Origin of the sequence: Streptomyces sp. NPDC014891, from assembly GCF_043081085.1 — a bacterium.
GTDB lineage: Bacteria > Actinomycetota > Actinomycetes > Streptomycetales > Streptomycetaceae > Streptomyces.
Genome location: NZ_JBIBWF010000006.1, coordinates 56,047 through 168,971 on the forward strand (window position 1 = coordinate 56,047; position 112,925 = coordinate 168,971).

General features: G+C 72.7%; 104 protein-coding genes, 2 tRNA genes, 1 pseudogene and 1 riboswitch (2 of these 108 only partly in view). Of the genes and pseudogenes, 21 read left to right on the top strand and 86 right to left on the bottom strand.

Annotated features, from left to right (window positions below):
• Positions 1-6 carry the beginning of a hypothetical protein gene (locus tag ACF09E_RS18640; RefSeq protein ID WP_392206160.1) on the bottom strand. It extends 1,131 nt beyond the left edge of the window, so only the first 6 of its 1,137 coding nucleotides appear in the window; the start codon lies at positions 4-6; the stop codon falls past the left edge of the window.
• Positions 7-167: 161 nt separating this feature from the next.
• On the opposite strand from ACF09E_RS18640, the gene ACF09E_RS18645 reads away from it, so the two are divergent.
• On the top strand, positions 168-710 hold the full coding sequence (locus tag ACF09E_RS18645) for a hypothetical protein (RefSeq protein ID WP_392206161.1): 543 nt from the start codon (positions 168-170) through the stop codon (positions 708-710).
• A gap of 149 nt (positions 711-859) precedes the next feature.
• Here ACF09E_RS18645 and ACF09E_RS18650 read toward each other — a convergent pair.
• The 3 genes and pseudogenes from ACF09E_RS18650 to ACF09E_RS18660 form a co-directional block, all read right to left on the bottom strand.
• Positions 860-1,102: pseudogene (locus ACF09E_RS18650) on the bottom strand (acyl-CoA dehydrogenase family protein); the annotation flags it as partial.
• Between the two features lie 196 nt (positions 1,103-1,298).
• On the bottom strand, positions 1,299-1,451 hold the full coding sequence (locus ACF09E_RS18655; RefSeq protein ID WP_148001713.1) for an SCO1431 family membrane protein: 153 nt from the start codon (positions 1,449-1,451) through the stop codon (positions 1,299-1,301).
• A gap of 688 nt (positions 1,452-2,139) precedes the next feature.
• Positions 2,140-3,540, bottom strand: coding sequence for a peptidase C39 family protein (locus ACF09E_RS18660; protein ID WP_392206162.1), 1,401 nt, complete (start codon positions 3,538-3,540; stop codon positions 2,140-2,142).
• Positions 3,541-3,968: 428 nt separating this feature from the next.
• Here ACF09E_RS18660 and ACF09E_RS18665 point away from each other — a divergent pair, with 428 nt between their 5' ends.
• Positions 3,969-4,598 (top strand): hypothetical protein, encoded by a 630-nt coding sequence (locus ACF09E_RS18665; protein WP_392206163.1) that lies wholly within the window; start codon positions 3,969-3,971, stop codon positions 4,596-4,598.
• Between the two features lie 309 nt (positions 4,599-4,907).
• Positions 4,908-6,830: an AAA family ATPase gene (locus ACF09E_RS18670; RefSeq protein ID WP_392206164.1), complete on the top strand. Its 1,923-nt coding sequence runs from the start codon at positions 4,908-4,910 to the stop codon at positions 6,828-6,830.
• A gap of 163 nt (positions 6,831-6,993) precedes the next feature.
• On the opposite strand, the gene ACF09E_RS18675 is transcribed toward ACF09E_RS18670, so the two are convergent.
• From ACF09E_RS18675 to ribD, 10 genes are all read right to left on the bottom strand, one after another.
• Positions 6,994-8,046: a hemolysin family protein gene (locus ACF09E_RS18675; protein ID WP_392206165.1), complete on the bottom strand. Its 1,053-nt coding sequence runs from the start codon at positions 8,044-8,046 to the stop codon at positions 6,994-6,996.
• The gene (locus ACF09E_RS18680; protein ID WP_392206166.1) at positions 8,043-9,479 is read right to left on the bottom strand and encodes a hemolysin family protein; all 1,437 of its coding nucleotides are present in this window, start codon (positions 9,477-9,479) and stop codon (positions 8,043-8,045) included. The genes ACF09E_RS18675 and ACF09E_RS18680 overlap by 4 nt, the downstream gene beginning before the upstream one ends.
• 244 nt (positions 9,480-9,723) lie before the next feature.
• A complete protein-coding gene (locus ACF09E_RS18685) occupies positions 9,724-10,182 on the bottom strand; it encodes a PH domain-containing protein (RefSeq protein WP_392206167.1) in 459 nt (152 codons plus the stop codon).
• Positions 10,183-10,223: 41 nt separating this feature from the next.
• Positions 10,224-11,072 (bottom strand): ATP phosphoribosyltransferase, encoded by an 849-nt coding sequence (gene hisG, locus ACF09E_RS18690; protein WP_073919056.1) that lies wholly within the window; start codon positions 11,070-11,072, stop codon positions 10,224-10,226.
• Between the two features lie 79 nt (positions 11,073-11,151).
• Complete coding sequence (locus tag ACF09E_RS18695) at positions 11,152-11,433, bottom strand: phosphoribosyl-ATP diphosphatase (protein WP_361856457.1); 282 nt, start codon at positions 11,431-11,433, stop codon at positions 11,152-11,154.
• Between the two features lie 35 nt (positions 11,434-11,468).
• A complete protein-coding gene (gene ribH / locus ACF09E_RS18700; RefSeq protein WP_015032243.1) occupies positions 11,469-11,954 on the bottom strand; it encodes a 6,7-dimethyl-8-ribityllumazine synthase in 486 nt (161 codons plus the stop codon).
• Positions 11,955-12,003: 49 nt separating this feature from the next.
• A complete protein-coding gene (locus tag ACF09E_RS18705) occupies positions 12,004-13,287 on the bottom strand; it encodes a bifunctional 3,4-dihydroxy-2-butanone-4-phosphate synthase/GTP cyclohydrolase II (protein ID WP_392206168.1) in 1,284 nt (427 codons plus the stop codon).
• A complete protein-coding gene (locus ACF09E_RS18710) occupies positions 13,284-13,868 on the bottom strand; it encodes a nicotinamide riboside transporter PnuC (RefSeq protein WP_392206410.1) in 585 nt (194 codons plus the stop codon). The genes ACF09E_RS18705 and ACF09E_RS18710 overlap by 4 nt, the downstream gene beginning before the upstream one ends.
• A 56-nt stretch (positions 13,869-13,924) precedes the next feature.
• Positions 13,925-14,533 carry a riboflavin synthase gene (locus tag ACF09E_RS18715; RefSeq protein WP_361856464.1) on the bottom strand — a complete coding sequence of 203 codons (609 nt, stop codon included), beginning with the start codon at positions 14,531-14,533 and terminating at the stop codon, positions 13,925-13,927.
• A gap of 2 nt (positions 14,534-14,535) precedes the next feature.
• Complete coding sequence (gene ribD, locus ACF09E_RS18720; protein WP_392206169.1) at positions 14,536-15,633, bottom strand: bifunctional diaminohydroxyphosphoribosylaminopyrimidine deaminase/5-amino-6-(5-phosphoribosylamino)uracil reductase RibD; 1,098 nt, start codon at positions 15,631-15,633, stop codon at positions 14,536-14,538.
• A gap of 173 nt (positions 15,634-15,806) precedes the next feature.
• Positions 15,807-15,936, bottom strand: a riboswitch (FMN riboswitch).
• A 242-nt stretch (positions 15,937-16,178) separates the two neighbouring features.
• On the opposite strand from ribD, the gene ACF09E_RS18725 reads away from it, so the two are divergent.
• Positions 16,179-18,560 carry a chitinase C-terminal domain-containing protein gene (locus ACF09E_RS18725; RefSeq protein WP_392206170.1) on the top strand — a complete coding sequence of 794 codons (2,382 nt, stop codon included), beginning with the start codon at positions 16,179-16,181 and terminating at the stop codon, positions 18,558-18,560.
• Positions 18,561-18,698: 138 nt separating this feature from the next.
• Here ACF09E_RS18725 and ACF09E_RS18730 read toward each other — a convergent pair whose 3' ends face one another.
• Complete coding sequence (locus ACF09E_RS18730) at positions 18,699-19,847, bottom strand: ROK family transcriptional regulator (protein WP_392206171.1); 1,149 nt, start codon at positions 19,845-19,847, stop codon at positions 18,699-18,701.
• A 122-nt stretch (positions 19,848-19,969) separates the two neighbouring features.
• On the opposite strand from ACF09E_RS18730, the gene ACF09E_RS18735 reads away from it, so the two are divergent.
• The 3 genes from ACF09E_RS18735 to ACF09E_RS18745 all read left to right on the top strand — a co-directional run bounded on the left by ACF09E_RS18735 (position 19,970) and on the right by ACF09E_RS18745 (position 23,537).
• A complete protein-coding gene (locus tag ACF09E_RS18735) occupies positions 19,970-21,184 on the top strand; it encodes an MFS transporter (RefSeq protein ID WP_392206172.1) in 1,215 nt (404 codons plus the stop codon).
• A gap of 144 nt (positions 21,185-21,328) precedes the next feature.
• Positions 21,329-22,729 (top strand): uracil-xanthine permease family protein, encoded by a 1,401-nt coding sequence (locus ACF09E_RS18740; protein ID WP_392206173.1) that lies wholly within the window; start codon positions 21,329-21,331, stop codon positions 22,727-22,729.
• Positions 22,730-22,802: 73 nt separating this feature from the next.
• Entirely contained in the window at positions 22,803-23,537 is a 735-nt protein-coding gene (locus ACF09E_RS18745; RefSeq protein ID WP_392206174.1) for a DUF5995 family protein, read from the top strand.
• Positions 23,538-23,578: 41 nt separating this feature from the next.
• On the opposite strand, the gene ACF09E_RS18750 is transcribed toward ACF09E_RS18745, so the two are convergent.
• Together ACF09E_RS18750 and ACF09E_RS18755 are read right to left on the bottom strand one after the other, a co-directional pair.
• On the bottom strand, positions 23,579-25,291 hold the full coding sequence (locus ACF09E_RS18750) for a flavin monoamine oxidase family protein (RefSeq protein WP_388806388.1): 1,713 nt from the start codon (positions 25,289-25,291) through the stop codon (positions 23,579-23,581).
• A 68-nt stretch (positions 25,292-25,359) separates the two neighbouring features.
• Positions 25,360-26,166: a carbon-nitrogen hydrolase family protein gene (locus tag ACF09E_RS18755; protein ID WP_392206175.1), complete on the bottom strand. Its 807-nt coding sequence runs from the start codon at positions 26,164-26,166 to the stop codon at positions 25,360-25,362.
• Positions 26,167-26,444: 278 nt separating this feature from the next.
• Between ACF09E_RS18755 and ACF09E_RS18760 the strand changes: the two genes are divergently transcribed.
• Entirely contained in the window at positions 26,445-27,002 is a 558-nt protein-coding gene (locus ACF09E_RS18760; RefSeq protein WP_392206176.1) for a Repetin, read from the top strand.
• A 100-nt stretch (positions 27,003-27,102) separates the two neighbouring features.
• Here ACF09E_RS18760 and ACF09E_RS18765 read toward each other — a convergent pair whose 3' ends face one another.
• Positions 27,103-27,558: an Lrp/AsnC family transcriptional regulator gene (locus tag ACF09E_RS18765; protein WP_015032260.1), complete on the bottom strand. Its 456-nt coding sequence runs from the start codon at positions 27,556-27,558 to the stop codon at positions 27,103-27,105.
• A gap of 10 nt (positions 27,559-27,568) precedes the next feature.
• Entirely contained in the window at positions 27,569-29,056 is a 1,488-nt protein-coding gene (locus ACF09E_RS18770) for an amino acid permease (protein ID WP_392206177.1), read from the bottom strand.
• Positions 29,057-29,401: 345 nt separating this feature from the next.
• Between ACF09E_RS18770 and ACF09E_RS18775 the strand changes: the two genes are divergently transcribed.
• Positions 29,402-30,427 (top strand): GDSL-type esterase/lipase family protein, encoded by a 1,026-nt coding sequence (locus ACF09E_RS18775; protein WP_392206178.1) that lies wholly within the window; start codon positions 29,402-29,404, stop codon positions 30,425-30,427.
• On the opposite strand, the gene ACF09E_RS18780 is transcribed toward ACF09E_RS18775, so the two are convergent.
• The 8 genes from ACF09E_RS18780 to fmt all read right to left on the bottom strand — a co-directional run bounded on the left by ACF09E_RS18780 (position 30,369) and on the right by fmt (position 37,910).
• Complete coding sequence (locus ACF09E_RS18780) at positions 30,369-30,923, bottom strand: GNAT family N-acetyltransferase (protein WP_392206179.1); 555 nt, start codon at positions 30,921-30,923, stop codon at positions 30,369-30,371. The genes ACF09E_RS18775 and ACF09E_RS18780 overlap by 59 nt on opposite strands.
• A gap of 79 nt (positions 30,924-31,002) precedes the next feature.
• Positions 31,003-32,445, bottom strand: a complete 1,443-nt coding sequence (locus ACF09E_RS18785; protein ID WP_361855289.1) for a GuaB1 family IMP dehydrogenase-related protein — start codon at positions 32,443-32,445, stop codon at positions 31,003-31,005.
• 105 nt (positions 32,446-32,550) lie between these two features.
• The gene (locus ACF09E_RS18790) at positions 32,551-32,883 is read right to left on the bottom strand and encodes a barstar family protein (protein WP_392206180.1); all 333 of its coding nucleotides are present in this window, start codon (positions 32,881-32,883) and stop codon (positions 32,551-32,553) included.
• The gene (locus ACF09E_RS18795) at positions 32,873-33,307 is read right to left on the bottom strand and encodes a ribonuclease domain-containing protein (RefSeq protein WP_392206181.1); all 435 of its coding nucleotides are present in this window, start codon (positions 33,305-33,307) and stop codon (positions 32,873-32,875) included. The genes ACF09E_RS18790 and ACF09E_RS18795 overlap by 11 nt, the downstream gene beginning before the upstream one ends.
• 64 nt (positions 33,308-33,371) lie before the next feature.
• Positions 33,372-34,388 carry a sugar-binding transcriptional regulator gene (locus ACF09E_RS18800; protein WP_030316333.1) on the bottom strand — a complete coding sequence of 339 codons (1,017 nt, stop codon included), beginning with the start codon at positions 34,386-34,388 and terminating at the stop codon, positions 33,372-33,374.
• A 180-nt stretch (positions 34,389-34,568) separates the two neighbouring features.
• The gene (rpe, locus tag ACF09E_RS18805; RefSeq protein WP_361855298.1) at positions 34,569-35,252 is read right to left on the bottom strand and encodes a ribulose-phosphate 3-epimerase; all 684 of its coding nucleotides are present in this window, start codon (positions 35,250-35,252) and stop codon (positions 34,569-34,571) included.
• 150 nt (positions 35,253-35,402) lie between these two features.
• Positions 35,403-36,815: an RsmB/NOP family class I SAM-dependent RNA methyltransferase gene (locus tag ACF09E_RS18810; RefSeq protein ID WP_392206182.1), complete on the bottom strand. Its 1,413-nt coding sequence runs from the start codon at positions 36,813-36,815 to the stop codon at positions 35,403-35,405.
• A gap of 162 nt (positions 36,816-36,977) precedes the next feature.
• Entirely contained in the window at positions 36,978-37,910 is a 933-nt protein-coding gene (gene fmt / locus ACF09E_RS18815; RefSeq protein ID WP_361854841.1) for a methionyl-tRNA formyltransferase, read from the bottom strand.
• A gap of 226 nt (positions 37,911-38,136) precedes the next feature.
• Between fmt and ACF09E_RS18820 the strand changes: the two genes are divergently transcribed.
• Entirely contained in the window at positions 38,137-38,655 is a 519-nt protein-coding gene (locus tag ACF09E_RS18820; RefSeq protein ID WP_392206183.1) for a hypothetical protein, read from the top strand.
• A gap of 93 nt (positions 38,656-38,748) precedes the next feature.
• On the opposite strand, the gene ACF09E_RS18825 is transcribed toward ACF09E_RS18820, so the two are convergent.
• The 14 genes from ACF09E_RS18825 to pyrR form a co-directional block, all read right to left on the bottom strand.
• On the bottom strand, positions 38,749-40,887 hold the full coding sequence (locus tag ACF09E_RS18825; RefSeq protein ID WP_392206184.1) for a primosomal protein N': 2,139 nt from the start codon (positions 40,885-40,887) through the stop codon (positions 38,749-38,751).
• A 94-nt stretch (positions 40,888-40,981) separates the two neighbouring features.
• On the bottom strand, positions 40,982-42,190 hold the full coding sequence (gene metK, locus ACF09E_RS18830) for a methionine adenosyltransferase (protein ID WP_392206185.1): 1,209 nt from the start codon (positions 42,188-42,190) through the stop codon (positions 40,982-40,984).
• A gap of 235 nt (positions 42,191-42,425) precedes the next feature.
• Positions 42,426-43,652, bottom strand: a complete 1,227-nt coding sequence (coaBC, locus tag ACF09E_RS18835) for a bifunctional phosphopantothenoylcysteine decarboxylase/phosphopantothenate--cysteine ligase CoaBC (protein WP_392206186.1) — start codon at positions 43,650-43,652, stop codon at positions 42,426-42,428.
• Between the two features lie 97 nt (positions 43,653-43,749).
• Positions 43,750-44,022 carry a DNA-directed RNA polymerase subunit omega gene (gene rpoZ, locus ACF09E_RS18840; RefSeq protein ID WP_030316319.1) on the bottom strand — a complete coding sequence of 91 codons (273 nt, stop codon included), beginning with the start codon at positions 44,020-44,022 and terminating at the stop codon, positions 43,750-43,752.
• A gap of 64 nt (positions 44,023-44,086) precedes the next feature.
• On the bottom strand, positions 44,087-44,659 hold the full coding sequence (gene gmk / locus ACF09E_RS18845; protein WP_361854825.1) for a guanylate kinase: 573 nt from the start codon (positions 44,657-44,659) through the stop codon (positions 44,087-44,089).
• Between the two features lie 73 nt (positions 44,660-44,732).
• Positions 44,733-45,056, bottom strand: coding sequence for an integration host factor (locus tag ACF09E_RS18850; protein ID WP_030204477.1), 324 nt, complete (start codon positions 45,054-45,056; stop codon positions 44,733-44,735).
• Positions 45,057-45,386: 330 nt separating this feature from the next.
• Positions 45,387-46,232 (bottom strand): orotidine-5'-phosphate decarboxylase, encoded by an 846-nt coding sequence (pyrF, locus tag ACF09E_RS18855; RefSeq protein ID WP_392206187.1) that lies wholly within the window; start codon positions 46,230-46,232, stop codon positions 45,387-45,389.
• Positions 46,229-47,338 (bottom strand): quinone-dependent dihydroorotate dehydrogenase, encoded by a 1,110-nt coding sequence (locus ACF09E_RS18860; RefSeq protein ID WP_392206411.1) that lies wholly within the window; start codon positions 47,336-47,338, stop codon positions 46,229-46,231. The genes pyrF and ACF09E_RS18860 overlap by 4 nt, the downstream gene beginning before the upstream one ends.
• A gap of 76 nt (positions 47,339-47,414) precedes the next feature.
• Entirely contained in the window at positions 47,415-50,723 is a 3,309-nt protein-coding gene (carB, locus tag ACF09E_RS18865; protein WP_392206188.1) for a carbamoyl-phosphate synthase large subunit, read from the bottom strand.
• Positions 50,716-51,864 (bottom strand): glutamine-hydrolyzing carbamoyl-phosphate synthase small subunit, encoded by a 1,149-nt coding sequence (gene carA / locus ACF09E_RS18870; RefSeq protein ID WP_392206189.1) that lies wholly within the window; start codon positions 51,862-51,864, stop codon positions 50,716-50,718. The genes carB and carA overlap by 8 nt, the downstream gene beginning before the upstream one ends.
• The gene (locus ACF09E_RS18875) at positions 51,861-52,433 is read right to left on the bottom strand and encodes a hypothetical protein (protein ID WP_392206190.1); all 573 of its coding nucleotides are present in this window, start codon (positions 52,431-52,433) and stop codon (positions 51,861-51,863) included. Before ACF09E_RS18875 ends, carA begins: the two co-directional genes overlap by 4 nt.
• Positions 52,430-53,716 (bottom strand): dihydroorotase, encoded by a 1,287-nt coding sequence (locus ACF09E_RS18880; protein WP_392206191.1) that lies wholly within the window; start codon positions 53,714-53,716, stop codon positions 52,430-52,432. Before ACF09E_RS18880 ends, ACF09E_RS18875 begins: the two co-directional genes overlap by 4 nt.
• A gap of 2 nt (positions 53,717-53,718) precedes the next feature.
• Positions 53,719-54,708, bottom strand: coding sequence for an aspartate carbamoyltransferase catalytic subunit (locus ACF09E_RS18885; protein ID WP_392206192.1), 990 nt, complete (start codon positions 54,706-54,708; stop codon positions 53,719-53,721).
• Positions 54,709-54,794: 86 nt separating this feature from the next.
• On the bottom strand, positions 54,795-55,361 hold the full coding sequence (pyrR, locus tag ACF09E_RS18890) for a bifunctional pyr operon transcriptional regulator/uracil phosphoribosyltransferase PyrR (protein WP_148004978.1): 567 nt from the start codon (positions 55,359-55,361) through the stop codon (positions 54,795-54,797).
• Positions 55,362-55,607: 246 nt separating this feature from the next.
• Between pyrR and bldD the strand changes: the two genes are divergently transcribed.
• Positions 55,608-56,108 (top strand): transcriptional regulator BldD, encoded by a 501-nt coding sequence (gene bldD / locus ACF09E_RS18895; RefSeq protein WP_015032294.1) that lies wholly within the window; start codon positions 55,608-55,610, stop codon positions 56,106-56,108.
• Between the two features lie 216 nt (positions 56,109-56,324).
• Here the strand turns inward: bldD and nusB are convergent, their stop codons facing one another.
• From nusB to ACF09E_RS18965, 14 genes are all read right to left on the bottom strand, one after another.
• Entirely contained in the window at positions 56,325-56,762 is a 438-nt protein-coding gene (gene nusB / locus ACF09E_RS18900; protein ID WP_361863073.1) for a transcription antitermination factor NusB, read from the bottom strand.
• A gap of 1 nt (position 56,763) precedes the next feature.
• The gene (gene efp, locus ACF09E_RS18905) at positions 56,764-57,330 is read right to left on the bottom strand and encodes an elongation factor P (RefSeq protein ID WP_361863070.1); all 567 of its coding nucleotides are present in this window, start codon (positions 57,328-57,330) and stop codon (positions 56,764-56,766) included.
• A 49-nt stretch (positions 57,331-57,379) separates the two neighbouring features.
• A complete protein-coding gene (locus ACF09E_RS18910) occupies positions 57,380-58,492 on the bottom strand; it encodes an aminopeptidase P family protein (RefSeq protein ID WP_392047237.1) in 1,113 nt (370 codons plus the stop codon).
• 128 nt (positions 58,493-58,620) lie between these two features.
• The gene (locus ACF09E_RS18915; RefSeq protein ID WP_392206193.1) at positions 58,621-59,529 is read right to left on the bottom strand and encodes an AAA family ATPase; all 909 of its coding nucleotides are present in this window, start codon (positions 59,527-59,529) and stop codon (positions 58,621-58,623) included.
• A gap of 326 nt (positions 59,530-59,855) precedes the next feature.
• Positions 59,856-60,302: a type II 3-dehydroquinate dehydratase gene (aroQ, locus tag ACF09E_RS18920; protein WP_392206194.1), complete on the bottom strand. Its 447-nt coding sequence runs from the start codon at positions 60,300-60,302 to the stop codon at positions 59,856-59,858.
• Entirely contained in the window at positions 60,299-61,396 is a 1,098-nt protein-coding gene (aroB, locus tag ACF09E_RS18925) for a 3-dehydroquinate synthase (protein ID WP_361852369.1), read from the bottom strand. Before aroB ends, aroQ begins: the two co-directional genes overlap by 4 nt.
• Positions 61,393-61,914, bottom strand: a complete 522-nt coding sequence (locus ACF09E_RS18930) for a shikimate kinase (protein ID WP_392206195.1) — start codon at positions 61,912-61,914, stop codon at positions 61,393-61,395. The genes aroB and ACF09E_RS18930 overlap by 4 nt, the downstream gene beginning before the upstream one ends.
• A complete protein-coding gene (aroC, locus tag ACF09E_RS18935) occupies positions 61,911-63,095 on the bottom strand; it encodes a chorismate synthase (protein WP_392206196.1) in 1,185 nt (394 codons plus the stop codon). Before aroC ends, ACF09E_RS18930 begins: the two co-directional genes overlap by 4 nt.
• Positions 63,096-63,304: 209 nt before the next feature.
• Positions 63,305-64,132, bottom strand: coding sequence for a shikimate dehydrogenase (locus ACF09E_RS18940; protein WP_392206197.1), 828 nt, complete (start codon positions 64,130-64,132; stop codon positions 63,305-63,307).
• Entirely contained in the window at positions 64,132-65,931 is a 1,800-nt protein-coding gene (gene mltG, locus ACF09E_RS18945) for an endolytic transglycosylase MltG (RefSeq protein WP_392206198.1), read from the bottom strand. Before mltG ends, ACF09E_RS18940 begins: the two co-directional genes overlap by 1 nt.
• Before the next feature lie 102 nt (positions 65,932-66,033).
• Positions 66,034-66,498: a Holliday junction resolvase RuvX gene (gene ruvX / locus ACF09E_RS18950; protein WP_361852417.1), complete on the bottom strand. Its 465-nt coding sequence runs from the start codon at positions 66,496-66,498 to the stop codon at positions 66,034-66,036.
• Positions 66,499-66,500: 2 nt separating this feature from the next.
• Entirely contained in the window at positions 66,501-69,170 is a 2,670-nt protein-coding gene (gene alaS / locus ACF09E_RS18955) for an alanine--tRNA ligase (protein ID WP_392206199.1), read from the bottom strand.
• The gene (locus tag ACF09E_RS18960; protein ID WP_392206200.1) at positions 69,170-69,523 is read right to left on the bottom strand and encodes a DUF6167 family protein; all 354 of its coding nucleotides are present in this window, start codon (positions 69,521-69,523) and stop codon (positions 69,170-69,172) included. The genes alaS and ACF09E_RS18960 overlap by 1 nt, the downstream gene beginning before the upstream one ends.
• Positions 69,524-69,529: 6 nt before the next feature.
• Positions 69,530-69,967, bottom strand: coding sequence for a DUF948 domain-containing protein (locus ACF09E_RS18965; RefSeq protein WP_318206783.1), 438 nt, complete (start codon positions 69,965-69,967; stop codon positions 69,530-69,532).
• 158 nt (positions 69,968-70,125) lie between these two features.
• On the opposite strand from ACF09E_RS18965, the gene ACF09E_RS18970 reads away from it, so the two are divergent.
• Positions 70,126-72,414: an ATP-binding protein gene (locus ACF09E_RS18970; protein ID WP_392206201.1), complete on the top strand. Its 2,289-nt coding sequence runs from the start codon at positions 70,126-70,128 to the stop codon at positions 72,412-72,414.
• Between the two features lie 31 nt (positions 72,415-72,445).
• On the opposite strand, the gene rpsD is transcribed toward ACF09E_RS18970, so the two are convergent.
• The 6 genes from rpsD to ACF09E_RS19000 form a co-directional block, all read right to left on the bottom strand.
• The gene (gene rpsD / locus ACF09E_RS18975) at positions 72,446-73,060 is read right to left on the bottom strand and encodes a 30S ribosomal protein S4 (RefSeq protein WP_024758279.1); all 615 of its coding nucleotides are present in this window, start codon (positions 73,058-73,060) and stop codon (positions 72,446-72,448) included.
• A 355-nt stretch (positions 73,061-73,415) separates the two neighbouring features.
• A complete protein-coding gene (locus tag ACF09E_RS18980) occupies positions 73,416-74,108 on the bottom strand; it encodes an HNH endonuclease family protein (protein ID WP_392206202.1) in 693 nt (230 codons plus the stop codon).
• Between the two features lie 88 nt (positions 74,109-74,196).
• Positions 74,197-75,549: a replication-associated recombination protein A gene (locus tag ACF09E_RS18985; RefSeq protein ID WP_392206203.1), complete on the bottom strand. Its 1,353-nt coding sequence runs from the start codon at positions 75,547-75,549 to the stop codon at positions 74,197-74,199.
• Positions 75,550-75,612: 63 nt separating this feature from the next.
• Positions 75,613-76,239: a vitamin K epoxide reductase family protein gene (locus tag ACF09E_RS18990; protein ID WP_392206204.1), complete on the bottom strand. Its 627-nt coding sequence runs from the start codon at positions 76,237-76,239 to the stop codon at positions 75,613-75,615.
• Between the two features lie 169 nt (positions 76,240-76,408).
• On the bottom strand, positions 76,409-77,671 hold the full coding sequence (gene hisS / locus ACF09E_RS18995; protein ID WP_361852402.1) for a histidine--tRNA ligase: 1,263 nt from the start codon (positions 77,669-77,671) through the stop codon (positions 76,409-76,411).
• 10 nt (positions 77,672-77,681) lie between these two features.
• The gene (locus ACF09E_RS19000; protein WP_392206205.1) at positions 77,682-78,398 is read right to left on the bottom strand and encodes an MBL fold metallo-hydrolase; all 717 of its coding nucleotides are present in this window, start codon (positions 78,396-78,398) and stop codon (positions 77,682-77,684) included.
• A 162-nt stretch (positions 78,399-78,560) separates the two neighbouring features.
• Between ACF09E_RS19000 and ACF09E_RS19005 the strand changes: the two genes are divergently transcribed.
• Together ACF09E_RS19005 and ACF09E_RS19010 are read left to right on the top strand one after the other, a co-directional pair.
• A complete protein-coding gene (locus ACF09E_RS19005) occupies positions 78,561-79,364 on the top strand; it encodes a peptidylprolyl isomerase (protein ID WP_392206206.1) in 804 nt (267 codons plus the stop codon).
• 198 nt (positions 79,365-79,562) lie between these two features.
• The gene (locus ACF09E_RS19010; RefSeq protein ID WP_392206207.1) at positions 79,563-80,792 is read left to right on the top strand and encodes a DUF349 domain-containing protein; all 1,230 of its coding nucleotides are present in this window, start codon (positions 79,563-79,565) and stop codon (positions 80,790-80,792) included.
• 73 nt (positions 80,793-80,865) lie between these two features.
• On the opposite strand, the gene ACF09E_RS19015 is transcribed toward ACF09E_RS19010, so the two are convergent.
• The 16 genes from ACF09E_RS19015 to pgsA form a co-directional block, all read right to left on the bottom strand.
• Entirely contained in the window at positions 80,866-83,355 is a 2,490-nt protein-coding gene (locus tag ACF09E_RS19015; protein ID WP_392206208.1) for a RelA/SpoT family protein, read from the bottom strand.
• A gap of 236 nt (positions 83,356-83,591) precedes the next feature.
• Positions 83,592-84,143 carry an adenine phosphoribosyltransferase gene (locus ACF09E_RS19020; RefSeq protein ID WP_361846472.1) on the bottom strand — a complete coding sequence of 184 codons (552 nt, stop codon included), beginning with the start codon at positions 84,141-84,143 and terminating at the stop codon, positions 83,592-83,594.
• Entirely contained in the window at positions 84,140-85,219 is a 1,080-nt protein-coding gene (gene secF, locus ACF09E_RS19025; RefSeq protein WP_361846474.1) for a protein translocase subunit SecF, read from the bottom strand. The genes ACF09E_RS19020 and secF overlap by 4 nt, the downstream gene beginning before the upstream one ends.
• Position 85,220: 1 nt before the next feature.
• A complete protein-coding gene (secD, locus tag ACF09E_RS19030) occupies positions 85,221-87,014 on the bottom strand; it encodes a protein translocase subunit SecD (protein ID WP_392206209.1) in 1,794 nt (597 codons plus the stop codon).
• A gap of 144 nt (positions 87,015-87,158) precedes the next feature.
• Positions 87,159-87,623, bottom strand: coding sequence for a preprotein translocase subunit YajC (yajC, locus tag ACF09E_RS19035; RefSeq protein ID WP_392206210.1), 465 nt, complete (start codon positions 87,621-87,623; stop codon positions 87,159-87,161).
• A gap of 165 nt (positions 87,624-87,788) precedes the next feature.
• A complete protein-coding gene (gene ruvB, locus ACF09E_RS19040; protein WP_392206211.1) occupies positions 87,789-88,880 on the bottom strand; it encodes a Holliday junction branch migration DNA helicase RuvB in 1,092 nt (363 codons plus the stop codon).
• Positions 88,881-88,974: 94 nt separating this feature from the next.
• Positions 88,975-89,607 (bottom strand): Holliday junction branch migration protein RuvA, encoded by a 633-nt coding sequence (gene ruvA, locus ACF09E_RS19045; protein WP_392206212.1) that lies wholly within the window; start codon positions 89,605-89,607, stop codon positions 88,975-88,977.
• Positions 89,604-90,167 (bottom strand): crossover junction endodeoxyribonuclease RuvC, encoded by a 564-nt coding sequence (ruvC, locus tag ACF09E_RS19050; protein WP_361846482.1) that lies wholly within the window; start codon positions 90,165-90,167, stop codon positions 89,604-89,606. Before ruvC ends, ruvA begins: the two co-directional genes overlap by 4 nt.
• Positions 90,168-90,301: 134 nt before the next feature.
• On the bottom strand, positions 90,302-91,054 hold the full coding sequence (locus tag ACF09E_RS19055) for a YebC/PmpR family DNA-binding transcriptional regulator (protein ID WP_361846484.1): 753 nt from the start codon (positions 91,052-91,054) through the stop codon (positions 90,302-90,304).
• Positions 91,055-91,116: 62 nt separating this feature from the next.
• On the bottom strand, positions 91,117-91,707 hold the full coding sequence (gene pdxT, locus ACF09E_RS19060) for a pyridoxal 5'-phosphate synthase glutaminase subunit PdxT (protein WP_392206213.1): 591 nt from the start codon (positions 91,705-91,707) through the stop codon (positions 91,117-91,119).
• A gap of 6 nt (positions 91,708-91,713) precedes the next feature.
• Positions 91,714-92,628 carry a pyridoxal 5'-phosphate synthase lyase subunit PdxS gene (gene pdxS / locus ACF09E_RS19065; protein ID WP_030204560.1) on the bottom strand — a complete coding sequence of 305 codons (915 nt, stop codon included), beginning with the start codon at positions 92,626-92,628 and terminating at the stop codon, positions 91,714-91,716.
• A gap of 115 nt (positions 92,629-92,743) precedes the next feature.
• Positions 92,744-93,286, bottom strand: a complete 543-nt coding sequence (locus tag ACF09E_RS19070; protein ID WP_361846488.1) for a hypothetical protein — start codon at positions 93,284-93,286, stop codon at positions 92,744-92,746.
• Positions 93,287-93,297: 11 nt separating this feature from the next.
• Positions 93,298-93,933, bottom strand: a complete 636-nt coding sequence (locus ACF09E_RS19075; protein ID WP_392206214.1) for an MBL fold metallo-hydrolase — start codon at positions 93,931-93,933, stop codon at positions 93,298-93,300.
• Between the two features lie 150 nt (positions 93,934-94,083).
• Positions 94,084-95,235, bottom strand: a complete 1,152-nt coding sequence (locus ACF09E_RS19080; protein WP_392206215.1) for a glycosyltransferase family 4 protein — start codon at positions 95,233-95,235, stop codon at positions 94,084-94,086.
• Positions 95,232-96,311 (bottom strand): phosphatidylinositol mannoside acyltransferase, encoded by a 1,080-nt coding sequence (locus ACF09E_RS19085; RefSeq protein ID WP_392206216.1) that lies wholly within the window; start codon positions 96,309-96,311, stop codon positions 95,232-95,234. The genes ACF09E_RS19080 and ACF09E_RS19085 overlap by 4 nt, the downstream gene beginning before the upstream one ends.
• Complete coding sequence (gene pgsA / locus ACF09E_RS19090) at positions 96,308-96,970, bottom strand: phosphatidylinositol phosphate synthase (protein WP_392206217.1); 663 nt, start codon at positions 96,968-96,970, stop codon at positions 96,308-96,310. Before pgsA ends, ACF09E_RS19085 begins: the two co-directional genes overlap by 4 nt.
• Before the next feature lie 274 nt (positions 96,971-97,244).
• Between pgsA and ACF09E_RS19095 the strand changes: the two genes are divergently transcribed.
• Complete coding sequence (locus ACF09E_RS19095) at positions 97,245-99,449, top strand: elongation factor G-like protein EF-G2 (protein WP_392206218.1); 2,205 nt, start codon at positions 97,245-97,247, stop codon at positions 99,447-99,449.
• 198 nt (positions 99,450-99,647) lie between these two features.
• Positions 99,648-101,306: a hypothetical protein gene (locus ACF09E_RS19100; protein ID WP_388806476.1), complete on the top strand. Its 1,659-nt coding sequence runs from the start codon at positions 99,648-99,650 to the stop codon at positions 101,304-101,306.
• 90 nt (positions 101,307-101,396) lie between these two features.
• Here ACF09E_RS19100 and ACF09E_RS19105 read toward each other — a convergent pair whose 3' ends face one another.
• Positions 101,397-101,960 (bottom strand): HIT domain-containing protein, encoded by a 564-nt coding sequence (locus tag ACF09E_RS19105; RefSeq protein ID WP_361846498.1) that lies wholly within the window; start codon positions 101,958-101,960, stop codon positions 101,397-101,399.
• A 65-nt stretch (positions 101,961-102,025) separates the two neighbouring features.
• Between ACF09E_RS19105 and ACF09E_RS19110 the strand changes: the two genes are divergently transcribed.
• On the top strand, positions 102,026-102,724 hold the full coding sequence (locus ACF09E_RS19110; RefSeq protein WP_392206219.1) for a potassium channel family protein: 699 nt from the start codon (positions 102,026-102,028) through the stop codon (positions 102,722-102,724).
• Between the two features lie 51 nt (positions 102,725-102,775).
• On the opposite strand, the gene thrS is transcribed toward ACF09E_RS19110, so the two are convergent.
• The 3 genes from thrS to ACF09E_RS19125 all read right to left on the bottom strand — a co-directional run bounded on the left by thrS (position 102,776) and on the right by ACF09E_RS19125 (position 106,794).
• Positions 102,776-104,752, bottom strand: coding sequence for a threonine--tRNA ligase (thrS, locus tag ACF09E_RS19115; RefSeq protein ID WP_392206220.1), 1,977 nt, complete (start codon positions 104,750-104,752; stop codon positions 102,776-102,778).
• A gap of 150 nt (positions 104,753-104,902) precedes the next feature.
• The gene (locus ACF09E_RS19120) at positions 104,903-106,228 is read right to left on the bottom strand and encodes a hypothetical protein (protein ID WP_392206221.1); all 1,326 of its coding nucleotides are present in this window, start codon (positions 106,226-106,228) and stop codon (positions 104,903-104,905) included.
• A complete protein-coding gene (locus ACF09E_RS19125; protein WP_392206222.1) occupies positions 106,228-106,794 on the bottom strand; it encodes a DUF4365 domain-containing protein in 567 nt (188 codons plus the stop codon). Before ACF09E_RS19125 ends, ACF09E_RS19120 begins: the two co-directional genes overlap by 1 nt.
• Positions 106,795-106,915: 121 nt before the next feature.
• Here ACF09E_RS19125 and ACF09E_RS19130 point away from each other — a divergent pair, with 121 nt between their 5' ends.
• Positions 106,916-107,644 (top strand): 3'-5' exonuclease, encoded by a 729-nt coding sequence (locus ACF09E_RS19130; protein WP_392206223.1) that lies wholly within the window; start codon positions 106,916-106,918, stop codon positions 107,642-107,644.
• 67 nt (positions 107,645-107,711) lie between these two features.
• On the opposite strand, the gene ACF09E_RS19135 is transcribed toward ACF09E_RS19130, so the two are convergent.
• Together ACF09E_RS19135 and ACF09E_RS19140 are read right to left on the bottom strand one after the other, a co-directional pair.
• Positions 107,712-107,783: transfer RNA gene (locus ACF09E_RS19135), tRNA-Val, on the bottom strand.
• Between the two features lie 39 nt (positions 107,784-107,822).
• Complete coding sequence (locus ACF09E_RS19140) at positions 107,823-108,269, bottom strand: SRPBCC family protein (RefSeq protein WP_392206224.1); 447 nt, start codon at positions 108,267-108,269, stop codon at positions 107,823-107,825.
• Between the two features lie 93 nt (positions 108,270-108,362).
• Here ACF09E_RS19140 and ACF09E_RS19145 point away from each other — a divergent pair, with 93 nt between their 5' ends.
• Positions 108,363-110,900: an SCO7613 C-terminal domain-containing membrane protein gene (locus tag ACF09E_RS19145; RefSeq protein ID WP_392206225.1), complete on the top strand. Its 2,538-nt coding sequence runs from the start codon at positions 108,363-108,365 to the stop codon at positions 110,898-110,900.
• A 70-nt stretch (positions 110,901-110,970) separates the two neighbouring features.
• Here ACF09E_RS19145 and ACF09E_RS19150 read toward each other — a convergent pair.
• Together ACF09E_RS19150 and ACF09E_RS19155 are read right to left on the bottom strand one after the other, a co-directional pair.
• A tRNA-Val gene (locus ACF09E_RS19150) sits at positions 110,971-111,045 on the bottom strand.
• Between the two features lie 54 nt (positions 111,046-111,099).
• Positions 111,100-111,522: a TIGR02611 family protein gene (locus tag ACF09E_RS19155; protein ID WP_388806487.1), complete on the bottom strand. Its 423-nt coding sequence runs from the start codon at positions 111,520-111,522 to the stop codon at positions 111,100-111,102.
• Between the two features lie 190 nt (positions 111,523-111,712).
• Between ACF09E_RS19155 and ACF09E_RS19160 the strand changes: the two genes are divergently transcribed.
• A complete protein-coding gene (locus ACF09E_RS19160) occupies positions 111,713-112,126 on the top strand; it encodes an SsgA family sporulation/cell division regulator (RefSeq protein ID WP_015032345.1) in 414 nt (137 codons plus the stop codon).
• A gap of 191 nt (positions 112,127-112,317) precedes the next feature.
• Complete coding sequence (locus ACF09E_RS19165) at positions 112,318-112,875, top strand: CGNR zinc finger domain-containing protein (RefSeq protein ID WP_392206226.1); 558 nt, start codon at positions 112,318-112,320, stop codon at positions 112,873-112,875.
• A 44-nt stretch (positions 112,876-112,919) separates the two neighbouring features.
• On the opposite strand, the gene ACF09E_RS19170 is transcribed toward ACF09E_RS19165, so the two are convergent.
• On the bottom strand, positions 112,920-112,925 hold the 3' portion of the coding sequence (locus ACF09E_RS19170; protein WP_167346850.1) for a hypothetical protein. Its footprint extends 159 nt past the window's final position; only the last 6 of its 165 coding nucleotides appear in the window; the start codon falls outside the window, past its right edge; it ends in the stop codon at positions 112,920-112,922.

The following is a 112,925-nucleotide window of genomic DNA, read 5'->3' on the forward strand; positions in this document are numbered from 1 at the left end:
GGACATGGCTGACCTCCTGGTCGGCGAGCGCGTGTCTTCCGCGAGAGAAGCTGACGGTACGTCAGCTGTGCTCCGCGCGGCCAGAGTCGTGCACCGGGTACCGGACGAACTGCCGCACGATTCCGCTCGGCGGTGACCACGAGCCGCCGGGGGGCGTTGGTCAGGGCATGACCACGCTGTACACCACTCCCAGCGGGATCGGTCGGCATCGACAGGCCGAGCCGCGCCGCGAAGAATCGGTTCCGCAGTCGTCGGCGCCGATGCCGGTGGCCGCGCCCGTACCGGCGCCCGTACACCGGCCCGTGGCCCCGCAGGCCCCGACGCCGATGCCGGTGGCCGCGCCCGTACCGGCGCCCGTACACCGCCCCGTGGCCCCGCAGGCTCCGACGCCGATGCCGGTGGCCGCGCCCGTACCAGCGCCCGTACACCGCCCCGTGGCCCCGCAGGCTCCGGCGGCGCAGCCGCCCGTGCCGGTCCCCGTGCCCGTGCCCGTCCAGGGGCCCGCCCCGGCGGCGCACCTCCCCGCGGACCCGCCCATCTACAAGGCCGTGCTCTCCCTCTGGGCGAGCCAGGGACGCACCCTCCCGGGCCACCGCGACCAGGAGTGGGCCCGGCTCGCAGCCGGCCCGGTCTGGGCGGACCGCACGGTACGGGTCAGCGGCACGCTGGTCCGGCCGGGCGACGGGGCGATGACCGCCCGCCGGATCTGAGAGAGCGCCCCCGCCGGATCCGGGTGAACACCCCCGCCGACGCCGTCCCGCGGACCGGCAGCGCGACGGGGCGGCCCGGCCTGCCCGGAACGGAACCCCGTGCCCGCTCGACGGATCCCGTGCGGAGGCGGGTCCGACCGCGCCCGCCGCTAGCCGCCGCCCTTCAGCAGGGACCGGCTGATCACGACCCGCTGGATCTGATTGGTGCCCTCGACGATCTGGAGCATCTTCGCCTCCCGCAGGTACCGCTCCACGGGGAAGTCCGCCGTGAACCCGTACCCGCCCAGCACCTGGACCGCGTCGGTCGTGACCGCCATGGCGGCGTCCGAGCAGAACAGCTTGGCCATCGCCGCGCGGCGGCCGAAGGGCCGCCCCTCGTCCCGCAGCCGCGCCTCGCGGGCCTCGTCGGTGGGCAGCCGGCGCTCGACGCCGTCCGGGGTGCTGTCGGCCATGGCCGGGCGCTCCTCCCTGCCGGGCGCGCACGGGCACGGGGGCGCCCGGGGTCGCGGGGAGTATGCCCGTTCGGGGTGACGGGATCACCCGGCGATCGGGGGATCGCGGGGACGGGGGCGGCGGTCCGCCCCCCGGTCACATGAGGCCGGCGCGGGTGACCAGCACGGCGAGGAGCACGACCAGGGTCCAGCCGAGGACGTGCTCGAGGAGCTTGGGGCCGCGGTCGTCCTGCGGGCCGCCCGTGCGGGCGCGGAGGAGGAGTCGGGTGGCGGCGGAGGTGGAGGTCATGGCGACCACCTTGCGGCACGAGCCCGCCCCCGGGGTAGAGACGTCGGTCACGTCCCCCGGGCCCGCCGCGCCGCGCCGGACGCTCCCGGGCGCCGCAAGGGCCTTGTGCCGCACGGGCGAGGGCGGGTCGGGGAGGCGAAGGCCGCAGAAGCCCTCTGTGCCGGAGACCACGTTCCCGCCGGCGGCGGCACCGCCGCGCGGATGGCGGAGGACCATCCCCCAGGCGGGCCGGTCACGTCCCCTTCGCGCACGGCACGGGTCCTCCTGGCCGCCGCCGGCGCCCTCGCGGTGCTCGGCCGCACCGCGACCGAGGTCCTGAACGCCGGCATGCGGCCGGACGGCCCGGGGACCGGCTCGGTGGTCTCCCCGGCCCCCTCCCCCAGCGCCGACCGCGCCGATTCGGGAGCGGACTTCACGGCCTGCGGCACGGACCGCATGACCTGCGAGGAGCAGGCAGCCCGGAGACCCGCCCTACCCGGCCGGCCTCGGCCCTGCCCCCGGCTGAACGCGAGACTCTGCGCCGACGGTGCCGCACCGGACGCGCCCGACACCGGAGACGCGGTGGGGTGAGCGTGCCGGGGTCGACGTTCGGTCAGGGCCACGGTGGACCGCTCCGGTGCGGCCACCTCGCGGGCGGGCGGGCAGGGCGGCCCTCAGGTGGTCGGGACGACCGCCGGAGCACCCCCGCTCACACCAGACCGAGTGCCTGCAGTGCGCGGCGCTGGCGTGGTGTCGGCCGCACCGGCCAGAAGACGTAGCAGACCCCTCCCGTGCCGCTTCTCACCTTGCCGTTCGCGTCGTACCGCTTCGTGCGGAGCCAGATGTTCTCCCACTCGTGCCGCCGGTAGACCCGGCGGACGGCCTCGTTGCTGGGGGACGCGGGGTCGTTGGCGATGATGTCGCCGTCCGGCGTGAAGCCGATGACGGTCATCAGGTGGCCGGAGGTGCCGTAGCCCGCCCCGGTCAGTTCCTCCTCGCGGAACGACTGGGACGTTATGGCCGGGATGCCCGCGCGGATCAGGCTCTCCAGCTCGGTGAGCGAGCGGAGCCGGGTGACCACGGCGTTCATGTCGGGGTACGAGGCCGCGTACGCCGCGTTGAAGGGCCAGTTACCACAGCCCTCGTACTGGTGGTCGAAGGTGTGGCGGGCCGCGTGGCAGACCTGCGGGTCGGCGAAGTCCGGGTTCACCCAGGCCAGCTCCTCGGCCGACGGCGCGCGGCCCCAGTACTCGACGATCATCTGCGAGGAGGTCGGGCTGCACCACGCCTCGCCGCCGTTGTCGTACTCGGGGTACTGCCCGACGTGGGTGTTCTGCGAGTAGCGCGGCACGGCCAGCTCGTGCGCCGCGCCCGGCTCGGAGGCGGGCACGGTGAAGCGGTCCGGGACGTCCGAGGCCATCGCGCCGAGCCGCCACACCGTGGGCGTGAGGCCGCTGCCCGGGACGCGGTACAGCGTCAGGCGGAGCCGGTACGAGGCGAGCCGGAGTCCGCTCGCCGTGTCGTCGATCGCGAGGGTGTCGGTCCAGACGGTGCTCCGGCCGTCGGTCTGGTCGTCGACCGACGTCCGCAGGATGTCGCCGTCCCCGGAGGCCCAGCGCCCCAGGACGTACCAGGGGGTGGCGGTCGCGTCGGTGTAGGTGCCGGACAGCTCGACCTGGAGCCAGGTGCCGGGCGGCGTACGGGCGTTCCACGAGGCGATGACCTCGGTGGCGGGCACGGCCGGGGTGTGTTCCGGGGAGGTCCAGCTCGCGTACTCCCAGGCCGAGGTCCGGCCGGTGTGCGGGTCGGTGTAGTCGGTGCTCCCCGCCGGGTGGGCGAGGACCAGACCGGGACGGCGTCCCGCGACCGCCTTCGTCCCGGCCGCGCCGCCGCACCTCCAGTCCGTGTACGAGGACCAGAAGCGGTTGTCGACGAGACCCGGTGCGGAGTCGTGGTCCCGTCCGGCGCCCGCGGGCGGGGCCGCTCCGGACCCGGCGGGCGGGGCGGCGGCGCCCTCCGGAACAGCGGCCGCGGCGGGAGCGGCCGCGGCCGATCCGGCGGCGGCGAGAGCCGCTGCGAGAACGGTTCTGCGCGGGGTGGAGCTGGTCATGGGCGGTGACCCCCAGTCGAGAACGGTGGGCGCGGACCTGCGGACGAACCGGGCGGGCCGGCAGAGGAAGGAAGAGGAGGAGGAGGAGGCGGAGGAAGGAGGTGGACGGAGGTGGAGGGAGGTGGAGGGGTGGCGACGGCGGTACGCGGTGGGGCGGCGGGCCGGCGGGTGCTTCGGGGCGGTCCACGTGGCGTCCGAGCACGCCGGTACGCGGTCCGGCGGGCACGGGTACAGGGGCGTACGGGCCTCCGCGCGCCGGAAGCCCCGGTGGGGCGCGCCCGGGCGGACCGGGCGCGCCCCACTATCGCGGCTTCCGGTACGCCTCCGCCAGCACTTCGCCCCGCGTCGCCGCACCAATATTGGTCTCTACCACTGACGGCGGTACCACCCTGACCTGCGAAGGTCCCCCTCTCCCCTACCCTGGCCCCATGAACGACCTCGACCGCGCCGCCCACGCGCTGCTCCGGCTGCCGCCCTCCTGCGGGCCGGTCCGGCTGATCGCGGTCGACGGGCACGCGGGCTCCGGCAAGTCCACGCTCGCCGCCGGGCTCGCCGCCGCCCTGGGCGGCGCGCCCGTCCTCCGCCTCGACGACCTCGCCACGCACGAGGAGCTGTTCGAGTGGACCGGACGACTGCAGGAGCAGGTCCTCGACCCCCTCGCGCACGGCGAGGACGCGTCGTACCGCCCCTACGACTGGCACCTGCGCCGGTTCGGCGGGGCGCGCGAGCTGCCGGCGGCTCCGGTCGTCCTCGTCGAGGGGGTGGGTGCGGGCCGGGCGGCGGTACGGCCGTTCCTGGCGTGGCTGCTGTGGATGGAGCGCGGTCCCGAGGACTCCTGGGTACGGGGCCGCCATCGGGACGGACCGGAGCAGGCGTCCTTCTGGGACGGCTGGACCGTGGCGGAGACTCGCCATTTCGCCGGAGACCCCTCCCGGCCCTTCGCCGACACCCTGGTACAGGAGTGCGACGAGGGATACGAATGGCTCCCCGGGCCGGGGGTGACAGCGGGCGCGGACCATATCATCACGCACCGTGACGGCTTCATGTCCGTGAACTGAAGGGGTGGAAGTCCGCTTCCGCAAGTGCCTCAACTCCGCTTGACCCAAGGGGCGTACAGGTCTTACGTTCTGAATGTGCGGCTTTTCGAAGCCGCCGCGGACGCGAGGCCCCCGGTTGTTCCCCCGTGATCGGGGGCTTCGTTCTGCCCCTCTGCACCCTCTCCGACGCCTCTGGCGACCCCTGACGCTCACCCAGGGTCACCGGTTCCGGATCATGCGCTTCTCCTTAATCGCGCACCCCCTGCGCAGGTACGATGCCCCCAGGTGCGGTCAAATCCCGTCCATGCGAAGACGGTTGTGGGGGACCCGATGGACATCGGCACGCAGGGCGCGCAGGCCCCGGCCGAACTCGCCTGGCTGCGCGGAATCGACGCCTACACGATGGGTGCGTATCCGCAGGCGGAGGACGAGTTCCGGACGGCGGTAAGGCTCGACCCCGGGATGGCGGACGCCTGGCTCGGGCTGCACGCCCTCCGGGCCGACACCACGACCGCGCTGCTGCGCATGTACCGCAACCGCGACCGCTTCGGCGAGCAGCGGACCCGGTACCGGCGCCCGCTGAACTCCTGGTACTGGCTCGGCTGGTGGGTCCAGCCGGTCCTGGAGAGCCCCCGCGACCTGCTGCTCGCGCACGCCTCCCACTGGCTCGACGGGCGCCACGTACCCGAGCTCGACCGGGCCCTCGCGGGCCTCCCCCCGGTCGACACCGACCCGCAGGTGCGCTTCCTGCACGCCTGCCGGGCCTATCTCGTCAAGGACTGGGACCAGCTGGTCCGGCACACCGAGACACTCGTCGACGACCCGCTGCTCGGCATCGAGGCGGGGCTGTTCGGCGGCATGGCCCGGGTGCGCCTGGAGATGTACGGGCAGGCCGAGCCACTGCTGTCGGCCGCGCTGATGCGCTGTCGCAGCGAACAGCCCCAACGCAAGGAGCTGCGCTACTGGTTGGCCCGCGCCCACGAGGGCACCGGACGCAGCGCCGCCGCCCTGCCGCTCTACCGCGCCGTGCACCGGATCGACCCGGCGTTCATGGACACGGCCGCCCGGCTCGCGGCGATCGCCGAGTACGACGGCTTCGAGGGGTACGAGGGGATCGACGACCCCGCCGGGCTCGCGGCGGTCGCCCTGGGCACCGTCGGCGGCGGGCTCGGGCAGGACGCCTCGGACACCGCGCCGGGCACCGAGCCCGAGGCGGCCGGGCCGCTGGGCGACGGGGTGCGGCTCGCCCCCGATCCCGTACCGCCGGCACCGGCCCCGCCGCCGCCGGAGACCGTACGCCAGAAGGCCCCGCTGCCGTCCCAGCCGGTGCCGCCGCGCTTCCCCGAGGGGCCCACCGATCCCGTACTGCTCGCGGAGGCACTCGCCGAGCTGGAGGGCATGGTCGGCCTGGAACCGGTGAAGCGCCAGGTCAAAGCGCTGTCGGCGCAGCTGGAGATGGCGCGGCTCCGCGCGGGGCAGGGCCTGCCGGTGCAGCCGCCCAAGCGGCACTTCGTCTTCTCCGGGCCCTCGGGCACCGGGAAGACCACGGTCGCCCGGATCCTGGGACGGGTGTTCTACGCCCTCGGGCTCCTCGGCGGCGACCATCTGGTGGAGGCCCAACGGGCCGACCTCGTCGGCGAGTTCCTCGGACAGACCGCGGTCAAGGCCAACGAGCTGATCGACTCGGCCGTGGGCGGCGTGCTCTTCGTGGACGAGGCGTACGCGCTCTCGAACACCGGATACAGCAAGGGCGACGCCTACGGGGACGAGGCCCTCCAGGTGCTCCTCAAGCGGGCCGAGGACAACCGCGACCACCTCGTGGTCATCCTGGCCGGCTACCCCGAGGGCATGGACCGGCTGCTCAGCACCAACCCCGGGCTCTCCTCCCGCTTCACGACCCGGGTCGACTTCCCCTCGTACCGCCCGCTGGAGCTCACCGCGATAGGGGAGGTCCTCGCCGCGGCCAACGGCGACGGCTGGGACGACGAGGCCCGCGACGAGCTGCGCTCGATCAGCGGGCACGTCGTCGAGCAGGGCTGGATCGACGAACTGGGCAACGGCCGCTTCCTGCGCACCCTGTACGAGAAGTCCTGCGCCTACCGCGACCTGCGGCTCTCCGGCTACGCCAGCACCCCGACCCGGGAGGATCTGGCGACCCTGCGACTGGGCGACCTGATGCAGGCGTACGGAGAGGTCCTGTCGGGCCGCGGCCCGGTCGACCGCGGCCCCCAGCAGGAGCCACCGGGCTACTAGCCGCGGCCGGAGGGAGAGGCAGACCAAGCCGGACCGGTGGGCCGGACCGGATCCGACCGCATCCCCCGACGGTTCCGGGCCCGTCCGGCAAGACGGGCCCGGCCCGGGAGCGGCGTCGCGCGCCGCCCCGGCCGGGCCCGTTCCGTCCCGGTGGGTCCGCCCGTCAGACCCCGGCGCCCGCCGGCACCGTCCTCAGCCGGTGGGCGGGGTCGCGGACCTCGCCCACCAGCATCTCCAGGACGTCCTCCAGGGCGACCAGGCCGAGCACCCGGCCCGAGCCGTCCGCGACCTGCGCCAGATGGGTCGCGGCGCGGCGCATCACCGTGAGGGCGTCGTCGAGGGGGAGTTCGGCGCGGAGCGTGGCCATCGGGCGCCACAGCCGCTGCGGGACCGCCCGCTCCCGTTCGTCCAGGTCGAGGACGTCCTTCACGTGCACGAAGCCCAGGAAGGCCGAGCCCTCCGCGGCACGGACCGGGAAGCGCGAGTACCCGGTCCGGACGGTCAGCTCCTCGATCTCCCGCGGAGTGACCGTCGGTGCGACCGTGACCAGGAAGGACGGGGGGATGAGGACCTCCGTCACCGGGCGGGTGCCCAGTTCGAGGGCGTCCTCCAGGCGCTCCTGCTCGGCCGGGTCGAGCAGACCGGCCTGGCCGGCGTCCTCGACGAGGCGGCCGAGCTGGACGCTGGTGAAGACGGCCTCCACCTCGTCCTTGGGCTCCACCTTGAACGCCCGCAGCACCAGCCGGGCGCAGGCGCCGAGCGCGGCCGTCACGGGACGGCAGAGCCGGGCGAAGCCGACCAGGCCGGGGGCCAGCCAGAGCGCGGTCCGCTCGGGCGCGGCCATCGCCAGGTTCTTCGGGACCATCTCGCCGATGACGAGGTGGAGGACGACGACCGCGGCGAGGGCGATCACGTAGCCGAGCGGGTGGACCAGCCCGTCCGGGACACCGACCGTGTGGAACACGGGTTCGAGGAGCCGGGCCACGGTCGGCTCCGCGACGGCCCCGAGCGTCAGGGAGCAGACGGTGATGCCGAACTGCGCCGCCGCCATCATCTGCGGCAGGTTCTCCAGTCCGTGCAGGACCTGCTTGGCGCGGGCGCCGCCGAGCGGCTCGATCTGGCTGCGGCGGACGGAGACGAGCGCGAACTCGGCCCCGACGAAGAAGCCGTTGGCCAGCACGAGCAGGACGGCGAAGAGCAGCGGAAGGGTACTCATCGGACCGCCTCCGCAGCCATTTGGACGGGCACGTCGGAAGGGATCGGGAAGGGCTCGGACACCGGGTGGGCGGTCTCGGCGACCGCCCGTCCGCAGGCGGGTCCGGCCACCGGCTCGGGCACCGGGTCCGTCCGGACGATCCGGACGCGCCCGGCGCGGTAGCGGTCGACCTCGCGGACCGAGAGGCGCCAGCCGGGCAGCTCGGCCCGGTCGCCCGGGGCGGGGATCCGCCCCAGGAGGTCGGCGACGAGCCCGGCGACGGTCTCGTACGGCCCGTCGGGCACGTCGAGGCCTATCCGGCGCAGGGCGTGGACCCGGCAGGAGCCGTCGGCGTCCCAGGCGGGCCGCCCGTCCTCGGCGGGAGCGGCGGCCAGCTCGGGCCGTCCGTCGGCGACCGTGTCGTGCTCGTCGCGGACCTCGCCGACGAGCTCCTCCACGATGTCCTCCAGGGTGACGACCCCGGCCGTGCCGCCGTACTCGTCGACGACGACCGCGATGGGCTGTTCCCGGCGCAGCCGCTCCAGCAGGGCCTGGGCGGGCAGCGACTCGGGCACCAGGAGCGGCGGGACCGCGATCCGTCCGACGGGGGTCCGCAGCCGGGCGTGCGGCGCGACGGCGAGCGCGTCCTTGAGATGGACCATGCCGACGACCTCGTCGATGCGGTCCCGGTAGACGGGGAACCGCGAGAGGCCGGTGGCGCGGGTCAGGTTGAGGACGTCGGCCGCGGTGGCGTCCCACTGGAGGGCGTTCACCTTCACACGGGGGGTCATGACCTGCTCGGCGGTGAGGCCGCCGAGGGACAGGGTCCGTACGAAGAGGTCGGCGGTGTCCTGTTCGAGGGCGCCGGCCTCGGCGGAGTGCCGGGCCAGGGAGACCAGTTCGCCGGGGGTGCGGACGGAGTCCAGTTCCTCGGTGGGCTCGACGCCCAGGAGCCGGACGAGCCGGTTCGCGACCCGGTTGAGCAGGGAGATCACCGGCCGGAAGAGGGCGGAGAAGGCCCGCTGCGGGGTGGCGACGAAGCGGGCCACCTGCAGCGGCCGGGAGACCGCCCAGTTCTTAGGGACGAGCTCGCCCACCACCATCTGGACGGCGGAGGCGAGCAGCATCCCGATCACCACCGCGATCCCGGAGACGGCCCCGGCGGGCAGTCCGGTCGCGGTGAGCGGTCCGTGCAGCAGGCCGGCGAGCGCGGGCTCGGCGAGCATGCCGACGACGAGGGAGGTGATGGTGATGCCCAGCTGGGTGCCGGAGAGCTGGAAGGACAGCTCGCGCAGCGCGGTGACGACGGTGCGGGCGCGCCGGTCGCCGTCGGCCGCGGCCCGCTCGGCCTCGGCGCGCTCGACGGTGACGAGGCCGAACTCGGCGGCCACGAAGAATCCGTTGGCGAGGATCAGGACGAAGGCCGCGAAGAGCAGCAGAAGGGAGACGATCATGCCGCCGCCTCCTGGGAGGGGGCGGCGCAGGTACTACCGGACGATCCGTCCATTGCTGGAGGGAGTCACTCCTCGGGTCGAAGGGGGTGCCTCGCGGGCCGCCGTACGGTGGCCCTGCACACGCGAGGCGGTGGTGCCGCTCGGCACCACCGCCTCCAGAGTAGTCACGCGGAGCCCGCGAGGGGCAGGGGGTCGGCCCCGGATGGGGGACGGAACACGCCCGTCCGCCCCGCGGAGCGGCCCGTCAGGCCTTCGCCTGCTCCGTGCCCGTGCCGTGGCTCTCGGCCAGGGCCCGCAGGGCGCGGGCGTCCCGGATGGCCGACTCCCTGGCGATGCCGGGCTGGATGCCCAGCGCCGGCAGGCTGGTGCCGTCGCTCAGGTCGAGGAAGACCCAGGGGTCGCCGGGCCGCAGGTTGACCTTGAGGATCTCCGCCCAGTCCAGCCGCCGGGTGCGGGTGATGTTGACGACCGTGACGCCCTCGTCGTCGGCGACGATCTTCGGGCGGCTCAGCAGGACGAGGATCCCGAGCAGGAGCGCCGCGGTGAAGACGAAGCTGAGGCGCTCCCCCGGTCCCAGCCGCTCCAGCATCAGCGCGACGGCGGTGACGACGACGAACATCAGGACGCCCAGGGTCAGCAGCACCGCCCGGGTGCGCCCGGGACGGAAGGTGACCGGAAGTGCGGGCGTCGGTGCCTGGGACATCGGGGGTTCCTCGGGGCCTTCGGTGCGGGCGGTCCGTGCCGTCAGAGGCGGCAGGCGTGGATGGCGGTGGTGAGGATGGCGCGGGCACCGATCTCGTAGAGGTCGTCCATGATCCGCTGCGCCTCCTTGGCGGGGACCATCGCGCGGACGGCGACCCAGCCCTCGTTGTGCAGCGGGGACACGGTCGGCGACTCCAGGCCCGGGGTGAGGGCGACGGCCTGCTCCAGGTGCTCGGCGCGGCAGTCGTAGTCCATCATCACGTACGAGCGGGCGACGAGGACGCCCTGGAGGCGGCGCATGAACTGCTGGACCTGCGGGTTGTCGTCGGTGGCGCCGTGGCGGCGGACGACGACGGCCTCGGAGGTCAGGATCGGCTCGCCGATGACCTCCAGGCCGGCGTTGCGCAGGCTGGTGCCGGTCTCCACGACGTCCGCGATGATCTGGGCGACGCCCAGCTGGATCGCGGTCTCCACGGCCCCGTCCAGGTGCACGACGGAGGCGTCGATGCCCTGGTCCGCGAGGTGCTTGGCGACGATGCCCTCGTAGGAGGTGGCGATCGTCATGCCGCCGAAGTCCTCGGGGCCGTTCGCCGTGCCCGGGCGGGTGGCGTAGCGGAAGGTGGAGCGGCCGAAGTTCAGCGCGAGGATCTCCTCGGCGCTGGCGCCGGAGTCCAGGAGCAGGTCACGGCCGGTGATGCCGATGTCCAGCTTCCCGGAGGCGACGTAGATCGCGATGTCCTTCGGGCGCAGGTAGAAGAACTCGACCTCGTTGTCGGGGTCGATGACGACGAGCTCCTTGGACTCCTTGCGCTGGCGGTAGCCGGCCTCATGGAGCATTGCCGACGCAGGTCCGGAGAGGGAACCCTTGTTGGGAACGGCGATGCGCAGCATGGGGTGAGCTTCCTTTGCCTGGGAGTGGTGGGAGTCCGGTTCCGTGCGCCGGAGGACGTGCCTCCGGGGACGGCTGTGCTCAGAGGTGGGCGTAGACGTCGTCGAGCGAGATCCCGCGGGCGACCATCATCACCTGGACGTGGTACAGCAGCTGCGAGATCTCCTCGGCGGCCGCGTCCTTGCCCTCGTACTCGGCGGCCATCCAGACCTCGGCGGCCTCTTCGACGACCTTCTTGCCGATGGCATGGACGCCCTTGTCGACCAGCTCCGCGGTGCGGGAGGTGGCCGGGTCGCCGGTCTCGGCCTTGAGCTTGAGCTCGGCGAAGAGCTCTTCGAAGGTTTTACGGGTTCCGTTCGCCATGATGGTCCTAAGAGTACGGGGTGAGGGTCGCGTCATCAGCGCCAGGGTTCGCTCACCGTGCGCAGCGTGGTCGCGGTCGCGACGGCGGCGGTGACGGCCTCGTGGCCCTTGTCCTCGGTGGATCCCTCGAGGCCGGCCCGGTCGAGCGCCTGCTCCTCGGTGTCGACGGTGAGGACCCCGAACCCGACGGGTACGCCGGTGTCGATCGAGACCTGGGTGAGGCCGTGGGTGACGCCCTGGCACACGTACTCGAAGTGCGGCGTTCCGCCGCGGATGACGACGCCGAGCGCCACGATGGCATCGTAGCCGCGCCCGGCGAGGACCTTCGCCACGACCGGGAGCTCGAAGCTGCCGGGGACGCGCAGGAGGGTCGGCTCGTCGATGCCGAGCTCGCTCAGGGCGCGCAGGGCGCCGTCGACGAGTCCGTCCATGATCTTCTCGTGCCACTGCGCCGCGATGACCGCGACCCGCAGGTCGCCGCAGTTCTTCACGCTGAGGACGGGTGCGCCCTTGCCGCTCATGATTCTCCTTGCCGGTGGATCCGTACGTGGTGGGTGGATGCGTCCGCGGTCACTGGTTGCCGCAGGTGGACGTCTGGGAGCCGTCCAGCCAGGGCAGGTCGTGGCCCATCCGGTCCCGCTTGGTGCGCAGGTACCGGAGGTTGTGCTCGCCGGCCGTGACGGGCATGGGCTCGCGGCCCCTGACCGTGAGGCCGTGCCGGGTCAGGGCGTCGGACTTGTCGGGGTTGTTGGTCATCAGGCGCAGGCTGCGGACGCCGAGGTCGACGAGGATCTGCGCGCCGGCCGCGTAGTCGCGGGCGTCGGCGGGCAGCCCGAGTTCCAGGTTGGCGTCGAGGGTGTCGCGGCCCTGCTCCTGGAGCTCGTACGCGCGGAGCTTGGACAGCAGGCCGATGCCGCGGCCCTCGTGGCCCCGGAGGTAGACCACGACGCCCCGGCCCGCCTCGGTGATGCGGTCCATGGAGGCCTGCAGCTGGGGGCCGCAGTCGCAGCGCAGCGAGTGGAAGATGTCGCCGGTCAGGCACTCGGAGTGGACCCGGACCAGGACGTCCTCGCCGCCGGCGGCGGCGATGTCGCCGTGGACGAGGGCGACGTGCTCGACCCCGTCCACGGTGGAGCGGTAGCCGTAGGCGGTGAAGTCGCCGTGCGCGGTGGGGAGCCGGACCTCGGCCTCGCGGCGGACGGTCGGCTCGGCGGAGCGCCGGTAGGCGATCAGGTCCTCGATGGAGATGATCGTGAGGCCGTGCTTGCGGGCGAAGGGGACCAGCTCCGGGAGGCGCAGCATGACGCCGTCCTCGCCGGCGATCTCGACGATCGCGCCGGCCGGGCGGAGGCCCGCGAGGCGGGCGAGGTCGACGGCGGCCTCGGTGTGCCCGTTCCGGGCGAGGACGCCGCCCTCCTTGGCGCGGAGCGGGAAGATGTGGCCGGGGCGCACGAAGTCGGAGGGCTCGTGGCGGCCGCTCGCCAGCATCAGCAGGGTGGTGGCGCGGTCGGCGGCGGAGATGCCGGTGGTGACGCCGTGGGCGGGGGCCGCGTCGACGGAGACCGTGAAGGCGGTGCGCATCGACTCGGTGTTGTGCTCGACCATCTGCGGGAGCTCCAGGCGCTCCAGCTCGTCGTGCTCCATGGGGGCGCAGATCAGGCCGCGGCACTCGCTCATCATGAAGGCGACGACCTCGGGGGTGGCCTTCTCGGCGGCGATGACGAGGTCGCCCTCGTTCTCGCGGTCCTCGTCGTCGACGACGACGACGGGCCGGCCGGCGGCGATGTCGCGGATCGCCTGCTCGACGGGGTCGAGGGCCAGGTCGGTGGCGTCCCAGATCGGCAGCGCGCTCATGCGTGGGCTCCTTCCAGAGCGGTGGCGGAGGTCGTGCGCGTCCGGAGCCACCAGTCGCGCATGCCCCAGACGACGAGGGCGAAGTAGATGACGTAGACCAGGCCGGAGAAGGCGAGGCCGCTGTTGAAGGCGAGCGGGACGCCGACGAGGTCGACGAGGAGCCAGGCGAACCAGAACTCGACGAGGCCGCGGGCCTGGGCGATCATCGCGACGAGGGTGCCGACGAAGATGTACGCGTCGGCCCACGGGCTCCAGGAGAGCGACGGGTAGAGGGTGAAGAGGCCGCCGACGGCGAGGGTGCCGAGGGCCGCTCCGGCGAGGAGCAGCGCGCGCTCCTTCCAGGTGGCGAAGCGGACCGCGATGGAGCCGTCCTGGGCCTGCCGGCGGCCGCGGTTCCACTGCCACCAGCCCCAGGCGGCGACGCCGATGACGAGGAGCTGCTTGCCGACGCCGCCGGCGAGGTGGGCGGAGGCGTAGGCGCCGACGAGGATCAGGCCGGAGAGCAGCTGGGCGGGCCAGGTGAGGATGGACCGGCGCCAGCCGAGCGCGAGGGCGACCAGGCCGATGGTGTTGCCGATCATGTCGGACCACAGGATGTGCTGGCCGAACGCGCTGAAGGCCTCGGAGTTGAGCCAGTTCACTTGTCGCCCTCCCCGGCGTTCGGGCCGAGCAGCCGCTCGACGTACTTGGCGATGACGTCCACTTCGAGGTTGACCGGGTCGCCGGACCGCTTGATGCCGAGCGTGGTCAGGTCGAGGGTGGTCGGGATGAGGCTGATGGTGAACCAGTCGTCGGCGACCTCGACGACGGTGAGGCTGACGCCGTCGACCGTGATGGAGCCCTTCTCGACGACGTAGCGGGAGAGGTGGGCGGGCAGGCCGACCTTGACGAGTTCCCAGTGCTCGGACGGGGTGCGCTCCAGGATCGTGCCGGTGCCGTCCACGTGTCCCTGGACGATGTGTCCGCCGAGGCGGCCGCCGACGGCCATGGGCCGCTCCAGGTTGACGCGGGAGCCGGTCTCCAGGGCGCCGAGGCTGGACCGCTTGAGGGTCTCGGCCATGACGTCGGCGGTGAACTCGCCGTCGGCGGTCTCGACGACCGTGAGGCAGACGCCGTTGACGGCGATGGAGTCGCCGTGCCGGGCGCCCTCCGTGACCAGGGGGCCGCGCAGGCGGAAGCGGGAGGCGTCCGCCAGCTGCTCGACGGCGGTGACCTCGCCCAGCTCTTCGACGATTCCGGTGAACACGGTCAGGCTCCCTTGGGGACGGCGGTGGGGTGCGGGGCGGCGGTGACGCGGAGGTCGGGTCCGATGCGGACGGTGTCGGTGACGTCGAGCCGCAACGCTTCGGTGATGGTGCTGATTCCTGCGTCGGCGAGGGCGTTCGGGCCGGCGCCGAGGAGGACGGGGGCGAGGTAGCCGACGACCTGGTCGACGGCGCCGGCGGCGACGAAGGCGCCGGCGAGGGTGGGGCCGCCCTCCAGGAGGACGGAGCGGACGCCGCGCGCGTGGAGGGCGTCCAGGAGGGCGGGTACGGACAGGCCGCGGTCCGCCCTGGGGAGGCGGAGGACGCGGGCGTCGTCGAGGCCGGTCGCGGCGTCCCGCGCGATCGCGATCAGGGTCGGGGCCGCGTCGTCGAGGATCCGGGCGCCGGGCTTCACGGCGGTCCCCTCGGTGTCGACGACCACCCGGAGCGGCTGGACGGCTCCCTCGACGCCGCGGACGGCGAGGTGGGGGTCGTCGGCGCGGGCGGTGCCGGAGCCGACGACGACGGCGTCGGCCTCGGCGCGCAGCCGGTGGACGTCGGCGCGGGACTCCGGGGAGGTGATCCAGCGGGAGGTGCCGTCGGCGGCGGCGATCCGGCCGTCGAGGGTGGCGGCGTACTTCCAGCGGACGAAGGGGCGGCCGTGGCGCACGGAGCCGAGCCAGGCGATGTTGCCCGCCTCCGCCTCGGCCTCCAGGAGGCCCTGCCGGACCTCGACGCCGGCGGCGCGCAGGGTGTCGGCGCCTCCGGTGGCCTGGGGGTTCGGGTCGCCGACGGCGTAGAGGACGCGGCTGATCCCGGCCTCGATCAGGGCCTGCGCGCAGGGGCCGGTGCGGCCGGTGTGGTTGCAGGGTTCGAGGGTGACGTAGGCGGTGGCGCCGCGCGCGAGGGCGCCCGCCTCGCGCAGGGCGTGGACCTCGGCGTGGGGGCCGCCGGCGCGCCGGTGGTAGCCCTCGCCGACCACGTGTCCGGCGGCGTCGGTGATGACGCAGCCGACGACGGGGTTGGGGCTGGTGGCGCCGAGACCGCGTGCGGCGAGCTCGACGGCGCGTCGCATGGCGGTGATGTCGGCCTGCTGGGCCACCGGGTCCTCCTGCCTCTTCGGGCACGGACTCCGGGGCCTGTCGATGACGACAGAGAGCGGGACGACGCTTCGCGCAGGGTGCGCCGGGGCCGCGGTCGCACGGGTACGCCGATCGGTGTCGATACGGCGACCAGCGGACGTACGGCCGGCACACCCCGGAAAGGGGTCGCCCGCCGCGCACTGCCTCCCATCCGGACTTTCACCGTCGGTCCAGGAATCTCACCTGGTCAACCGGCCGCTGGCTGCGGACGGGTCGCGGACTATACCGCCGGTTCGGAATTACACCGACCCCGGAGTGCGCTGCTGCTGATACAGGGCCAGTGTGCCACGACCCGCGAGGGGCGTCGTGGCCGGATTCCTGTGGTCTGGCTCACAGGGTCCCACAGAACTCTTCTTTGGTCCAGACCTATTGACGCACTGGTCTAGTCCTCTTAATCTCCGTGTCACCTCCGAGGAACGGTCCGGCGGGGTGCGCACCCCACGGGCCCAACACGACCCACCCCCTTGTTCGTTGTGTTCTCCCACCTCCCCAGGAGGAACCGATCGTGTTGTCCCCCACCGCGAAAAGAGCCTCGCTGCTCTCGTCCGGCGCAGCCGTCGCCGGACTGCTGCTCAGCTCGCTCTCCGGCGGCGTCTCGTACGCGGCCGACAACGAGTCCTGTCGCCCCGACGGGCTCTACAAGACGGCCGGCGTCGACGTGCCGTACTGCTCGGTCTACGACACCGAGGGCCGCGAGAAGATGGGCGCGGACCACCAGCGCCGGGTCATCGGCTACTTCACCGGCTGGCGCGACGGCAAGAACGGCCAGCCCGCGTACCTGGCCAAGGACATCCCGTGGGAGAAGATCACCCACATCAACTACGCCTTCGGGCACATCGGCTCGGACAACAAGCTCTCCGTCGGCACGGACGGTCCGAACAACGCGGCCACCGGGATGACCTGGCCCGGTGTGGCCGGAGCGGAGATGGACCCCGCGTACGCCTACAAGGGCCACTTCAACCTGCTCAACAAGTTCAAGAAGCAGCACCCGAACGTGAAGACCCTCATCTCGGTCGGCGGCTGGGCCGAGACCGGCGGCTACTTCGCGGACAACGGCAGCCGGGTCAACTCCGGCGGCTTCTACTCGATGGCCACGAACGCCGACGGTTCGGTCAACCAGGCCGGGATCGACACCTTCGCCGCCTCGTCCGTCGACTTCATCCGCAAGTACGGCTTCAACGGCGTCGACATCGACTACGAGTACCCGACGACCATGAAGGACGCCGGCAACCCGCTCGACTGGCAGATCGCCAACGCGCGCCGCGCCGGACTCGTGCAGGGCTACGCGGCCCTCATGAAGTCCCTGCGCGAGAAGCTGGACGTGGCCGGCGCCGCCGACGGCAAGCACTACCTGCTGACCGTCGCCGCCCCCTCCTCCGGCTACCTGCTGCGCGGCATGGAGACCTTCCAGGTGCAGAAGTACCTGGACTACGTCAACATCATGTCCTACGACCTGCACGGCGCCTGGAACGAGTACGTCGGGCCCAACGCCTCCCTCTTCGACGACGGCAAGGACGGCGAGCTCGCCGCGGCCAACGTCTACGGCTCCGCGCAGTACGGCAACATCGGGTACCTCAACACCGACTGGGCCTACCACTACTTCCGCGGCTCGATGCCGGCCGGCCGCATCAACATCGGCCTGCCGTACTACACCCGCGGCCACAAGAACGTCCAGGGCGGCACCGACGGCCTGTGGGGCAAGGCCACCGCGTCCACCTGCCCGGCCGGCGCCGGTCTGACCAAGTGCGGTGACGGCGCCACCGGCATCGACAACCTGTGGCACGACAAGGACACCAACGGCGTCGAGTCGCCCGCCGGCTCCAACCCGATGTGGCACGCCAAGAACCTCGAGAAGGGGATCGTCGGCGACTACGTCACGCAGTACGGCTTCCCCGCGAACACCACGCTGACCGGCACCTACACCCGCAAGTACGACTCGACGCTGGTCGCGCCGTGGCTGTGGAACGCGCAGAAGAAGGTCTTCCTCTCCACCGAGGACGAGCAGTCGGTGGCCGCCAAGGCCGACTACGTGGTCAACAAGGGCATCGGCGGCACGATGGTCTGGGAGATGGCCGGCGACTACGACTGGAACGCCACCAAGGGCCAGTACGAGATCGGCGACACCCTCACCTCGCTGATGTACGACAAGTTCAAGGCGGCCACCCCGTACGGCGCGAAGAAGTCCAACGCGACCCTGCCGACCAAGGCCGTGAAGATCGACGCGCAGTTCACCGAGTTCAAGCTCGGCGACTCGAACTACCCGATCACCCCGAAGATCAAGATCACCAACAACACGGCGGCCACCCTCCCGGGCGGCACGGAGTTCCAGTTCGACTACGGGACCTCGGCCCCGGCGAACGCCTCCGACCAGTCGGGCTTCGGCACCAAGGTGATCAGCAGCGACCACACGGGCAGCAACGTGGGCGGCCTGAAGGGCGACTTCCACCGCGTCTCCCTGAAGCTCCCGGCCTGGCAGTCGCTGGCCCCGGGCGCCACGGTCGACCTCGCGTTCAACTACTACCTGCCGGTGTCCACCCCCTCCAACTGGACGGTGAACATCAACGGCACGACGTACGCCCTCGCCGGTGACCTGGCGCGCGGCACGACGGTGGTGGAGCCGGGCACCACGACCCCGCCGACCACTCCGCCGACGACCCCGCCCACCACGCCTCCGACGACCCCGCCCACGACTCCCCCGACCACGCCTCCGACGACGCCGCCCACCGGCTGCGGCACGGTCCCGGCGTACGTCGCGGGCACGGTCTACAACGCGGGCAACGAGGTCTCCCACAACGGCCGCAAGTACAAGGCCCAGTGGTGGACCCAGAACGAGACGCCGGGCACGACCGGCGAGTGGGGCGTCTGGAAGGACCTCGGTCCCTGCTGACGCACCCCCTCCGAGACCCCCGGCGGCGGAACATCACGGCCCTTGCCGCCGCCGGGCTCCCACAGCGCCGCGCCCCCCTGTCCGGGGCGCGGCGCGCTCGCGTCTCCGGGGCCGTACGGGAGGAGCGCGGGTACGGCCTCAGCTCCCGAGCCCCGCGGTCGGCGCACCGAAGAGCTCGTCCTGGGCCGCGTCGCGGGCCAGGAGCAGGGCTCCGCGCAGCACCGCCGCGTCGCCCAGGTCCGTCGCGCGGACCTCCGCGCGGAGCGGGGAGAGGGCGGCCAGTTCGGCCTCCACGCGCGCGGCGAGCGCGGCGCCGCCCTGGTGGCCGGTCTCCCCGGCCAGGACCACGCAACCGGGGTCGAGGACCGAGACGACGGCCGCCGCGCCGATCGCGAGGCGGCGGGCCAGGGCGTCGAGGAAGGGGTCGGGGCCCGAGGCGAGCGCCTCGGCCGCGGTGAGGCCGTGGTCGGCCGCCAGTGCCTCCACGGCGGCCGCGCAGGCCAGCTCGTGGAAGCCGCCGTCGCAGCCGGTGGCCGAGGGGAGGCCGGAGGTTCCGGGCACCGGCAGGAAGCCGATCTCGCCCGCACCGCCGGAGGCGCCGCGGCGCAGCCGCCCGCCGAGCACGACCGCGGCACCGACGCCCTGGCCGAGCCAGAGCAGGACGAAGTCCTCCCGCTCGCGGGCCGCGCCCTCGCGCAGTTCGGCGACGGCGGCGAGGTTGGTCTCGTTCTCCACGAGCACGTGCGCGGGCAGCCGTTCCTGAAGGACGCCGACCAGCCGCCGGTGCCAGGCGGGCAGCCCCGAGGAGTCGCGGAGTTCCCCGGTGGCCGGGTCGATCAGGCCGGGGGCGCCGACGGCGACGGTGTGCAGCCGGTCGGCCCCCGCCTCCCGCACGGTCCGCTCCAGGAGCGTGACCGCCTTCTCCACGGCCGGCCCGGTGTCGCTGTCGTCGCCGACGGGCACGGCGGCCTCGGCGAGGGTGGCGCCGAGCAGGTCGGTGACGGTGACGGAGACCGACCGCGTCCTGACGTCGAGAGCGGCCAGGTGGGCGCGGTCGGCGACCAGCCCGTACAGCTTGGCGTTGGGTCCCCGCCGCTCCGCTCCGGACTCGCCGACGACATGGACGAGCCCGGAGCCCCGGAGGCGCTCGACGAGATCGGCGACGGTGGGCCGGGAGAGCCCGGTGAGCGTCTTGAGCTGAGTGGCCGTCAACGGTCCCTCGTCCTGGAGCAGTCGCAGGGCGAACCGGTCGTTGATGGCTCGTGCGGTGCTCGGGGATGCGGCCATGCGGCGATCCTCTCAGACGCGTCCGGGTGCGGAGGACGTTCCGCGGTCTATTTATCAGGCAGGGTTCCTGATAGTTTACGGCCGCACCCGTTCGACGACACCACACCACCCAGGGAGGGCCCATGGCGACGGAGACCGTCACCAGCACCGATCGCCTGCGGCGGGCGCGCTTCGCCGTCGCCGCAGTCTTCTGCGTCCACGGCGCCGTGACCGGCAGCTTCGCCACCCGCATCCCGTGGATCCAGGAGCACGCGGGCGTGAGCGCGGGCCAGCTCGGACTCGCGCTCGCCTTCCCCGCGCTCGGCGCCTCCCTCGCGATGCCGCTGGCGGGGGCCGTCTCGCACCGCTTCGGCGCCCGGACGGCGCTGCGCGGCCTGCTCACCCTCTGGACCCTCGCCCTGACCCTGCCCTCGCTCGCCCCGAACGTCTGGGGCCTGTGCGCCGCCCTCTTCGTGTACGGCGCGACCGCCGGCATGTCCGACGTGGCGATGAACGCGCTCGGGGTCGAGACCGAGAACCGGCTCGGCAGGTCCATCATGTCGAGCCTGCACGGCATGTGGAGCGCCGGCGCCCTCATCGGGTCCGCCGCGGGCACGGTCGCCGCGCACCTGGGCGGCGACGCCCGGCTCCACCACCTGATCGCTGCCCTGGTACTCACCGCCCTCGGCCTCGTCTGCTGCCAGGGCGTCCTGGACGTGCACAGCACCCCGGACGGGGAGGCGCCGCCGCGCTTCTCGCTGCCGCCCAAGTCCGCGCTGATCATCGGCGCCGTCGGCTTCTGCGCGGTCTTCGCCGAGGGCGCGAGCCTCGACTGGTCGGCCGTCTACCTCCGGGACGAGCTGGGCAGCTCGGCCGGGCTCGCGGCCGCCTCCACGACCGCCTTCGCGCTGACCATGACCGTCGCCCGGCTGGCCGGCGACCGGGTCGTGGACCGCTTCGGCGCGGTCCGCACGGTACGGGTGGGAGGCGCCGTCGCCACCCTCGGCGGGGTCATGGTCGTCGCCGCCCCGCACGCCGCCGTCGCCATGGCCGGTTTCGGCTTCATCGGCCTCGGGGTCGCGGTCGTCGTCCCGCTCGCCTTCGCGGCGGCCGGGCGCAGCGGCCCGAACCCGAGCCAGGCCATCGCGGGCGTCGCCACCATCACGTACACCTCGGGGCTCATCGCCCCCTCGGCGATCGGCGGCATCGCCGACGCGACCTCGCTGGTCTTCTCGTTCGGCCTGGTCACCCTGCTCGCCCTGGGGCTCGTGCTGGGCGCGGGCGTCCTCCGCTCCGGCGGGCGGGAGTCCGCCCCGGCGAAGGCCGCCCCGGAGCGGACCCCGGGCCCCGTCGGCTAGCCGGTCCCTCAGCGGGCCCGGTCGGACCGGACGGCGCCGCCGGAGGCCGGGGCGCACCTCCCCGACCACCGGCGGCGCATACCATGTGGCTGATCTTTTGCGGTCGCGACGCGGCCGCCTGAACCGTAGAACGGGAGCCACCTCATGAACCTCGGCGTGCGCTGGACTCTGCACGGCGACGGGAAGACACCCGCTCCCGGAGCCGTCGTCCGCCCGGACGAACGGCTCTCCTGGCCCCGCACGGTCGGCCTCGGCGCGCAGCACGTCGTGGCGATGTTCGGCGCCTCGTTCGTCGCACCGGTCCTCATGGGCCTGGACCCCAACCTCGCGATCATGATGTCCGGATTCGCGACCGCGATCTTCCTGCTCGCGACCCGCGGCACGGTCCCCTCCTACCTGGGCTGCTCGCTCTCGTTCGTCGGCGTCGCCGCCGCCATCCGGGCCGCGGGCGGCACCAGCGCCACCGTGACGGGCGCGGTGTTCGTCGTCGGCGCGGTGCTCTTCCTCGCCGGTCTCGCGGTGCGGCGGTTCGGCGCGCGCATCATCCACGCGGCGATGCCGCCGATCGTGACCGGCGCCGTCGTGATGCTGATCGGCTTCAACCTGGCCCCGGTCACCGCGGCCACGTACTGGCCGCAGGACCAGTGGACGGCGCTCCTCACCATGCTGTTCACCGGCCTCGCCGTGGTGTGCCTGCGCGGCTTCTGGTCCCGCGTCGCGATCTTCCTCGGCCTGATCTTCGGCTACGCCGTCTCGTGGATCTCCGACCTGGTCTTCGGCAAGATCCACTCGATGTCCGCGAGCGGCGAGGTCGCCGACCACTGGCGGCTCGACCTCTCCGCGGTCGGCCCGGCCGACTGGGTCGGACTGCCCTCGTTCCACGCCCCCAGCTTCGAGTGGTCCGCGATCCTGGTCGCGCTGCCCGTCGTCATCGCGCTGATCGCCGAGAACGCCGGACACGTGAAGGCCGTCGGCGAGATGACCGGCAAGCCGCTGGACGACCAGCTCGGCACCGCGATCGCCGCCGACGGCGCCGCCTCGATGCTGTCGACGGCCGTGGGCGGCCCCCCGAACACCACGTACTCGGAGAACATCGGCGTCATGGCCGCCACCCGGGTCTACTCCACGGCCGCCTACTGGGCCGCCGCCGGCTTCGCCCTCCTCTTCGGCCTCTGCCCGAAGTTCGGCGCGGTCGTCGCCGCCATCCCCGGCGGTGTCCTCGGCGGCATCACCGTCATCCTGTACGGCATGATCGGCCTGCTCGGCGCCCAGATCTGGATCAACGCCAAGGTCGACCTGCGCAACCCGCTCAACCTGGTCCCGGCCGCCGCGGGCATCATCATCGGCGTCGGCGGGGTGAAGCTGACCTTCACGGACACCTTCGAGCTGGGCGGCATCGCGCTCGGCACGATCGTGGTCATCACCGGCTACCACGTGCTGCGGGCCTTCGCCCCGGCCCACCTCAAGCAGCAGGAGCCGCTGCTGGACTCCGGCACCAGCTCGTACGAGAGCACGTCCGGCGACGAGCCGCCGTCGAAGAGCTGAGTGATTCGCCCGTTCTGGGGAAGCCGGGCCGGAGGAGTTCCCTCCCGGGCCCGGCGGCTGGGAGCCTGCCCGCATGGCGCAGACCCAGCAGATCGGGCAGAGCGAACAGACACGGCGGGTCGGGCGGCAGTCCGGCCCGTTCCTCGCGGTCGACCCCGTGGTGGACCGGATGCGGGCGTTCCGCGCGGCCTGGCATCCGGCCGACGGGGTCGCCGTCTTCAACCGGGTCTACCTCACCGTCACCGAGGAGATCGGCCACGCGATCGAGGCGGGCGGCTTCGCCGACCGGCGGGCCGCCGCCACCCTCGACGTGCGGTTCGCCGAGCGGTACCTGGCCGCGGTGGACGCGGCGGCCACCGGCCTCCCCTCCCCCGCGTGCTGGCGGCCGCTGTTCCGCTACCGCCGCCATCCCGGGGTGCGGCCGCTGCAGTTCGCGCTGGCCGGGATCAACGCCCACATCGGCCACGACCTGGCGCTCGCGGTGGTCGACACCTGCCGGGTCCTGGAGTGCGCACCCGCCGATCTGGAGGACGAGTTCGACCGGGTCGGCGACGTCCTGGCCCTCCTGGAGGAGCGCATCCGGGAGGAACTGATGCCGGGCCCGGACCTCCTGGAGGTCGCGGACCCGCTGACGCATCTGCTCGGCTGCTGGAGCCTCGACCGGGCCCGCGACGGGGCCTGGCTGGCGGCGCGCTCGCTGTGGCAGCTGCGCGGCCTGCCCGAGCTGGCCGAGGAGTTCACGGAACGCCTCGACCGCTCGGTGGGCCTGGTGGGGCGGATGCTCCTCACCCCGCTGACCATGCCCTGAGCACGCTCCGAACCGGCCGGGAACCTCCCCGGCCGGACGGCTCAGTCCTCCGGCAGCTCGACCGGGGCGATCTCGTCGTACACGTCGCCCGGACCGGGGTTCGTCCCGTCGGTGGCGCCGCCGAAGTGGTGCATCACGCCCCACACCGCGTTGAGCGCCGTCTGCACCGCGCCCTCGGCCCAGCCGGCCGTCCACGAGATGTCGTCGCCCGCGAGGAAGATGCCCCGCTTGTCCTCGGGCAGCCGGTCCTGCATGAAGTGCGTGAAGAGGCGCCGCTGGTAGCGGTAGTGACCGGGCAGGTTCGCCTTGAACGCGCCCATGAAGTAGGGCTCGTTCTCCCAGGAGACCGTCACCGGGTTGCCGATGATGTGCTTCCGGATGTCGACCTTCGGGTAGATCTCGCCCAGCGACTTCAGCATGACCTCCATCCGCTCGTTCGCGGACAGCGGCAGCCACTTGAGGCTGTCGTCGCACCAGGTGTACGAGAGGCAGATGGTGGCGGGCTTGTCCGGGCCGTCGTCCAGGAGGTACGTGCCGCGGGTCATCCGGTCGGTGAGCGTCATCGACATGACGTCCCGGCCGGTCGGGTTCCCCTCGTCGTCGACGGCCTTGTCCAGCCAGAACGGCCGGTCGACCGGGACGAACAGCTTCGAGCTCTCCATGTAGTGGGTGCGCTCGATCGCCGTCCAGTGGTCGATCGGGAAGAGCGAGTCGTCGCAGGCGATCTTGGAGAGCAGCATCCAGGACTGGGCGGTGAAGATCGCCGCCTGGAAGGTGCGGATGTCGCCGGAGGCGTCGGTGACGGTGATCCGGTTGCCCGCGGTCCGGTTCAGCCGGGTCACGGCCGGCTTCGGGGCGCCGTCGTGCAGGGAGCTGAGCGAGGTGCCCGGCGCCCAGTGGACGATCTTCTCCGGCTCGCGCTCCCACAGGCGCAGCGGCAGCTGCTGCGAGCCGCCGACGATGCCGCGGTGGTGGTCGTCGGCCTCGGTGTAGACGACGCGGAGGATCTCCAGGATGGAGTTGGGGAAGTCGGTGTCCCAGCCGCCGGTGCCGAAGCCGACCTGGCCGAAGATCTCGCGGTGCCGGAAGGACTTGAACGACTCCGACTCGCAGAGGAAGCCGTAGAAGGTCTGGTTGTCGAGCTTCTCGACGAGCTTCGACCAGATCTCGCGGATGCGCGGGACGTCGCGCTCGCGCATGGCCTGGTTCATGTCGGAGAAGTCGGCGCCCTCGTCGAGGCAGGCGTTCCACGCGTTCATCACGTCGCGGTAGACCTGCGGGAGGTCGTCGACGGTGGTGGCGTAGTGCGACTCGCCCTTGAGGTCGACGACGGTCGAGGGGGTCGTCTCGGCCAGCGGGTTGGGGAACGGCGTGGTCTCCAGGCCGACGAGGTCGATGTAGTGCTGGAGCGCGGTCGACGAGGGCGGGAAGCGCATGGCGCCCATCTCGGCGGTGAGGCCCTCGGTGGCGGTGCCCTCGAAGCCGACGGTCCGCAGCCGGCCGCCGATCTGGTCGGCCTCGTAGACGACGGGCTTGAGGCCCATCTTCATCAGCTCGTAGGCGGCGATGATCCCGGACAGACCGCCGCCGATGACCGCGACCTCGGTGCCGTGCTCGGTCGCCGGTATCTGGCCGAGGCCGGCCGGGTGGGCCAGGAAGTCGTCGTAGGCGTACGGGAAGTCCGGCCCGAACATGGTGATCGGCGGCTGGCCGTCGCTGTGGGGGACGGCGGTCGTGGGCACCGTGGACGTCATGGGGTACGGACTCCTTGCACGGAAAAGGGTGAGACTGGGCGACTGCGCGGGGCGGGGCGGGGGGCGGCTCAGACGAGGGAGCCGTAGAGCCCCGGGCGCCGGTCGCGGAGGTAGGGGTTCTCCTCGCGGGAGGCCGCGAGGAAGGCGGGGTCGACATCGCCGAGGACGAGGTCCTCGCCGCGGCCGGCCCGGGCCCGGGCGGTGCCGTCGGGCCCCACGAGGGTGGAGAGGCCGACGAACTCGAAGTCGCCCTCGGGTCCGGTCCGGTTGGCGTACGCGATGTACAGCTGGTTCTCGAAGGCGCGGACCGGAAGCACGGAGAGGGGCACGATCTCGGCGGGGTGCATGAGCGCGGTCGGCACGAGGAGGAGGTCCGTGCCGGCCAGCGCGTGCGCCCGTACGTTCTCGGGGAACTCGACGTCGTAGCAGATCATCATGCCGACGGTGAGTCCGCCGAGGTCGGCCTGGACGACGGGCCGGTCGCCGGGGGTGAACCAGGTCGTCTCGAATCCGCCGAAGAGGTGGGTCTTGCGGTAGTCGGCGAGGGCCTCCCCGTCGGCGCCGACGAGCCTCGCCGCGTTGTACAGGACTCCGTGCTGCTCGGTGTCGCGCTCCGGGTAGCCGTAGCCGACGGCGAGGCCGTGGCGGACCGCGACGGCCGCGACGGCGCGGGCGGACGGACCGTCGGCGGGCTCGGCCAGCCGCGCCATGTCGGCGCCGATGGCGTACCCCGTGAGGAAGAGCTCGGGGGCGAGCAGCAGGTCCGCTCCGGCGGCGGCGGCACGGCCGGCCGCCTCGTCGAGGATCTTGAGGTTGGCGGCCACGTCACCGAGCTCACCGGAGCTCTGGAGCAGGGCGGTGCGCAGCGCGGGCATGCGTGATCCTCGGAGGTCGGAGTACAGGGGGAAGACGTCAAAAACGGTACGGTTTCGCGCTCGGTCGGGACAAGACGGCAGCGTTGCGGACCGACCGTCGAACCGTTGCGCGATCGACGGGTGCGGCGGCGATTCATTGCGTACGGCTCCGCCCGGGGGCGGGGTCCGTCTCCGCCGCGCGGCGGAGGGGGAACCGTCCTGCGGCGCGACGCCGGGCGGCGGGCGCCGCGGAAGAGTGGTGGTCGTCCGGTTGACTTGCCGAAAGGACCGAAACGACCATGAACCGCCGTACGAAGACCGTCGCCGTCGCCGTCGCCGTCCTGCTCACGCTGGGGGCCGGGGGAATCGCCGTCGCCTCGGCGGATGTCGAGCAGGGGCACGGCCCGCGCGTGTCCCGGGAGGCGGCCGCGCTGACCGGCACGGCCGAGCTCTACCGGCCCGCCGGCGACGACATCACGTTCGCCTTCGACGCCCGTCTGGCGAAGAAGGACGTCAAGGACCCGCAGGCGGCCACGGGCACCTTCCGGTTCAGCCACTACAAGGACGGGAAGGGCGGCTACGCCGTGGCGAAGGTGGACTGTCTCGTCACCGGCGGCCGGGTCGCCGTGGTGACGGGCGTGGTCACGGAGACCGACCTGGAACACCTCCGGGGGAAGCGGGTCGGCGTCTCGGTGAACGACGACGGCCGGCGCGACCGGCTCGGCTACAGCTGGGTCGGCCGCGAGTCGGACCTCGAGGTGCCCCCGTGCCTGAGCTCGGCCCCGTTCGAGAAGGTGAAGGCCGGTACGGGTGACTTCCACGTGGTGCCGTGGAACGTCCCGTACCCGACCGAGTAGACCGCCCCACGGGGGTGGGCGGGCGGGGGCGGCGCAGGAACCACGGCCCGCGCCGCTCCGATCGCCCGGCCGTACGGCCGGGACCCCGAGCCGCCGGGTGCTACGCGGGCGAGCCCGAGGAGAAGCGCCGGAGCAGCGGCGACAGCACCAGGACGGACTTGGTGCGCTCCACGAAGGGCTCGCCCGCGATGCGTTCCAGGACCCGCTCGAAGTGGCGCATGTCGGAGGCGAAGACCTGGACGACGGCGTCCGCGTCGCCGGTGACGGTCGACGCGGACACCACCTCGGGATACCGCTCCAGACCTCGCCGGATGTCGTCCGGCGAGGTGTTGTGGCGACAGTAGATCTCGACGAAGCCCTCGGTCTCCCAGCCGAGCGCCGCCGGGTCCACCCGTACGGTGAATCCGGTGATGGCGCCCTCGGCCCTGAGCCGGTCCACGCGCCGCTTCACGGCGGGGGCGGAGAGGCCGACGAGCGAGCCGATGTCGGCGTAGCTGCGGCGGGCGTCTTCCGCGAGGGCGTGGACGATGCGTTCGTCGAGGTCGTTGAGTCGCACTACGGGTGGATCACTTCTCTGCTGAGGTCTCTGCCACGGCCGGCGCGGAGGCCAGCCGGGAGCGGCGCATGCCGTACAGGAAGTAGAACACGAGGCCCGCCGCCATCCAGCAACCGAAGACCACCCAGGTGACCGCGTCGAGGCTGAACATGTTGTAGACGCAGAACAGGAAGCCCAGGACGGGGAAGGTCCAGCCGAGCGGCACGCGGAAGGTGCGGTCCATCGTCGGGCGGGTGCGGCGCAGCACGATGACCGCGACGTTGACCAGGGCGAAGGCGAACAGGGTGCCGATGCTGGTGGCGTCGACGAGCTTGCCCAGCGGGATGACGGAGGCGAGGGCGCCGCAGAACAGCGACACGATGACGGTGTTGACGCGGGGGGTGCCGGTCTTGGCGTTGACCTTGCCGAAGGCCTTGGGCACGAGACCGTCGCGGGACATCGCGAAGAGCACACGGGTCTGGCCGTAGAGGACGGTGAGCACGACGCTGGCGATCGAGATGACGGCGCCGGCGGCGAGCAGGGTGCCCCAGAACTTCTGGCCGCTGACGTCGTTCATGATCGCGGCGAGGGTGGCCTCGGAACCGTCGAAGTCCTTCCAGTTCCACGCGCCGACGGCGACGGCCGCGACCAGGACGTAGAGGACCGTGACGATCAGCAGCGAGAGCATGATCGCTCGGGGCAGGTCGCGCTTCGGGTCCTTCGCCTCCTCGCCGGCGGTGGAGGCGGCGTCGAAGCCGATGTACGAGAAGAACAGGCTGGCTCCGGCGGCGCTGACGCCCGCCATGCCGAGCGGCATGAAGTCCTCGTAGTTGCCGGACTTGAAGCCCATGAAGCCGATGGCGCAGAAGAGCACCAGCGCGGCGATCTTCACGAAGACCATGATGGTGTTGACGACGGCGGACTCGCGGGCGCCGCCGAGCAGGAAGACCATCGCGAGCAGGACGACGATCAGGCCCGGCAGGTTGATGAACCCGCCCTCGCCGGGGGCCGAGGAGACCGCCGCCGGGAGCGTGACGCCGATCGTGCCGTCGAGGAGCTCGTTGAGGTACTCGCCCCAGCCGACGGCCACGGCGGCGACCGAGACGCCGTACTCCAGGACCAGGCACCAGCCGCAGACCCAGGCGACGAGTTCACCCATCGTTGCGTACGCGTACGAGTACGAGGAGCCCGCGACCGGTATGGAGCCGGCCAGCTCGGCGTAGGAGAGCGCGGAGAAGAGCGCCGTCAGACCGGCGATGACGAAGGCGACGGTGACCGCGGGGCCGGCCTTCGGAACGGCGTCGCCGAGGACGACGAAGATGCCGGTGCCCAGCGTGGCGCCGATGCTGATCATGGTCAGCTGCCACATGGAGAGCGAGCGGCGGAGACTGCCACCCTCACCCTGTCCACCCTCTGCGACCAGCTGTTCCACCGGCTTGCGCCGGGTCAGTGCGCCGAGAGCGGAGGTCTTGCGGGTGGTCGATTCCTCGACCGGTGGGGCTGCGCCGTGGTCCAGCACTGCGGAGGCTCCTTATCGCTGCCTGTCGTCGTGACGGGGGACCGCAGCGGTACGCGGGCATCACCGAGGACGCCCACGGGGGAGGGGAACCGCCGAGCAGACGGTCCACGCCACTCCTGGTACGAGGCACGAGCCTAAGGGTCAGAGGTTCGCACTCGTAATGCAGGGTTGTTGCGCACTGCCGGATGATCATTGCGCGCTGGGATCGCAGACGGGGAAACATTGCGCTCCCCCGCATGAATCCACCCATTGGGGGCAGGTGAACCACCTCTCTCGCGCATTGACTCCTCGGGCCCCATGACCCACGCTGCGAGGGCTCCACGACCCCCTCGATCGGAGGCCCCGGTGGGCTGGCTCGACCCGGCGCCCTTCCTGCGCGGCACGGCCTGGCTGGACGGGAACAGGCCGGTCCGCGCCGACCCCGACGACCTCGGGCGGCTGCCGTGGGACATCGCCGAGCGGGCCGCGCTGCCCATCGGCGTACGGCTGGAGTTCACGGCCGCCCCCGGCACGCGCGCGGTGCGGCTGCGCTACCGGGCGGCCGTCCCGGAGGCCGACGACCCGCTCGCCGGGCTCCGCCACTGCTTCGCCCTGTGGAGCGGTACGCGGCTCGTCGGCGAGGCGTGCGCCGCCCCGGCCGCCGAGGCCACCGTGACGCTCCCGCTGCCCCCCGGAGGCGGCGTCTTCACCGTCCACCTCCCCGAGGGTCAGGCACCGGTGCCGCTCGCCCTCCAGCCCCTCGGCGGGGGGCTCTCCCCCGCCCCCGCACAGCCCCGCTGGCTGGTCCACGGCGACTCGATCACCGAGGGCTGGTGGTCGACCCGCCCCGCGCACTCCTGGCCCGCCACGGCGGGCCGGCTGCTGGGGCTGGACGCGGTGAACCTCGGGTACGCGGGCGGGGCGCGCGGCGAACTGCCGCTCGCGGAGCACCTGGCGCGGCTGCCCGGCGAGGTGATCACCCTGGCGTTCGGCACCAACTGCTGGTCGGCGGTGCCGGCGACGGCCGAGTGGCTCTACGCCACCGTCCGGGCCTTCGTGGGCCTGGTGCGCCGGGGCCACCCGGAGACCCCGCTGCTGCTCGTCTCGCCGGTGCTGCGCCCGGAGGCGGAGCACACCCGCAACGCCCTCGGAGCGACCCTCACGGAGCTGCGCCGGGCGATGGAGCGGGCCGGCCGGGACCTGGCGGCGGAGGGCGACGGGCACCTGCTGCTCCTCCCGGGCCGGCCGCTGCTCGACGCGGAGGACCTGGCGGACGGCCTGCACCCCAACGACCGCGGCCACGCCAGGATCGCGGCGGCCGTCGTGGAGGCCCTCAGCGGCGTCCTGGACGGGGCGCGGTCCGCCGGGCGTCCGCTTCCTCCAGGGTCCTGACGAGGAAGGTGCAGGCGTCGGCGGCGGCGTGCGTCCGGCCCTCCGGGTCGGTCCAGGTCCAGCGGTCCGTGTAGGCGACGACCGGCGTGTAGCCGAGCCGGGCGTAGAGCGCCGCCGCCCGGGGATTGCCGTGGCCCACACCGAGCCCCAGGACGGTCCCGCCGCGCTCGCGGACCAGCGCCTCGGCCGCGCGGACCAGGTCCGTGCCGATGCCCTGCCCGCGGAGTCCCTCCCGGACGTCGAGGCCGTTGAACTCGGGGCACTCCCCCACCGCGGCCCGCACCTCCGGGGCCGCGCAGCCGTCCCAGCGGACCTGCCCGTGGCCGACGGGCACCCCGTCCCGCCAGGCGAGGAGGTACGTGCCCGCCCCGGCCTCCTGGCGGCCGAACCGGTCCGCGTGCCGGGTCGGCGCTCCGGGCGCGGGAAGGTGGCGGTCGAGCAGGGGCAGGTCGGCGGCGCGGCAGGGCCGGATCTCCGTACGGTCCACAGGGTCCATGCGGTGACCGTACGGGACGGCGGCGGGCCCCCGGGAAGGAGTTTCCCGGGGGCCCGCACCTGTCACCGAACGCTCGGGACTAGCTCCAGCTGGCGTGCAGCGGCTTGCCCTCGGCGTAGCCCGCGGCGGACTGGATGCCGATGACGGCCTTCTCCTCGAACTCGGCGAGCGAGCCGGCACCGGCGTAGGTGCAGGAGGAGCGGACGCCCGCGATGATCGAGTCGATCAGGTCCTCGACGCCCGGCCGGGCCGGGTCGAGGAACATCCGCGAGGTGGAGATGCCCTCCTCGAAGAGGCCCTTGCGGGCGCGGTCGTAGGCCGACTCCTCGCTCGTGCGGTTCTGCACGGCGCGGGCCGAGGCCATGCCGAAGGACTCCTTGTAGGGGCGGCCGTCGGCGGTGTGCTGGAGGTCGCCCGGGGACTCGTACGTCCCGGCGAACCAGGAGCCGATCATCACGTTCGACGCGCCGGCGGCGAGCGCCATGGCGACATCGCGCGGGTGCCGGACGCCGCCGTCGGCCCAGACGTGCTTGCCGAACTTCGCGGCCTCGGCGGCGCACTCCAGGACGGCGGAGAACTGCGGGCGGCCGACGCCGGTCATCATGCGCGTGGTGCACATGGCGCCGGGGCCCACGCCGACCTTGATGATGTCCGCGCCGGCCTCGATGAGGTCGCGCACACCCTCGGCGGCGACGATGTTGCCCGCGACGATCGGGACGTGCGGGTCGAGGGCGCGCACGGCCTTGATCGCGGCGATCATCGACTCCTGGTGGCCGTGCGCCGTGTCGATGACGAGCGTGTCGACGCCCGCGTCGAGGAGCTGCTTGGCCTTGCCCGTGAAGTCGCCGTTGATGCCGACGGCGGCGGCGATGCGCAGCTTGCCCTCGGCGTCGGTGGCGGGGGTGTACAGGGTCGCGCGGAGCGCGCCCTTGCGGGTCAGGATGCCGACCAGGCGCCCGTCCTTGTCCACGGCCGGGGCGTAGCGGCGGTTCGCGTGGTCGAGGGTGTTGAACGCGTCGCGCGGCTCGATGTCGGCGTCGAGGAGGAGCAGGTCCTTCGACATGACCTCGGAGAGCCGGGTGAAGCGGTCCACGCCGGTCAGGTCGGCGTCGGTGACGACACCGACCGGGCGGCGGTCCTCGTCGACGACGACGCCGGCGTCGTGGGCGCGCTTGGGCAGCAGCGACAGCGCGTCGGCGACGGTCTGGTGGGGGGCGAGGACGATCGGGGTGTCGAGCACGTGGTGGCGGCTCTTGACCCACGAGATCACGTCGGTGACGACCTCGATCGGGATGTCCTGCGGGATGACGACCAGTCCGCCCCGGCGGGCGACGGTCTCGGCCATGCGACGGCCGGCGATGGCGGTCATGTTGGCCACGACCAGCGGGATCGTGGTGCCGGTTCCGTCCGGCGAGGAGAGGTCCACCGCCTGGCGGGAACCGACGGCCGAGCGGCTCGGCACCATGAAGACATCGTCGTACGTCAGGTCGTAGGGCGGCTTGACGTCATTGAGGAAACGCACGTGCTGACATCCCAGTCGTTCGGATCGGCCCCTAGGCATTTCAGCCAGGGGAAAAAGCACGTAGTTCATTGTCCCACGCCTGTACGAATACCAGCCCCGGGCGAATCATCCGAGGCTTGCGGCAGGGGGTTCGTGGGATCCTCCCAAGGCCTGGCCCAGGGAGAGGAGAACCGCGAGGCGGGTGGGGCGCTCGTCCACGGCTGTGGCGAAGACGTCCTGGGCGGTCCGCCAGTCGCGCGGGTTCCTCCCGGCGTACTCCCGCCAGCCGGTGACGACGAGCGTGACCGGCTCGGGCAGGTCGGTCAGGCAGTCGGCGAGGGCGTCCCAGTTGCGGCCGAACCAGTCGGGCAGGGCGAGGGCCTCGGCGCACCGGTCCATGAGTCCGGCCTTGTCCGTGACGCCGGTCAGGTCGAGGACGACGGGTTCGTCAATCCCCATCCGTGATCACCTCCCGGAAACTCGCGTAGTGGTCGTCGGTCCAGTAGATCTCGCCTTCCCGGCCGGTGACGATCCGACGCGCCCCCCGGTCGCGCTCCCCCGGCGTCTTCACCGTGTACTCGCGGTAGTAGCCGCGCGGCTCGCGGGGCAGCAGCCGCTCGAAGTTCGAGAAGACGGCGCCGTCCTTGGCGTACGGGAAGGGGCCGCCGCGGGCGATGAGGTCCAGCGTCCGGCGCGCCTCGGGCGGCAGGTCGGCGGCCCGGACGGCGGGCAGTCCGGAGTCCCCGGTGGGGCTGGGCGCCTCGGTGGTGGCGCTGGTGCGGGCGGGCGCGGCCGGTGCGGCACCGCCGCCCGAGGTGGAGCACCCGGCCAGGAGGACGCAGAGGAGGAGCGCGAGGAGCATGCGCGAGGGCCGGAGCGACATGTCCCGCAACCTACCGGCACGGGACGCTCCGGCCCTCGAACGACCCGGAACGCCGGGTCCTCGTTCAGACGCCGTCGGGGTCCGTCCGGTCGAGCGCCGGGTGGGTGCCCGGGCTGGACTCGGTGAGCAGGTAGTCCGCCGCGGCGCGGTCGGTGACCAGGCTGGTGACGAGGCCGGAGCGGAGCACCGCGCCGATCGCCGCCGCCTTGCGCTGGCCGCCGGCGATGGCCACGACCTCGGGGATCCGGCGCAGCCGGTCGGCCTCGACGGTGATGCAGCGCTCGCCCAGGTCGCGTCCGACCCGGCGCCCCTCGGCGTCGAAGAGGTGCGCGGACATCTCGGCGGCGACGCCGAGCGAGGCGTAGTGGGCGCGCTCCTCGTCCGAGAGCATGTCGTGGACGGTGGAGATGCCCGGCTCCCAGGAGCCGATGGAGACGCAGGCGACGGTCACCTTGTCGAAGTACTCGAAGGCCCGCGCGATGCCGGTCTGGCTGCGCAGCGCGGCCGCGGTGGCCGGGTCGGGCAGCAGCATGGGCGCGTAGATCGGGTGCGCCTCGCCGCCGGAGACCTGGGCGGCGCGGCGGACGGCCTCGACCGAGCCGCGCTCGGCGGTCCCGGCGTCGTACACGCCGGTGAGCTGGACGACGGTGCACGGGGGCAGCCGGTCGAGCGCCGCCGCCATGTGGATGGTGGAGCGGCCCCAGGCGAGGCCCAGGACGTCGCCCTCGGTGACCAGCTCGCCGAGCAGGTCGGCCGCGACCTCGCCGAGGTTCTCCGGGTCGGGCGACTCGTCCTCGCCCTCCGCCGGGGACTCGACGACGACGGCGTGGCGGAGCCCGTAGCGGGCGCGGAGCGCGTCGGAGCGCTCGGCGTCCAGCTCGGCCGGTACGCGGATCTCGATGCGGACGAGATCGCGCTCCAGGGCGGTCTCCAGGACCCTGGCCACCTTGAAGCGGCTCACGCCGAACTCCTCGGCGATCTGGATCTTGGACTTGCCCTCGAGGTAGAAGCGGCGGGCCATGGCCGCCGCCTGCACCAGCTCCGCGGGGCCCATCCGCAGGGCTGACCGTCCCGCCGACATACCCGCCACCGCGATCTCCTCACCTGTTCTCGTACCGCTGTTCACGTACCGACGTCCACGTCACGCCGTTCGCGTGCCGTTGTCGTTCACACTCTGGACTCGCCGTCCATCCTGTCAGATACGGCGGGCCTTGATCAGTCCCGTCGACGACCCGACGGACCGCGTTCACCGGCCGGAGGCTCAGTGGCCACACGCCCACGGGGCGGTGGCCGTGACGGCCTCCGCCCGGGCCCGCAGCGAGGCGACGGCGGCCGCGGGGTCGGCCGCGCCGTACACCGCGGAACCGGCCACGAAGACGTCCGCCCCGGCCTCGGCGCACCGCTCGATGGTGGACTCGGCGACCCCGCCGTCGACCTGGAGCCACAGCTCCAGACCGTGCTTGGAGATCAGCTCCCGGGTGCGGCGGATCTTGGGCAGCATGATGTCGAGGAAGGCCTGGCCGCCGAAGCCGGGCTCGACGGTCATGATCAGCAGCATGTCGAGCTCGGGGAGCAGGTCCTCGAACGGCTCGATGGGCGTGGCCGGCTTGAGCGCCATCGAGGCGCGCGCGCCCTTGGCTCGGATCTCCCGCGCGAGCCGGACGGGCGCGGCGGCCGCCTCGACGTGGAAGGTGACCGAACCGGCGCCCGCCTCGACGTACTGGGGCGCCCAGCGGTCGGGGTCCTCGATCATCAGGTGGCAGTCGAGCGGGGTGTCGGTCGCACGGGCGAGCGACTCCACGATCGGCACACCCAGGGTCAGGTTGGGCACGAAGTGGTTGTCCATCACGTCGACGTGGAGCCAGTCGGCCCCCTCGACGGCCCGCGCCTCATCGGCGAGCCGGGCGAAGTCCGCGGACAGGATGCTGGGGTTGATCTGCGCCATGAGCCAAGCCTCCCACGTTCTTGGGTACTTCTTTGCCGCCGAGCGGTTTCGGATCCGGTCCAGACCATTTTCGGTGCGAAGCGACGAGTCGGGACCGGATCAGACCGGGAGATTACGGTCAGGTGATCGAAGGGTCGGCGGAGCCCTGCGTCACGCCGTACGGCGGACGAGGGCGAGGTACATGGCGTCCGTGCCGTGCAGGTGCGGCCAGAGCTGGACGTCGGGACCGTCGCCGAGCGCCGGCACCCCCGGCATCAGCGGGCGGGCGTCGATCAGCTCGGCGCCGCCGACCTTCTTCAGGACGTCGTCGACGACCACCCGCGTCTCGGCCAGGTGCGGCGAGCAGGTCGCGTACCCGACGACCCCGCCGACGCGGACGGCGGCGAGCGCCTCCGTGAGCAGGGCCCGCTGGAGCGGCGCGAAGCCGTCCAGGTCCTCGGGGCGGCGCCGCCAGCGCGCCTCGGGCCGGCGGCGGAGCGCGCCGAGACCCGAGCAGGGGACGTCCATGAGGACGCGGTCGAAGGAGCCGGGGCGCCACGGCGGCCGGGTGCCGTCGGCGGCGATCACCTGGTACGGGCCGGGGTTCCCGGCGAGGGCGCGCTCGACGAGACGCGCGCGGTGCGGCTGCTTCTCGGAGGCGAGCAGGGCGGCCCCCCGCTCGGAGGCGAGGGCCGCCAGGAGCGCGGCCTTGCCGCCGGGGCCCGCGCAGCCGTCGAGCCAGCGGGTGTCGGGACCGTCGAGCGGCGCGGCCGCGAGGGCGAGCGCCACGAGCTGGCTGCCCTCGTCCTGCACGCCGGCCCGGCCCTCCTCGACCGCCTCGATGGCACCGGGCTCGCCGCCCTCGGCCATCCGGACGGCGTACGGCGACCAGCGGCCCGGCAGGGACTCGGTGGCCTCGGCGAGCTCGGTGGTGGTCGAGCGGCCGGGACGGGCCACGAGGGTGACCTCGGGGCGCTCGTTGTCGGCCTCCAGGAGGTCCTCGATCCCGGCGCGGCCGCCGCCCAGGGCGTCCCAGAGCGCCGAGACGACCCAGCGGGGGTGCGAGTGGACGACCGCCAGGTGGTCCTCGGGGTCCGCGTCGTACGGCGGGGCGACCTGGGCCACCCAGGCGTCCAGGTCCTGCTGCGAGATCTTCCGCAGGACCGCGTTCACGAACTTGGCCCGCCCGTCGCCCAGCACGACCCGCGCCAGTTCGACGCTGGCGGAGACGGCGGCGTGGGTGGGGATCCGGGTGCCGAGCAGCTGGTGGGCGCCGAGCGACAGCACGTCGAGGACCGGCGGGTCGACCTCGCGGAGCGGCCGGTCGATGCAGGCCGCGATGATCGCGTCGTACGTGCCCTGGCGGCGCAGCGTCCCGTACACCAGCTCGGTGGCGAGCGCCGCGTCCCGGCCGTCGAAGCTCCCGCCCTCACGGGCCTTCTTGAGCAGCGGGGGCAGCACCAGGTTCGCGTAGGCGTCACGCTCGTCCACCGCCCTCAGCGCCTCGAAGGCGAGCATCCGGACGGGGTCCTTCTGGGGCCGCCGGTAGGGCTTGTGGGGACGGCGACGTGCCTGCTCGCTCAAAGGTGCTCCGCGTGACGAAATGAGGGGTCGAACCACCTCAGCGTACGTCCGCCGGCGCCTGCCGGGGAAAACGCCCCCGGCGGACCGTCCGGGCCCCGCCGGCGGCCGGCCCGCCCCCGCGGCCGTGCGGCCGGTCCCGCCGCGGCGGGACCGGCGGCGCCGTCAGACGCCGAGGCGCTCGCCCTCGGCGATCCGCACACCGCGGGCCCAGTCCGCGGCCTTCATCGGCTTCTTGCCCTGGGGCTGGACCCAGAGGAGCTCCACGGCGTACGAGCCGGTGCCCGCGTACACGTTGTTCTTGCCCACGGCGAGCTGCCCCGGGGCGAGCTCGGTGCGGTCGGGCAGCGGGGCGACCTGGATCAGCTTGAGGCGCTCGCCCCGGAAGACGGTCCAGGCACCGGGGGCCGGGGTGCAGCCGCGGACCACGCGGTCCACCCGCAGGGCGGGGGCGGCGAAGTCGACGTGGGCGTCCTCCACCTGGATCTTCGGGGCGAGGGTGATCCCCTCGACCGGCTGCGGGACGGCCTGGAGCGCGCCGTCCTCGATGCCGTCCATGGTCGCGGCGAGCAGCCCCGCGCCCGCGAAGGCGAGCCGGGTGAGCAGGTCGCCGCTGGTGTCGGTCGGCCGGATGTCCTCGGTGACCACGCCGTAGACCGGTCCCGAGTCCAGGCCCTCCTCGATGAGGAAGGTCGACGCGCCCGTGACCTCGTCGCCCGCCATCAGCGAGTGCTGCACGGGCGCGGCGCCGCGCCAGGCCGGCAGCAGCGAGAAGTGCAGGTTGACCCAGCCCCGGGCGGGGATGTCCAGGGCCACCTTGGGCAGCAGGGCGCCGTAGGCGACGACCGGGCAGCAGTCGGGGGCGATCTCCCGCAGCCGGGCCAGGAACTCCTCGTCCCGCGGCCGGGCCGGCTTGAGGACCTCGATGCCCGCCTCCTCCGCCCGCTGGGCCACCGGGCTCGCGACCAGCCGACGGCCGCGTCCCGCCGGGGCGTCCGGGCGGGTGACGACGGCGGCCACCTCGTGCCGGCCGGAGGCGAGCAGGGCGTCCAGGGCGGGAACGGCGACCTCGGGGGTGCCTGCGAAGACGAGCTTCATGAGTGGCGACTGCCTGTCTCTCCGGGGGCTTTACGGGCAGCGCACCAGTCTAGGCGTCCCCGGCGGAGGGGGCGTACGGGAGGACGAGCGCCCCGCGCATATGCGTGTACGCCCCCGCAGCGTGACCCAACCCCGGGTGGCGCGTTGGTCAAGAGAGATTGACCGAATCGGGTCGCCGTTCCCCCCTGCGGCCCTTCCCCTACATGCCGGTTCGAGAGGCTCTCACATGGCCGACCACGCCACCCACGACGCCCAGGCTCGGGCGAGTCTGCACCTGCTGGTGCGGGACATCGAGCGGGTCCGGCGGCAGGTGGACGCACTGCGCACGCTCACGGCCCAGCTGGGCAATGTCTACCGCCCTCGCCGCTCCGGCCCGTCCACGGGCTTCGTCGTCTACGGGCGGGCCCCCGCCCCCACCGTCCGTCTCGCCCAGGAGCTGCGGGACAGCGTCGAGACCCTGGTGACCGCAGCGGTCGACTTCGACCGCTCGCTCGGCTTCTCCTGGGACGCGGTGGGCTCCGCCCTCGGCGTCACCAAGCAGGCCGTCCACCGCCGTTACGGTGCCCGGCGCGCCCCCCAGCCGGGCGTCGGCGTCGACCAGGACCCCATCGTGGAGCCGAGCGCGCCCCGCCCCCTGCCCTCGGTGCCGGCCGCCCGCTCGATGCCCCCGCAGCCGACCTCGGGCAGCGCCGCGCTCCGCGAGGAGCCGCGCACCTCGGCCTTCCCCGGCCCGCGCAACGGCTGATCCGCGCACGCCCCCGGGCCGCCCGTCCCCCACCGGGGCGGGCGGCCCTCGCCGTCCCTGGGCGGGGCGGTCACGGTGCCGCGCCCCCGCCGCTCAGCCGATGTCCGGCGGGTCCACCCGGATCCGTACCGGGTCGCCGCCGCCCCGCGTCAGCCGGCTCGCCCGGGCCTGCTTGAGCGCGGCCGCCAGGGCCGCACCGCTGCCCGGCGGGACCCGCACCAGCGCCCGTTCCCACTGCTCACCCGGCGGCGGGTCGCCCGGTCTGCGGGGTCCGCCCGGACGGACCACCGGCAGCGGGACCGGCCCGAGGACCTCGGCGTCGGAGGGCAGCCCGGCCGCCGCGAGGAGGCCTCCGACGGCCTCCGGCGGACCGGTGACCGCCGCCATCCGGGAGACCGGCGGAAAGCCCAGCTCGGCCCGCTCGGCCAGCTCTCGCTGGGCGTGCCCGACCGGGTCCCAGCGGACCAGCGCCTGGACGGGCCGGAGCGTCGGCTCGGCGACCACGACCACGGTGCCGCCCTCGGGCTGGCCCCGGACGAGCGAGGCCGCGTCGATCCAGCGGCGCAGGGCCTCCTCGCCCGCGCGCAGGTCCGGCCGGCCGAGCATGGCCCAGCCGTCGAGGAGCAGCGCCGCCGCGTAGCCGCCCTCGGCGACCGGCTCGGCGCCGGGGGTGGAGACGACGAGCGCGGGCCGCCCGGGCACGGTGTCGAGGACGTGGTCGCGGCCGGAGGTCCTCACCGGCACGGCCGGGAAGGCCCGGCCGAGCTCCTCCGCCGTCCGGCGCGCGCCGACGACCTGGGCCCGCAGCCTGGTCGAGCCGCACTCCACGCAGTGCCAGTCGCCCGCTCCGCGCCCGCACCAGCCGCAGTGCAGCTCCTGCTGCTCGGGTGCCTCCAGGGGCCCGGCGCAGTGCCGGCAGCGGGCGGGCGTCCGGCACCGCTCGCAGGCGAGCCTCGGTACGTACCCCCGGCGGGGCACCTGGACCAGGACCGGGCCCGTCCTGAGCCCCTCGCGGACGGTCTGCCAGGCCAGCGAGGGCAGCCGGGCGGCCCGGGCGGCCTCGTCGCGGGCCAGTTCGCCGTCGCCCACGGTGCGGATCAGCGGGGCCGCCCTGCGCACCTGCTCCCGTCCGGCGAACAGCCCTTTGGCCCAGCCGGACTCGACGAGCTGGGCGGCCTCGACGGTGCAGGCGGTGCTGCCGAGCAGGAAGCCGCAGCGGTCGTGGGCGGCGCGGAGCAGCAGCACCTCGCGCGCGTGCGGCTGCGGGGCGTGCGGCTCGCTGTGGCTGCCGTCGCCGTCGTCCCAGAGGGCGACCAGCCCGAGGTCCCGTACGGGGGCGAACATCGCGGCCCGGGTGCCGACGACGGCACGGACGGCGCCGCGCCGCACGGCGAGCCACTGCGCGTACCGCTTCTCGGGGCCCGCGTCGGCGGTGAGCAGGGCGTGCCGCCCCTCCCCCAGGACGGCGGTGAGGGCCGCGTCGACCCGGCCCGCGGCGCGGCCGTCGGGCACGACGACGAGGGCGCCCCGGCCGGACGCCAGGGTGGCGGCGACGGCGCGGGCGATCTCCTCGGCCCAGTGCGGTCCCGGCAGGGCGTTCCACACGGCCCGTGGCGTCCCGCCGCGGGCGAGGGAGTCGAGGAACGCGGGCCCCCGCTCGTACCGCGTCCAGCTCGCCGGTTCCGGCGCGGCGGGCGGTGGCAACGGCTCCGGCGAGGGCCGCCCCTCGGCGCGGGCGCTGCGCGGCGGCACGGCCAGCTGGAGCACGTCGGCGAGGCTCCCGGCGTACCGGTCGGCGACGGCGCGGGCGAGCCCCAGGAGGTCCGGGCCGAGGACCGGCTCCGGGGAGACCACGTCGGCGAGCGCGGCGAGCGGTCCGGAGTAGTCGGAGGTGGCCCGGCGCTCGACGAGGAAGCCGTCGATGAGCCGCCCGCCCTCCCGGCGCCCGTTCTTGACCTGGTGGGCCCCCGCGCCGAAGCGCACCCGGACCCGGACGCCGGGCCGGGCCGCCTCGTCCAGCTCCTCGGGGACCGCGTAGTCGAAGAACTGGTCGAGGTGGAGCGACCCCTTGTTGACCACGACCCGCGCGACGGGCAGCTCCTTGGCCAGCGCGGCGCCGCGCCAGGTCCGCGGTTTGGCCCGCGGCACCTTCGCCGTCCGCACGGTCTCCCGGATGAGCGCGAGCTGCTCGGGCTCATGGGCCGCGTCGGGACTCTCTTTCTCGCTGCTCACAGCCCCATACCTACCAGACGCCACCGACAGCCGGGCAGGCCGAAGCCCGGTGCCCCCGCGGGGGCACCGGGCTTCGGCGACGTGCGACGGGTGCCTACAGGCCGGCGGCCTGCTTGAGGGCGTCCACGCGGTCGGTGCGCTCCCAGGTGAAGTCCGGCAGCTCGCGGCCGAAGTGGCCGTAGGCGGCGGTCTGGGAGTAGATCGGGCGGAGGAGGTCGAGGTCGCGGATGATCGCGGCCGGGCGGAGGTCGAAGACCTCGGCGATGGCGTTCTCGATCTTCTCGTTGTCGACGGTGTTGGTGCCGAAGGTCTCGACGAAGAGACCCACGGGCTCGGCCTTGCCGATCGCGTAGGCGACCTGGACCTCGCAGCGCGCGGCGAGGCCGGCGGCGACGACGTTCTTGGCGACCCAGCGCATGGCGTACGCGGCCGAGCGGTCGACCTTGGACGGGTCCTTGCCCGAGAAGGCGCCGCCGCCGTGGCGGGCCATGCCGCCGTAGGTGTCGATGATGATCTTGCGGCCGGTGAGGCCGGCGTCGCCCATCGGGCCGCCGATCTCGAAGCGGCCGGTCGGGTTCACCAGGAGGCGGTAGCCGTCGGTGTCGAGCTTGATGCCGTCCTCGACGAGCTGCTTGAGCACGTGCTCGACGACGAACTCGCGGATGTCGGGCGCGAGCAGCGACTCCAGGTCGATGTCGGACGCGTGCTGCGAGGAGACGACGACCGTGTCGAGGCGGACGGCCTTGTCGCCGTCGTACTCGATGGTGACCTGGGTCTTGCCGTCGGGGCGCAGGTACGGGATGGTCCCGTTCTTGCGGACCTCGGTCAGCCGGCGGGACAGCCGGTGGGCGAGGTGGATCGGCAGCGGCATCAGCTCGGGGGTCTCGTCCGAGGCGTAGCCGAACATCAGGCCCTGGTCGCCGGCGCCCTGCTTGTCCAGCTCGTCCTCGTCACCCTCGACCCGCTGCTCGTAGGCGGTGTCCACGCCCTGGGCGATGTCCGGGGACTGAGATCCGATGGACACCGACACGCCGCAGGAGGCGCCGTCGAAGCCCTTCTTCGAGGAGTCGTAGCCGATCTCGAGGATCTTGTTCCGTACGAGGGTCGGAATGTCCGCCCACGCCTTGGTGGTCACCTCACCGGCGACGTGCACGAGACCGGTCGTGATCAGGGTCTCGACGGCGACGCGGGAGGTGGGGTCCTCCCGGAGCAGCGCGTCGAGGATGGTGTCGCTGATCTGGTCAGCGATCTTGTCGGGGTGTCCCTCGGTGACGGACTCCGAGGTGAACAGACGACGGGACACAACGCTCCCTGGGGTTGCAGCGGCTGCTGGCTCTTCGTTGACGGACCGGCAGGGGGCTGCGCCCCAAGACGTTCCGCGGACAGTCTATCGGTCGTGGTCGCGGGATGGACCAGGTGTCTCGCCTGGCGAATGCCCTGAGCGGGTGATTCCTGCCCCTTCCCGGCGGACGAACGCCCTGATGGGGCGTACGTCACACGCTTCGCGCTGGATTCCTGGTCCGCTCGGGTGAGATGCGTCAGGTCGCGGGGCGCAGCCGGGGCAGGACCAGGTCCCAGACGGTCTCGGCCAGCGCCTCCTTGGGACCGTACGGTACGGGGGTCTCGGCGCCGTCCGCGGCGAGCACCACGGCCTCGTTCTCCTCGGAGCCGAAGGTCTTGCGCTCCCCCACCTCGTTGACGACGAGGAGGTCGCAGCCCTTGCGGCGGAGCTTCTCGCGGCCGTGGGCGAGGACGTCGTCGGTCTCGGCGGCGAAGCCGACGACCACCTGCCCGGGCAGGGCACGGTCGGCGGAGATCTCGGCGAGGATGTCGGGGTTGCGGACGAGCTCCACGGTGGGGGCGCCGCCGTCGTCCTTCTTCTTGATCTTCCCGGTGGCGTAGACGGCCGGCCGGAAGTCGGCCACGGCGGCCGCCATGACCACGGCGTCGGCGTCGGCGACGGCCTTGAGGACGGCCTCCCGGAGCTGGACGGCGGTGCCGACGTGGACGACGTCGACGCCGGCCGGGTCGGGGATGCCGGTGTTCGCCTCGACGAGGGTGACCCGGGCGCCCCGGGCGGCGGCGGCCCGCGCGAGCGCGTAGCCCTGCTTGCCCGAGGAGCGGTTGCCGAGGTAGCGGACGGGGTCGAGGGGCTCGCGGGTGCCGCCGGCGCTGACCACCACGTGGCGGCCGGCGAGGTCGGGGGCGACCGTGCCGCCGGTGAGGGCATGCCGGTTCAGGACGCGGCGGCAGATCTCGAAGATCTCCGCCGGGTCGGGGAGCCGGCCCTTGCCGGTGTCGACGCCGGTGAGGCGGCCGACGGCGGGCTCGATGACGACGGCCCCGCGGCGCCGCAGCGTCGCCACGTTCTCCTGGGTCGCCGGGTGCTCCCACATCTCGGTGTGCATGGCGGGGGCGAAGACGACGGGACAGCGCGCGGTGAGCAGTGTGTTGGTGAGGAGGTCGTCGGCGAGGCCGTGGGCGGCCTTGGCGAGCATGTCGGCGGTGGCGGGGGCGACCACGACGAGGTCGGCGGCCTGGCCGATGCGGACGTGCGGCACCTCGTGGACGCTGTCCCACACCTCGGTCGAGACGGGGTGGCCGGAGAGCGCGGACCAGGTGGCGGCGCCGACGAAGTGGAGGGCGGAGTCGGTGGGGACGACGCGGACGTCGTGGCCCGACTCGGCGAGCCGCCGCAGCAGCTCGCAGGCCTTGTAGGCGGCGATGCCGCCGCTGACCCCCAGAACGACCTTCGGCTTGGTCACCACTGCCACTCCCCGCACTCGGTTGCCTACGACTCCATGAGACACCACAGGCCCGGCGGATGTTCCGCCGGGCCTGTGGTGCAGGAACGTGCCGTGCTTACGTGGCCGGGCCCTCGATGGCCTCGGACGTGAGCAGACCCGCGTTGATCTCGCGCAGGGCGATCGAGAGCGGCTTCTCGTGGACGTGGGTGTCGACCAGCGGACCCACGTACTCCAGCAGGCCCTCGCCGAGCTGGGAGTAGTACGCGTTGATCTGACGCGCGCGCTTGGCCGCGTAGATCACGAGGCTGTACTTCGAGTCGGTGGCCTCGAGCAGCTCGTCGATCGGCGGGTTGATGATGCCCTCGGGCGCGGTGATGGAAGAGGACACGCTCTACCTTCCGAAGATGGAAAAAGGATCGGACAGCCGGTGGGTGTCCGGGGGAAGCAGTGGATCATTCCCCAGAAGTCAACAGCATCAACGTTAGCAGCTCACGCGCGACGTCCTCGACGGAGGTGTTGACGAGCGTGGTGTCGAACTCCGCCTCGGCGGCCAGCTCGACCTTCGCGGCGGCGAGGCGGCGCTCGATGACCTCGGGCGACTCGGTGCCGCGGCCGGTGAGGCGGCGGACCAGTTCCTCCCAGCTCGGCGGGGCGAGGAAGACCAGCTGGGACTCGGACATCGAGTCCTTCACCTGGCGGGCGCCCTGGAGGTCGATCTCCAGGAGCACCGGCTCCCCCGCGTCGAGGCGGTCGAGGACCGCGCGCCGCGGGGTGCCATAGCGGTTGCCCGCGAACTCGGCCCATTCGAGGAGCTCACCGTTGGCGATCAGCTTGTCGAACTCGTCGTCCGTCACGAAGAAGTAGTGGACGCCGTGCTTCTCGCCGGGGCGGGGCTTCCGTGTCGTCGCCGACACCGAGAGCCAGACCTCGGGGTGGACCTTGCGCATATGCGCGACGACCGTGCTCTTGCCGACCCCGGAGGGGCCGGAGAGCACGGTCAGCCGCGGACGTACCTCTGCTGCCATGCAGCGATTATTCCAGCTTCACCGGGGTGCCCGGGACGCGTGTCCCGGATCGGAAGCCGGACCGGCACCCGGATCAGGCGCCGGTGCTGCCGAACTCGCGCTCCAGGGAGGCGATCTGGTTGGAACCGAGACCGCGCACGCGGCGGCTCTCGGAGATGCCGAGGCGCTCCATGATCTGCTTGGCGCGGACCTTGCCCACGCCCGGCAGGGACTCGAGAAGGGCGGAGACCTTCATCTTGCCGATGACGTCGTTCTCCTGGCCGGTCTTGATGACCTCGTGGAGGGAGGCGCCGGAGTGCTTGAGTCGATTCTTGACCTCGGCCCGCTCCCGGCGAGCCGCGGCGGCCTTTTCGAGCGCGGCTGCGCGCTGTTCAGGGGTAAGGGGCGGAAGAGCCACGCCTACGTCACCTCGGATGTCGATCTGTCGGATACGGACCGGTGAGGAACCTCGCGCCCCACACCAGTGGAGCAACGCTCAACGACGTGGCCGTTGAACGCCTGCTCTGCCCCGGAGACTAGCGGCCGAGACCGCTCCAGTCAGCGAGAACGAAGGAAAAGTCCTGGTCAGCATCGACCGACCGGGACTTTTCCGGCATATCGACCCGGTTTTGAGCCAAGTTTTCGTCAAGGAGCGGGACGGCCCGGCGGGACGCGTCGTCCCACCGGGCCGTCACACCGCCCGCATCGGGGTCGATCCGCTCCGACCTGCGGAGAGACCCGGAGCCCGTCAGCCGCCGACGGCCGCGCGGATCTCGTCCGCGTACCGGTGCGCCGCGTCCCGCAGGGCGGCCGCGTCCGGACCGTGCCGCAGGACACCGCGGCTGACGTTCGGGACGACGTTGCCGACGGCCGCGCCGAAGACGGCGGGGAGATCGGCCGGGGTGGCGCCCTGGGCGCCGATGCCGGGGGCGAGCAGCGGACCGTTGATGTCCAGCGCGAACGAGGACAGGTCGCCGAGGGTGGCGCCGACCACCGCGCCGAAGGAGCCCATCGGGGTCTCGCCGGCGTTCTCCGCGGCCAGGTGGCCGAGCATGGTCGCGGCGATCGTGCGGCCCGCCGGGTCGTCGGTGCGCACGGCCCGCTGCACCTCGGCGCCCTCCGGGTTGGAGGTCAGGGCGAGCACGAAGAGGCCGGCCCCGGACGCGCGCGCCAGGTCGACGGCCGGCTTCAGGGAGCCGTAGCCCAGGTACGGGGAGACCGTGAGCGCGTCGGAGAACAGCGGGGAGTCCTCGCGCAGATACGTCTCGGCGTACGCGGCCATGGTGGAGCCGATGTCGCCGCGCTTGGCGTCCATGACGACCAGGCCGCCCGCCGCGCGCAGATCGGTGACGGCGCGCTCCAGGACGGCGATCCCGCGCGAGCCGAAGCGCTCGAAGAAGGCGGACTGCGGCTTGAAGACGGCGACGGTGTCCGCGAGCGCCTCGACCACCGTGAAGGTGAAGCGCTCCAGACCGGCCACGTCGTCGGTCAGGCCCCAGGAGTCGAGGAGGGCGGCGTGCGGGTCGATGCCGACGCAGAGCGGGCCGCGCTCGTCCATGGCGGAGCGCAGGCGGGTGCCGAAGGAGGGAATCACTGGGCGGCCTTTCGGTTGGCTGCGCCGACGGCTTCGGCGAGGGTGGCGTACGGGGAGGCCGCGAGGCGGGCGGCCAGGCCCTTGTGGATCGCCCGGGCGTAGAACGGGCCCTCGTAGACGAAGGCGCTGTAGCCCTGGATCAGGGTGGCGCCGGCCAGGATGCGCTGCCAGGCGTCCTCGGCGTTCTCGATGCCGCCGACGCCGACGAGGACCAGGCGGTCGCCCACGCGCGCGTGGAGGCGCCGCAGGACGGCGAGGGAGCGCTCCTTGACGGGCGCGCCGGACAGCCCGCCCGTCTCCCCGACCAGCGCGGGGTCGGACTTCAGGCCGAGCCCCTCGCGGGCGATGGTGGTGTTGGTGGCGATGATGCCGTCGAGGCCGAGCTCCAGGGCCAGGTCGGCGACCGCGTCGACGTCCTCGTCGGCCAGGTCGGGCGCGATCTTCACCAGGAGCGGGACGCGGCGGCCGGTGACCGCGCGGTCGGCGGCCTCGCGCACGGCCGTGAGCAGCGGGCGCAGGGATTCGGTGGCCTGGAGGTTGCGCAGCCCGGGGGTGTTCGGCGAGGAGACGTTCACGACGAGGTAGTCGGCGTGGGCGGCGAGGCGCTCGGTGGACTTCACGTAGTCGGCGGCGGCCTCGGCCTCCGGGACGGCCTTGGTCTTGCCGATGTTGACGCCGACGACGGTGCGGAAGACCGGCGTGCGGGCGGCCAGGCGCGCGGCGACGGCGGCGGAGCCCTCGTTGTTGAAGCCCATGCGGTTGATCAGGGCGCGGTCCGGCACGAGCCGGAAGAGGCGCTTCTTGGGGTTGCCGGGCTGGGCCTCGCCGGTGACCGTGCCGATCTCGATGTGGTCGAAGCCGAGCATCGACATGCCGTCGATGGCGACGGCGTTCTTGTCGAAGCCGGCGGCGAGCCCGAAGGGGCCGTGCATCCGCAGGCCGAGGGCCTCGGTGCGCAGCTCCTGGTACCGGGGCGCGAGGACGGCGGCGGCGAAGGTCCGCAGCACGGGGACGCGGGCGGCCAGCCGGATCCAGCGGAAGGCCAGGTAGTGGGCCTCCTCGGGGTCCATGCGCTTGAAGACGACGTTGAAGAAGAACTTGTACATGTGCTCCGGTCCGGGTCTGCTCATGACGAGGGGGACACCGCAGATCCTGCCGGTGTCCCCCTCCTCTGACGGGCTGCTAGTCGCGTGCCGCGATCAGGTGCTCCGCGTGCTCCTGGAGCGAGCGGACGCCGACGTCGCCGCGGTTGAGCGCGTCGATGCCCTGGACGGCGGCGGCGAGCGCCTGGACCGTGGTGAGGCACGGGACGCTGCGGGCCACCGCGGCCGTACGGATCTCGTAGCCGTCGAGGCGGCCGCCGGTGCCGTACGGGGTGTTGACGATCAGGTCGACCTGGCCGTCGTGGATGAGCTGGACGATCGTCTTCTCGCCGTTCGGGCCCTCGCCCTCGCTCAGCTTGCGCACGATCGTGGCGTTGAGGCCGTTGCGCTTGAGGACCTCGGCGGTGCCCGAGGTGGCGAGCAGCTCGAAGCCGTGGGCGACCAGCTCGCGCGCCGGGAAGATCATCGAGCGCTTGTCGCGGTTGGCGACCGAGATGAACGCGCGGCCCTTGGTGGGCAGCGGGCCGTAGGCGCCGGCCTGCGACTTGGCGTACGCCGTGCCGAAGACCGCGTCGATGCCCATGACCTCGCCGGTGGAGCGCATCTCCGGGCCGAGGACCGTGTCGACGCCGCGGCCGTGCACGTCGCGGAAGCGCGACCACGGCATCACGGCCTCCTTGACGGAGATCGGCGCGTCGAGCGGCAGGGTGCCGCCGTCGCCGGTCTTCGGCAGCAGTCCCTCGGTCCGCAGCTCGGCGATGGTGGCGCCGAGCGAGATGCGGGCGGCGGCCTTCGCGAGCGGGACGGCGGTCGCCTTCGAGGTGAAGGGCACGGTCCGGGAGGCCCGCGGGTTCGCCTCCAGGACGTAGAGGATGTCGCCGGCCATGGCGAACTGGATGTTGATCAGGCCGCGCACGCCGACGCCCTTGGCGATGGCCTCGGTGGAGGCGCGCAGGCGCTTGATGTCGAAGCCGCCGAGGGTGATCGGGGGCAGGGCGCAGGCCGAGTCGCCGGAGTGGATGCCGGCCTCCTCGATGTGCTCCATGACGCCGCCGAGGTAGAGCTCGTGGCCGTCGTAGAGGGCGTCGACGTCGATCTCGATGGCGTCGTCGAGGAAGCGGTCGACCAGGACCGGCCGGGTGGGGCTGATCTCGGTGGACTCGGCGATGTACGACTCCAGGCGGGCCTCGTCGTACACGATCTCCATGCCGCGGCCGCCGAGCACGTACGAGGGGCGTACGAGGACGGGGTAGCCGATCTCGTCGGCGATGGCCTTGGCGCCGGCGAAGGTGGTCGCGGTGCCGTGCTTGGGGGCCGGGAGGCCGGCCTCGGCGAGCACCTGGCCGAAGGCGCCGCGGTCCTCGGCGGCGTGGATGGCCTCCGGGGAGGTGCCGACGACCGGCACGCCGTTGTCCTTGAGCGCCTGCGACAGGCCCAGCGGGGTCTGGCCGCCGAGCTGGACGACGACACCGGCGACGGGGCCGGCCAGCGTCTCCGCGTGGACGATCTCCAGCACGTCCTCGAGCGTCAGCGGCTCGAAGTACAGGCGGTCGGAGGTGTCGTAGTCGGTGGAGACGGTCTCCGGGTTGCAGTTGACCATCACGGTCTCGTAGCCCGCGTCGCTCAGGGCGAAGGAGGCGTGGACGCAGGAGTAGTCGAACTCGATGCCCTGGCCGATGCGGTTCGGGCCGGAGCCCAGGATGATCACCGCGGGCTTCTCGCGGGGCGCGACCTCGGACTCCTCGTCGTAGGAGGAGTAGAAGTACGGCGTCTTCGCGGCGAACTCGGCGGCGCAGGTGTCGACCGTCTTGTAGACCGGGCGGACGCCGAGGGCGTGCCGGACCTCGCGGACGACGTCCTCGCGGAGCCCGCGGATCTCGGCGATCTGGGCGTCCGAGAAGCCGTGGCGCTTGGCCTCGGCGAGGAGCTCGGGCTCGAGCTTCTCCGCGGCGCCGAGCTCGTCGGCGATCTCCTTGATCAGGAAGAGCTGGTCGACGAACCACGGGTCGATCTTCGTCGCGTCGAAGACCTCCTCGGGGGTGGCTCCGGCGCGGATGGCCTGCATGACGGTGTTGATGCGGCCGTCGGTCGGGCGGACCGCCTCGCGGAGCAGCTCGGCCTTGTCGCCGGGCTCGCCGACGAAGGTGAACTGCGAGCCCTTCTTCTCCAGGGAGCGCAGGGCCTTCTGGAGGGCCTCGGTGAAGTTGCGGCCGATGGCCATGGCCTCGCCCACCGACTTCATGGTGGTGGTGAGGGTGGAGTCGGCCTGCGGGAACTTCTCGAAGGCGAACCGCGGGGCCTTGACGACGACGTAGTCGAGCGTGGGCTCGAAGGACGCCGGGGTCTGCTCCGTGATGTCGTTCGGGATCTCGTCCAGCGTGTAGCCGACGGCGAGGCGGGCCGCGATCTTGGCGATCGGGAAGCCGGTGGCCTTGGAGGCGAGGGCCGAGGAGCGGGAGACGCGGGGGTTCATCTCGATGACGATGATCCGGCCGTCGACCGGGTCGATCGCGAACTGGATGTTGCAGCCGCCGGTGTCGACGCCGACCTCGCGGATGATCGCGATGCCGATGTCGCGGAGGCGCTGGTACTCGCGGTCGGTGAGCGTCATCGCCGGGGCCACGGTGATCGAGTCACCGGTGTGGACGCCCATCGGGTCGAAGTTCTCGATGGAGCAGACGACCACGACGTTGTCGGCCTTGTCGCGCATCAGCTCCAGCTCGTACTCCTTCCAGCCGAGGATGGACTCCTCCAGGAGCACCTCGGTGGTCGGGGAGAGCGTGAGGCCCTGGCCGGCGATGCGGCGCAGCTCCTCCTCGTCGTGGGCGAAGCCGGAGCCGGCGCCGCCCATGGTGAAGGAGGGGCGGACGACGACGGGGTAGCCGCCGAGGGTGTCGACGCCCTTGATGACGTCGTCCATCGTGTGGCAGATGACCGAGCGGGCCGACTCGCCGTAGCCGATCTTGGCCTTGACGGCCTCGACGACGCCCTTGAAGAGGTCGCGGTCCTCGCCCTTGTTGATGGCCTCGACGTTGGCGCCGATGAGCTCGACGCCGTACTTCTCCAGGACGCCCTGCTCGTGCATGGAGATCGCGGTGTTGAGCGCGGTCTGGCCGCCGAGGGTGGGCAGGAGGGCGTCGGGGCGCTCCTTGGCGATGATCTTCTCGACGAACTCGGGGGTGATCGGCTCGACGTACGTGGCGTCGGCGATCTCCGGGTCGGTCATGATCGTGGCCGGGTTGGAGTTGACCAGGATCACCCGCAGGCCCTCGGCCTTGAGGATGCGGCAGGCCTGGGTGCCGGAGTAGTCGAACTCGGCGGCCTGGCCGATGACGATCGGGCCGGAGCCGATGACCAGGACGGACTGGATATCGGTGCGCTTAGGCACGCTCGGCCTCCATCAAAGAAGTGAAACGGTCGAAGAGGTACGCGGCGTCGTGCGGGCCCGCGGCCGCCTCGGGGTGGTACTGCACGGAGAAGGCCGGCTGGTCGAGCAGCTGGAGGCCTTCCACGACGTCGTCGTTCAGGCAGACGTGCGAGACCTCGGCACGCCCGTAGGCGGTCTCGGAGACCTTGTCGAGGGGCGCGTCGACGGCGAAGCCGTGGTTGTGCGCGGTGATCTCGACCTTGCCGGTCGTACGGTCCTGGACCGGCTGGTTGATGCCCCGGTGGCCGTACTTGAGCTTGTAGGTGCCGAAGCCGAGCGCGCGGCCGAGGATCTGGTTGCCGAAGCAGATGCCGAAGAGCGGGGTCTTACGCTCCAGGACGGCCTGCATGAGGGCGACGGGGCCGTCCGCGGTGGCCGGGTCGCCCGGGCCGTTGGAGAAGAACACGCCGTCCGGGGCGACCGCGTACACGTCCTCGACGGTGGCGGTGGCGGGCAGGACGTGGACCTCGATGCCGCGCTCGGCCATGCGGTGCGGGGTCATGCCCTTGATGCCGAGGTCGATCGCGGCGACGGTGAACCTCTTGGTGCCGATCGCGGGGACGACGTACGTCTCGGTGGTGGCGACCTCGGCGGAGAGGTTCGCGCCCTTCATCTGGGGCTGGGCCTTGACCTTGTCGAGGAGGGCCTCGTCGCGGATGCCGGACCAGGCCTCGCCGGAGAAGATGCCGACGCGCATGGCGCCGCGCTCGCGCAGGTGGCGGGTGAGGGCGCGGGTGTCGACGCCGGAGATGCCGACGACGCCCTGGCGCTCCAGCTCCTCGTCGAGCGAGCGCTGGGCGCGCCAGTTGGAGGAGACGCGGGCGGGGTCGCGGACCACGTAGCCGGAGACCCAGATCCTCGCGGACTCGGGGTCCTCGTCGTTGACGCCCGTGTTGCCGACGTGCGGGGCGGTCATGACGACGACCTGGCGGTGGTACGACGGGTCGGTGAGGGTCTCCTGGTAGCCGGTCATGCCGGTGGAGAACACGGCCTCGCCGAAGGTCTCCCCCACGGCCCCGTAGGCGCGGCCGCGGAAGATGCGGCCGTCCTCCAGGACGAGTACGGCGGGAACCTTGCTGGTTCCCCGGGTGGAGGTCGTCATCGTGCGATGCCTTCCGTCGTGGTGGTCATGGAGTTGATGGCCTCGACCCAGGCGGCGTGCTCGGCCGCCCGGTCGGACCGGAAGCCGGAGTCGAGCAGCGTGCCGCCGTGCGTCCAGGTGACGATCAGCAGGCCGCCCTCGGCGAGGACCTTGCCCGCGATGCCCTTGTCGAGGCGTGCCTCGCGCAGGGCCTCGGCCGGGACGAAGAAGTCGTTCGCCCCGGGGCGCACGACGGCCAGTCCGGCGTCGGTGAGGGTCAGCTCGACGCGGCTGCGGGTGCCGAGTCCGTGGGCCACGATCCGGTCGAGCCACTGCCCGGCGGTCGTGGACCCGTGGTAGCGCCCGCTGAGGGTCAGTCTTGCCTCACCGGCGGCCTCGGGCACGGCGGGGAGCTCGGGGAGGTCCGACTGGAGGCTGCCGCGCCACTTCCAGCCCTGGCGCATCAGCCAGTACACGAAGGCGATGAAGAGGAGCAGTCCGGCGACCCAGCCGAGCCGTCCGGCCCAGTCGGTCACCTCCGCCGACTTCTGCTCGGCAGCCTCTGCGGCGATTGCGATGAGTGGTGTCACGCCAGCTTCCCGTCCACGACCGTTGCCCGGCCCCGCAGGAAGGTGTGGGTGACGCGTCCCGGCAGCTCGCGGCCCTCGTACGGGGTGTTGCGGCTGCGGGAGGCGAAGTCCGCGGGGTCCACGACACCACGGTAAGCGGGATCGACCAGCGTCAGGTTCGCGGGCTCACCAGCCGAGACGGGTCGTCCGTGGCCGGTGGCCCGTCCGATGCGGGCGGGGGCGAAGGACATCCGGTCGGCGACGCCGGCCCAGTCGAGGAGGCCGGTCTCGACCATCGTCTGCTGGACGACGGAGAGCGCGGTCTCCAGGCCGACCATGCCCATGGCGGCCGCGGCCCACTCGCAGTCCTTGTCCTCGTGGGGGTGCGGGGCGTGGTCGGTGGCGACGATGTCGATCGTGCCGTCGGCCAGCGCCTCGCGGAGCGCGAGGACGTCCTTCTCGGTGCGCAGCGGCGGGTTGACCTTGTAGACCGGGTTGTAGCTCCGGACCATCTCGTCGGTGAGGAGGAGGTGGTGCGGGGTGACCTCGGCGGTGACGTCGATGCCGCGGGACTTGGCCCAGCGGACGATCTCGACGGAGCCGGCGGTGGAGAGGTGGCAGATGTGGACGCGGGAGCCGACGTGCTCGGCGAGGAGGACGTCGCGGGCGATGATCGACTCCTCGGCGACGGCGGGCCAGCCGCCGAGTCCGAGCTCGGCCGAGACGATGCCCTCGTTCATCTGGGCGCCCTCGGTGAGGCGGGGCTCCTGGGCGTGCTGGGCGACGACGCCGTCGAAGGCCTTCACGTACTCCAGGGCGCGGCGCATGATCACCGCGTCGTCGACGCACTTGCCGTCGTCGGAGAAGACGGTGACGCCGGCGGCGGACTCGTGCATGGCGCCGAGCTCGGCGAGCTTCTTGCCCTCCAGGCCGACGGTGACGGCGCCGATGGGCTGCACGTCGCAGTAGCCGGACTCCTTGCCGAGCCGGTAGACCTGCTCGACGACGCCGGCGGTGTCGGCGACCGGGTGGGTGTTGGCCATGGCGAAGACGGCCGTGAAGCCGCCGGAGGCGGCGGCGCGGGTGCCGGTGAGGACGGTCTCGGAGTCCTCGCGGCCGGGCTCGCGCAGGTGGGTGTGGAGGTCGACGAGGCCGGGCAGCAGGATCAGTCCCTCGGCCTCGATGACGGTGGCGCCCTCGGCGGAGAGGCCGGTGCCGACCTCGGCGACGGTCTCGCCGTCGACGAGGACGTCCTGAACGGCGCCGCCGAGCACCTTCGCACCACGGATCAGGATCTTGCTCATGGTCACTTGCTCTCCTCGGTGCGGGGGGTGCTGGGGGCGGGGGCGGCGGAGTCGTTGCCGCCGAGCAGCAGGTAGAGGACGGCCATCCGGACGGAGACCCCGTTGGCGACCTGCTCGACGACCGTGCAGCGGTCGGAGTCGGCGACCTCGGCGGTGATCTCCATGCCGCGGACCATGGGGCCGGGGTGCATGACGATGGCGTGCTCCGGCATCTTCGCCATGCGCTCGCCGTCGAGTCCGTACCGGCGCGAGTACTCGCGCTCGGTGGGGAAGAAGGCGGCGTTCATCCGCTCGCGCTGCACCCGCAGCATCATGACGGCGTCGGACTTGGGCAGCACGCGGTCGAGGTCGTACGAGACCTCGCAGGGCCAGGTCTCGACGCCGACGGGGACCAGGGTGGGCGGGGCCACCAGGGTGACCTCGGCGCCGAGGGTGTGCAGCAGGTCGACGTTGGAGCGGGCGACCCGGCTGTGCAGGACGTCGCCGACGAGGGTGATCCGTCGGCCCGCGAGGTCCTGGCCGAGTCCGGCGTCCCGGCCGACCAGGCGGCGGCGCATGGTGAAGGCGTCCAGGAGGGCCTGGGTGGGGTGCTGGTGGGTGCCGTCGCCGGCGTTGATGACGGGGGCGTCGATCCAGCCGGAGGTCGCGAGGCGGTACGGGGCACCGGAGGCGCCGTGGCGGATGACGACCGCGTCGACGCCCATGGCCTCCAGGGTCTGCGCGGTGTCCTTGAGGGACTCGCCCTTGGAGACGCTGGAGCCCTTGGCCGCGAAGTTGATGACGTCGGCGGAGAGGCGCTTCTCGGCGGCCTCGAAGGAGATCCGGGTCCGGGTGGAGTCCTCGAAGAATAGGTTGCAGACGGTCCGGCCGCGCAGGGTCGGCAGCTTCCGGATGGGCCGGTCGGCCACCCGGGCCATCTCCTCGGCGGTGTCGAGGATCAGGACGGCGTCGTCGCGGGTGAGGTCGGCGGCCGAGATGAGGTGACGCATCATCGGTGTGTCTCTCCGTGGTGGGGAGGTGTGAGGGCATGCGGGGGCGCAGGGGGGTGCCCCGGCCCCGCGGGAAAAAGCCGGTCCGGCTAGGCGGTGGGCCGGGCGCCGAGCAGGACGGTGTCGCGACCGTCCTCCTCGGCGAGCTGGACCTTGACCGTCTCCCGCAGCGACGTGGGGAGGTTCTTGCCGACGTAGTCGGCGCGGATCGGAAGCTCGCGGTGGCCGCGGTCGACGAGGACGGCGAGCTGGACCGCGCGGGGGCGGCCGATGTCGCCGAGGGCGTCGAGGGCGGCGCGGATGGTGCGCCCGGAGAAGAGCACGTCGTCGACCAGGACGACCAGGCGGCCGTCGATGCCGTCACCGGGGATCTCGGTGCGGCCGAGGGCGCGGGCCGGCTTCAGCCGCAGGTCGTCCCGGTACATCGTGATGTCCAGGGAGCCGACCGGGGTCTTGGTGCCGGTGATCGATTCGAGCTTCTCGGCGAGCCGCCGGGCGAGGTAGACGCCGCGGGTCGGGATGCCGAGGAGGACCACGTCGTCGGCGCCCTTGGCGCGCTCGACGATCTCGTGGGCGATGCGGGTCAGTACCCGCGCGATGTCCGGGGCCTCCAGAACGGGCCGCGCGTCGTCGCCGTACTTCTGCTGGGTGTCCATGAAGAAACGGACCTCCTTCTCCGCCTCACGGGACGGTTCTTAAAGGACGTCGGATGTGCGTCGACCACGATACCAGGGGCGCGCGGAGGCTTCAGGGGCGCCCCCGCCCCCGCCGCGGGCACCGTCCCTCGGGAGGGGGCGGTACGGACCTTTCGGCTTGACGGGAAAGAGTAACGCTGCGTAACCTCACAGTGAGTTACCAGCCGCGCGGCGCAGCCGCATGTCGTCACAGCGTCCGGGAGCGTTATGTCCAGCGAATACGCAAAGCAGCTCGGGGCCAAACTCCGTGCCATCCGCACCCAGCAGGGTCTCTCCCTCCACGGGGTGGAGGAGAAGTCCCAGGGCCGCTGGAAGGCCGTGGTGGTCGGTTCGTACGAGCGCGGCGACCGCGCGGTGACCGTGCAGCGTCTTGCCGAGCTGGCCGACTTCTACGGTGTGCCGGTCCAGGAGCTCCTGCCGGGCACGACGCCGGGCGGCGCGGCCGAGCCGCCGCCGAAGCTCGTTCTGGACCTGGAGCGCCTGGCGCACGTCCCGCAGGAGAAGGCGGGCCCGCTCCAGCGCTACGCGGCGACGATCCAGTCGCAGCGCGGCGACTACAACGGCAAGGTGCTGTCGATCCGCCAGGACGACCTGCGCACCCTGGCCGTCATCTACGACCAGTCGCCCTCGGTCCTCACCGAGCAGCTCATCAGCTGGGGCGTCCTCGACGCGGACGCGCGCCGCGCGGTCGCCCACGAGGAGAACTGACCCCTTCGGGGGAGCCAGCAGAAACGTACCGCCGGGCCCGTGGACGTCAGCCGACGTCCACGGGCCCTTCGCGTTCCACCGCGCCGCGGGCGCCGGGCTCCCCCGCCGGCCGGGGCGGGCGCCCGCCGTCTCACGGACGACGGCCCGCGGAGACGCCGAAGGGGCCCGCAGCACGTGTGCTGCGGGCCCCTTCGACTGCCGGTGACGTGTCCGGACTCAGACGTCCGCGTCCCGGCGCAGACGCGGCTTCAGGTCCTTGAAGCGCGCCAGCAGACCGTTGACGAAGGTCGGGGACTCGTCCGTGGAGAACTCCTTGGCGAGCTGCACCGCCTCGTCGATCGCGACCGCGTCCGGCGTGCCGTCCTCCCAGATCAGCTCGTACGCGCCGAGGCGCACGATGTTCCGGTCGGCGACCGGCATCCGGTCGAGGTCCCAGTCCACCGCGTAGGTCGCGATGAGCTCGTCGATCCGGGCCACGTGGGACGCGTAGCCCTCGACCAGCTGCATGGTGAAGTCGTTCACCGGCGGCTGGCGGTCGTCCGACCGCGCGTGCCGGACCTGGTCCGCGAGGACCTCCTGGACGGAGGCACCGCGCTGGTCCGCCTCGAAGAGGATCTGGAAGGCGCGCTTGCGGGCGTTGCTCCGAGCGGCCACGCTACTTGTTCACCCGGCCGAGGTAGTCGCTGGTGCGGGTGTCGACCTTGATCTTCTCACCGGTGGTGATGAAGAGCGGGACCTGGATCTCGTGGCCGGTCTCCAGCGTGGCGGGCTTGGTGCCACCGGTGGAGCGGTCGCCCTGGACACCCGGGTCGGTGTGCTTGATCGTCAGCTCGACGGCGGCCGGGAGCTCGACGTAGAGCACCTCGCCCTCGTGCTGCGCGACCGAGGCGGTGAAGCCCTCGATGAGGAAGTTGGCGGCGTCGCCGACGGACTTGCGGTCGACCATCAGCTGGTCGTAGGTCTGCTCGTCCATGAAGACGAAGTAGTCGCCGTCCATGTAGGAGAACTGCATGTCGCGGCGGTCGATGGTGGCCGTATCGACCTTCACGCCGGCGTTGAAGGTCTTGTCGACGACCTTGCCGGACAGCACGTTCTTGAGCTTGGTGCGCACGAAGGCCGGGCCCTTGCCGGGCTTGACGTGCTGGAACTCGACGACGGACCAGAGCTGGCCCCCGTCGAGCTTGAGCACCATGCCGTTCTTGAGGTCGTTCGTGGAAGCCACGGTTGCGGAATCTCCTGGACTGACGTGGGACCTCGGAGACGTACGCGCCCTACAGCGCGAGCAGCTCCTTGGTCGTGATGGTGAGTAGCTCGGGTCCGCCGTCCGCCTCCTGGCGCACGACGAGCGTGTCATCGATCCGGACCCCGCCCCGTCCCGGGAGGTGAACCCCCGGTTCGACGGTGACCGGCACACAAGCGTCCAGTTTACCCATGGCCGAGGGTGAGAGCTGCGGGTCCTCGTCGATTTCGAGCCCCACCCCGTGCCCGGTGAGGGGGACGGCGGCCTCTCCGTGCCCCGCGGAGTGCAGGATCTGACGGGCCGCCCGGTCCACGTCGCGGTACTCGGCGCCCGGCGCGAGGGACTCCCGCCCGGCCCGCTGAGCGGCGAAGACGAGCTCGTACAGCTCGATCTGCCAGTCGGCCGGCGTCGTGCCGATGACGAAGGTGCGGCCGATCTCGCACCGGTAGCCGCGGTAGTCGGCGCCGAGGCAGACCGAGAGGAAATCGCCCTCCTCGACCCGGCGGTCGGTGGGCCGGTGCCCGCGGCGGCCGGAGTGCGGGCCGGTCGCGACCGAGGTCGGGAAGGCCGCCCCGTCGGCGCCGTGGTCGACGAGCCGCCGCTCCAGCTCCAGGGCGAGGTGCCGCTCGGTCCGCCCCACCAGGATCGACTCCAGGAGCTCGCCGAGGGCCTGGTCGGCGATCTCCGCGGCGATCCGGAGGCAGGCGATCTCGTCCTCGTCCTTGACGATCCTCAGCTGCTCCACGGCGCAGGCCAGGTCGGCGAGCCGCAGTCCGGGCGAGACGGCCCCCATGGCGCGGTGCCGGGCCACGGTCAGATCGTGCTCCTCGACGGCCAGCGCGTCGGCGCCGGCCCGGCGGGCGAGGTCGACCGCGGCGACGGCCGGATCACCGCCGCCCGCGGAGAGCACCTGGCGGCGCAGGAGTTCGTCGAGCCGCCCGTCGGCCGGTTCGCCGGTCGGCGCGACCGGGCAGAGCAGGACGTCCGCCTCGGGCTCGGGCCCGACGAGGAGGACGGCGCCCGCGGGCGAGCCGCCCGCGAGATAGCGGACGTTGGCGGGGCGGGAGACCAGGGCCGCCGGGCTGCCCGCGGCCGCGCACCGGTCGCGCAGCCGTACACGGCGGTCCGCATACACCTCTGACATGCTCCGAGCCTACGAGCAGCGGGGCGGGGCGGCCTGTTCAGGACGTCCGACCGGGCGGGCCCCGCCGGGCGGCACGCGGGCGGGACGGCCCGGCCTCCCCGGCCCGGCCCCCGGGCCCGGGGGGCGACTCACCAGGTGGGCGGGCTCGCGATCGCGCGGGCCAGGACGTCGTCGAGGACCCGGGCGGTGGTCTCGACGTCGTACGTGGAGTTGTCGATGATCGGCAGTCCCGAGCCGTACCAGCCGGCCATCCGCCCGTGGATGGCGGCGACCTCCTCGTCCGAGAGGCGGCGGTTGCCGCTGCGCTCGGCGTTGCGCTCCAGGACGATCTCCAGGCCGGGCAGCAGCACCACGGGCAGCAGCCCGGGGCCGACGTGGCGCTTCCAGCCGCCGAGGCCGACGACGGGCCGGTCGGGGAAGACGGCGTCGTCGACGATGCAGGAGATGCCGTTGGCGAGGAAGTTGCGCGCGGCGAAGCCGCAGGTGCGGCGGGCGAGCCGGTACTGCGCCTCGGAGTGCTCGTTCCAGCCGGACTGCGGGTCGGCGAAGCCGGAGCAGACCCACTCGCGGACGTCGTCGAGGCTGATGTGCGCGGTGGGCACCCGGCGGCGCTGCGCCCAGTGCCGGGCGACGGTGGTCTTGCCGGCTCCGGCGGGGCCGATGAGCAGGACGGCTAGGGTCGCGGCGCCGGTTCCTCCGCCCTGCTCCCCCGGGGGCGCGAGCGGCGCGCTCACGGGCGGCAGCGGCACCTGGCCGGTGAGGTCGGCGCGCGGGGACCGACCGCCGGGATACGGCGACCCGCCCGGACGGTGGGAGCCGCCGGAGGACGGCGGCACCGCTCCGGAGCCGCCCCAGCCGGACGTCCCGGGCCCGGCGGGGGGCGCGGAGTGCGGGCTCCCGGGCGTGCTGCCCTGGACGGCCGGGTGCACTCCGAGCCGCGATCCGGCCGGCGGCCCCTGGTACGGGGCGCCGGGCGGAGGCGGCGGTATCGGCGGCAGTCCGCCGGGCGCACCGGCGGTCGGCCCGCCGCCGGGCACGGCGGACGCGGGTCCCGTCGCCGCCCCGGCTCCATGGCCCGGTCCTACCCCTGTGCCGCCGGCTCCGGTGCCGCCACCCGGTCCGGTCGCCGTCCCTGGGACGCCCCCGGTCGAGGCGGCGGAACCGGGGACGGGCCCCGGGCCGGTGCCGGGACCGGTCGCCCGGCCCGGTCGCTCCGGCGGTGGCAGCGGACCCCCCACTGCGTGCTGCATCCGGTCCCACTCCGTCTCGTACGCCTGTTGTAGCCGGTGTATCCGGTGCGCCGGAACGTTACCGCCCCCGGCCCCCGCCAGGGGAACGGCCGGGGTGTCCTTCTGGTGCCCTGTCAGTCCGTCGGTTCCTCGGCGAGCGCCCGCAGGGCCAGCCGGTAGGAGCCGATCCCGAACCCGGCGACCGTCCCGGTGGCCACGGCCGCGACGACCGAGGTGTGCCGGAACTCCTCCCGGGCGTACGGGTTCGAGATGTGGACCTCGATCAGCGGCGCGGTCCGCTGGGCGGCCGCGTCGCGCATCCCGTACGAGTAGTGCGTGAACGCACCCGGGTTGATCACCACGGGGATCGAGCCGTCCGCCGCCTCGTGCAGCCAGCGGATCATCTCGCCCTCGTCGTTCGTCTCCCGCACCTCGACGTCGAAGCCGAGCTCCGCGCCGAGGGCCGTGCAGGACTCGACGAGCCCCTTGTAGCTGGTGGCGCCGTAGATGTCGGGCTCGCGGGAGCCCAGCCGCCCCAGGTTGGGGCCGTTGAGCACCAGGACCGGACGGGGCCCGCTCACGCGGACACCTCGCCGTAGGCCGCGATCAGCACCGCCGGGTCGGGGCCCTCCAGGACGGTCGGCTTGCCGATGCCGTCCAGGACGATGAAGCGCAGCAGGTCCCCGCGGGACTTCTTGTCGACCCGCATGGTCTCCAGGAGCTTGGGCCACTGGTCGCCGCGGTAGGTCAGCGGCAGGCCGACGGACTCCAGGATCGCGCGGTGCCGGTCGGCGGTGGCGTCGTCGAGGCGGCCGGCGAGCCGGCCCAGCTCGGCGGCGAACACCATGCCGACGGAGACGGCGGCACCGTGGCGCCACTTGTACCGCTCGTTCTTCTCGATGGCGTGCGCGAGGGTGTGCCCGTAGTTGAGGATCTCCCGGCGGCCGGACTCCTTGAGGTCGCCGGAGACGACCTCGGCCTTGACCCTGATCGAGCGGACGAGCAGCTCGGCGGTGTGCGGGCCGGCCGGGGTGCGGGCGGCCTGCGGGTCCTCCTCGATGAGGTCGAGGATGACGGGGTCGACGATGAAACCGGCCTTGATGATCTCCGCGAGACCGCTGACGTAGTCGTGCACCGGCAGCGAGTCCAGCGCGGCCAGGTCGCAGAGGACCCCGGCGGGCGGGTGGAAGGCGCCGACGAGGTTCTTGCCCTCGGCCGTGTTGATGCCGGTCTTGCCGCCGACGGCCGCGTCGACCATCGCGAGGACGGTGGTCGGCACGGCGATCCAGCGGACGCCGCGCAGCCAGCTCGCGGCGACGAAGCCCGCGAGGTCCGTGGTGGCTCCGCCGCCGACGCCGACGATGACGTCGCTGCGGGTGAAGCCGGTCTGGCCGAGGGCCTTCCAGCAGTAGGCGGCGACCTCGACGGTCTTCGCCTCCTCGGCGTTCGGCACCTGGATGGCGACCGCCTCGTAGCCCTGCTCGGCGAGGTCCGCGCGGAGCGCCTCCCCGGTGTCGGCGAGCGCCTCCGGGTGGATCACCGCGACCCGCTTGGCCTGGGTGCCGATGAGGGCCGGGAGTTCGCCCAGCAGCTGCCGGCCGACCAGCACCTCGTACGGATCCGTGCCGGCGCTGCCCCCGACGTGGATACGGGTGACTTCCTGGTCCGTCGTCATGCGTCCTTCTTCAGATCCAGTGCCGCGAGGACCGCGTCCGCGACCTCTTCGGGGGTGCGGTCGTCGGTGGTGACGACGGTCCGGGCGACTTCGGTGTACAGGTGGCGCCGGGCGTCCATCAGCTCGCGCCACTGCCGGCGCGGATTGACGGCGAGCAGCGGGCGCGCGGTGTTGAGGCCGACGCGGCGGACCGCCTCCTCGACGTCCATCGACAGGTAGACGACGGGCAGCCCGGCGAGCAGGGCGCGGGTCCCGGCGTCGAGGATCGCGCCGCCGCCGAGGGAGAGGACGCCCTCGTGCCCGGCGAGGGCCGCGGCGACCGCGTCCCGCTCCAGGCCGCGGAAGTGCTCCTCGCCGTCCTCGACGAAGATGTCGGAGATCTCGCGGCCCTCGGCGGCGACGATGTCGGCGTCGGTGTCCCGGTAGGGCGCGTCCAGCCTCTCGGCCAGGAGCGCGCCCACCGTGGACTTGCCGGAGCCCATGGGCCCGACGAGGACGACCAGGGGACCGCCGGTCACCGGATGTGCAGGTTGTCGAGGTACGACCGGACGTTGCGGCGGGTCTCGGGGACGCTGTCGCCGCCGAACTTCTCGACGACGGCGTCCGCGAGGACGAGCGCGACCATGGCCTCGGCGACGATGCCGGCCGCGGGGACCGCGCAGACGTCGGAGCGCTGGTGGTGGGCCTGGGTGGCCTCGCCGGTGACGACGTCGACGGTGGCGAGGGCGCGGGGCACGGTCGCGATGGGCTTCATCGCGGCGCGGACGCGCAGCAGCTCGCCGGTGGTCAGGCCGCCCTCGGTGCCGCCGGAGCGGCCGGAGGCGCGCTTGATGCCCTCGTCGGTCTTCACGATCTCGTCGTGGGCCTTGGAGCCGGGCACGCGGGCCAGGTCGAAGCCGTCGCCGACCTCGACGCCCTTGATGGCCTGGATGCCCATGAGGGCGGAGGCGAGCCGCGCGTCGAGGCGGCGGTCCCAGTGGACGTGGGAGCCGAGGCCGACGGGGACGCCGTACGCCAGCACCTCGACGACGCCGCCGAGGGTGTCGCCGTCCTTGTGGGCCTGGTCGATCTCGGCGACCATCGCCTTCGACGCGTCGGCGTCGAGGCAGCGGACCGGGTCGGCGTCGAGCTTCTCGACGTCGGCGAGGGTCGGGTAGACGCCGTACGGCGCCTTGGCCGCGGCCAGCTCGACGACGTGCGAGACGATCTCGATGCCCGCGGTCTCCTTGATGAAGGAGCGGGCGATCGCGCCGAGGGCGACGCGGGCGGCGGTCTCGCGGGCGCTGGCGCGCTCCAGGATCGGCCGGGCCTCGTCGAAGCCGTACTTCTGCATGCCGGCGAGGTCGGCGTGGCCGGGACGCGGCCGGGTCAGGGGGGCGTTGCGGCCCGTCTCCTTGAGTTCGGAGGGGTCGACGGGGTCGGCCGCCATGACCTTCTCCCACTTCGGCCACTCGGTGTTGCCGACCATGACGGCGATCGGGGAGCCCAGGGAGAGCCCGTGCCGGACGCCGCCCAGGAAGGTGATCTCGTCCTGCTCGAACTTCATCCGGGCGCCGCGCCCATAGCCGAGGCGTCGCCGCGCGAGGTGGTCCGCCACCAGCTCAGTGGTGACCGGGACACCGGCGGGGAGGCCCTCCAGTGTCGCGACCAGCGCGGGTCCGTGGGATTCCCCAGCGGTCAGCCAACGCAACCTGCTCAACGATGCTCCTCATGCTCGCGCCTGGGTACGGCGACGGCGCGACCGGGTGCGCGGCCCTGGCCCGCCACCACTGATCCTCCCACGTCCGCGGGGCGAACCCGTCCTCCGGTCCAGCTGTCGGACGCGGGACCCGCCGTTCCCGGACACCGCGGAGACCGGACACGGCCCGATCGACGGCCCGGTCGCCTGCCCGATCGGGCAGGCGTCCGCTAGCGGGCGGCCAGCGCCCGCTCGCCCGCCGCGCGCATCGCGGCCAGCGGCGCCCGGGGGACGCCGGTCATCTGTTCGACCTGGAGGACGGCCTGGTGGACGAGGAGGTCGAGCCCCCCGACGACCTTGCCGCCCCGGTCGGACCAGGCCGCGGCGAGCGCCGTCGGCCAGGGGTCGTACAGGACGTCGAAGAGGGTCCCGACGGCGTCGGGGACGGCGCTCGCGAGGGCGTTCGTCGTACCGGCGGGCGTGGTGGCGACGACCAGCGGGGCCGCGAAGGCCTCCCTCGCGTCGTCCCAGGCGGCCGTCCTGACCTCCACACCGAGCCGCTCGCCCCAGCCGCGCATCTCCTCGGCGCGCGCCTCGCTGCGCACGTACGCGGTGACCGGTCCGTCGCAGATCCGGGCGAGCGCGGCGAGCGCGGAGGAGGCGGTGGCGCCCGCGCCGAGGACCGCCGCGGACTCCACCTTCTCGACGCCCCGCTCCCGCAGGGCGGCGAGCATGCCGGGGATGTCGGTGTTGTCGCCGGTCCGTCGCCCGTCCTCGTGGAGGACGACCGTGTTGACGGCCTCGACCGAGGCGGCCGTGTCGGTGATCCCGTCGAGCAGCGGGATGACCGCCCGCTTGAGCGGCATGGTCAGCGACAGACCGGCCCAGCTGCCGTCCAGCTCGCCGACGAAGCCGGCCAGCCCGGCCTCGTCGACCTCGAAGCGGTCGTACGACCAGTCGCCGAGCCCGAGCGCGGCGTATGCGGCCCGGTGCAGGACCGGGGAGAGCGAGTGCGCGATCGGCGATCCCAGGACCGCCGCGCGCCGTGCTGCCGCCATCAGTTCTTCCTCGACTCGTTGAACTCGTCGACGAGCTTCTGGTGCTCGGCGTTCGTCCGTGTGAACTTGGAGCTCTTGCCGTCGAGCGAGATGAAGTAGTACCACCCGTCGTGCGTCGGGTTGAGCGCGCCCTGCAGGGCTTCGAGACCGGGGTTGCCGATCGGCCCGGGCGGCAGACCCTTGACGAAGTACGTGTTGTACGGGCTGTTGTACTTCCGGACCTCCGCCAGCGAGAGGTCCAGCTTGCTCTGGTTCTTGATGTAGTTGTACGTCGAGTCGAACTCGAGACCGCCGTAGGTCTGCGGGTTCGACGGCTTGAGCCGGTTGTAGACGACCTCGCCCATCTTGCGGAAGTCGTCGTGCGAGGTGCCCTCCGCCTGGACGAGGCTGGCGATCGTGACGAGCTCCCAGGGGCTGTCGACGCCGAGCTGCTGCGCCTTGGCGTCCAGTTCGAGCTTGTCGTACTCCTGGCTCGCGCGGCTCACCATCTTGCGCAACGCGTCCTCGGGCTTGCTGCCCTTCGCCACGGGGTAGCTCGCGGGGAAGAGGAATCCTTCCAGCGGGTCCTTGACGTTCTTGTGGCCCTTCGCCCAGTCCGGGAGTCCCAGGGTGTCGGCCTTCGTCTTCGCGATGTCCTTCGTCGTGCCGGGGTCGAGACCGAGCTTCTTGTCGATCTGCTCGTAGACCCAGACGTTCCGCCGGCCCTCGGGAATGACGAAATTGCTCTGGCTGGCCGGGTCGAGCATCATCGTGACGGCGCTCTCCGCCGACATCTCCTTCTTGAGCGTGTAGACGCCCGCCTGGATCGACGTGCCCTTGGGGTTCCGCTGCTGCGCGGAGACGAAGGCGTCGACGCTCTTGACGACGCCGGCCTTCTTCAGGATGTTGCCGATCTCGTTGCCGAACGCGCCCTTGGGGATCTCGACCTGCACGTCCCCGCTGCCGCTGCCCGCGTAGTCCTCCGCCGCGCCGAACTGGCCCTGCCAGAACTGGTAGCCGAAGTAGCCGACACCGCCGACGCCGCCGGCCAGCACGATCGCGACGACGAGGCAGGCCACGCCGTTCTTGCCCTTGCGCTTGTTGTCCTTGCTCCGGCGCTCCCGGTCGCGGTCGCCGCCGCGGGAGCCCCGACCGCGGCCGGGCTCCTCCTCGTACGCGTCGTCGTCCGGGTCCTCCCCGCCGGTGAAGAAGGGGTGCTTCTCCTCCTCCGGCTCGGGGCGGGACTCCTCCTCCGGGGCCCAGTCGACGACGGGCTCCGGCGGGTTCTGCCGACGGCCGGGAGGCTGGGGCGGGGGGTACGCCTCGGGCGTGCCGTACAGATCGGGGTTCTGGCCGCCGTACGGATCGGCCGGGGTCCCGCCGTACGGCATCGCCGCCTGGCCCGTCTCCCAGTTGCCGTCGTACTGCTGTCCGAGGTGCCCGGGCGTGTCGTACCCGCCCTGGTACCCCGTCCCGTACTGCTGCTGGTGCTGCTGCTGTTCGTAGGACTGCTGGTACTGCTGCTGCGCGTGGTGCTGCTGCGCCTGCTGCTCGTACTGCGCCTGCGGATCGACGTACCCCTGCGGCTGCTGCTGGTACTGCTGGGCATGCTGCTGCTGGTAGGGGTCGGCCTCGTACCCCTGGGGAACCTGGCCGGTCTGACCGCCCTGCCCGTACGGGTCCTGGTAGCCCTGGCCGTACTGGTTTGCCTGCTGCGGGTGCGGGTAGTGCTGCTGCTGGCCCTCCCACCCCTGGTCCCCGTACAACGGGTCCCCGGGGTGCCACGGTTCGGAGCCGGGGCTCCGGCCATACTCAGTCATCGATCCCCAAAACAGCCGCGAGGCTTCCGGACGATCCGCCTCTACGTAGTGCGGCAGCTGTTCGAACACCGCCGCATCGCGCGGAACGTTACCGTATCGCGATCAGATGACCACTTCGACGCCCTCACCGGGCGGATTACCTGATACCCGTTCGGACTCAAGAGCGTTCTGAAGGATGATCACAGCGGCGGCCTGGTCGATGACGGACCGCCCCTTCTTGGCCTTCACCCCGGAGGCCCGCAGCCCCTGGGTCGCGGTGACCGTGGTCATCCGCTCGTCGACCAGGCGGACCGGCACGGGCGCGATGCCCTTGGCCATCTCCCCCGCGAAGGCGCGGACCTTGGTGGCGGCCGGCCCCTCCCGCCCGCTGAGCGAGCGGGGCAGACCCACGACGACCTCGATCGGCTCGTACTCCGCGACGATCTGGCGGAGCCGCCGGTGGGCGGCCGGGACATCACGTCCCGGCACGGTCTCCACCGGCGTGGCGAGGACCCCGTCGGGGTCGCACGAGGCGACCCCGATCCGGGCGTCCCCGACGTCCACCGCGAGACGGCGGCCGCGACGCATCGTCACGCCGTCTCCACCACGAGGCGCTCGACGGCGGCGATGGCCTCGCCGACGGCCTCCGGGTTCTGACCGCCGCCCTGGGCGACGTCCGGCTTGCCGCCGCCACCGCCGCCGAGGGTCTTGGCCGCCGTGCGGACCAGCTCGCCGGCCTTGAGACCGCGCTCACGGGCGGCCTCGTTGGTGGCGATGACCGTGAGGGGCTTGCCGTTCACCGTGGTGAAGAGGGCCACGACGGCCGGGCGGTCCGAGGGGATGCGGCCGCGCACGTCCAGCACCAGCTTGCGCAGGTCGTCGGCACCGGTGCCGTCCTGGACCTTGCCGGTGACGAGGGCCAGGCCGCGGATGTCCCGGGCCGAGTCGACGAGGCCGGCGGCGGCCTGGAGGACCTTCTCCGCGCGGAACTTCTCGATCTCCTTCTCGGCGTCCTTCAGCTTGCCGAGCATGGCGGAGATCTTCTCGGGGAGCTCCTCCGGACGGCCCTTGACCAGCTCCTGGAGCTGGGCGACGACCGTGTGCTCACGGGCGAGGAAGTTGTACGCGTCGACGCCGACGAGGGCCTCGATGCGGCGCACGCCGGAGCCGATGGAGGACTCGCCGAGCAGCTTCACCAGGCCCAGCTGGGCGGTGTTGCCGACGTGCGTGCCGCCGCACAGCTCCTTGGAGAAGTCGCCGATGGTGACGACGCGGACCTGCTCGCCGTACTTCTCGCCGAACTCGGCGATGGCGCCCTGGCGCTTGGCCTCGTTGATCGGCATGACCTCGGCGTGGACCTCCAGCTCGCGCGAGAGGACCTCGTTGATCTTCTGCTCGACGTCGGTGAGGACCGTGCCGGGGACGGCGTTCGGCGAGCCGAAGTCGAAGCGGAAGCGGCCCGGCTGGTTCTCGGAACCGGCCTGGGCGGCCGTCGGGCCGAGCGCGTCGCGCAGCGCCTGGTGGGTCAGGTGGGTGGCCGAGTGGGCGCGGGCGATGGCCCGGCGGCGGCGCACGTCGATGGTGGCGTAGGCGCTGGCGCCCACGGTGACCTCGCCGACCTGCACGGAGCCCTTGTGCACGGAGACGCCGGGGACCGGCTGCTGGACGTCGCGGACCTCGATGACCGCGCCGCTGTGCAGCCTGATCCGGCCCTGGTCGGCGATCTGGCCGCCGCCCTCGGCGTAGAACGGGGTGCGGTCCAGGACGACCTCGACGTCGTCGCCCTCGGTGGCGGCCGGCGAGGAGACGCCGTTGACGAGGAGGCCGACGACCGTGGTCTCGCCCTCCAGGTTGGTGTAGCCCGTGAACTCGGTGGCGCCGCTGGTGTCGGCGATCTCCCGGTACGCGGTCATGTCGGCGTGGCCGGTCTTCTTCGCCTTGGCGTCGGCCTTGGCGCGGTCCCGCTGCTCCTTCATCAGGCGGCGGAAGCCGTCCTCGTCCACGGAGAGGCCCTGCTCGGAGGCCATCTCCAGGGTGAGGTCGATCGGGAAGCCCCAGGTGTCGTGGAGCAGGAACGCCTTGTCGCCGGAGAGGACCGTGCCGCCGGCGGCCTTGGTCTCGGTCACGGCGGTGTCGAGGATGTTCGTGCCGCCCTTGAGGGCCTTCAGGAAGGCGGCCTCTTCGGCGAGCGCGACGGTCTCGATGCGCTTGCGGTCGGTGATCAGCTCCGGGTACTGCTCGCCCATGGTGGCGATCACGGTGTCGACGAGGTCCTGGACGACCGGACCGGTGGCGCCGAGCAGGCGCATGTTGCGGACGGCGCGGCGCATGATGCGGCGCAGCACGTAGCCGCGGCCCTCGTTGCCGGGGGTGACGCCGTCGCCGATGAGCATGACGGAGGTCCGCATGTGGTCGGCGACCACGCGGAGCGAGACGTCGCTGTCCTTGGCCTTGCCGTAGGCGACGCCGGTGAGCTCGGTGGCCTTGTCGATGACGACCTGGAGGGTGTCCGTCTCGTACATGTTCTGGACGCCCTGGAGGATCATCGCCAGGCGCTCCAGGCCGAGGCCCGTGTCGATGTTCTTCGACGGCAGCTCGCCGAGGATCGGGAAGTTCTCCTTGTCGGAGCCCTCACCGCGCTCGTACTGCATGAAGACCAGGTTCCAGATCTCCACGTACCGCTCGTCGTTGACGGCCGGGCCGCCCTCGACGCCGAACTCGGGGCCGCGGTCGTAGTTGATCTCGGAGCAGGGGCCGCAGGGACCGGGGACGCCCATCGACCAGTAGTTGTCCTTCTTGCCGAGGCGCTGGATGCGCTCGGCGGGGACGCCGACGACGTCGCGCCAGATCTGCTCGGCCTCGTCGTCCTCCTGGTAGACGGTGATCCAGAGCTTCTCCGGCTCCAGCCCGTAGCCGCCGTGCTCCACCGGGGTGGTCAGCAGCTCCCAGGCGAGCTTGATGGCGCCTTCCTTGAAGTAGTCGCCGAAGGAGAAGTTGCCGCACATCTGGAAGAACGTGCCGTGGCGGGTGGTCTTGCCGACCTCTTCGATGTCGGGGGTGCGCACGCACTTCTGCACGCTGGACGCGCGCGTGAAGGGGGGCTTGACCTCACCCAGGAAGTAGGGCTTGAAGGGCACCATGCCGGCCGGGACGAGCAGCAGAGTCGGGTCGTCCGCGATGAGCGACGCCGAAGGGACGACGGTGTGCCCGCGCTCCTCGAAGAAGCTCAGCCAGCGGCGGCGGATTTCAGCCGACTCCATCAGTGGTCCTCATTCCGGTTGTACGAGATCGTGGGAAGTACATGCGTGGTCGGGTTCGGGGTGCGGCCGAGCGCACCCCGGCGGCGGGGCTCCGGAAGCTCCCCGGCCTGGGCCGGGTGCGGCTCGGGAGCGTCGAGCCCGAGCGCCTCCTCCAGTTCGGCCTCCCGCTGGACCATGCCCGCCCTCACGTCGAGGGCGAAGTCCTTGAGGCGGTGGCCGGTCTCGATCGCCTTGTCGGCCGCCTGGGCGGCGAGGCTCTCGGGGGTCAGCTGCTTGAGCTTCCGGTTGACCTTTGCGGTGGCCCACACGCCGGCGGCTGCGCCGGCCGTGAACCAGAACGTGCGGCGGAACATCTCGGCTCAGCCCTTCTGCTTCCGGCGTCGCGAGGACGGCACGGTACGGCCGACGATCACAGTACGTCGCGAGGATGCCCGCGGCACGTCCGCGCCGTCCCCGCCCCGGCCGAGCGCCTTGCGCACTCCGTAGCCGAAGGCGGCGACCTTGACGAGCGGACCGCCGAAGGTGGACGCGACGGTGGAGGAGAGCGCGGAGGCGTTGGAGGTGACCTCCTGGACGTCCGAGGCGATGGCGTCGACCCGGTCGAGCTGGGTCTGGGCCGAGCGGACCGTCGCGGAGGCGTCTGCGAGGAGGGGAACGGCCTGCTCCGTCACGTCCGCCACCATCTTGGTGGTCGCCCTGAGCGTCTGCGCCAGCCTCACCAGAACCACGGCGAGGAAGGAGACCAGGATCGCCCAGAAGACGGCCACCAGGATCCCGGCAACCTCTCCACCGGTCACTCTGCACCGCTCTCTGCTGTCGTTGGGCCCTTGCTGGAAGTCGTCCCCCGACCCTATCGCGCCCGGGCTGCGGCCCCGTACCGCATTACCGCCCGGGAGACGGGAGTTACGCGAACCGATTGTACGGAGCGCGTGGGGATGAGTACGCTCCGTGTCCCATGCGACGGAGCAATCTCCCGGCGGAGCTCAACCGGTTCGTCGGACGGACCACCGAGCAGGCCGCACTGACGGCGCTCCTCGGGACGTCCCGTCTGGTCACGGTCGTGGGCGTGGGCGGGGTCGGCAAGACCAGGCTCGCGCTGAGGACCGCGGCCGACGTGCAGAAACGCTACGGCGACGGAGTCCGGCTCGCCGGTCTCGCACCGCTGCGCGACCCCGGTCTGATCGAGTACGCCCTGGTCGAGGCGCTCGACCTGACCGACCACACCCCCCGGCCGCCGCGCGAGGTCCTTCTGGAGCACCTGGCGGAGCGGCGGACCCTGCTGGTCCTGGACGGCTTCGAGCACCTCGTGGAGCACTGCGCGCCCCTCGTACGGGAACTCCTGGAACACGCGCCCGGCCTGACCGTCCTCGCCACGGGCCGGCGACCGCTGCGGGTGACGGGCGAGGCGGTGTTCGCGCTGGCGCCGCTGTCCGAGGCGGAGGCGGTGGAGCTGCTGGCGGAGCGGGCCGCGGAGGCGGGAGCGCCCGGCCTGCCGACGACGACGGCGGGCGCGGACACGGCGGCCCGGCTCGGGGCCGAAGCACTGACGGGCGTCCCCGCCCGTGCCGGCGCGGCCCCGGCCGGCCTCCCGGGCCGGGGAGGCCCCGCCCCGTCCCGCCCCGGGGACGGGGACGCCGTACGCGAGGTGTGCCGGCGTCTGGACGGCATTCCGCTCGCGCTCGAACTGGCGGCGGGGCGGCTGCCGCTGCTCTCCGTCGAGCAGTTGCTGCGGCGCCTCGACGACCGCTTCCGGCTGCTCGCCGAGGGCGCGCGGGGGGCGCTCCCCCGCCACCGGACGCTGCGCACCGCCATCGGCTGGAGCCACGAGCTGTGCACGCCGGAGGAGCGCCTCCTCTGGGCGCGGCTCTCCGTCTTCCCGGGCGCCTTCGACCTGGAGGCGGTGGAGTACGTGTGCGGGGGGCCGGAGCTGCCTCCGGAGCGGATCCTCGATCTGCTCGGCGGGCTGCTCGCCCAGTCGCTGCTCGTCCGGGAGGACACCCCGGCGGGGACCGCGTACCGGATGCTCGACACGGTCGCGGCCTACGGGGCGGAGTGGCTGGCGGCCCTGGACGACACGGAGCGGATGCGGCGGCGGCACCGCGACTGGTACATGGGCCTCGCCACCTGGTGCGAGCTGGAGTGGTACAGCCCGCGCCAGCCCGAGGTCGCGGTCCTGACGGAGGCGGCGCTTCCCCATCTGCGGGCGGCCCTCGACCTGTGCCTGGAGCAGCCGGAGGACGCGCACCTCGCCCAGCACCTGGCCGGCACCCTGTGGTTCGCGTGGGTGGGGTGCGGACGCCTCTCGGAGGGGCGGCACTGGCTGGACCGGGCGCTGGCGCTCACGTCCGGTCACGAGGAGGCGCGGCTCAAGGCGCTCTGGGTGCTCGGGTACGTGGCGGTGCTGCAGGGCGACGGAACGGCGGCGGTGGCCGCCCTGCACGAGTGCCGGGAGCGGGCGAGGACCTCGCGGAACGCGCTGGCGCAGGCCTACGCGACGCACCGGATGGGCTGCCTCGCGCTGCTCACGGACGACATGCCCCGGGCCGAGGAGCTGATCGGCCGCGCGCTCGACGCGTACCGGGAACTCGGCGAGCTGAACAGCAACGTGCTGATGGCGCAGGTCGAGCTGGCGATGGCGCGGGCCTTCCTCGGCGACCGCGAGGGGGCGGGCGCCCTCTCCCGTGAGGTGCGGGAGGTCTGCGAGGAGCGGGGCGAGCTGTGGACGAAGGCCTACGCCCTGTACGTGCTCGGGTATCTCGCGTGGGACGGGGGCGCGAACGGCGAGGCGCGGGAGCTGCTCACCGAGTGCGTGTCGATCAACGACGGCTTCCGCGACCTGGTCGGGCTCGTCCTCGCGGTCGAGCTGCTCGCCCTGGTGACGGTGAGCGAGGGCGATCCGGTGGAGGCCGCGGTCCTCCAGGGCGCGGCGGTCCCGGTGTGGGACGCGGTGGGCGTGCGGCTGTTCGGCTCGGAGGCGTTCGACGTGCCGAGGGCGCTGTGCGCGCGGCGGGCCGAGGAGGCGCTGGGGGCGGAGGCGTACGGCGCGGCGTTCCGGGAGGGTTTGGGACTGTCGGCGGCGCAGGCCGTGGAGCGGGTGCTGCTGGCCGGCCGGAGCCGGGCCGTCGGCGGCTCCGCGGAGGGGGCCGCGCCCCGCCCGTTCCGTGCGGCGGGCCCGGCGCGCGTCCCGGGAACACGGAAGCCCGCCGGCTCCCCCACCGGTCAGGGCGGGGAAGCGGCGGGCTGAACACCGCGGAGGTGGTACTACGGCGCCAGGATCAGCGGGCGTAGTACTCGACGACCAGCTGCTCGTCGCAGATGACCGGGATCTCCTTGCGGTTCGGGTCGCGGTCGAGGCGGAAGGCCAGGGCCTTCAGGTTGACCTGCAGGTAGCGCGGGGTCTCACCGTCGGCGGCGAAGCCACCCTCACGGGCGACCTCGAACAGCGGCTTGGTGCGGCTGCGCTCGCGGACCATCACGACGTCGTCGGGACGGACGCGGAACGACGGCTTGTCGACCTTGCCACCGTTGACCTGGATGTGGCCGTGGACGACCATCTGACGGGCCTGGTAGATGGTGCGGGCGATGCCCGAACGCAGGACCAGGGCGTCGAGGCGACGCTCGAGCTCGACGACCAGCGCCTCGCCCGTCTTGCCCTCGGCCTTCTTGGCGCGGTCGTAGGCGCGGGCCATCTGGCGCTCGCTGATGTCGTACTGGGCGCGCAGACGCTGCTTCTCGAGCAGACGGACCTTGTAGTCCGAGTTCTGCTTGCGGCCACGGCCGTGCTCGCCCGGCGGGTAGGGGCGGGCCTCGAAGTACTTGACGGCCTTGGGGGTCAGCGCGATGCCGAGGGCACGCGACTTCTTGACCTTGGGACGGGACTGGTTCGGCATGAACCAACCTCTCTACTGGTACGAAACGGCTTCACCAGGGTTAGGGGAGGTCGCATCCGCAGCCGGGAAACCCGTCGGGTCCGCACAGGGCGGACCGTGCCGGGCAGCCGCTCCCAGGTCTGGGCACGTACGTGCAGCACGCGAACGACCCACCGCCGCTCCCGGGATCCCGGGTGGTGGTGGGTGGCACACGACACCTTCGAAGGTGCGCGACGCTCCTGGAAACCCGCCCGAGGGGCGGGTCTCCGGCTGACTGTCCCGTTCTGGTGGTGCCGACCGGAGCCGGACACGGGACGCAGCGATCCGGACCAGTGTACCCGCTCCGCGGGACCCGCTCGCACGCGGTCCGGCGGCCTCATCCGCAGGTGGCGAGCAGCTCCTCGACGGCCCTCTTCTCCGGCGCGGAGACCGTGAGCCCGTACTTCGCCTTGATCCCGGTCCAGCGCCTGCCGTACTCGCACCCGTACGCGCTCCGCGGCGGACGCCAGGTGTCCGGGGTCCTGCTGCTCTTGTCCTGGTTGGTCTGCTTGTCGGTGGCGAGCAGCACGTCCAGGTCGTTGGCGTACGCCAGCCGCCGCCCGGGCGTCCACGCCCAGGCGCCCGCACGCCAGGCCGCGCCGAGCGCGACGACGTGGTCGGTCTGGATCTGGGACGCCCTGCGGTACGAGTAGGGCAGCTCCTTGCCCGTGTACGGGTCGTGCAGGACGCCGGAGAGTACGACGCAGGGATTCCGGTCGCCGAGGCGGACCTCGTCGAGGTCCCTGCGCAGCACGTCGTCCCGGGTGTCGCAGCCGTTGCGTCCGCCGGGTGCGTCGGTCTCGTCGGACCAGCCGTCCCCGAACTTCGCGCGCTCGTAGGTCCGCCCGTTCTCGCCGCGGGCGACCCGGAGGCCGGCGAGCAGCGTCCGCGCCCGGGCCGCGGTGGGCGGGAAGCCGGGACTCGCCAGGGGCACGGCGGAGGCGGAGGGCGGTGCGGTGCGCGCGTCACCGCCGGGTGCGCAGGCCGCGGCGCCGAGGGCCAGGAGCAGGAGGCCCGCTGTACGGATCACGGGGCGAGGCCAGGCCGACGGGCCGCCGGGGGCGGCGCAGCGCGCCGGGCGGGGATCGGCCGCCGGCGGGCGGGCCGGCCGCCGCCCCTCACTCGCCGCCCTTGAGCCGTGACCGCACCCGGTCCACCACGTCCGCGTACCGCGCCTCCGCGCCGTAGCGGGTGGGTTCGTAGTACTGCCTGCCGTGGATCGTGTCCGGCGCGTACTGCTGGGCCGCGATGCCGCCGGGGACGTCGTGGGGGTAGACGTAGCCCTGGGCGTGGCCGAGCTTGGCCGCGCCCTTGTAGTGCCCGTCGCGCAGGTGCGGCGGGACCGCTCCCGCGAGGCCGTTGCGGACGTCCGCGAGGGCGGCGCCGATCGCGGTGGTCGCCGCGTTCGACTTAGGGGCCAGGGCCAGGGCGATCGTCGCGTGGCTCAGGGTGAGGGCAGCCTCGGGGAAGCCGATCATCGCGACGGCCTGCGCGGCGGCGACCGCGATCGGCAGTGCGTTCGGATCGGCCAGTCCGATGTCCTCGCTCGCGGAGATCATGAGACGGCGGGCGATGAAGCGCGGGTCCTCCCCCGCCTCGATCATCCGCGCCAGGTAGTGCAGGGCCGCGTCCACGTCCGAGCCGCGGATCGACTTGATGAGGGCGCTGGCGACGTCGTAGTGCTGGTCACCGTCCCGGTCGTACTTCACCGCCGCGCGGTCGACGGTCTCCTCGACGGTCTCCAGGGTGATCTCCGGCTCGCCCTTGGCGATGGCGGCGCCGGCGGCCGCCTCCAGGGCGGTCAGGGCGCGCCGGGCGTCCCCGCCGGCGACCCGCAGGAGATGGGCCTCGGCGTCCTCCGGGAGGGTCACGGCGCCGCCCAGTCCGCGCTCGCCGGTGAGCGCCCTGGCCATCAGCCCGCGCAGGTCGTCGTCGGTCAGCGGCTCCAGGGTCAGGAGCAGGGAGCGGGAGAGCAGCGGGGAGATCACCGAGAAGTACGGGTTCTCGGTGGTGGCGGCGATGAGCGTCACCCAGCGGTTCTCGACGGCGGGCAGCAGCGAGTCCTGCTGGGCCTTGGAGAAGCGGTGGATCTCGTCGAGGAAGAGGACGGTCTCCTTGCCGTAGCCGCCGACCGCGCGCCGGGCCCCCTCGATGACGGCGCGTACCTCCTTGACGCCCGCGGTGATCGCCGACAGCTCCACGAACCGCTTGTTGGTCGCCTTGGAGACCACGTACGCCAGGGTGGTCTTGCCGATGCCGGGCGGGCCCCAGAGGATCACCGAGGAGGCCCCGGCGGGACCGCCGTCGCCGTCGCCGACGAGCCGGCGCAGGGGTGAGCCGGGCTTGAGCAGGTGCTTCTGGCCCACCACCTCGTCCAGGGTGCGCGGACGCATCCGGACGGCCAGCGGGCTGCCGGCGGGGTCCTTCTCCTGGCGGTCTTCGGCTGCTGCGGTAAAGAGGTCGGGCTCCACGTCATGAAGCCTAGGACACGCCACCGACAGCGCCGTCCCCGCCGGCCGGGGCCCGGCGGGCGGTCAGCTGATCCAGAAGTCCCACCAGCGGGTCAGGATCAGCATGCCGATGATCCCGATGTGCAGGACGGGGAGGACCCAGGTGAACTCGTCGAAGAAGGTCCGGAGGCCGCGGGGGGCGGGGACGACGCCGCTGCGCACGTTGTGCGAGGTCACGTACCAGAACATGACGATGGTGGCGGCCCAGGCCAGGCAGCACCACAGGCAGAGCGAGTTGATCTCGTACAGCGACTGGTACATCAGCCAGGTGCAGAATCCGACGCCGAAGAGGGTGCCGGCGTTGAGGCCGAGCCAGTACCAGCGGCGGTAGCGGGCCCCGGCGAGCAGCGCGACGCCGATCGCGATCACCATCGCGTAGGTGACGAGGCCGAGCATCGGGTTGGGGAAGCCGAAGACCGAGGCCTGCTCGCTCTTCATGATGTTGCCGCAGGAGACGATCGGGTTGAGGCTGCACCCGGGGACGAAGCCGGGGTCCTCCAGCAGCTTGAACTTGTCGATGGTGATGACCCAGGCGGCGAGCAGTCCGGCCGCTCCGGTGATCACGAGCATCCAGGCGAAGGCCCTGCTCGCCCCGATCGTGCCGTCGTCCTGCCGGCCGGACGCGGCCTCGTCCACCGCTGCCTTCGTCATGTCGCCTTTTCCCTCGCTCGCGGGCCTTGTGGGCAGTGGTCATTCTGCCGTACGGGGCGGGGCGCCCACCGTTCGCGGGAGATAAGTGAGCGGGACGTAAGGGACGGGAGGCGGCGGGGGCCGGGACCACGCGTGCGCGTGGTCCCGGCCCCCGCCGTCGTACGGTCCGTCAGGCCAGCTTGGCCCGTACCGCGTCGAGCAGCGCGTCCACGGCGACCGCCTGCTGCTCGCCGGACTCCATGTCCTTGAGCTGGACGACGCCCTCGGCCAGGTCGCGCTCGCCGGCCACGACGGCGAGGCGGGCGCCCGAGCGGTTGGCGTCCTTCATCGCGCCCTTGAGGCCCTTGCCGCCGAAGGAGAAGTCCGCGGAGACGCCCTCCCGGCGCAGCTCGGTGACCTTGCCGAAGAGGATCCGGCGGGCCTCCTCGCCGATGGCCACCGCGAAGACGCTGGTGACGGCGGGGAGGTCGAGCTCGATGCCCTCGGCCTCCAGGGCGAGGACCGTGCGGTCCACCCCGAGGGCCCAGCCGACGGACGGCAGCGCGGGGCCGCCGATCATCTCGGAGAGGCCGTCGTAGCGGCCGCCGCCGCCGACCGCCGACTGCGAGCCGAGACCGCCGTGGACGAACTCGAAGGTCGTCCGGGTGTAGTAGTCCAGGCCGCGCACCAGCTTGGGGTCGTCCTCGAACTCCACGCCCGCCGCGGTGACCAGGGCGCGCACCTCCTCGTGGTACGCCTTGCACGCGTCGCAGAGGTAGTCGCCGAGCAGCGGGGCGCCGACGAGCTGCTTCTGGACGGACTCGCGCTTGTCGTCGAGGACCCGCAGCGGGTTGATCTCGGCGCGGCGCAGGGTCTCCTCGTCGAGGTCGAGCCCGCGCAGGAAGCCCTGGAGCGCCTCGCGGTAGACGGGGCGGCACTCCTTGTCGCCGAGCGAGTTCAGCAGGATGCGGAAGTCGCGCAGGCCCAGGGAGCGGTACGCCTGGTCGGCGAGGATGATCAGCTCGGCGTCGAGCGCCGGGTCCTCGGCGCCGATGGCCTCGGCGCCGACCTGCGAGAAGTGGCGGTAGCGGCCCGCCTGGGCCCGCTCGTAGCGGTAGTACGAGCCGGAGTACCAGAGCTTCACGGGGAGGTTGCCCTGCTTGTGCAGGTTGGCCTGGAGCGCCGCGCGGAGCACGGACGCGGTGCCCTCCGGACGGAGGGCGAGGTGGTCGTTGCCCTTCGTGGTGAGGGTGTACATCTCCTTGGTCACGATGTCGGTGGACTCGCCGACACCGCGGGAGAACAGCTCGACGTTCTCGAAGCCGGGCGTCTCGATGTAGCCGTAGCCGGAGTTCCTCAGCGGCGTGGAGATCGCGTCCCGGACCGCCAGGAAGGTGGCGGAGCGGGGCGGGATCAGGTCGTACGTGCCCTTGGGGGCCTGAAAGGTGCTCACGAAAGTCTGGTCACATTCCTCGTCGGGGAGCGTCCGTGCTGCCGCTCCCATGGCGGCTCGCGGCCACGTCCCGCAGATAGGGGTTCGTGGCGCGCTCCTGGCCGATGGTCGTCTGGGGACCGTGCCCCGACAGCACCACGGTCGAGTTGTCGAGCGGCAGGCACACACGGGCCAGCGAAGCGAGCATCTCGTCCATGTCACCGCCGGGCAGGTCGGTGCGTCCGATGGAGCCGGCGAACAGCAGGTCCCCGGAGAAGAACACGGAGGGGATCTCCGCGGTCTCCGGCATCCTGAAGGTCACCGACCCCTTGGTATGACCGGGCGCATGGGCGACGGAGAAGTCCAGACCGGCGAGCTTCAGCTCGGCGCCGTCCGCCAGCTCCCGCACGTCGTCGGGCTCTCCCACGGTCAGCTCGCCCATGAGGGGCATCCCGATGGAGCGGCCGAGGGCCTTCTCCGGGTCGCTCATCATGTAGCGGTCGGACGGGTGGATCCACGCGGGGACGTCATGGGCGCCGCACACCGGGACGACGGAGGCGACGTGGTCGATGTGTCCGTGGGTGAGGACGACGGCGACGGGCTTGAGCCGATGCTTGCGCAGCGTCTCCTCGACGCCCTGGGCGGCCTGGTGGCCCGGGTCGATGATCACGCACTCCTCGCCCGCGGCGGGGGCGACCACGTAGCAGTTGGTCCCCCAGGCCCCGGCGGGGAACCCGGCAATCAGCACGTTCGTCCTTAGATGTCGTCCGGCAGGGGCCGCGGGATTCGCGGAGAACACGGAATGCGGCAGATCAGAGCCTACCGGCGGTGCCGGTTCCACAGCCAACCCGTATACGGTACGGGCACACCCGGCCAGGACAGGAACAGACGAGCGACAGGAGCGGAACCGGTGGTCACCAGCGATCAGCGGCGGCGGCAGCTTGCCAGGGAGAAGTACGCGCGGCAGCAGCAGCGGCGGGAGGAGGCCCGGCTCAGGGCGAAGCGCCGCAACACCGTCGTCGCGGCCTCCCTCGCGGTGGTCCTCGCGGCGGGCGGCGCGGTGTACGCGTCCGTCAAGCTGACGGGCGACGACTCCAAGGACAACGCGAACCCCGAGAAGCCGGCGAGCAGCTCCTCCGCCGACCCGACGCCCTCCCGGAGCGAGTCTGCGAGCGCCGAGCCGAAGATGTCGGTGGACGCCAAGGGCACGTACGCCATGGCGCTCAAGACGAACGAGGGCGACATCACGATCACCATGGACGCGGCGAAGACCCCGCGCACGGTGAACTCCTTCTCGCACCTCGCCGGGAAGAAGTACTTCGACGGGACGAAGTGCCACCGCCTGACCACCAGCGGGATCTTCGTGCTCCAGTGCGGCGACCCCAAGGGCGACGGCACCGGCGGTCCGGGCTACACCATCCCGGACGAGAACCTGGACGCCCTGGGCAAGGCGGGCGCGGACGGCTCGGTCACCTACCCCGCGGGCACCGTGGCGATGGCGAACACCGGGCAGCCGGGCAGCGGCGGCTCGCAGTTCTTCCTCGTCTACAAGGACACCAAGCTGCCGCCCAGCTACACGCCGTTCGGGAAGATCGACCCGACCGGCCTCCAGGTGGTCGAGGACGTCGCCGCGGCCGGTGTCGCGGGCGGCGCCGGCGACGGCGCACCCAAGAAGGCCGTCACCATCGAGAAGGCGACCGTCGCGAAGCAGTGAGCCGGGGTCCGCACGCGCGCGTCACCGCGAATCTCGGTCGCGCTGAGTGCGGACAGCCGGGCCGCGGTTCGCCTAGATTGGCGTCGTGCAGCGTTGAGCCGTCGGCCGCGCTGCGGAAGGCGGGCGAGGCCCGCCGGGAAACTGTGGACGATGCCCGGGGGGTACCACCCCCCGACGGCATCATGGTGAGGAGGCGCTGTGAGCAGCGACCCGTGGGGCCGCGTCGACGAGACGGGCACCGTGTACGTGCGGACGGCCGAGGGCGAGAAGGTCGTCGGATCGTGGCAGGCCGGTACCCCTGAGGAGGCCCTGGCCTACTTCGAGCGCAAGTACGAGGGCCTGGTGGTCGAGATCGGCCTCCTCGAGAAGCGGGTGAAGACCACCGACCTCTCGGCGAAGGACGCCACCGCGGCGATCGAGCACATCCGGCAGCAGATCGACGAGCACCACGCCGTCGGCGACCTCGCCGCGCTCGCGACCCGTCTCGACAAGCTCGTCGAGACGGTCGACTCGCGCCGCGAGGAGCGCAAGGCCCAGAAGGCCAAGCAGACCGACGAGGCGCGCTCCGCCAAGGAGAAGCTCGTCACCGAGGCCGAGGAGCTGGCCCAGAGCGAGCAGTGGCGCTCCGCGGGCGAGCGGCTGCGGGCGCTCGTGGACACCTGGAAGGGCCTTCCCCGGCTCGACCGCAAGTCCGACGACGAGCTGTGGCACCGCTTCTCGCACGCCCGCTCGGCGTTCTCGAAGCGCCGCAAGGCCCACTTCGCCTCGCTGGACGCCCAGCGCGAGGACGCCCGCAAGGCCAAGGAGCGCCTGGTCGCCGAGGCGGAGTCGCTGTCGAACTCCACCGACTGGGGCGCCACGGCGGCCCGGTACCGCGACCTGATGACCGAGTGGAAGGCCGCCGGCCGCGCCCAGCGCGAGCACGAGGACGACCTGTGGAACCGCTTCCGCGGCGCCCAGGACGTCTTCTTCGCGGCGCGCAGCGAGGTCTTCGCCGAGCGGGACGCGGAGCAGACCGAGAACCTCAAGCTCAAGGAGGAGCTCGCGACCGAGGCCGAGAAGCTGCTGCCGGTGTCGGACCTGAAGGCGGCGCGTGCCGCCTTCCGCTCCCTCAACGAGCGGTGGGAGACCATCGGCCACGTCCCGCGTGACGCCCGGCCCAAGGTCGAGGGCCGGATGCACACGGTGGAGCGGGCCATCCAGGAGGCCGAGGAGGGCGAGTGGCGCCGGACGAACCCGGAGGCACGCGCGCGTGCCGCGGGTCTGACCGGCCAGCTCCAGGACGCCGTCGAGAAGCTGCGCAAGCAGATCGACGCGGCCCGCGCCGCCGGCAACGACGCCAAGGCCGACAAGCTCTCCCGCGAGCTGGAGGGCCGCCAGGCCCTGCTCGACCAGGCCCTGAAGGGCCTGGAGGAGTTCGGCGGCTGACCGTCGCCCCGTACGAGGAAGGCCCCCCGGCGCGCTGCCGGGGGGCCTTCCTCGTGTCGTCCGTACCCGCTCGCTACGGCCTGCGGGCCGAGGTCACACGGTACACGTCGTAGACGCCCTCCACGCCCCGCACGGCCTTCAGGACGTGACCCAGGTGCTTGGGGTCGCCCATCTCGAAGGTGAAGCGCGAGGTGGCCACCCGGTCGCGGGAGGTCTGGACGGCCGCGGACAGGATGTTGACGTGCTGGTCCGAGAGGACCCGGGTGACGTCCGAGAGCAGCCGCGACCGGTCCAGCGCCTCGACCTGGATGGCGACGAGGAAGACCGAGGACTGGGTGGGCGCCCACTCGACCTCCAGGATCCGCTCCGGCTCCCGGGAGAGGGACTCCACGTTGACGCAGTCGCTGCGGTGGACCGACACGCCGCTGCCGCGGGTGACGAAGCCGATGATCGGATCGCCGGGCACGGGGGTGCAGCAGCGGGCCAGCTTCACCCAGACGTCCTCGACGCCCTTGACGACGACACCCGGGTCGGCGCTGGAGCGGCGCTTGGAGCGGCCTCGGGCCGGCGGGGCGACCTCCTCGATGTCCTCGGTGGCGGCCTCCTCGCCGCCGAGCGCCTGGACCAGCTTCTGCACGATGGACTGGGCGGTGACGTGGCCCTCGCCGATCGCCGCGTACAGCGAGGAGATGTCGGTGTACCGCATCTCGTGGGCGAGGGTGACGAGGGAGTCGCCGGTGAGGATCCGCTGGATCGGCAGGTTCTGCTTGCGCATGGCCCGCGCGATGGCGTCCTTGCCCTGCTCGATGGCCTCGTCGCGGCGCTCCTTGGAGAACCAGGCGCGGATCTTGTTCCGGGCGCGCGGGGACTTGACGAAGCCCAGCCAGTCGCGGGAGGGCCCGGCGCCGGCGGCCTTGGAGGTGAAGACCTCGACCAGGTCGCCGTTGTCGAGGGTCGATTCGAGCGGCACGAGCCGTCCGTTGACCCGCGCTCCTATGGTGCGGTGACCGACCTCGGTGTGGACGGCGTACGAGAAGTCGACGGGGGTGGCGCCGGCGGGCAGAGCGATGACGTCGCCCTTGGGGGTGAAGACGAAGACCTCGTTGCGCGAGAGGTCGAAGCGCAGGGACTCCAGGAACTCGCTGGGGTCCTCGGTCTCCTTCTGCCAGTCGAGCAGCTGGCGCAGCCACGCCATGTCGTTGAGGTGGTCGTCCTTGCCGCCCTTCTTGGGGACGTCGGCGCGGACCTTGGAGGCGCCGGCGACGGCCTCCTGCTTGTACTTCCAGTGCGCCGCGATGCCGTACTCGGCGCGGCGGTGCATGTCGAAGGTGCGGATCTGCAGTTCGACGGGCTTGCCGTTGGGTCCGATGACCGTCGTGTGCAGCGACTGGTACATGTTGAACTTCGGCATCGCGATGTAGTCCTTGAACCGGCCGGGGACCGGGTTCCATCGCGCGTGGACGGTGCCGAGGGCGGCGTAGCAGTCGCGGACCGTGTCGACCAGGACGCGGATGCCCACCAGGTCGTAGATCTCCGCGAAGTCGCGACCGCGGACGATCATCTTCTGGTAGACGCTGTAGTAGTGCTTGGGGCGGCCGGTGACGGTGGCCTTGATACGGGCGGCGCGCAGGTCGGTCTGGACCTCGTCGGTCACTATCGCGAGGTACTCGTCCCGCTTGGGGGCGCGCTCGGCGACGAGCCGGACGATCTCGTCGTACATCTTGGGGTAGAGGATCGCGAAGGCGAGGTCCTCCAGCTCCCACTTGATGGTGTTCATGCCCAGCCGGTGGGCCAGGGGCGCGTAGATCTCGAGGGTCTCGCGGGCCTTCTTCTCCTGCTTCTCCCGCTTGAGGTAGCGCATGGTGCGCATGTTGTGCAGGCGGTCGGCGAGCTTGATGACCAGGACGCGCGGGTCCTTGGCCATGGCGACGACCATCTTGCGGACGGTCTCGGCCTGGGCGGCCTCGCCGAACTTGACCTTGTCGAGCTTGGTGACGCCGTCGACGAGCAGCGCGACCTGGTCGCCGAAGTCACGACGGAGGGTGTCCAGGCCGTACTCGGTGTCCTCGACGGTGTCGTGGAGCAGGCCGGCCATCAGGGTCGCCGGGTCCATGCCGAGCTCGGCGAGGATGGTGGTCACCGCGAGCGGGTGCGTGATGTACGGGTCGCCGCTCTTGCGCTTCTGGCCGCGGTGCCAGCGCTCGGCGACCTGGTAGGCCCGCTCGACCTGGCGAAGCGTCGCCGTCTCGATCTTGGGGTCGTTGGAGCGGACGATCCGCAGCAGCGGTTCGAGGACCGGGTTGTACGGGGAGGAGCGCTGGACGCCGAGGCGGGCGAGGCGGGCGCGGACGCGGTTGGACGAGCCGCCCGAGCGCGCGGGCGCCGCCGGGGCGGGGCGCGTGGGGGCCGGGGCCTCGGGGGCCGGGGCCTTGGGAGCCTGCGACGCGGCAGGCGGGGGCCCGGTCTCCGCGGGCTTGTTCTGGGGCGTGCCGGTCCCGGGCGCGGCCTTCTCGGCCTTCGGGTCGGGCTGCGCGGCGGAGAGTGACTGGGCCTCGTCTGGCAAGAGCGCTCCTCTGGGGTCCCCCCGGACGGAGTCTGGGGGAGGCACCGGGTCCCCCGGTCAGGCCCGGAAAGGCCATGGTATCGAGCCCGGACACGCGCTGCTCACGCGGCCGGGGCGCGGACGGGTCCGGCGGGGGTGCGCCGGACCCCACCGGTCCGCGGACCTGGGCACTCGGGAAAACCGGCGGGGCGCCCCGGGGATTCCCCGGAGCGCCCCGTGCGGGGTGGAGCCCGATGTCAGACGGTGATCAGCGCCGTGAGCGGAGCGCCGTTCAGGGCCGGCTCCAGCCGGGCCCGGCCCGGCAGGAAGCCGAGCTCCATCAGGACCGCGACGCCCGCCACCTCGGCACCCGCGCGGCGGATGAGCTCGACGGAGGCCTCGGCCGTGCCGCCGGTGGCGAGGACGTCGTCGATGACCATGACGCGGTCGCCCGCGGCCAGGTCCTCGGCGTGCACCTCGATCTCGGCGGTGCCGTACTCCAGCTCGTACGCCTGGCGGAGCGTGGCCCCGGGGAGCTTGCCGGCCTTGCGGACCGGGACGAAGCCCAGGCCCGCGCGGACGGCCACCGGGGCGGCCAGGATGAAGCCGCGCGCCTCCAGGCCGACGATCTTCGTCGCGCCGTGCGCGGAGCACAGCCCGGCGAGGGCGTCGGTGAGGGCCGTGAACGCCTCGGGGTCCGCGAGCAGCGGCGTGATGTCCTTGAACAGCACGCCGGGCTTCGGGTAGTCCGGTACGTCGCGGATGCGGCTGAGCAGGAGGCCGGTGACGTCCTGGGCCTCGGCGGTCATCCTCGCTGCTCCGTGGAGCGGCCGCGACGGCTCGCCCGCGGGCCGACGACGGCGATCTCGTTGTCGTCGGCGCGGTCGTCCGCTCCGTCGTACGCCTCTCCCTTGGCGGCCGCACCGGCCCGCTTCGCGAGGACGCGCTTCTTCAGGGCCTTGATCGCCGGGTCGCGCTCCTTGAGGTCGGCGACCAGCGGGGTGGCGATGAAGATCGAGGAGTACGCACCGGCCGCGAGGCCGACGAACAGCGACAGCGAGATGTCGTTCAGCATGCCGGCGCCGAGGACCCCGCCGCCGATGAAGAGCAGGCCGGCGACCGGCAGCAGCGCGACGACGGTGGTGTTGATGGAACGGACCAGGGTGCCGTTGATCGAGCGGTTGGCCAGCTCGCTGTACGTGAAGCGGGTCTGCTTCGTGATGTCCTTCGTCTGCTCCTTGAGGGAGTCGAAGACGACGACTGTGTCGTACAGCGAATAACCGAGGATCGTCAGCAGGCCGATCACCGTGCCGACGGTGACCTCGAAGCCGACCAGCGAGTAGATGCCGACCGTGATCGTGAGGTCGTGGATCAGCGCGATGAGCGCCGCGACCGCCATTCTCCACTCGAAGGCGATGGCCAGGTAGATCACCACGAGGATCATGAAGACCCCCAGGCCGGTCCAGGCCTTGGTGGCGATCTGCTCGCCCCAGCTGGGACCGACCAGCTCCGCCGCGATCTTGTCCTCGGCGACGTTCAGGTCCTTGGCGAGCTCCGTGCGGACCTTGTCGGACTGTGCGGTGTCGAGGCCGCCGACCTGGATGCGGAGGGTGCCGTTGCCGAGCTGCTGGACGATCGCGTCGTGGCCGGAGGCCTCTTCCGCGTACTCCTGGGCCTGGCTGACGGTGACGTCCGACTTCGGGGTCGTGAAGACGGCGCCGCCCTGGAACTCGATGCCCATGTTGAGGCCGCGGACGGCCAGGGCGACGATGGCGGTGATGGTGATCAGGATGGACAGGCCATACCAGATCTTGCGGTTGCCGATGAAGTCGTAGCCGACCTCACCACGGTGGAGCCGGGCGCCGAGATCGCCGAGCTTCGACATCTCACGCCTCCTTCGGGTCGACAGGGCCAGCGGCAGAGGCATGGGCACGGCGGGTGCGGCGCAGCGGCGGCTTGGCGCCGAGCCGCTTCGGGTCCAGTCCGGACCAGGCGTGGCCGTCGCCGAAGAACTTGGTCCGCGCGAGGAGCGTCATGACCGGCTTGGTGAAGAGGAACACCACGACGACGTCGAGCAGCGTGGTCAGGCCGAGCGTGAACGCGAAGCCCTGGACCTTGCCGACGGTGACGATGAAGAGCACCGCCGCGGCCAGGAACGACACGAAGTCGGAGACCAGGATGGTGCGGCGGGCGCGCGGCCAGGCGCGCTCGACGGCCGGGCGGAGCGTGCGGCCCTCGCGGAGCTCGTCGCGGATGCGCTCGAAGTACACGATGAACGAGTCCGCGGTGATGCCGATGGCGACGATGGCGCCGCAGACGGCCGGCAGGTTCAGCGCGAAGCCGATGGCCGGGCCGAGCAGGGCCATGATCACGTAGGTGAGCAGCGCGGAGACGCCGAGGCTCAGGATGGCGATCAGCGACAGGCCGCGGTAGTAGGCGACCAGGTAGATGATGACCAGACCGAGGCCGATGGCGCCGGCGATCAGGCCGGCCTCCAGCTGCTCGCCGCCGAGCGCGGCGGTGACCGTGTCGACGCTCTGCGTCTCGAAGGTCAGCGGCAGGGCACCGTACGACAGGATGTTGCCGAGGTCCTGGGCCGACTGCTGGTTGAAGTTGCCGGAGATCTCGGCACTGGCGCTCAGCGTCTGGCGCACCGACGGGGCCGAGACGACCTCGCCGTCCAGGACGATCGCGAAGCGGTTCTGCGGGTCGGCCTGCGAGGACAGCTTGCCGGTGATCGCCTGGAACTTCTTCGAACCGGCGTCCGTGAAGTCCATGGTGACGATCCACATGCCGCGCTGCTGGTCGAGCTGGCCCTTGGCGTCGTCGACGTCGCGGCCCTCGACCTCGGCCGGGCCGAGGAGGTACTTCGACCAGACGCCGGGGGCGTCCTCGCCGCAGGCGACGGTCGGCTCGCTGGGCTTGACGCCCTGGCCGGCGGAGGTGCGCTGCTTGGGGTCGAGGCAGTTCAGGGAGGTGTACTTCTCCTGGAGCGCCGCGGTGGCGGCGTCCGGCGTCGGGGTCGCCGACGGGGTTCCGCTGGCCTTCGGGGTCCCGGATGCCTTCGGCGTCCCGGAGGCGCTGCCGGTCGGCGTGGGGGTGGGGCTCGGGGCCTTGAGGGCCTCGGTGAGCGCGCGGCCCTGGGCCGAGCCGGTGGCCGAAGGGGTGGCCGGCTTCTCGCCCGCGGTCGGGCCGGAGGCGGAGGAGGACGGCTTCGGCGTGGTGGAGGGAGAACCGGAGGAGCCGGCGGTGGGCGCCGGGGCGGGTCCGCCGTTCGTCACCGCGAGAACGGGCCGGAAGTAGAGCTGGGCGGTGGTACCGACCTGCTCCCGGGCCTGCTTCTCGTTCGTCCCGCGAGGGATGTTGACGATGATGTTCTCTTTGCCCTGCGTCTGGACCTCGGCCTCGGAGACACCGAGACCGTTGACCCGGCGCTCGATGATGCCGACGGCGGTGTTCATGTTGGTCTCGTTGACCGCCGACTCCTGGCCGGGCTCAGCCTTGGCCTTGAGCGTGATCGACGTACCGCCGGCGAGGTCGATGCCCAGGCGCGGGGTGGTGTGCCCCGACCAGAACATGCCGCCGGTGAGCGCGACCATGGCGATCAGGATGAGTGCCAGGGCGCGGCCCGGCCGGCTCTGTCCCCCCGCCGGCCTTCGGCCCTTCTTCGGTGCTGCCACCTGTCGTATCTCCCTGTCCAACCGTCCCGCGCCGGGTGTGCGCGGGACGGCCACGAAGTGTGTGTGGGGACCTTCCCCCGCAGACGTGGAACCGTTCCGGGAACCGCGCACGCCGGTGGGCGCGCGCGGTGTCCTCGGCCGCGACTACTTCGCGTCGGTCTCGCCGTCGGCCTTGCCGTCCTTCTGGCCCTCCGCGGCGTCGGCGACGTCCGACTTCTTCGTCAGATCGGCCTTCGGCGCGTCCTCGGGGGTCTCCGCGGCATCGGCGGTCTCGGTCAGGGACGAGGCGTCGTCCGGCACGACGGTGCCGGTGTCCGCGTCCTCGTCGTCACCGTGGACGATGCGGTTGTACTCGGAGTCCTGAAGGACGGCGCCGATCGCGTTCTTCGCGTAGACGGCGTGCACGCCGGGCGCGACCTCGAGGAGGACGGTCTCGTCGCCGATCTCCTTGACGGTGGCGTACATCCCCCCGATCGTCCGTACGCCGGTGCCGGGCTGCATCTCGTCGCGCATCTGCGCCGCCGCCTGCTGCTTCTTCTTGGCGGAGCGGGTCATCAGGAACATGGCCCCGATGAGGACGATGAAGGGGAGGAGGGTCACGATGCTCACGGGACGGGTTTCCTTCGCACGGTCGCGGAGAACCCGCGGCCTGATCTTCGGGGGTGGGCGCGCCGACCAGAAAGGGCGGCAACGGCGGAGTCTAGGCGAGTCCGCATCGACTGAACAACGTCCAGCATCGCACCCCGGTTCCTGTCCGGGCGAGTGTCAGCACCGTCACGCCCCGAAGAGCCCCTGTTGTCCCTTTCCCGGAGCGCTCCCGGGGATTCCCGGGCCCGCTGCCTGCGGTGGAACCAGTCCGAGGTGCGCCCATGCCGCGGGAGTGGCGACCCGGCCACGGGGCGTACGGGCCAGCAGACCCTCCCGTACGAGGAAGGGTTCGGCGACCTCCTCGACGGTCTCGCGCTCCTCCCCCACCGCGACGGCGAGGGTCGAGAGGCCGACCGGGCCGCCGCCGAAGAGCTTGAGCAGGGCCTCCAGGACGGCCCGGTCGAGCCGGTCGAGGCCGCGGCCGTCGACCTCGTAGACGCTGAGGGCGGCCTCGGCGATCTGCCGGGTGATGGCGCCGTCCGCCTTGACCTGGGCGTAGTCGCGGACGCGGCGGAGCAGCCGGTTGGCGATGCGGGGGGTTCCGCGGGAGCGGCCGGCGATCTCGGCGGCCCCGGCCGGGTCGATCTCGACGTCGAGGAGTCCGGCGGAGCGGTGGACGACCCGCTGGAGCTCGGCCGGTTCGTAGAACTCCATGTGGCCGGTGAAGCCGAAGCGGTCGCGCAGCGGCGGCGGCAGCAGTCCGGCCCGGGTGGTGGCGCCGACCAGGGTGAACGGCGGGAGTTCGAGCGGGATGGCGGTGGCGCCGGGGCCCTTGCCGACGATGACGTCGACGCGGAAGTCCTCCATCGCCATGTAGAGCATCTCCTCGGCGGGCCGGGACATCCGGTGGATCTCGTCGAGGAAGAGGATCTCGCCCTCCTGGAGGGAGGAGAGGATCGCGGCGAGGTCGCCGGCGTGCTGGATGGCGGGGCCCGAGGTGATGCGGATCGGGGCGTTCATCTCGGCGGCGATGATCATCGACAGGGTGGTCTTGCCGAGGCCGGGGGCGCCGGAGAGCAGCACGTGGTCGGCGGTGGCACCGCGCTGGCGGGCGGCCTTGAGCACCAGGTCGAGCTGCTGGCGGACCTTCTCCTGGCCGACGAACTCGCTGAGGTCCTTGGGCCGCAGGGCCGCCTCGACGGCCTGGTCGTCCCCCTCGGCCGATGCCCCGACGATGCGCGCCTCGTCCTCGCCGGTGGTCTCGTCGTCCCAGTTCACGGATGTTCTGCCTTCTCGGTGGTGGTGCGGTGGTCTGTGCGGCGGGCCGGCGGTCCCGGCGGGGCGGCTCCCCCGCCCCGCGCGGCCGGTCCCGTCAGCGGGCGCGGTTCAGGGACTGCAGGGCCGCCCGCAGCAGCTGCGGCACCGGCGCCGAGCCGCCCGCGGCGATGGCCTCCTCCGCCTGCGGCGTCACCGCCGCCACCGCCTCCTCCGCCTCGCGGGAGGCGTAGCCGAGGCCGATGAGGGCGGCGGCCAGCTGCTCCGTCCACGGCGCCGGGCCGGCGGCCGCGGCCCGCTGCGCGCCGACCATGCCGCTGCTGCCGAGCGGGGCGCCGAGCTTGTCCTTCAGTTCGAGGAGGAGTTTCTGCGCGCCCTTCTTGCCGATGCCGGGGACGGCGGTGAGGGCCTTCTCGTCGCCGGTGGAGACGGCGACGCGCAGGGCGTCGGGGCTGTGCACCCCGAGCATGGCCTGGGCGAGGCGGGGGCCGACGCCGCTGGCGGTCTGGAGGAGCTCGAAGACCTGCCGCTCGTCGTCGTCGGCGAAGCCGTACAGGGTGAGGGAGTCCTCCCGTACGACGAGGGAGGTGGCAAGCCGGGCGTCCTCGCCGATCCGGAGTGCCGCGAGCGTGCCCGGGGTGCACTGGACGGCCATGCCCACGCCGCCGACCTCGATGACGGCCGTGGTGGGGGCGAGCGCGGCGACCGGGCCGCTGACGAAGGCGATCATCGGGTTCGGCCTTTCACTGCGGCCGCCTGCCGCGCGACCGCCTGCTGGAGGCGGTTCTCGGCGACGGCCTGCTGGAGACGGTTCTGGGCGGGGGCGCGCCAGATGTGGCAGATGGCGAGGGCGAGGGCGTCGGCGGCGTCGGCCGGTTTGGGGGGCGCGGAGAGCCGGAGCAGCCGGGTCACCATGGCGCCGACCTGTGCCTTGTCGGCGCGTCCGCTGCCGGTGACCGCGGCCTTGACCTCGCTGGGGGTGTGCAGGGCGACGGGGATGCCGCGGCGGGAGGCGCAGAGCATGGCGACGGCGCTGGCCTGGGCGGTGCCCATCACCGTACGCACGTTGTGCTGGCTGAACACCCGCTCCACCGCGACGAGTTCGGGCGAGAAGCGGTCGAGCCACTCCTCGATGCCGCGCTCGATGCCCACCAGGCGCAGCCCGATGTCGTCGTCCGCGGCGGTCCGCACCACCCCGACGCCGAGCATGGTGAGGGGACGTCCGGCCACCCCCTCGACGACGCCGACGCCGCACCGGGTCAGGCCCGGGTCCACCCCGAGAACACGCACGCCGCGCCCCCTTCTCGCTCACCTGTTTGTGCAGGCTATCGGCTGCCACCGACAACGCCGCACGAACGACAGCGGGCCGACGGGGGCGTGTCCCCGTCGGCCCGCTGTGCGGCCGCCTCGTTCGGCGGCCCCGATCAGGCGTCGACCTTCGCCATGACCTCGTCGCTGACGTCGAAGTTGGCGAAGACGTTCTGCACGTCGTCGCTGTCCTCCAGCGCGTCGATCAGCTTGAAGATCTTGCGCGCGCCCTCTTCGTCGAGCTCGACCTGCATGGTCGGGACGAAGCTGGACTCGGCCGAGTCGTAGTCGATGCCGGCCTCCTGGAGCGCGGTGCGGACCGCGACCAGGTCGGTGGCCTCGCTGATGATCTCGAAGGACTCGCCGAGGTCGTTGACCTCCTCGGCGCCGGCCTCCAGCACCGACTCCAGGACGTCGTCCTCGCTCAGCTCGCCCTTGGGGAGCACGATGACGCCCTTGCGGTTGAACAGGTACGAGACCGAGCCCGGGTCGGCCATCGAGCCGCCGTTGCGGGTCATGGCGACGCGCACGTCGGAGGCGGCGCGGTTGCGGTTGTCGGTGAGGCACTCGATGAGCACCGCGACACCGTTCGGACCGTAGCCCTCGTACATGATCGTCTCGTAGTCGGCGCCGCCGGCCTCGAGACCCGCACCGCGCTTGAGCGCGGAGTCGATGTTCTTGTTCGGGACCGACTGCTTCTTCGCCTTCTGGACGGCGTCGAACAGCGTCGGGTTGCCGTCCAGGTCGGCGCCGCCCGTGCGGGCCGCGACCTCGATGTTCTTGATCAGCTTCGCGAAGAGCTTGCCGCGCTTGGCGTCGATCACGGCCTTCTTGTGCTTCGTCGTAGCCCATTTAGAGTGGCCGGACATCTGCCTGTCTCCTTCGCGTAACCCATTTCTGAACGAACCCCAGAGATCCTACCGGGATCGGATCAGCGTGCCGCGCGCACCATGTCGACGAACAGGGCGTGAATGCGGTGATCCCCGGTGAGCTCCGGGTGGAACGAGGTCGCGAGGGCCCGTCCCTGCCGTACGGCGACGATGTGGCCCTCGTGCTCGGCGAGCACCTCGACCTCGGCGCCGACGGACTCCACCCAGGGGGCCCGGATGAAGACGCCCTCGACGGGGCCGTCCTCGATGCCCGCGACGGTGACGCCGGCCTCGAAGGACTCGTTCTGCCGCCCGAAGGCGTTGCGGCGGACGATCATCTCGATGCCGCCGAAGGTCTCCTGGCCCGAGCGCGGGTCGAGGATCTTCTCGGCGAGCATGATCAGACCGGCGCAGGTGCCGTAGACCGGCAGGCCGGCGGCGATGCGCTCGCGCAGCGGCTCCGCCATGCCGAACAGCTCGGCCAGCTTGGAGATGGTGGTGGACTCCCCGCCGGGGATGACCAGACCGTCGATCTCGGCCAGCTCTTCGGGGCGCCGGACCGGCCTGGCCACGGCGTCGGCCGCGGCCAGGGCGATCAGGTGCTCCCGTACGTCGCCCTGGAGCGCCAGGACACCGATCACGGGTGTGCTCATCAGTGGTTACCAGCCGCGGTTGGCGTAGCGCTCGGACTCGGGGAGGGTGTCGCAGTTGATGCCGACCATGGCCTCGCCCAGGTTGCGGGAGGCGTCCGCGATGATCTTCGGGTCGTCGTAGAAGGTGGTGGCCTTCACGATGGCGGCGGCGCGCTTGGCCGGGTCGCCGGACTTGAAGATGCCGGAGCCGACGAAGACGCCCTCGGCGCCGAGCTGGCGCATGAGCGCGGCGTCGGCGGGGGTGGCGACACCACCGGCGGAGAACAGCACGACCGGCAGCTTGCCGAGCTCGGCGACCTCCTTGACGAGCTCGTACGGGGCGCGCAGGTCCTTGGCGGCGGCGAAGAGCTCGTTGTTGTCGAAGCCGCGCAGCCTGGCGATCTCGTTCTTGATCTGGCGCAGGTGGCGGACGGCCTCGACGACGTTGCCGGTGCCGGCCTCGCCCTTGGAGCGGATCATGGCCGCGCCCTCGGCGATGCGGCGCAGGGCCTCGCCCAGGTTGGTGGCGCCGCAGACGAAGGGGGTCGTGAAGGCCCACTTGTCGGAGTGGTTGACCTCGTCGGCCGGGGTGAGGACCTCGGACTCGTCGATGTAGTCGACGCCGAGGGACTGCAGGACCTGGGCCTCGACGAAGTGGCCGATGCGGGACTTGGCCATCACGGGGATGGAGACCGCGCCGATGATCTCCTCGATCATGTTCGGGTCGGACATGCGGGCCACGCCGCCGTCCTTGCGGATGTCCGCGGGGACCCGCTCCAGGGCCATGACGGCCACGGCGCCGGCGTCCTCGGCGATCTTCGCCTGCTCGGCGTTGACGACGTCCATGATCACGCCGCCCTTGAGCTGCTCGGCCATGCCGCGCTTCACACGGGCGGTGCCGGTCTCGGGGGACTGCGGGGAAACGGAAGGCGTGGTGGACACGGGGACCTCACTCGTGACAACGGGGGTTGACGACTAGGTCGAGGAAACAGTCCACCTGCAGTCCACAGCAAGGGCCAATGTGGACCCGGTGGATCGTTTTCGCAGGCTGAGAGCGTCAGGCCGGGCGGTCGGCAAGGGCCACCGGCGCTTCGTCGTCCATTTCGAAGGCCAGCGGGAAGGGCGCGTGGCCCGCGAGCCGGAGCCAGCGGACCGTGCGGTGGCGCCGCAGGGCGCGCGCGGCGCGCACGGCGTCGTTGTGGAAGCGGCGGGCCATCGGCACCCGGCGGACGGACGCCGCCAGCTCCTCCGCGGCCTCCACCCCGCCCGGGGCCTCCCGTACGAGCTCCACCTGCTCGGGCTCGCCGAACACCACCCGCAGGGCCTGGCTCAGCTCGCTCTCGGCGACCTCCCGGTGGTCCTCCTCGGCCTGCCGCGCGGCGTGCGCGGCCTCGTACAGCACGATCGAGGCGGCCGGGTCGAGGACGCCGGAGGTGGCCAGTTCCTGGGTGACCGAGGCCCGGCGCAGCAACTGCGCGTCCAGGGCCGCGCGGGCGGCGTCGATGCGGGAGTGCAGCCGGTCGAGCCGGCCGGCGGTCCAGCTGAGGTAGACGCCGACGAGGATCAGCGCGACGACGGTCCAGATCAGGGTTTCGGTCACGGGCGGAAAGGCTACCGGGGCGGCGGCAGCACCCCTTCCCACAGGTCGTGGTCGTGGGCGAACAGGACGCGTGCGGGGCGGCCCGCGCCGAGCTCGGCGAGCCGGTCGAGCCACGGGCGGTGGGGGACGCCGAACTCGTGCGCGAAGTCGTACGCCTGTCCGGCGAGGACCGTGACGCGGTCGCCGTGGTCGAGGAACAGCGACTGGTGCCCCGCGGTGTGGCCGGGGGTGGGCACGATCAGCGCGCCCGGCGCGATCTCGTGCTCGCCGTCGAGCTCCTGGTAGCGGACGCCGGGCAGCAGCGAGTCGATGGTGTGCCCGCCGGCGCGGGCCAGGGCGAGTTCGGTTCTCTGGACGAGGACGGGGGTGTCGGGGAAGCGCTGGTTGCCGCCGATGTGATCGAAGTGCAGATGGCAGTTCACGACGGTGTCCACGTCCCCGGGACCGACGGCGAGCGGCGTGCGGACGGGCCGGTAGTGGGCATCGGTCTCGGCGGAACCGGTGCCCATGCCGGTGTCGAAGAGGAGCCGCACGCCCGCGTGGCGCACGAGGTACCCGAGGACGGGTTCCACGCGCGCGTGGGGGCCATCGCACTCCTCGGCGGGGCGCGTGAAGTGCCCGAGGTCGAGACGGGTGATCGCATCCATGGGGGCGAGCCTGCCCCCGGCGGTCCGTCGTGGGTGGGCGTTCCGCCCGGGGCGGAACGAAGGGCCCGGCGAACCGGGCCCCGGCCGGCGCCCCAGGTTCCCGGGCCCGGGCCCGCACCGCAGCAGACGCGCCGCCCACCGGCGCGTGGCTTACAGGCCCAGCCGGGCGCGGAGGCCCACGCGTTCGTCGGTGTCGACCGCCGCCGCCCCGTCCGTCACGGTCTCGTAGACCGCCAGGATGTCCGCGCCGACCGTCGACCAGTCGAAGCGCCGCACGTGCGCCGAGCCCCGCAGGCTCAGCGCGCCGCGGCGCTCCTCGTCGCCGAGGAGCCGGATCGCCGCGTCCGCGAGCGCGTCCGCGTCCTCGTTGGCGAAGAGCTCGCCCGCCGCGCCCTGGTCCAGGACCTGCGCGAAGGCGTCCAGGTCGGAGGCGAGGACCGGCGCGCCGGCCGAGAGCGCCTCGACGAGGATGATGCCGAAGCTCTCGCCGCCGGTGTTGGGCGCCACGTAGACGTCGACACTGCGGAGCAGCCGTGCCTTGTCCTCGTCGCTGACCATGCCGAGGAACTCCACCCGGGACCGCATCTCGCGCGGCAGCGAGGCGACCGCCTCCTCCTCGTCCCCCCGCCCGGCGACCAGGAGCCGTGCCCCCGGCCGCTCGGTGAGGATCCTGGGCAGCGCCCGCATGAGGACCGGCAGGCCCTTCCGGGGTTCGTCGATGCGCCCGATGAAGCCGAGCGTCTCGCCCTGCCACTCCTTCTTCGGCTCGGCGCGCGCGAAGAAGTCGACGTCGACCCCGTTGGGGATGACGACGGCGTCGCCGCCCAGGTGCTCGACGAGGGTGCGCCGCGCGTACTCGCTCACCGCGATCCGCGCGCTGATCTTCTCCAGCGCCGGCTGGAGGATCGGGTACGCGGCGATCATCGCCCGCGAGCGGGGGTTCGAGGTGTGGAAGGTCGCCACGATCGGCCCCTGCGCGGCCCAGCAGGTCAGCAGCCCGAGCGACGGCGAGGTCGGCTCGTGGATGTGGACGACGTCGAAGGTGCCGTCGTGCAGCCAGCGACGGACCCGCGCGGCGGAGAGGAAGCCGAAGTTCAGCCGCGCCACCGAGCCGTTGTACGGCACCGGGACGGCCCGGCCCGCCGACACCACGTACGGCGGCAGCGGCGTCTCGTCGTCGGCGGGCGCGAGGACCGAGACCTCGTGGCCGAGCCTGATCAGGTGCTCGGCGAGGTCGCGGATGTGGAACTGGACGCCGCCCGGCACGTCCCACGAGTACGGGCAGACGATCCCGATCTTCACGCGCCCCGCTCCCCGTCCCGCTCGGCGCCCACGGCCCCGGCGTCCCCGCCGGTCTCGGGCCGTTCCTCCAGGTCAGCGAGCCACAGTCGTTGCAGCATGTGCCAGTCCTCCGGGTGTTCCGCGATGCCGGAGGCGAAGGCGTCGGCCAGCTCCTGGGTCATCACGGAGGTCTTCTCCGCGCGCGTGCCCGACCCGGGCACGGCGATCGGCGCGTGGATGCGCCCCCGCATGACGGAGGCGTCGCCGTACCAGAGCGTCACGGGGAGCAGCAGCGCGCCCGTCTGCTGGGCGAGGATCGCCGGTCCCGCGGGCATCCTGGCGGTGTCGCCGAAGAAGGTCACCTCGGTGCCGGAGGCCGACAGGTCGCGGTCGGCGACCAGGCAGACCAGGCCGCCGGCCCGCAGGCGCCGCGCGAGCGTGCCGAAGGCGGAGCCCCCGGTGTGCGGGAGGACCTCCATGCCGAGGGACTCGCGGTAGGCCACGAAGCGGTCGTAGAGCGTCTCCGGCCTGAGCCGCTCGGCGACGGTGGTGAACGGCACGCCGAGGGAGCGGGTCACCCACACGCCCGCGAGGTCCCAGTTCGCGAGGTGCGGCAGGGCCAGCACGACGCCGCGTCCGGCGGCGAGGCCCTCCTGGAGGTGGTGGACGCCCTCGATGTCTATGCCGCGCTCGACGCGCTCCCTGCTCCAGGTGGGCAGCCGGAACGACTCCATCCAGTACCGCATGTACGAGCGCATGCCGGCCTTCGACAGCTCGGCGAGCCGCTCGGGGGTGGCGTCCGGCACCACGCGCGCGAGGTTCGACTCCAGGCGCAGGACGCTCTTGCCGCGCCGCTTCCACGTGAGGTCGGCGATCCTGCGGCCGAGCCCGGCGGCCACCGGCTCGGGCAGCTTCTTGACCGTCGCCCAGCCGGCGCCGTAGAGCCCGTCGCTCAGCCGCTCCCTGAAGGTGCCGCCCCCCGACGCGCCGCCCTCCGGGACGCCGCCGGCGGGCCGGCCGGCCGCGGGGGATCCGCCGCCGGACGCGCCGCCCTCGGGGGTGCCGCCCTGCGGCGCCCCGTCCTTCACCGTGCTCATGTCGCAGCCCCGCTCCCGCCGGCCGCGGCGGCGTCCGCCTCGGCCGATTCCCGCCGTACGGTCACCACGCGCTGCCCCAGGGTCACGGCACTGCCGACGGCCACGATCCACAGGGCGATCGGCAGGAGCACCTGCACCCCGGGGACGCCGAAGGCGTGCAGTCCGGCCAGGCCGGCCGCGACGAGCGAGATCACCAGGCGCTCGGCGCGCTCGATCAGGCCGTTGACGGCGACGGGCAGCCCGATCGACTCGCCCCGGGCCTTCGTGTACGAGACGACCTGACCGCTCGCCAGGCAGAAGATCGCCACGGCGCACAGCACGTTGTCGTCGCCCGTGCCCGCGTACCAGAGCGCGAAGCCGCCGAAGATGGCGCCGTCGGCGACCCGGTCGAGCGTCGAGTCGAGGAAGGCGCCCCAGCGGCTGGAGATCCCCGCCTGCCGGGCCATGTTGCCGTCGACGAGGTCGGAGAAGACGAAGAGCGTGATGACGATGGTGCCCCAGAAGAACTCCCCGCGGGGGAAGAACACCAGAGCGCCGGCCATCACCCCCGCCGTGCCGATGAGCGTGACCGCGTCGGGGCTGACGCCCCTGCGGAGCAGAAACGCGGCGAACGGTGTGAGGACACGCGTAAAGAATGCACGCGCGTACTTGTTCAGCATGGCCTTCCCGGTGTTCGGTGGGCCGCGGCCCCTACGACCACCGGCTCACCCATCGTAGCCACGCGCGCCCCGGCGCACGGGCGGCACCCGCCCCGCGGCGCCCGCGTCCCCCGCGAGGGCCCTCCCCGTGTACGACGTATGGACGCCTCCCCGCGTCGGTGCAAAGCTCGAAGGACCACCGCGGGCCCCCGGCCGGAGCCGTACCGCGAGAGACCCTCCCCCCGTGGCACCCGCCGTACCACCCCACCGTGCGAGCAGCCGGGAGGAACACATCATGGGTGAGAAGGCGAACACGGCCGCCGGAGCCGCCGGAAGGGCTCCGACGGCCGACCGGCCCGCGGCCGTGCGGAACGTGGTGCTGGTCGGCCACAGCGGATCCGGCAAGACGACCCTGGTCGAGGCGCTGGCCCAGACCGCCGGGGCGCTCAACCGGGCGGGCCGGGTCGAGGACGGCGGCACCGTCTCCGACTACGACGAGATCGAGCACCGCCAGCACCGCTCCGTGCAGCTCTCCCTCGTCCCGGTCGGCTGGGACGGGTACAAGATCAACCTCCTCGACACCCCCGGGTACGCCGACTTCGTCGGGGAGCTGAGGGCCGGTCTGCGCGCCGCGGACGCGGCCCTCTTCGTGGTCTCGGCCGCCCAGGAGGCCGACGCCGTCGCCGCGTCCACCCGGATGGTCTGGGAGGAGTGCGCCGCCGTCGGCATGCCTCGGGCCATCGTCGTCACCCACCTCGACACCGCGCGCACCGACTTCGGCGAGCTGACCGGGGTCTGCGCCTCGCTGTTCGGCCACGACGACCCGGACGCCGTTCTGCCCCTCTACCTCCCGGTGCGCGGGGCCGAGGGCGCCGACGGGCACGCACCCGCCACCGGTCTGGTCGGCCTGCTCTCGGAGCGGATCCTGGACTACTCGACGGGGGTGCGGACGGAACGCCCTCCCGACGAGGAGCAGCGGCCGCTGATCGCGGAGGCCCGTGCCCGGCTGATCGAGGGGATCATCGCCGAGAGCGAGGACGAGACCCTCATGGACCGCTATCTCGCGGGCGAGCCGATCGACGTGAAGACGCTCGTCGACGACCTGGAGAAGGCGGTGGCCCGCGGAGCCTTCCATCCGGTGCTCGCGGCCGCCCCGGCGGCCGCCGGCGGGTCGCAGGGACTGGGCACGCTCGAACTCCTGGAGCTGATCACCGGCGGCTTCCCCTCCCCTCTCGAGCACGAGCCGCCCGCGGTGACCACCCCCGACGGGCAGCCCCGTCCGCCCCTGGCCTGCGACCCGGAGGGCCCGCTCGTCGCCGAGGTCGTGAAGACCTCCTCGGACCCCTATGTGGGCCGGGTGTCCCTGGTTCGCGTCTTCTCCGGCACCCTGCGCCCCGACGAGACCGTCCACGTCTCGGGGCACGGCCTGGCCGACCGGGCGCACGAGGACCGGGACCTGCACGAGGCCGACGAGCGGGTCGGCGGTCTCACCTCGCCCTTCGGCAAGCAGCAGCGGCCCATGGCGCACTGCGTCGCCGGGGACCTCGCCTGCGTGGCCCGGCTGGGCCGGGCCGAGACCGGCGACACGATCTCGGCCAAGGACGACCCCCTCCTGATCGAGCCCTGGAGCATGCCGGAGCCGCTGCTCCCGCTGGCCGTGCAGGCCCACGGGAAGGCCGACGAGGACCGGCTCTCGCAGGGCCTCGCCCGGCTGGTCGCCGAGGACCCCGCCCTCCGGCTCGAACAGAACCCGGACACCCGTCAGATGGTCCTGTGGTGCCTGGGCGAGGCCCACCAGGACGTCGTCCTCGAACGCCTCCGCGGCCGGTACGGGGTCCAGGTCGACGCCGTGCCGTACAAGGTGGCGCTGCGCGAGACCTTCGGCGGCGCGGCGGCGGGCCGGGGCCGGCACGTGAAGCAGTCCGGCGGCCACGGCCAGTACGCCGTCTGCGAGATCGAGGTGGAGCCGCTCCCGCCGGGCAGCGGCGTCGAGTTCGTCGACAAGGTGGTCGGCGGCGCGGTGCCCCGCCAGTTCGTCTCCTCCGTCGAGAAGGGCGTACGCGCCCAGGCCGCGCGCGGCGTCGCGGCCGGGTACCCGCTCGTCGACGTCCGGGTCACCCTCAGGGACGGCAAGGCGCACTCGGTGGACTCCTCGGACGCCGCCTTCCAGACGGCCGGCGCGCTCGCGCTCCGCGAGGCCGCCGCCGAGGTCCCCGTGCACCTCCTGGAGCCGGTCGCCGAGGTGCAGGTGACGGTGCCCGACGAGTACGTCGGTCCGGTGATGAGCGACCTCTCGGGCCGGCGGGGCCGGGTCGTGGGCACGGACCAGGCTGGGCCCGGCCGGACGGTGGTCCGGGCCGAGGTGCCGGAGATCGAGATCGGACGGTACGCGATCGACCTGCGGTCCGTGTCGCACGGCACGGGTCGCTTCGACCGCGTGTACGCCCGGCACGAGCCGATGCCGCCGCAGCTGGCCGAGAAGGTCCGCGCGCAGGGCTGACGGAGCCCTCCGCCGGGGCGCCGACACCGAGGGGCGTCCGTCCGGCCCGGGCCGGGCGGACGCCCGCGCGTGCGTCATTCGGCCTCGCTGTCCACAGGCGGTGACGCACACGACGGTCCCCGGTTACTCTGTGGTGCCCAGCTCAGAAGGTGTGCGGGGCGCGGCAGTTGGGAACAGCCCGCACTAGGAACCGCGGCGATGGGGGCGGCAGTGTCGATCGATGGCTTCGGACCCGGGGCGCAGGTCCCCCTGACGGGCACGGGCGGGGGCACGGGGGCGACGAACGCGCTCGCGTCCGCCGCGTACCGGGACAGCGAACTGAAGACGATTCAGGAAGCGGACAACGAGCTCTACAAGACGACCCTCAAGGGCGGGAAGTGGGAGAAGCTCTTCCGTCCCGACCTGGGCGAGGCCTTCTCCCGGGCGGTCCAGGTCCGCATGCTCGGCGGCGGCCGCGCCGCACTCATCCAGTCGTTCGGCGCCGAGCCGCAGCCGGTCGTCGAGCACTGCCTCGCGGCCACCCATATCCGCCGCCAGCGGGACACCAAGCTCACCCTGATCACCTTCGTCTGCGGCGTCCTCTTCCTGCCCGGCCTGCTGCTGTGGCTCGGCATCATCCAGCTGCGCCGGCTGGCGGCCGGCTCCGACAACAGGCGGACTAGCGTCGTCGGCACGGTGCTGCTGTGGGCGGCGGGCATCTTCGCGGCGCTCGTGCTCCTCAAGCTGCCCCTGGACGGGATCCTGCCGAACTACCTGCGCGCCATGATCGTGGCCCCGGTCATCGGCTGGTTCCTGGCCCGCCGGGTCTGCGACCGCTCCGCCGTGGACCTGCGGGAGCGCTGGGCGGGGCTGCTCAGCGGCGGCGGCGCCGGGCCGCAGATCCCCAAGTCCGTCCCGCAGGACCCGGGCGAGAAGTCGGCGGAGGAGCTGCGGCTGAACCTGGAGAAGCTCTCCGCCGAGCAGCAGTCCAACATCGCGTTCTACGCCGGGCCCAAGGGCATCCTCGGTCTCGGCACCCGCTGGGGCAGCTGGACCCTCGCGGAGGAGCTCGTGCCCGTGGCCGGCCGGGAGATCCACGACTTCCGCGCCTGGGACGTCATCCGCAAGATCCACGACCAGCTCGCCCTGCTCGAGCGCGGCTCCCTCAAGACCGGCTTCCCCAAGCCGACGGTCAAGCACTGGATCGTCTCCGCGGTCGGCGAGGGCGCCGACTCCGTCACCCGCCCCGAGGGCGACAACATCGTCCACTTCCAGGTCAAGCCGCACGAGATACAGCGCATCTGCAACGACCAGCAGTTCGGCGCGGGCAACCGGCACTACCTGGGAGTCCAGTTCACGCTCTGGGACGGGAACCTGGTCCTGACCATGATGGTCACGGTGACCTCGCTCCACCACACGCTCCGGATCGAGGTCACCGGGCACGCGCTGGGCCCGGTGCACGGCCTCTTCGGCACGAAGCCCGCGGCCAAGACCCGGGAGGTCTCGAAGACCGTCCGGTTCTGGGAGACGAAGTCGATCCAGCAGCCGCTGCTCACCACCGACGACGTCGTCCGGCTGGCGGTGCGCGCGCCGCTCACCTGGTACCCGCCGGTGCTGGAGTTCCTCGGCGGGAAGATGGTGCTGCCCGAGCCGTTCGGCCTGCGGCACGTCTGGGCCGGGCCGCTCTGGAAGAACCGCTTCATGGCCGACGACGCCATACGGATGGCGACGCCGGTGCTGCGCGCGGTGCACTCCGCGACCCTGAAGTTCCTCGACGAGCACAACGTGGACACGGAGCGCTTCACCAACCGCTCGCTGGTCCTCAGCGGCGGCATCCAGGAGCCGGGCCCCAAGAAGGCCGACGTCTACGACGCGTGACGGGGCCGCGTGCGAGGGCCCCGGGCGGCCGGGGGCGCGGACGGCGAAGGGCCCGGGCCACGACGGTGGCCCGGGCCCTTCGCGTACGGGTCAGACGGCGGCGGGCCAGGCGTCGGCCAGCATCTTCCGGGTGTCCGCGAGGAGCTGCGGCAGCACCTTGGTGTGCCCGACGACCGGCATGAAGTTGGTGTCGCCGCCCCAGCGGGGCACCACGTGCTGGTGCAGGTGGGCGGCGATCCCGGCGCCCGCGACGGCGCCCTGGTTCATGCCGATGTTGAAGCCGTGGGCGCCGGAGGCCGCCCGCAGCGCGACCATCGCGCGCTTGGTGAGGTCGGCGAGCTCCGCCGTCTCCGCCGCGTCCAGGTCCGTGTAGTCGGCGACGTGGCGGTAGGGGACGACCATGAGGTGACCGCCGTTGTACGGGTACAGGTTGAGGACCGCGTACACGCTGCGGCCCCGGGCGATCACCAGACCGTCCTCGTCCGACTTCGACGGAATCGAGCAGAACGGACAGCCGTCCTCGGCACCCGGCCCGGTCGGCTTGTTCTCGCCCTGGATGTACGCCATTCGATGAGGCGTCCAGAGGCGCTGGAACGCGTCCCGCGTCCCCACTCCGATCTGCTGCTCCGGCTCAGTCGTCATGCTGTGCAGCATATTGCGTCGCCCGTTCGGAACGTGTCGCCGGGGCGGAAGATCCGTGCAGCGGCCATGCTGAGGCGATGAGCGACAGGCCCCCGAAACCACCGCGTCAGAAACGCTGGGACCGTCTCATGGAGCTGCCGCTCGCGGTGGCCTCCCTCCTCTACCTGGCGAGCTACGCGGTGCGCATCCTCGCCCACGACCACCTTCCGCAGGAGTGGCTCGACGTCTGCCTCACCGTCACCTTCGTCTCCTGGGGCGTCTTCGTCGCGGACTATCTGGTGCGTCTGCGCCTCAGCGGTCTCGGCCCCTTCCGCTTCCTGCGCACCCACCTCCTGGACACGGTCGTCCTGCTCCTGCCGCTGCTGCGGCCGGTGCGGATGGTGAGCATGTACGACCAGGTGCAGCGCCGCCGGGATCAGCCGCGCCTCACCCTCTACGCGCGCGTGATGGTCTACGCCGGTCTCACCGTGGCCCTGCTCGGCTTCGCCGGCGCCCTCACCGTCTACCACTACGAGGCCGGCGCCCCCGGGGCCTCGATCGTCACCTTCGGCGACTCGGTCTGGTGGACCTGCGCCACGCTCGCGACCGTCGGGTACGGGGACGTCGTCCCGGTGACGCGGATGGGCCGGGTGACCGCGGTGGGGCTGATGGCCTGCGGGCTCGCGCTGCTGGGCGCGGTGACGGGTTCGTTCTCGTCCTGGCTGATCCAGTCGTTCACCCGGGACGACGAGAAGGACGGCGGAAGGCCCCCGGGGGGATTCCCGGGGGCCTCCTGAGCCGCGTCCTCCGGGTCCGTCGGACCCGGAGGACGCGGGGGTGCCGCTCGATCAGACCTGGACGCGGTCCTCGACGACCTTGGCGATCTTGGCGATGGCCTCGTCGACGGGGATGCCGTTCTCCTGCGAACCGTCGCGGTAGCGGAAGGAGACGGCGCCGGCGGCCATGTCCTCGTCACCCGCGATGATCATGAACGGGACCTTCTGCTTCTGCGCGTTGCGGATCTTCTTCTGCATCCGGTCCGAGGACGAGTCGACGTCCACCCGCAGCCCCTGCCTCTTCGCCTTGGCGGCGAACTCGTGCAGGTAGTCGACGTGCGCGTCGCCGATCGGGATGCCGGTCGCCTGCACGGGGGCCAGCCACGGCGGCATCGCACCCGCGTAGTGCTCCAGGAGCACGGCGAAGAAGCGCTCGATCGAGCCGAACAGCGCGCGGTGGATCATGACCGGGCGCTGCTTGGTGCCGTCCGGGGCGGTGTACTCCAGGTCGAAGCGCTCCGGCAGGTTGAAGTCGAGCTGCACGGTCGACATCTGCCAGGTGCGCCCGATGGCGTCCCGCGCCTGGACGGAGATCTTCGGGCCGTAGAACGCGGCGCCGCCCGGGTCGGGGGTCAGCGGGAGGCCCTGCTTCTCGGCGACCTGCTGGAGGACCGCGGTGGCCTCCTCCCAGACCTCGTCCGAGCCGACGAACTTCTCCGGGTCCTTGGTGGAGAGCTCCAGGTAGAAGTCGGTCAGACCGTAGTCGCGGAGCAGGTTGAGGACGAAGGTGAGGGTCTTGTCGAGCTCCTCCGCCATCTGCTCCTTGGTGCAGTAGATGTGCGCGTCGTCCTGGGTGAAGCCGCGGGCGCGGGTCAGACCGTGCACCACGCCGGACTTCTCGTACCGGTACACGGTGCCGAACTCGAAGAGCCGCAGCGGGAGTTCACGGTACGAACGGCCGCGCGCGTCGAAGATCAGGTTGTGCATCGGGCAGTTCATGGGCTTGAGGTAGTAGTCCACGCCCTCGTCGAGCTGCATGGGGGGGTACATGCCCTCGGCGTACCAGTCGAGGTGGCCCGACTTCTCGAACAGCTTGCCCTTGGTGGCGTGCGGCGAGTAGACGAACTCGTAGCCCTCCTCCTCGTGGCGCTTGCGCGAGTAGTCCTCCATGACCCGGCGGATGATGCCGCCCTTGGGGTGGAAGACGGCGAGGCCGGAGCCGATCTCGTCCGGGACGGAGAAGAGGTCGAGCTCGTTGCCGAGCTTGCGGTGGTCGCGCTTCTCGGCCTCGGCGAGGAAGTCGAGGTGGGCCTTCAGCTCGTCCTTCGACGGCCAGGCGGTCCCGTAGATGCGCTGGAGCATCGGGTTCTTCTCGCTGCCGCGCCAGTAGGCGGCGGCGTTGCGCATCAGCTTGAACGCCGGGATGTTCCGGGTGGTGGGCAGGTGCGGACCGCGGCAGAGGTCCTTCCAGCACAGGTCGCCGGTCTTGGCGTCGATGTTGTCGTAGATGGTCAGCTCGCCGCCGCCCACCTCGACGCTGGCGCCGTCGTCGGTCGACGCGGAGCCCTTGATGCCGATGAGCTCCAGCTTGTACGGCTCGTCGGCGAGCTCGGCGCGGGCGTCCTCGTCGGTCACCACGCGGCGGGCGAAGCGCTGGCCGCGCTTCTGGATCTCCTGCATCTTCTTCTCGATGACCTTGAGGTCCTCGGGGGTGAAGGGCTTCTCGACGTCGAAGTCGTAGTAGAAGCCGTCCCGGACCGGCGGGCCGATACCCAGCTTGGCCTCGGGGAAGAGCTCCTGCACGGCCTGGGCCATGACGTGCGCGGTCGAGTGGCGCAGGATGTCGAGACCGTCCGGGGAGGAGATCTCGACGCCCTCGACGACATCGCCGTCGGCGAGCTCGTACGACAGGTCCTTCAGCTCGCCGGCCACGCGGGCGGCGATGATGGTGCGGTCGTCGGCGAACAGCGCGCCGGCGGTGGTGCCCGCGCTCACCGCCCTCTCCTCTGCTTCCGAGGCGGACTGGACGGTCACACGGACTTCAGACACGGGTACTCCGTACATAGGGGCGCAAGCAGACACGAGGTGCCTGCGCCGGCGGTGCGCGACAGGTACGAGGTGCCGCGCACGGCCGATCCTACCGAGGGGTCCGGGCGGCCCGCGAAACGGTTTCCCGGCCGCCGGACCCCGCCCGGCGGCTCACTCCCCGTCCGGACCGCAGTCCTCGTCGAGGAAGTCCGCGTCCTCGGCCGTCCCCCGGAGCGACTTCAGCAGCCGGTCCCGCTCGGTCTCGTCGACCTGGACCGGGACGACCCCGGACGCGTCCGTGAGCCGGCGGAAGCCGCCCCGGCTCTCCAGCCGGCCCACGACCCGGATCGGGAGTCCGGCGAGATGGGCGTGCCCGGCGGTGCGGTACGCCTCCTCGTCCAGGCCGACCCGGACGTGCGGGACCTCCGCCCCGCCGAGGACCCGGAGCCGTACGGTCCCCTCCCCGTGCGGTCCGGAGCGGCGCATGCGGACGACGGTGCCGGTCAGCCGGACCGGCACGGAGGGCTCGTCGGTCAGGTAGCGGGCGCTCGCCTCGCGCAGCGCGGGCAGGTCTCCGGGCGAGAACTCGACGGGCGCGGGCCGGGCGGCGCACCCCTCGGGGGCCCCGGCGGAGGGGGCCCACTCCAGGGCGATCCTGGCTCCCTCGGTGCCCCGCACCAGGGCCACGAGCGCCTCGGTGAGCTCACGGCTGACGCCCGCCTCGACGGCGGCGTCGAAGGCCTCCATCCCGCCGGTGGCCCGCTGGTAGTCGGTGGCCTCGCGGGCCGCGTGGAGGGCGTGGTAGAGCCGCACGGCGATGGGGCGGCCCGGTGCGACGGGCAGGAACGCGGTGAGGCCGCGCCCGCCGGGGGCCGCGCCGACGACGACGGTCTCCAGGGAGGCCTGGGCGGGGCGCCGGTGCCGGGCCCCGTAGTAGCCGGCCCGGCCGCGCACGGCCAGGGCCCCGGCGAGGAGGAGCTGGCGGGCGGCGGACCGGAGCTGCTCCTGCACGGTCCAGGGGACGACGCCCGCCGGGCCCGGGGGGACGTCGCGCCACCAGCGGATCTCGTCGCTGGGCACGGCGAGGCCGGTGAGGACCTCCCGGGCGGAGGGCGTGCCGCTGCGGGCGAGGGCGGTGAGCGCCTCGCCGAGCAGGTCCTCGCAGTCGGGGAAGGCCCGGCTCTCCGGGACGAGGAGGCTGGTGCCGGTGCTGCCGGGCGGGGTCCAGCGGCTGTACCGGCCGGCCGCGCCGCCCCGCCGCCGCCAGCCGTGGCGGGCGAGCAGGGCGCCGAGGACCCGCGGGTCGACCCTGCCGGGGTCGGGTGCGCCCTGGCTGTCGGCCCAGGGTCCGGCGGGCGGGCCGGGGACCCCGGTCCAGGGCCCGGGGAGGTCCCCGGGCGCCGGGTGGGGGCGGTAGGGCGGGGGAACGGAGACGGGGCCGTGTCCGGCCCCGTTCCCCTCGTCCCCGAACGTCGGTTCGTCGATCGGCCGGTGCATCAAGGTCTCCCTCCCCCGCCGACCCGGGTCATGATCTCGCAGAGCGCCCGGTCGTCGAAGATCCGCGTCGTCGGCACGCGCACGGTGGTCCGGCGCCGTCCGGTGACCGGGTGTCCGGCCAGGTTGATCCAGTAGCAGCAGTGCCGCAGGTCGAGCCGGTCGTGACTCGCCCTCAGCCAGTCGTCCCGCGACCTCGGTACGAGCATCACCACGAGGATCTTGTGGACGGACACCGGGGTCCTGGCCAGCTTCACCAGGTGGTCGTTGTCGAGGGTGAACGAGAAGGTCTTCCCGGGCGGGCGCGGCGGGATCTGGTAGGTGCACTTGAGCTGCACCTTGATGGTCACCTCGTCGTCGACCGTGTGGGCGGGCGAGCCGTGGCTCACGTGCCAGTCGATGCCGTTGTCCGGAAAGGGCTGGGACAGCGAGCAGCCGGCCGCGGCGGCGACGGCGTGCAGGTATCCCACCTGGAGGGTCTCCATGCAGGCGGTGGTGGCGAGTGAGCCGCGCGTCGGTGCCAGCCGCTGGGGCGGCAGCCCTCCCGACTCGGGCTGGGCGAGCGCCATGTGTTCTTCCTTCCCCGTCCCTTGTGTTGTGACCGGTCCGCGTACGGCGCAAACAGTCCGGGTATCACCGTTTCGGGGCAGGGGGTTGGCCATCTGCCGCACGTGTGCGAGGAGTTCAGGGATGACGATGCACTGGTACGAAGGGCCCCTGGCCGCTTTCGACACGGAGACCACCGGAGTCGACGTCGAGGGCGACCGGATCGTGTCCGCCGCCCTGGTCGTCCAGGACACGGTGGGGGCGCGTCCGCGGGTGACGCGCTGGCTGGTCAATCCGGGCATACCGGTGCCCGCGGGGGCCACCGCCGTGCACGGGCTGACGGACGATCACCTCCAGCGGTACGGCCGGTGGCCGTCGCCGGTGATGGAGGAGCTGGCGCGGGCGCTGGCGGAGCAGAGCGCGGCGGGTCGTCCGCTGGTGGTGATGAACGCGCCGTTCGACCTGACGATCCTCGACCGCGAGCTGCGCCGGCACCGGGCCTCCACGCTCGGCGACTACCTCGGGGGGAATCCGCTGTGCGTCCTGGACCCGCGGGTCCTGGACAAGCACCTGGACCGGTACCGCAAGGGCCGCCGGACGCTCACGGACCTGTGCGCCCACTACGAGGTGGAGCTGACGGGGGCGCACGACGCGGCGGCGGACGCGACGGCGGCGCTCGACGTCGTCCGGGCGGTGGCGCGGCGCTTCTCGTCGCGGCTGGAACGGCTGACGCCGACCGAGCTGCACACGCTGCAGGCGGTGTGGCACGCGGCCCAGGCGCGGGGTCTCCAGGCCTGGTTCACCCGGCAGGGCACTCCGGAGACGGTGGACACGTCGTGGCCGCTGCGGCCGGAGCTCGGCACGGCGGCCTGAACCGGGCCCGGATTCCCGGCACATGACAGAGGCCGGCCCGTCTCGCGACGGACCGGCCTCTACCCGGTGGGCGATACTGGGATCGAACCAGTGACCCCTTCGGTGTGAACGAAGTGCTCTCCCGCTGAGCTAATCGCCCGGGAACGGGTTGAACCATACAGGCCCCGGAGCCCTTCGTTCAAACCGGTCGCAGCCGGGCGGCGATCCCCCGGCGCCCGCCCCGCATCATCAGGGCGTGGTTGACGCGGAACAGGGGACGGCCGGGGACGGCGAGGGCGCGCAGCAGGCGGGCCCGGACCTCGACCTCCTGCTCGTAGAGGACGCGGGTCCCGGTCCCGTCCGGGGCGAGGGTCCAGCGGGCCCAGCCCTCCAGGTCGCCGCCGAGCCCGATCTCCAGGACCCGGGCCCCGGGGTCGCGGCGCAGGGCGCGGGCGGTGACGACGATGTCGTACGGGAGGAGGGAGCGGAAGCGGGCGGTGCCGGTGGTGTCGTCGACGGGGACGACCTCACGGACCTGGGGCCACCACCGGGGGTACTCCTCGGCCCGTTCCAGGACGGCGTAGACGGCGTCGGGCGGCGCGGCGAGGCGCCAGACGCTGCGGAAGCGGTACCGGCACCAGTCCATGCCCCCAGTGTGGACGTACTCAGGCCACGGGGACCGGAAAGATGAGTACCCGGACGCATTCCCGGCGGCTGCGGCCGGGGCCACACTCCGGTCATGGACAACTCCCTGCCGCCCGCTGACGAGCTGGTGCTCGTCGATCGTGAGCTGGCCCGACTCGACGCGCGTCGGTCCCAGTTGCTGACCCGGCGGGCCTGGCTCGTCCAGGCGCTGTACGCGCCGGCCGCGCCCGTGGCGCCCGGTCCGCGCCCGCCGGTGGCGGACTCGACGCCGCGGAGCGCGCAGAACGTGCTGCTGACGCTCGGCGGCACCCTGCTGACGATCGCGGCGATCGCGTTCACGCTGGTGAGCTGGGGATCGATGGGGATCGGCGGCCGGGCCGCCGTCCTGTTCCTGGTGACCTCGGCGGCGCTGGCGGCACCGGTGGCGCTGCTGCGCCGCGGGCTGGTGTCGACGGCCGAGTCGGTGGCGGCGCTGGGCCTGGTCCTGATGGTGCTCGACGCGTACGCACTGCACCGGGTGGCCCTGCCGGGGGCGGACGGACTCGGGTACACGGCGGTGGCCGCCGCGGTCCTCGCGGGCGGGTGGACGGCGTACGGCTCGGCGCTGTCGCCGCTGCGGATCCCGCTGCCGGCGGCGGTGGTCGCGGGGCAGCTGCCGCTGCCGCTCGGAGTGCTGGCGGCCGGGGGCGGTCCGACGGCCTTGGCGTGGGCGGCCCTCGCGACGGCCGCGGCGGACGGCGCGGTGATCCTGTGGACCCGCCCGGCCGCGGTGCGGATCACGGCGGCGGTCGGTGCCGCGGCCCTGGGCGGCTGGGCCCTCCTGACGGGCGGCTGGCTCTCCCTCGTCTCCCCCTGGACCGGTGCGCCGCTGCTGCTGGCGGCCGCGGCGATCGCCCTGTACACGGCGTGGCGCACGTCCGCCGCGGCGGTGGCGGGCGCGGTGGTCGCGGGTCTGGCGGTGGTCACGGCCGCGGGCGGTCTGCTGCGCTCGGCGGTGTCCTCGGACTGGACGGTCCCGGCGTACGTGCTGTGCGGCCTGGCCGTCGCGTCGGTGTGGCTCGCCGGCCGCCGGGAGGCCTCGCCGGAGGCCCGGGGCCGGCGCGCGCTGCCGGACGGCGTCCGGCTGGGGCTCGCCTGCGCGGGTGCCGGTACCGCGGCGCTGGGCGTCGTGTGGGCGGTGCCGCCGGTGGCGGCCGGGCTGCTGGGGCCGATGGCCCGGACGACCGGGGTGTGGTCCGGCGAGCACGCGGGACAGCCGCTCGCCTCGTTCCCGGGGACGGCCGCCCTGGTCCTGGCGGTCGCGGCGGCCGTGCTCGCGGCGGTCCCCCGGCTGTGGGCCCGCTGCGGCGCCCTGGCCCTGGCCTGGGCGCTCCTGACCGCGCTCCCGGTCGCCCTCGGACTGCCGTACGCGGCGACGCTCGCGCTCCAGCTCCTGACGACCGCGGCGGCGCTGGCCGGCGCGGTCCGCCCGGGACCGCTGACGCGTGGCCTGCGTCGCCCTGAGGCCGCCCCGGAGGCGGGTGCGACGGATGCGGCGGGTGCGGGGCGGCCCGAAGCCGTCCCGACCGACCCGACCGGCCCGACCGCCCCGGCGGCCCCTGCCGCGTCCGGCACCCCCTGGCCCGCCTGGGTGCCCTCCCGGCCCCGTCCGCAGGCGTCCGGCGCGGAGGCGGGGACCGTCCTCGGCCGGATCGCGTACGCCTTCGGGCTCGGGTCCGCCGTGAGCGCGGTCGCGCTCTCGCTGGACGTGCGCGGAGCCACCTTCGCGACGCTCGGCGTGCTGCTGGTCCTGCTCGGGGGCGCGGCCGCGTTCGGCACGGGCGCGCGCCGGGTGGTCGCCGCCTGTGCCGCGGTGCTCACCGCGACCGGGCTGGTGCTGGCCTCGGCCGCCGCCGGCGGGTTCGAGGACCACTGGACGGCGCTCGCCCTGCTGGGGATCACGGCGGCCACGGCCGCGGTCGGCGCCAAGGCCCGCCCGGTGGCCCTGCCGGTCGAGATCACCGGTGCGGTCGTGGCGCTCCCGGCCTTCGCGCTCGCCGCGCCCCGGCCCGCGTTCCTGGCGTCGGCCCTCGCCCTGGGCGGGGTGATCGCGGCGGCGACGGCGGTGCGTCCCGAGCGGCGGCGGTTCGCCTCGTGGACGGCCGCGGCGCTCTTCCTGCTCGCCGCCTGGGTGCGGCTGGCGGCGTGGGAGGTGACGACCCCGGAGGCGTACACCCTGCCGGTGACCGTGCCCGCCCTGGTCGTCGGGTTCCTGCGACGGCGCCGGGACCCGGAGGCCTCGTCCTGGACGGCCTACGGCCCGGGTCTCGCGGCGACCCTGCTGCCGAGCCTCGTCGCGGCCTGGACGGACCCGGAGTGGCCGCGCCCGCTGGCCCTGGGGCTCGCGGCGCTGGCCGTGACGCTGCTCGGGGCACGGTTCCGGCTCCAGGCTCTTCTGATCCTGGGCGGCTCGGTGCTGGCCCTGGACGGGCTGCACGAGCTGGCGCCCTACGTGGTGCAGGCGGTGGGCGCGCTGCCGCGCTGGCTGCCCCCGGCCCTCGCCGGGCTCCTGCTGCTCGCGGTGGGCGCCACGTACGAGCAGCGGCTGCGGGACGCCCGCAGGCTCCGGGACCGGGTCGCGCGGATGCGGTGACGGCGGGGCGGCCGGGGGCCGTCACGCCGAAGGCCCGAGACGGTGTTCCGTCTCGGGCCTTCGGACCGGGTGGTGGGCGATACTGGGTTCGAACCAGTGACCCCTTCGGTGTGAACGAAGTGCTCTCCCACTGAGCTAATCGCCCCGGTGCACCGCAAACATTACCGCATGTCAGCGGGGCTCCCGCACCACCCGCGGGTCACTCGTCGATCTTCCACGGCATGACGAGGCCGAACTTCCACAGGTAGACGCCGAGCAGGGCGGCGATGATCACCAGCCCGACGGTGGTGAGGATGATGTTCCTGCGGCGGACCTTGGGGTCGAGGGCGCGCTGCGCGGCCTCCGTGACCTTGCGCTTGGTCCAGCGGAGCACCAGCTGCGCCCAGACGAACTCGGTCGCCCAGATCGCCATGCCGGCGAAGATGACCAGCCACCCGGGTCCCGGCAGCGGCAGCATGACCACTCCGGCGCCGACCACGGCGAGTCCCACGATGAAGACGCCGACCTGCCAGCTCAGATGGAGGCCCCGTCGGGACTTGATGAACTCCGGTGCGCGGGATCCCAGTTCGGCGTCCTTGCCGTCTGCGGACTCCCCGGTGCGCTCGTCACTCTCCGCATTCATGGTCACCAACTTACCGGACGCGGAGCCCTCACCGGAATGGAGGTATTACCGCAGGTCACACGCCCCCGATCGAGCGACCTGAACGATCACAAAACCGACAGAGGGGTTTACAACGGCACCGGAGGTGGCATGTCGATTTCGCCGACGTGCGAATCCCCGAGCGCACACTGAGCGAAAGGCCCTGGCGCTTATGAACACCACGGTCAGCTGCGAGCTGCACCTGCGCCTCGTTGTGTCGAGCGAGTCCTCACTGCCTGTACCCGCGGGCCTGCGGTATGACACGGCCGATCCCTATGCCGTGCACGCCACCTTCCACACCGGAGCCGAGGAGACGGTCGAGTGGGTCTTCGCCCGCGACCTTCTCGCCGAGGGGCTGCACAGGCCCACCGGCACGGGCGACGTCCGCGTCTGGCCGTCGCGTAGTCACGGCCAGGGAGTCGTCTGCATCGCGTTGAGCTCCCCCGAGGGAGAAGCCCTGCTCGAGGCCCCGGCGCGGGCCCTGGAGTCGTTCCTGAAGCGGACCGACGCCGCCGTGCCACCGGGCACCGAGCACCGGCACTTCGATCTCGATACGGAGCTCTCCCACATCCTGGCGGACAGCTGAGCCAGGCCGAGAGCCGTACGGCGCCGTCCGACTCGGGGCGACGGCGCCGCGCGGGCAGCCATCCAGGCACGACAACGGCGCTCCCCGCCGCGCAGCCGGCGCGGTGGAGGGCGCCGTTGTCCTTTTCCCGGTCGCGCTAAAGTCAGCGCCATTCCGCGGGAGCCCGCCCGCGGCCGGCCAGGGAGCGAATCGTGCTGATCCCCCACGACACCCGGATCGCCCTCGACACAGTCGTCGATCTGATGAACACCGCGCCGCAGGGCGACCGGGCCGACGAGCTCGCGGACATCCAGGGGCTGCGGACCTTCGTACGCGCGCACAAGATCAGCGACGTGGGCGACCTCGGGGCGGCCGACCTGCGGGCGGTGCGCGAGGTGCGCGAGAAGTTCGCGGCGGTCTTCTCCGCCCCCGAGGCCCGGATCGCGGCCCCCCTGATCAACCAGCTGGTGGCGGGCGCGGGGACGACGCCCCAGCTCACCGACCACGACGGCTACGACTGGCACGTGCACTACTTCGCGCCGGGCGCGTCGGTGTCCGACCACCTCGCGGCCGACTGCGGCATGGCGCTGGCGTTCATCGTGGTGGCGGGCGAGCAGGAGCGGCTGCGGCGCTGCGAGGCGCCGGACTGCGGCCGGGCCTTCGTCGACCTCTCCCGCAACCGCTCGCGCCGCTACTGCGACAGCCGCACCTGCGGCAACCGGCTGCACGTGGCCGCGTACCGGGCGCGCCGCAAGGAGGCGGCGGGCTGACGGGACCGGCCCCGGCGACCGGGTCCCGACCCGGCCCGGGCCCGTCACAG

Excerpts from the sequence above, each read along its gene's own strand:
- ACF09E_RS18645 (WP_392206161.1), top strand. The coding sequence starts at position 168 with ATGACCACGCTGTACACCACTCCCAGCGGGATCGGTCGGCATCGACAG.
- ACF09E_RS18655 (WP_148001713.1), bottom strand. The coding sequence starts at position 1,451 with ATGACCTCCACCTCCGCCGCCACCCGACTCCTCCTCCGCGCCCGCACG.
- ACF09E_RS18660 (WP_392206162.1), bottom strand. The coding sequence starts at position 3,540 with ATGACCAGCTCCACCCCGCGCAGAACCGTTCTCGCAGCGGCTCTCGCC.
- ACF09E_RS18665 (WP_392206163.1), top strand. The coding sequence starts at position 3,969 with ATGAACGACCTCGACCGCGCCGCCCACGCGCTGCTCCGGCTGCCGCCC.
- ACF09E_RS18670 (WP_392206164.1), top strand. The coding sequence starts at position 4,908 with ATGGACATCGGCACGCAGGGCGCGCAGGCCCCGGCCGAACTCGCCTGG.
- ACF09E_RS18675 (WP_392206165.1), bottom strand. The coding sequence starts at position 8,046 with ATGAGTACCCTTCCGCTGCTCTTCGCCGTCCTGCTCGTGCTGGCCAAC.
- ACF09E_RS18680 (WP_392206166.1), bottom strand. The coding sequence starts at position 9,479 with ATGATCGTCTCCCTTCTGCTGCTCTTCGCGGCCTTCGTCCTGATCCTC.
- ACF09E_RS18685 (WP_392206167.1), bottom strand. The coding sequence starts at position 10,182 with ATGTCCCAGGCACCGACGCCCGCACTTCCGGTCACCTTCCGTCCCGGG.
- hisG (WP_073919056.1), bottom strand. The coding sequence starts at position 11,072 with ATGCTGCGCATCGCCGTTCCCAACAAGGGTTCCCTCTCCGGACCTGCG.
- ACF09E_RS18695 (WP_361856457.1), bottom strand. The coding sequence starts at position 11,433 with ATGGCGAACGGAACCCGTAAAACCTTCGAAGAGCTCTTCGCCGAGCTC.
- ribH (WP_015032243.1), bottom strand. The coding sequence starts at position 11,954 with ATGAGCGGCAAGGGCGCACCCGTCCTCAGCGTGAAGAACTGCGGCGAC.
- ACF09E_RS18705 (WP_392206168.1), bottom strand. The coding sequence starts at position 13,287 with ATGAGCGCGCTGCCGATCTGGGACGCCACCGACCTGGCCCTCGACCCC.
- ACF09E_RS18710 (WP_392206410.1), bottom strand. The coding sequence starts at position 13,868 with ATGATCGGCAACACCATCGGCCTGGTCGCCCTCGCGCTCGGCTGGCGC.
- ACF09E_RS18730 (WP_392206171.1), bottom strand. The coding sequence starts at position 19,847 with ATGGCCGCATCCCCGAGCACCGCACGAGCCATCAACGACCGGTTCGCC.
- ACF09E_RS18735 (WP_392206172.1), top strand. The coding sequence starts at position 19,970 with ATGGCGACGGAGACCGTCACCAGCACCGATCGCCTGCGGCGGGCGCGC.
- ACF09E_RS18740 (WP_392206173.1), top strand. The coding sequence starts at position 21,329 with ATGAACCTCGGCGTGCGCTGGACTCTGCACGGCGACGGGAAGACACCC.
- ACF09E_RS18745 (WP_392206174.1), top strand. The coding sequence starts at position 22,803 with ATGGCGCAGACCCAGCAGATCGGGCAGAGCGAACAGACACGGCGGGTC.
- ACF09E_RS18750 (WP_388806388.1), bottom strand. The coding sequence starts at position 25,291 with ATGACGTCCACGGTGCCCACGACCGCCGTCCCCCACAGCGACGGCCAG.
- ACF09E_RS18755 (WP_392206175.1), bottom strand. The coding sequence starts at position 26,166 with ATGCCCGCGCTGCGCACCGCCCTGCTCCAGAGCTCCGGTGAGCTCGGT.
- ACF09E_RS18760 (WP_392206176.1), top strand. The coding sequence starts at position 26,445 with ATGAACCGCCGTACGAAGACCGTCGCCGTCGCCGTCGCCGTCCTGCTC.
- ACF09E_RS18780 (WP_392206179.1), bottom strand. The coding sequence starts at position 30,923 with ATGGACCCTGTGGACCGTACGGAGATCCGGCCCTGCCGCGCCGCCGAC.
- ACF09E_RS18790 (WP_392206180.1), bottom strand. The coding sequence starts at position 32,883 with ATGGGGATTGACGAACCCGTCGTCCTCGACCTGACCGGCGTCACGGAC.
- ACF09E_RS18795 (WP_392206181.1), bottom strand. The coding sequence starts at position 33,307 with ATGTCGCTCCGGCCCTCGCGCATGCTCCTCGCGCTCCTCCTCTGCGTC.
- ACF09E_RS18800 (WP_030316333.1), bottom strand. The coding sequence starts at position 34,388 with ATGTCGGCGGGACGGTCAGCCCTGCGGATGGGCCCCGCGGAGCTGGTG.
- rpe (WP_361855298.1), bottom strand. The coding sequence starts at position 35,252 with ATGGCGCAGATCAACCCCAGCATCCTGTCCGCGGACTTCGCCCGGCTC.
- fmt (WP_361854841.1), bottom strand. The coding sequence starts at position 37,910 with ATGAAGCTCGTCTTCGCAGGCACCCCCGAGGTCGCCGTTCCCGCCCTG.
- ACF09E_RS18820 (WP_392206183.1), top strand. The coding sequence starts at position 38,137 with ATGGCCGACCACGCCACCCACGACGCCCAGGCTCGGGCGAGTCTGCAC.
- gmk (WP_361854825.1), bottom strand. The coding sequence starts at position 44,659 with ATGGCAGCAGAGGTACGTCCGCGGCTGACCGTGCTCTCCGGCCCCTCC.
- ACF09E_RS18860 (WP_392206411.1), bottom strand. The coding sequence starts at position 47,338 with ATGTACAAGTTCTTCTTCAACGTCGTCTTCAAGCGCATGGACCCCGAG.
- carA (WP_392206189.1), bottom strand. The coding sequence starts at position 51,864 with ATGACGACCTCCACCCGGGGAACCAGCAAGGTTCCCGCCGTACTCGTC.
- ACF09E_RS18880 (WP_392206191.1), bottom strand. The coding sequence starts at position 53,716 with ATGAGCAAGATCCTGATCCGTGGTGCGAAGGTGCTCGGCGGCGCCGTT.
- ACF09E_RS18885 (WP_392206192.1), bottom strand. The coding sequence starts at position 54,708 with ATGATGCGTCACCTCATCTCGGCCGCCGACCTCACCCGCGACGACGCC.
- pyrR (WP_148004978.1), bottom strand. The coding sequence starts at position 55,361 with ATGGACACCCAGCAGAAGTACGGCGACGACGCGCGGCCCGTTCTGGAG.
- bldD (WP_015032294.1), top strand. The coding sequence starts at position 55,608 with ATGTCCAGCGAATACGCAAAGCAGCTCGGGGCCAAACTCCGTGCCATC.
- ACF09E_RS18910 (WP_392047237.1), bottom strand. The coding sequence starts at position 58,492 with ATGTCAGAGGTGTATGCGGACCGCCGTGTACGGCTGCGCGACCGGTGC.
- aroB (WP_361852369.1), bottom strand. The coding sequence starts at position 61,396 with ATGACGACGGACCAGGAAGTCACCCGTATCCACGTCGGGGGCAGCGCC.
- ACF09E_RS18940 (WP_392206197.1), bottom strand. The coding sequence starts at position 64,132 with ATGGCGGCAGCACGGCGCGCGGCGGTCCTGGGATCGCCGATCGCGCAC.
- mltG (WP_392206198.1), bottom strand. The coding sequence starts at position 65,931 with ATGACTGAGTATGGCCGGAGCCCCGGCTCCGAACCGTGGCACCCCGGG.
- ruvX (WP_361852417.1), bottom strand. The coding sequence starts at position 66,498 with ATGCGTCGCGGCCGCCGTCTCGCGGTGGACGTCGGGGACGCCCGGATC.
- alaS (WP_392206199.1), bottom strand. The coding sequence starts at position 69,170 with ATGGAGTCGGCTGAAATCCGCCGCCGCTGGCTGAGCTTCTTCGAGGAG.
- ACF09E_RS18960 (WP_392206200.1), bottom strand. The coding sequence starts at position 69,523 with ATGTTCCGCCGCACGTTCTGGTTCACGGCCGGCGCAGCCGCCGGCGTG.
- ACF09E_RS18970 (WP_392206201.1), top strand. The coding sequence starts at position 70,126 with ATGCGACGGAGCAATCTCCCGGCGGAGCTCAACCGGTTCGTCGGACGG.
- rpsD (WP_024758279.1), bottom strand. The coding sequence starts at position 73,060 with ATGCCGAACCAGTCCCGTCCCAAGGTCAAGAAGTCGCGTGCCCTCGGC.
- ACF09E_RS18990 (WP_392206204.1), bottom strand. The coding sequence starts at position 76,239 with ATGACGAAGGCAGCGGTGGACGAGGCCGCGTCCGGCCGGCAGGACGAC.
- ACF09E_RS19020 (WP_361846472.1), bottom strand. The coding sequence starts at position 84,143 with ATGACCGCCGAGGCCCAGGACGTCACCGGCCTCCTGCTCAGCCGCATC.
- secF (WP_361846474.1), bottom strand. The coding sequence starts at position 85,219 with ATGTCGAAGCTCGGCGATCTCGGCGCCCGGCTCCACCGTGGTGAGGTC.
- ruvA (WP_392206212.1), bottom strand. The coding sequence starts at position 89,607 with ATGATCGCCTTCGTCAGCGGCCCGGTCGCCGCGCTCGCCCCCACCACG.
- ACF09E_RS19055 (WP_361846484.1), bottom strand. The coding sequence starts at position 91,054 with ATGTCCGGCCACTCTAAATGGGCTACGACGAAGCACAAGAAGGCCGTG.
- pdxT (WP_392206213.1), bottom strand. The coding sequence starts at position 91,707 with ATGAGCACACCCGTGATCGGTGTCCTGGCGCTCCAGGGCGACGTACGG.
- ACF09E_RS19075 (WP_392206214.1), bottom strand. The coding sequence starts at position 93,933 with ATGGATGCGATCACCCGTCTCGACCTCGGGCACTTCACGCGCCCCGCC.
- ACF09E_RS19085 (WP_392206216.1), bottom strand. The coding sequence starts at position 96,311 with ATGAGCACGGTGAAGGACGGGGCGCCGCAGGGCGGCACCCCCGAGGGC.
- pgsA (WP_392206217.1), bottom strand. The coding sequence starts at position 96,970 with ATGCTGAACAAGTACGCGCGTGCATTCTTTACGCGTGTCCTCACACCG.
- ACF09E_RS19095 (WP_392206218.1), top strand. The coding sequence starts at position 97,245 with ATGGGTGAGAAGGCGAACACGGCCGCCGGAGCCGCCGGAAGGGCTCCG.
- ACF09E_RS19100 (WP_388806476.1), top strand. The coding sequence starts at position 99,648 with ATGGGGGCGGCAGTGTCGATCGATGGCTTCGGACCCGGGGCGCAGGTC.
- ACF09E_RS19105 (WP_361846498.1), bottom strand. The coding sequence starts at position 101,960 with ATGCTGCACAGCATGACGACTGAGCCGGAGCAGCAGATCGGAGTGGGG.
- ACF09E_RS19110 (WP_392206219.1), top strand. The coding sequence starts at position 102,026 with ATGAGCGACAGGCCCCCGAAACCACCGCGTCAGAAACGCTGGGACCGT.
- ACF09E_RS19120 (WP_392206221.1), bottom strand. The coding sequence starts at position 106,228 with ATGCACCGGCCGATCGACGAACCGACGTTCGGGGACGAGGGGAACGGG.
- ACF09E_RS19125 (WP_392206222.1), bottom strand. The coding sequence starts at position 106,794 with ATGGCGCTCGCCCAGCCCGAGTCGGGAGGGCTGCCGCCCCAGCGGCTG.
- ACF09E_RS19130 (WP_392206223.1), top strand. The coding sequence starts at position 106,916 with ATGACGATGCACTGGTACGAAGGGCCCCTGGCCGCTTTCGACACGGAG.
- ACF09E_RS19140 (WP_392206224.1), bottom strand. The coding sequence starts at position 108,269 with ATGGACTGGTGCCGGTACCGCTTCCGCAGCGTCTGGCGCCTCGCCGCG.
- ACF09E_RS19145 (WP_392206225.1), top strand. The coding sequence starts at position 108,363 with ATGGACAACTCCCTGCCGCCCGCTGACGAGCTGGTGCTCGTCGATCGT.
- ACF09E_RS19155 (WP_388806487.1), bottom strand. The coding sequence starts at position 111,522 with ATGAATGCGGAGAGTGACGAGCGCACCGGGGAGTCCGCAGACGGCAAG.
- ACF09E_RS19160 (WP_015032345.1), top strand. The coding sequence starts at position 111,713 with ATGAACACCACGGTCAGCTGCGAGCTGCACCTGCGCCTCGTTGTGTCG.